Origin of the sequence: Streptomyces sp. NPDC059816, from assembly GCF_042732055.1 — a bacterium.
Lineage (GTDB): Bacteria > Actinomycetota > Actinomycetes > Streptomycetales > Streptomycetaceae > Streptomyces.
On sequence record NZ_JBHWIQ010000010.1, the window covers coordinates 183,275 to 267,071 of the forward strand.

General features: G+C 72.6%; 75 protein-coding genes, 1 tRNA gene and 1 pseudogene. 37 read left to right on the forward strand and 40 right to left on the reverse strand.

The features are described 5' to 3' along the window. Positions 1–114 precede the first annotated feature (114 nt). Complete coding sequence (locus ACFV88_RS15910) at positions 115–1,686, reverse strand: bifunctional phosphatase PAP2/diacylglycerol kinase family protein (protein ID WP_385491044.1); 1,572 nt, start codon at positions 1,684–1,686, stop codon at positions 115–117. Positions 1,687–1,792: 106 nt separating this feature from the next. On the opposite strand from ACFV88_RS15910, the gene ACFV88_RS15915 reads away from it, so the two are divergent. Together ACFV88_RS15915 and ACFV88_RS15920 are read left to right on the forward strand one after the other, a co-directional pair. Beyond that, positions 1,793–3,412: an ABC-F family ATP-binding cassette domain-containing protein gene (locus ACFV88_RS15915; RefSeq protein WP_385491047.1), complete on the forward strand. Its 1,620-nt coding sequence runs from the start codon at positions 1,793–1,795 to the stop codon at positions 3,410–3,412. 101 nt (positions 3,413–3,513) lie between these two features. Beyond that, positions 3,514–3,753, forward strand: a complete 240-nt coding sequence (locus ACFV88_RS15920; RefSeq protein ID WP_385491050.1) for a DUF6158 family protein — start codon at positions 3,514–3,516, stop codon at positions 3,751–3,753. A gap of 99 nt (positions 3,754–3,852) precedes the next feature. Here the strand turns inward: ACFV88_RS15920 and ACFV88_RS15925 are convergent, their stop codons facing one another. Beyond that, positions 3,853–5,175 (reverse strand): MFS transporter, encoded by a 1,323-nt coding sequence (locus ACFV88_RS15925; protein ID WP_385491053.1) that lies wholly within the window; start codon positions 5,173–5,175, stop codon positions 3,853–3,855. A gap of 284 nt (positions 5,176–5,459) precedes the next feature. On the opposite strand from ACFV88_RS15925, the gene ACFV88_RS15930 reads away from it, so the two are divergent. After that, positions 5,460–6,008: a tellurite resistance TerB family protein gene (locus tag ACFV88_RS15930; RefSeq protein ID WP_385491056.1), complete on the forward strand. Its 549-nt coding sequence runs from the start codon at positions 5,460–5,462 to the stop codon at positions 6,006–6,008. Between the two features lie 158 nt (positions 6,009–6,166). On the opposite strand, the gene ACFV88_RS15935 is transcribed toward ACFV88_RS15930, so the two are convergent. Beyond that, positions 6,167–7,300, reverse strand: coding sequence for an alpha/beta fold hydrolase (locus ACFV88_RS15935; protein ID WP_385491059.1), 1,134 nt, complete (start codon positions 7,298–7,300; stop codon positions 6,167–6,169). A gap of 84 nt (positions 7,301–7,384) precedes the next feature. Here ACFV88_RS15935 and ACFV88_RS15940 point away from each other — a divergent pair, with 84 nt between their 5' ends. Further along, on the forward strand, positions 7,385–8,362 hold the full coding sequence (locus tag ACFV88_RS15940; protein ID WP_385491062.1) for an ArsR/SmtB family transcription factor: 978 nt from the start codon (positions 7,385–7,387) through the stop codon (positions 8,360–8,362). 140 nt (positions 8,363–8,502) lie between these two features. Here ACFV88_RS15940 and ACFV88_RS15945 read toward each other — a convergent pair whose 3' ends face one another. Beyond that, on the reverse strand, positions 8,503–9,726 hold the full coding sequence (locus ACFV88_RS15945) for a serine hydrolase domain-containing protein (RefSeq protein ID WP_385491065.1): 1,224 nt from the start codon (positions 9,724–9,726) through the stop codon (positions 8,503–8,505). Positions 9,727–10,036: 310 nt separating this feature from the next. On the opposite strand from ACFV88_RS15945, the gene ACFV88_RS15950 reads away from it, so the two are divergent. Beyond that, complete coding sequence (locus tag ACFV88_RS15950) at positions 10,037–11,308, forward strand: aminotransferase class I/II-fold pyridoxal phosphate-dependent enzyme (protein WP_385491067.1); 1,272 nt, start codon at positions 10,037–10,039, stop codon at positions 11,306–11,308. Next, entirely contained in the window at positions 11,305–12,381 is a 1,077-nt protein-coding gene (locus ACFV88_RS15955; RefSeq protein WP_385491070.1) for an MBL fold metallo-hydrolase, read from the forward strand. Before ACFV88_RS15950 ends, ACFV88_RS15955 begins: the two co-directional genes overlap by 4 nt. A 17-nt stretch (positions 12,382–12,398) precedes the next feature. Here the strand turns inward: ACFV88_RS15955 and ACFV88_RS15960 are convergent, their stop codons facing one another. Continuing rightward, a complete protein-coding gene (locus ACFV88_RS15960; RefSeq protein WP_385491072.1) occupies positions 12,399–13,025 on the reverse strand; it encodes a DedA family protein in 627 nt (208 codons plus the stop codon). Next, positions 13,022–13,795, reverse strand: coding sequence for an MBL fold metallo-hydrolase (locus ACFV88_RS15965; RefSeq protein ID WP_385491075.1), 774 nt, complete (start codon positions 13,793–13,795; stop codon positions 13,022–13,024). The genes ACFV88_RS15960 and ACFV88_RS15965 overlap by 4 nt, the downstream gene beginning before the upstream one ends. A gap of 84 nt (positions 13,796–13,879) precedes the next feature. Here ACFV88_RS15965 and ACFV88_RS15970 point away from each other — a divergent pair, with 84 nt between their 5' ends. Then, positions 13,880–14,350, forward strand: a complete 471-nt coding sequence (locus ACFV88_RS15970) for a hypothetical protein (RefSeq protein ID WP_385491078.1) — start codon at positions 13,880–13,882, stop codon at positions 14,348–14,350. 31 nt (positions 14,351–14,381) lie between these two features. Here ACFV88_RS15970 and ACFV88_RS15975 read toward each other — a convergent pair whose 3' ends face one another. Continuing rightward, a complete protein-coding gene (locus tag ACFV88_RS15975; protein ID WP_385491080.1) occupies positions 14,382–15,020 on the reverse strand; it encodes a maleylpyruvate isomerase family mycothiol-dependent enzyme in 639 nt (212 codons plus the stop codon). A gap of 178 nt (positions 15,021–15,198) precedes the next feature. On the opposite strand from ACFV88_RS15975, the gene ACFV88_RS15980 reads away from it, so the two are divergent. Both ACFV88_RS15980 and ACFV88_RS15985 read left to right on the forward strand, forming a co-directional pair. Continuing rightward, positions 15,199–17,406 carry a phage holin family protein gene (locus ACFV88_RS15980; RefSeq protein WP_385491081.1) on the forward strand — a complete coding sequence of 736 codons (2,208 nt, stop codon included), beginning with the start codon at positions 15,199–15,201 and terminating at the stop codon, positions 17,404–17,406. An 865-nt stretch (positions 17,407–18,271) separates the two neighbouring features. Then, positions 18,272–18,538, forward strand: a complete 267-nt coding sequence (locus tag ACFV88_RS15985; RefSeq protein ID WP_385491083.1) for a GntR family transcriptional regulator — start codon at positions 18,272–18,274, stop codon at positions 18,536–18,538. 474 nt (positions 18,539–19,012) lie between these two features. Here the strand turns inward: ACFV88_RS15985 and ACFV88_RS15990 are convergent, their stop codons facing one another. From ACFV88_RS15990 to ACFV88_RS16005, 4 genes are all read right to left on the reverse strand, one after another. Beyond that, on the reverse strand, positions 19,013–20,155 hold the full coding sequence (locus tag ACFV88_RS15990) for a methyltransferase domain-containing protein (protein ID WP_385491085.1): 1,143 nt from the start codon (positions 20,153–20,155) through the stop codon (positions 19,013–19,015). A 12-nt stretch (positions 20,156–20,167) separates the two neighbouring features. After that, the gene (locus tag ACFV88_RS15995) at positions 20,168–21,028 is read right to left on the reverse strand and encodes a radical SAM protein (protein ID WP_385491087.1); all 861 of its coding nucleotides are present in this window, start codon (positions 21,026–21,028) and stop codon (positions 20,168–20,170) included. A 491-nt stretch (positions 21,029–21,519) separates the two neighbouring features. Further along, the gene (locus tag ACFV88_RS16000; protein WP_385491090.1) at positions 21,520–21,789 is read right to left on the reverse strand and encodes a hypothetical protein; all 270 of its coding nucleotides are present in this window, start codon (positions 21,787–21,789) and stop codon (positions 21,520–21,522) included. After that, complete coding sequence (locus ACFV88_RS16005; protein ID WP_385491093.1) at positions 21,786–22,043, reverse strand: hypothetical protein; 258 nt, start codon at positions 22,041–22,043, stop codon at positions 21,786–21,788. The genes ACFV88_RS16000 and ACFV88_RS16005 overlap by 4 nt, the downstream gene beginning before the upstream one ends. A gap of 104 nt (positions 22,044–22,147) precedes the next feature. On the opposite strand from ACFV88_RS16005, the gene ACFV88_RS16010 reads away from it, so the two are divergent. From ACFV88_RS16010 to ACFV88_RS16030, 5 genes are all read left to right on the forward strand, one after another. Then, positions 22,148–22,978, forward strand: a complete 831-nt coding sequence (locus ACFV88_RS16010; protein ID WP_385491232.1) for a Scr1 family TA system antitoxin-like transcriptional regulator — start codon at positions 22,148–22,150, stop codon at positions 22,976–22,978. After that, a complete protein-coding gene (locus tag ACFV88_RS16015; protein WP_385491096.1) occupies positions 22,975–23,166 on the forward strand; it encodes a DUF397 domain-containing protein in 192 nt (63 codons plus the stop codon). The genes ACFV88_RS16010 and ACFV88_RS16015 overlap by 4 nt, the downstream gene beginning before the upstream one ends. Before the next feature lie 1,105 nt (positions 23,167–24,271). Next, on the forward strand, positions 24,272–25,333 hold the full coding sequence (locus ACFV88_RS16020; protein ID WP_385491098.1) for an ATP-binding protein: 1,062 nt from the start codon (positions 24,272–24,274) through the stop codon (positions 25,331–25,333). Then, positions 25,330–27,144: a hypothetical protein gene (locus tag ACFV88_RS16025; protein ID WP_385491101.1), complete on the forward strand. Its 1,815-nt coding sequence runs from the start codon at positions 25,330–25,332 to the stop codon at positions 27,142–27,144. The genes ACFV88_RS16020 and ACFV88_RS16025 overlap by 4 nt, the downstream gene beginning before the upstream one ends. 97 nt (positions 27,145–27,241) lie before the next feature. Beyond that, positions 27,242–27,667 carry an OsmC family peroxiredoxin gene (locus ACFV88_RS16030; protein ID WP_385491104.1) on the forward strand — a complete coding sequence of 142 codons (426 nt, stop codon included), beginning with the start codon at positions 27,242–27,244 and terminating at the stop codon, positions 27,665–27,667. A gap of 60 nt (positions 27,668–27,727) precedes the next feature. On the opposite strand, the gene ACFV88_RS16035 is transcribed toward ACFV88_RS16030, so the two are convergent. The 3 genes from ACFV88_RS16035 to ACFV88_RS16045 form a co-directional block, all read right to left on the reverse strand. After that, positions 27,728–28,252, reverse strand: a complete 525-nt coding sequence (locus ACFV88_RS16035; RefSeq protein ID WP_385491107.1) for a hypothetical protein — start codon at positions 28,250–28,252, stop codon at positions 27,728–27,730. 173 nt (positions 28,253–28,425) lie between these two features. Then, on the reverse strand, positions 28,426–28,920 hold the full coding sequence (locus ACFV88_RS16040) for an ABA4-like family protein (protein ID WP_385491110.1): 495 nt from the start codon (positions 28,918–28,920) through the stop codon (positions 28,426–28,428). Beyond that, the gene (locus ACFV88_RS16045) at positions 28,917–29,921 is read right to left on the reverse strand and encodes a hypothetical protein (RefSeq protein ID WP_385491113.1); all 1,005 of its coding nucleotides are present in this window, start codon (positions 29,919–29,921) and stop codon (positions 28,917–28,919) included. Before ACFV88_RS16045 ends, ACFV88_RS16040 begins: the two co-directional genes overlap by 4 nt. 101 nt (positions 29,922–30,022) lie before the next feature. Here ACFV88_RS16045 and ACFV88_RS16050 point away from each other — a divergent pair, with 101 nt between their 5' ends. Next, positions 30,023–30,673, forward strand: coding sequence for a MerR family transcriptional regulator (locus ACFV88_RS16050; RefSeq protein ID WP_385491115.1), 651 nt, complete (start codon positions 30,023–30,025; stop codon positions 30,671–30,673). A 34-nt stretch (positions 30,674–30,707) separates the two neighbouring features. Here the strand turns inward: ACFV88_RS16050 and ACFV88_RS16055 are convergent, their stop codons facing one another. Beyond that, on the reverse strand, positions 30,708–31,658 hold the full coding sequence (locus ACFV88_RS16055; protein WP_385491117.1) for a helix-turn-helix domain-containing protein: 951 nt from the start codon (positions 31,656–31,658) through the stop codon (positions 30,708–30,710). Positions 31,659–31,887: 229 nt separating this feature from the next. Further along, positions 31,888–32,733: a helix-turn-helix domain-containing protein gene (locus ACFV88_RS16060; protein WP_385491119.1), complete on the reverse strand. Its 846-nt coding sequence runs from the start codon at positions 32,731–32,733 to the stop codon at positions 31,888–31,890. Positions 32,734–33,069: 336 nt separating this feature from the next. Here ACFV88_RS16060 and ACFV88_RS16065 point away from each other — a divergent pair, with 336 nt between their 5' ends. Further along, positions 33,070–33,972, forward strand: coding sequence for a class I SAM-dependent methyltransferase (locus tag ACFV88_RS16065; protein WP_385491121.1), 903 nt, complete (start codon positions 33,070–33,072; stop codon positions 33,970–33,972). A gap of 79 nt (positions 33,973–34,051) precedes the next feature. On the opposite strand, the gene ACFV88_RS16070 is transcribed toward ACFV88_RS16065, so the two are convergent. The 4 genes from ACFV88_RS16070 to fdhD all read right to left on the reverse strand — a co-directional run bounded on the left by ACFV88_RS16070 (position 34,052) and on the right by fdhD (position 39,389). After that, a complete protein-coding gene (locus tag ACFV88_RS16070; RefSeq protein ID WP_385491123.1) occupies positions 34,052–34,888 on the reverse strand; it encodes an aldo/keto reductase in 837 nt (278 codons plus the stop codon). A gap of 159 nt (positions 34,889–35,047) precedes the next feature. Continuing rightward, positions 35,048–36,880, reverse strand: coding sequence for an AMP-dependent synthetase/ligase (locus ACFV88_RS16075; RefSeq protein WP_385491125.1), 1,833 nt, complete (start codon positions 36,878–36,880; stop codon positions 35,048–35,050). A 320-nt stretch (positions 36,881–37,200) separates the two neighbouring features. Beyond that, on the reverse strand, positions 37,201–38,481 hold the full coding sequence (locus tag ACFV88_RS16080; RefSeq protein ID WP_385491127.1) for a hypothetical protein: 1,281 nt from the start codon (positions 38,479–38,481) through the stop codon (positions 37,201–37,203). Positions 38,482–38,546: 65 nt separating this feature from the next. Next, complete coding sequence (gene fdhD / locus ACFV88_RS16085; RefSeq protein ID WP_385491129.1) at positions 38,547–39,389, reverse strand: formate dehydrogenase accessory sulfurtransferase FdhD; 843 nt, start codon at positions 39,387–39,389, stop codon at positions 38,547–38,549. Positions 39,390–39,623: 234 nt separating this feature from the next. Between fdhD and ACFV88_RS16090 the strand changes: the two genes are divergently transcribed. Both ACFV88_RS16090 and ACFV88_RS16095 read left to right on the forward strand, forming a co-directional pair. Continuing rightward, on the forward strand, positions 39,624–40,571 hold the full coding sequence (locus ACFV88_RS16090) for a beta-ketoacyl-ACP synthase III (RefSeq protein WP_385491131.1): 948 nt from the start codon (positions 39,624–39,626) through the stop codon (positions 40,569–40,571). 200 nt (positions 40,572–40,771) lie between these two features. Continuing rightward, positions 40,772–40,859, forward strand: a tRNA-Leu gene (locus ACFV88_RS16095). A 660-nt stretch (positions 40,860–41,519) separates the two neighbouring features. On the opposite strand, the gene ACFV88_RS16100 is transcribed toward ACFV88_RS16095, so the two are convergent. The 7 genes from ACFV88_RS16100 to ACFV88_RS16130 form a co-directional block, all read right to left on the reverse strand. Continuing rightward, positions 41,520–42,374, reverse strand: a complete 855-nt coding sequence (locus tag ACFV88_RS16100; protein WP_385491134.1) for a hypothetical protein — start codon at positions 42,372–42,374, stop codon at positions 41,520–41,522. Next, on the reverse strand, positions 42,355–43,260 hold the full coding sequence (locus ACFV88_RS16105; protein WP_385491137.1) for an aldo/keto reductase: 906 nt from the start codon (positions 43,258–43,260) through the stop codon (positions 42,355–42,357). The genes ACFV88_RS16100 and ACFV88_RS16105 overlap by 20 nt, the downstream gene beginning before the upstream one ends. Further along, on the reverse strand, positions 43,257–44,444 hold the full coding sequence (locus ACFV88_RS16110; protein ID WP_385491140.1) for a cupin domain-containing protein: 1,188 nt from the start codon (positions 44,442–44,444) through the stop codon (positions 43,257–43,259). The genes ACFV88_RS16105 and ACFV88_RS16110 overlap by 4 nt, the downstream gene beginning before the upstream one ends. A gap of 14 nt (positions 44,445–44,458) precedes the next feature. After that, positions 44,459–44,596, reverse strand: a complete 138-nt coding sequence (locus ACFV88_RS16115; RefSeq protein WP_385491142.1) for a hypothetical protein — start codon at positions 44,594–44,596, stop codon at positions 44,459–44,461. A gap of 462 nt (positions 44,597–45,058) precedes the next feature. After that, a complete protein-coding gene (locus tag ACFV88_RS16120; protein ID WP_385491144.1) occupies positions 45,059–45,892 on the reverse strand; it encodes a helix-turn-helix domain-containing protein in 834 nt (277 codons plus the stop codon). Further along, the gene (locus ACFV88_RS16125) at positions 45,889–46,401 is read right to left on the reverse strand and encodes a DUF6879 family protein (protein WP_385491146.1); all 513 of its coding nucleotides are present in this window, start codon (positions 46,399–46,401) and stop codon (positions 45,889–45,891) included. The genes ACFV88_RS16120 and ACFV88_RS16125 overlap by 4 nt, the downstream gene beginning before the upstream one ends. Beyond that, positions 46,385–46,594 carry a hypothetical protein gene (locus ACFV88_RS16130; protein ID WP_385491149.1) on the reverse strand — a complete coding sequence of 70 codons (210 nt, stop codon included), beginning with the start codon at positions 46,592–46,594 and terminating at the stop codon, positions 46,385–46,387. The genes ACFV88_RS16125 and ACFV88_RS16130 overlap by 17 nt, the downstream gene beginning before the upstream one ends. 401 nt (positions 46,595–46,995) lie before the next feature. On the opposite strand from ACFV88_RS16130, the gene ACFV88_RS16135 reads away from it, so the two are divergent. Continuing rightward, positions 46,996–48,450 carry a serine hydrolase domain-containing protein gene (locus ACFV88_RS16135; RefSeq protein ID WP_385491151.1) on the forward strand — a complete coding sequence of 485 codons (1,455 nt, stop codon included), beginning with the start codon at positions 46,996–46,998 and terminating at the stop codon, positions 48,448–48,450. Here ACFV88_RS16135 and ACFV88_RS16140 read toward each other — a convergent pair. Continuing rightward, the gene (locus ACFV88_RS16140) at positions 48,366–49,235 is read right to left on the reverse strand and encodes a CDP-alcohol phosphatidyltransferase family protein (RefSeq protein ID WP_385491152.1); all 870 of its coding nucleotides are present in this window, start codon (positions 49,233–49,235) and stop codon (positions 48,366–48,368) included. The genes ACFV88_RS16135 and ACFV88_RS16140 overlap by 85 nt on opposite strands. 155 nt (positions 49,236–49,390) lie before the next feature. On the opposite strand from ACFV88_RS16140, the gene ACFV88_RS16145 reads away from it, so the two are divergent. From ACFV88_RS16145 to ACFV88_RS16165, 5 genes and pseudogenes are all read left to right on the forward strand, one after another. Further along, positions 49,391–50,404, forward strand: coding sequence for a zinc-binding alcohol dehydrogenase (locus ACFV88_RS16145; protein ID WP_385491154.1), 1,014 nt, complete (start codon positions 49,391–49,393; stop codon positions 50,402–50,404). A gap of 165 nt (positions 50,405–50,569) precedes the next feature. Further along, positions 50,570–50,968 carry a 6-pyruvoyl tetrahydropterin synthase family protein gene (locus tag ACFV88_RS16150; protein ID WP_385491157.1) on the forward strand — a complete coding sequence of 133 codons (399 nt, stop codon included), beginning with the start codon at positions 50,570–50,572 and terminating at the stop codon, positions 50,966–50,968. A 71-nt stretch (positions 50,969–51,039) separates the two neighbouring features. Next, positions 51,040–52,188: a glycosyltransferase family 4 protein gene (locus tag ACFV88_RS16155; RefSeq protein WP_385491159.1), complete on the forward strand. Its 1,149-nt coding sequence runs from the start codon at positions 51,040–51,042 to the stop codon at positions 52,186–52,188. Further along, complete coding sequence (locus ACFV88_RS16160) at positions 52,185–53,033, forward strand: SAM-dependent methyltransferase (protein ID WP_385491162.1); 849 nt, start codon at positions 52,185–52,187, stop codon at positions 53,031–53,033. Before ACFV88_RS16155 ends, ACFV88_RS16160 begins: the two co-directional genes overlap by 4 nt. Before the next feature lie 74 nt (positions 53,034–53,107). Further along, positions 53,108–53,857, forward strand: a pseudogene (locus ACFV88_RS16165) (lysylphosphatidylglycerol synthase transmembrane domain-containing protein); the annotation flags it as partial. Between the two features lie 132 nt (positions 53,858–53,989). On the opposite strand, the gene ACFV88_RS16170 reads toward ACFV88_RS16165, so the two are convergent. Next, a complete protein-coding gene (locus ACFV88_RS16170; RefSeq protein WP_385491165.1) occupies positions 53,990–54,826 on the reverse strand; it encodes a RibD family protein in 837 nt (278 codons plus the stop codon). Further along, complete coding sequence (locus tag ACFV88_RS16175) at positions 54,823–55,581, reverse strand: creatininase family protein (RefSeq protein WP_385491167.1); 759 nt, start codon at positions 55,579–55,581, stop codon at positions 54,823–54,825. The genes ACFV88_RS16170 and ACFV88_RS16175 overlap by 4 nt, the downstream gene beginning before the upstream one ends. Before the next feature lie 253 nt (positions 55,582–55,834). Between ACFV88_RS16175 and ribA the strand changes: the two genes are divergently transcribed. From ribA to ACFV88_RS16190, 3 genes are all read left to right on the forward strand, one after another. After that, entirely contained in the window at positions 55,835–56,431 is a 597-nt protein-coding gene (gene ribA / locus ACFV88_RS16180; RefSeq protein WP_385491235.1) for a GTP cyclohydrolase II, read from the forward strand. 334 nt (positions 56,432–56,765) lie between these two features. Continuing rightward, complete coding sequence (locus ACFV88_RS16185; RefSeq protein WP_385491170.1) at positions 56,766–60,863, forward strand: Pls/PosA family non-ribosomal peptide synthetase; 4,098 nt, start codon at positions 56,766–56,768, stop codon at positions 60,861–60,863. Positions 60,864–60,976: 113 nt separating this feature from the next. Continuing rightward, complete coding sequence (locus ACFV88_RS16190) at positions 60,977–62,233, forward strand: M1 family metallopeptidase (RefSeq protein ID WP_385491238.1); 1,257 nt, start codon at positions 60,977–60,979, stop codon at positions 62,231–62,233. Positions 62,234–62,266: 33 nt separating this feature from the next. Here ACFV88_RS16190 and ACFV88_RS16195 read toward each other — a convergent pair whose 3' ends face one another. Beyond that, entirely contained in the window at positions 62,267–62,998 is a 732-nt protein-coding gene (locus ACFV88_RS16195) for a polysaccharide deacetylase family protein (RefSeq protein WP_385491173.1), read from the reverse strand. Between the two features lie 235 nt (positions 62,999–63,233). Between ACFV88_RS16195 and ACFV88_RS16200 the strand changes: the two genes are divergently transcribed. Beyond that, on the forward strand, positions 63,234–64,670 hold the full coding sequence (locus ACFV88_RS16200) for an MFS transporter (protein WP_385491176.1): 1,437 nt from the start codon (positions 63,234–63,236) through the stop codon (positions 64,668–64,670). Between the two features lie 54 nt (positions 64,671–64,724). Here ACFV88_RS16200 and ACFV88_RS16205 read toward each other — a convergent pair whose 3' ends face one another. The 4 genes from ACFV88_RS16205 to ACFV88_RS16220 form a co-directional block, all read right to left on the reverse strand. Beyond that, positions 64,725–64,955: a hypothetical protein gene (locus ACFV88_RS16205; protein WP_385491179.1), complete on the reverse strand. Its 231-nt coding sequence runs from the start codon at positions 64,953–64,955 to the stop codon at positions 64,725–64,727. A 124-nt stretch (positions 64,956–65,079) separates the two neighbouring features. Next, the gene (locus ACFV88_RS16210; RefSeq protein ID WP_385491181.1) at positions 65,080–66,267 is read right to left on the reverse strand and encodes an MAB_1171c family putative transporter; all 1,188 of its coding nucleotides are present in this window, start codon (positions 66,265–66,267) and stop codon (positions 65,080–65,082) included. Positions 66,268–66,271: 4 nt separating this feature from the next. Further along, positions 66,272–66,808 (reverse strand): toxin-antitoxin system, toxin component, encoded by a 537-nt coding sequence (locus ACFV88_RS16215; protein ID WP_385491241.1) that lies wholly within the window; start codon positions 66,806–66,808, stop codon positions 66,272–66,274. A 23-nt stretch (positions 66,809–66,831) separates the two neighbouring features. Beyond that, entirely contained in the window at positions 66,832–67,638 is an 807-nt protein-coding gene (locus ACFV88_RS16220) for a helix-turn-helix domain-containing protein (protein WP_385491184.1), read from the reverse strand. A 454-nt stretch (positions 67,639–68,092) separates the two neighbouring features. On the opposite strand from ACFV88_RS16220, the gene ACFV88_RS16225 reads away from it, so the two are divergent. After that, entirely contained in the window at positions 68,093–68,770 is a 678-nt protein-coding gene (locus tag ACFV88_RS16225) for a hypothetical protein (protein WP_385491187.1), read from the forward strand. Between the two features lie 32 nt (positions 68,771–68,802). Here ACFV88_RS16225 and ACFV88_RS16230 read toward each other — a convergent pair whose 3' ends face one another. Continuing rightward, the gene (locus tag ACFV88_RS16230; protein ID WP_385491189.1) at positions 68,803–70,617 is read right to left on the reverse strand and encodes a sulfatase; all 1,815 of its coding nucleotides are present in this window, start codon (positions 70,615–70,617) and stop codon (positions 68,803–68,805) included. Positions 70,618–70,883: 266 nt separating this feature from the next. Between ACFV88_RS16230 and ACFV88_RS16235 the strand changes: the two genes are divergently transcribed. The 3 genes from ACFV88_RS16235 to ACFV88_RS16245 all read left to right on the forward strand — a co-directional run bounded on the left by ACFV88_RS16235 (position 70,884) and on the right by ACFV88_RS16245 (position 73,287). Next, entirely contained in the window at positions 70,884–70,961 is a 78-nt protein-coding gene (locus ACFV88_RS16235) for a putative leader peptide (RefSeq protein ID WP_385491244.1), read from the forward strand. Between the two features lie 298 nt (positions 70,962–71,259). Continuing rightward, on the forward strand, positions 71,260–71,811 hold the full coding sequence (gene ssuE, locus ACFV88_RS16240; RefSeq protein WP_385491191.1) for an NADPH-dependent FMN reductase: 552 nt from the start codon (positions 71,260–71,262) through the stop codon (positions 71,809–71,811). 126 nt (positions 71,812–71,937) lie between these two features. Then, positions 71,938–73,287 carry a 6-phospho-beta-glucosidase gene (locus ACFV88_RS16245; protein ID WP_385491194.1) on the forward strand — a complete coding sequence of 450 codons (1,350 nt, stop codon included), beginning with the start codon at positions 71,938–71,940 and terminating at the stop codon, positions 73,285–73,287. 13 nt (positions 73,288–73,300) lie between these two features. Here ACFV88_RS16245 and ACFV88_RS16250 read toward each other — a convergent pair whose 3' ends face one another. Continuing rightward, complete coding sequence (locus tag ACFV88_RS16250; protein ID WP_385491196.1) at positions 73,301–74,248, reverse strand: hypothetical protein; 948 nt, start codon at positions 74,246–74,248, stop codon at positions 73,301–73,303. 322 nt (positions 74,249–74,570) lie between these two features. Here ACFV88_RS16250 and ACFV88_RS16255 point away from each other — a divergent pair, with 322 nt between their 5' ends. After that, positions 74,571–75,218, forward strand: a complete 648-nt coding sequence (locus ACFV88_RS16255; RefSeq protein WP_385491199.1) for a TetR/AcrR family transcriptional regulator — start codon at positions 74,571–74,573, stop codon at positions 75,216–75,218. 130 nt (positions 75,219–75,348) lie between these two features. Here the strand turns inward: ACFV88_RS16255 and ACFV88_RS16260 are convergent, their stop codons facing one another. After that, a complete protein-coding gene (locus ACFV88_RS16260) occupies positions 75,349–76,368 on the reverse strand; it encodes a DUF2510 domain-containing protein (RefSeq protein WP_385491202.1) in 1,020 nt (339 codons plus the stop codon). A gap of 283 nt (positions 76,369–76,651) precedes the next feature. Between ACFV88_RS16260 and ACFV88_RS16265 the strand changes: the two genes are divergently transcribed. After that, on the forward strand, positions 76,652–79,354 hold the full coding sequence (locus tag ACFV88_RS16265) for an ATP-binding protein (RefSeq protein WP_385491205.1): 2,703 nt from the start codon (positions 76,652–76,654) through the stop codon (positions 79,352–79,354). A 34-nt stretch (positions 79,355–79,388) separates the two neighbouring features. Here the strand turns inward: ACFV88_RS16265 and ACFV88_RS16270 are convergent, their stop codons facing one another. Both ACFV88_RS16270 and ACFV88_RS16275 read right to left on the reverse strand, forming a co-directional pair. Continuing rightward, positions 79,389–80,354, reverse strand: coding sequence for a DUF3048 domain-containing protein (locus tag ACFV88_RS16270; protein ID WP_385491208.1), 966 nt, complete (start codon positions 80,352–80,354; stop codon positions 79,389–79,391). A 91-nt stretch (positions 80,355–80,445) separates the two neighbouring features. Beyond that, positions 80,446–81,510 carry an ATP-dependent DNA ligase gene (locus tag ACFV88_RS16275; protein WP_385491211.1) on the reverse strand — a complete coding sequence of 355 codons (1,065 nt, stop codon included), beginning with the start codon at positions 81,508–81,510 and terminating at the stop codon, positions 80,446–80,448. A gap of 286 nt (positions 81,511–81,796) precedes the next feature. On the opposite strand from ACFV88_RS16275, the gene ACFV88_RS16280 reads away from it, so the two are divergent. From ACFV88_RS16280 to ACFV88_RS16290, 3 genes are all read left to right on the forward strand, one after another. Further along, a complete protein-coding gene (locus ACFV88_RS16280) occupies positions 81,797–82,324 on the forward strand; it encodes a hypothetical protein (protein WP_385491214.1) in 528 nt (175 codons plus the stop codon). A gap of 88 nt (positions 82,325–82,412) precedes the next feature. Next, positions 82,413–83,258, forward strand: a complete 846-nt coding sequence (locus ACFV88_RS16285; protein WP_385491216.1) for a DUF4097 domain-containing protein — start codon at positions 82,413–82,415, stop codon at positions 83,256–83,258. Between the two features lie 68 nt (positions 83,259–83,326). Continuing rightward, the coding region (locus ACFV88_RS16290; RefSeq protein ID WP_385491219.1) for an ATP-binding cassette domain-containing protein at positions 83,327–83,797 on the forward strand (471 nt) is incomplete at its 3' end.

The following is an 83,797-nucleotide window of genomic DNA, read 5'->3' on the forward strand; positions in this document are numbered from 1 at the left end:
TGACCGGCGCACGGCGCCAGGGGCCCGCGGCGCAGCGCCGCGGACCGTCCCTCCACGGTACGCATTCGGTCGCATGGTGAGACAGTCTGTCTTGATATTTGGGATTGGAGTGGCTCACAAGGTCAGCGGGCGGTACACCGTCAGCGCCTCGTGGAGCTTGTCGACCCGCAACACCGGACCGCACGGGCCGATCTCCCCGTCGTACGCCAACTGCGTCCCCGGTGCGACGCCCTCGACCCGCAGGCGCAGGCGTCGCACCGCCGCGTGCAGGGGCGAGCGCGACAGCGGTCCGGCGAGCGCCGCCCCCAACAGCCGTACGCCCGGCCAACGGCCGCCGTGCACCGCCCGCACGTCCAACAGGCCGTCCGCCAGGTCCACCCGCCGCCCCGCGGTCAACCCCATCCGGCTGTACGTGCAGTTCCCCGCGAACAGCAGCCACAGGGCCCGCCGCCTGCCGTCCACCACCGCCCGCAGGGGCCGCCCCCTGCGTCGCACGTGGAAGGCCGCGACGACGTCCGCGAGCCGCCCGCCGATCCGCCCCGACCACCGCTCCCGCTCGTGCACCAGCTCCGGGTACACCCCCAGGCTGAACGTGTTGAGGAAGATCCCCGAGGTGCCTTCGGGACCCGACCGGAAGCGCCCCACGTCCACGGCGACCGCGTCCCCGCGCTCCACCGCACGGACCAGGTCCTGCGGGTCCTCGACCCCCAGGTCGTACGCGAAGTGGTTCAGGGTGCCGCCCGGCAGCACCGCCAGCGGCAGTCCGTGCCGGAGCGCGGTGGCCGCCGCGGCGTTCACCGTCCCGTCGCCCCCGCACACGCCGAGCGCCACCGCCCGGGTCGCCGCCCGGTCCAGGTCCCGGACCAGATCGCCGCCCGCCGACTCCACGACCTCCATCAACGGCAGGGCGTCCCGCAGGGCTCGCACTCGGTCCGGGGTGCCCGCCCCCGTGTTCACCACCATCACCAACCCCTTCCCGCCGGGCAGCGCGGGCGTGTCCACCAGGGGACGTCCGGGCGACGGCATCTGGTCGCGGGTCGGCACCAGACCCCGCACCGCGAAGGCCGCACCCACCCCGAGTGCCGCACCCGCCAGCACGTCGCCCGGATAGTGGACACCCGTGTAGACGCGCGAGAACGCCACCGAGAAGGCCAGCGGCGCCACGACCGCGCCCCAGCCCCGGGACTCCAGCGCCACCCCCGCCGCGAACGCCGCCGCCGACGCCGCGTGCCCCGAGGGGAACGAGGTCGTGATCGGCTGGCGCTTCAGCTGGCGGACCAGGGGCACCGCGTCGAGCAGCGGCCGGGGCCGCCGCACCGACCGCTTGCCGAGCGTGTTGATGGTCGCCGAGGCCACCGCCAGCGACGCCATGCCCCGCACCGCACCCCGCCGGGCCCGCGGGGACCGGGTCAGCGCCAGGCCCGCCGCGACCGCGCCCCACAGCACCCCGTGGTTGGCGCAGCGGCTCAGTGACGGCAGCACCCGGTCCCCGTACGGCCAGTGGTGATCGGCGACGGACTCGAACAGCCAGGTGTCCGCGGCGGCCAGCCGCTCGCGCAGCGAGGGCGGCACCTGCGGTCCGCCCGACCGGTCCGGCAGTCGCGACGGCAGCTCCCGCAGCCGTTCGTACACCGCCCGGCCGAAGCGGCGCGCCGGGTCGCCGAAGGTCGGTCCGAAGCCGTTCATGTGATCTGGGTGCATTCCGGTCGCTTACCCGCTCGGATCGCCGTGATCCCGCACCGGACGAAATCCATTTGGCCCTGACCCCCTCCAGCACGGAGAATGCGACCTCATGGGACACCTGGAAGCCGCGCACCTCGAGTACCACCTCCCCGACGGCAGGACTCTGCTCGGTGACGTCTCCTTCCGTGTCGGCGAGGGCAGGGTGATGGCGCTCGTCGGTCCCAACGGCGCCGGGAAGACCACCCTGCTGCGCCTGCTCTCCGGGGAGCTGAAACCCCACGGCGGCACCGTCACCGTCACCGGCGGGCTCGGCGTGATGCGACAGTTCGTCGGCTCCGTGCGCGACGAGTCGACCGTCCGCGACCTGCTGGTCTCCGTGGCCGAACCGCGCATCCGCGCGGCGGCCGAGGCCGTGGACCGCGCCGAACACGCGATCATGACGGTGGACGACGAGGCCGCCCAGATCCGGTACGCCCAGGCCCTCTCCGACTGGGCCGAGGTGCGCGGCTACGAAGCCGAGACGCTGTGGGACGTGTGCACCACGGCGGCCCTGGGCGTCCCCTACGAGAGCGCGCAGTGGCGCGAGGTGCGCACCCTCAGCGGCGGCGAACAGAAGCGCCTCGTCCTGGAGGCCCTGCTGCGCGGCACCGACGAGGTGCTGCTCCTCGACGAGCCCGACAACTACCTCGACGTCCCCGGCAAGCGCTGGCTGGAGGAGCAGCTCAGGGAGACCCGCAAGACGGTCCTGTTCGTCTCCCACGACCGGGAGCTCCTGGCCCGCTCGGCCGAACGGATCGTGAGCGTGGAACCCGGGCCTGCCGGGGCCGACGCCTGGGTGCACGGCGGCGGCTTCGACACCTTCCACGAGGCCCGCAAGGAACGGTTCGCCCGCTTCGAGGAGCTGCGACGGCGCTGGGACGAGAAGCACGCCCAGCTCAAGAAGCTGGTGCTCACCCTCCGCCAGGCCGCCGAGATCAGCCATGAGCTGGCCTCCCGGTACAAGGCCGCACAGACCAGGCTGCGCAAGTTCGAAGAGGCCGGGCCGCCGCCCGAGCCACCCCGCGATCAGGACATCCGGATGCGGCTGCGCGGCGGACGCACCGGGCTGCGTGCGATCACTTGCGAGCAGCTGGAGCTGACCGGCCTCATGAAGCCGTTCGACCTGGAGGTCTTCTACGGCGAACGGGTGGCCGTGCTCGGCTCCAACGGCTCCGGCAAGTCCCACTTCCTGCGGCTGCTCGCCGGGGGCGAGGTCGCCCACACGGGGCACTGGAAGCTGGGCGCCCGGGTCGTCGCCGGGCACTTCGCCCAGACCCACGCGCACCCGGAACTGGAGGGGCGCACCCTGCTCGACATCCTCTGGCGCGAGCACGCCAAGGACCGCGGGGCGGCCTCCTCGCTGCTGCGCCGCTACGAGCTCACCGCCCAGGCCGAGCAGAGCTTCGACCGCCTGTCGGGCGGACAGCAGGCCCGCTTCCAGATCCTGCTGCTGGAACTGGCCGGGGCCACCGCGCTGCTCCTCGACGAGCCCACGGACAACCTGGACCTGGAGTCGGCGGACGCCCTCCAGGAGGGTCTTGAGGCGTTCGAGGGCACCGTGCTCGCCGTCACCCACGACCGCTGGTTCGCGCGTGCGTTCGACCGGTTCCTCGTGTTCGGCAGCGACGGACGGGTACGGGAGACCCCGGAGCCGGTCTGGGACGAACGACGGGTCGTCCGCAGCCGCTGACCCGCCGTGACCGCCCGCTACCGGCGGGTCCGACAGGCGGTGCGGCGGTCCAGCGAGGACAGTGGGAGGAGGACGTCCCCGACTGGGAGTGGGGTGCCGCCATGACCGGAGTCGATCCCGCGCGTCTGGACGACCAGCAACTTATGCGGGAGCTGGAGACCATTCACCGGACCCGTCACGACACCCTGCTGCACGGCTCCAACGACGCGCTGCGCGTGCACAACGCGCGGATGGCCGAGCTGGAGGGGGAGTACCTGCGCCGACATCCGCGACGTCCCGTGGCCCCCGGTCGGACGCGGGAGGGCGCACGCGAGCGGAGCCCCGTCCCCGGAACCCCCTGAGGACGCCGGGCCCACGAGTGATGCTGGCCGGTACGCATGGGCCAGCGCCCGGGTGCACGGTGCCGGCGGGCTCCGCCCGGGGCGACGACCCGCTCCCGGTCAGTGACGGGCCACGGCCGACTCGTCGGCGACCTCAGGGGGTTCCGGCGGCCGGCGGGACCCGCTCGTCGGGCCGGGGGACGTCGGCAGGTCGCGGGCCCGCCGGATCGGGGAGAACACCAGGATCAGCGCGGCGAGCGGGACCGCTGCCGCCATGACCGCGATGGCGGTACGGAGGCCGAGCACGGTTCCGAGTGCCCCGCCCAGCAGGGCGCCGAGGGGGATCGTGCCGTAGCCGAGGAACGCCGTGCTCGCGGTGAGGCGACCGAGGAGATCCGGCGGACAGTACCGCTGTTGGAAGCTCGCCTTGATGACGTTGCCGGCCACCACCCCGGCGGAGACGCAGAATCCACCGGCCAGGAAGAACAGGACGCCGGCCCCGTCGACGGTGAACGGAATGAGCAGGGCCAGCGTGGGAAGTCCCAGTTCGAACAGCAACGTGGCGCGGGCCGTGCCGATCCGGCCGGCGACCCGGCGCGCGAAGAGCGCTCCGGCCACGCCCCCCGCGCTGGTGGCCGCGACGAGCGTGCCCACCAGGCCGGGGCCCAGGCCGACGGTGCGCACCAGGAAGACCACCTGGATCGACTGGTACCCCATCAGGGCCAGGTTCGATGCGGCCCCGAAGAGGGTGAAGGCGCGCAGCCAGGGGTCGCCCGCGATCAGCCCCAGTCCTTCGCGCACTTCGCCGAACAGCGTTGCGGGGCGGCGTTCGGCCCTGGTGACGCGTGGTTCGCGGTGCCGGATGCCGGCCAGGCAGAGCAGCGAGACGAGGAACGTCGCGGCGTTGGCGAGCAGCCCGTTCACGGCCCCCGCCAGTTGCGCGATCAAGCCACCCGAGCCGAGCCCGGCGATCTGTGCGGCGGAGGCGCTGCCGTGCAGTTTGGCGTTTCCCTCGGGCTGGTCCTCGGGTTCCAGGATGCTGGGAAGATAGGCGCTGTACGCGGTGTGGAAGAACACGGCGGCCGTACCCGTCGACAGGGCGACCGCCAACAGCAGCCCGATGCTCAACCAGCCCGTCCACGCGGCGATCGGGACCGAGGCGAAGAGCACGAGGGAGACCGCGGCGGCGGCCAACATGACCGGTCTGCGTCGCCACCGGTCCACCCAGACGCCCACCGGAAGGCCGATGAGCAGCCAGGGCGCCCACGCGGTGGCGCTCAGCAGACCGACCTCGAAGGTGGTGGCGTCCAGGGTGGAGACCGCGAGCAGCGGGATGGTCACCCCGGTGACGGCCGCACCGTACTTGCCGGCGGTCTCCCCGCACCACAGCAGTCGGAAGTCGCGGTGGTGAAACAGGAGGCCACCGCGCACACCTCGACTCATGCCGTCCAACGCTCCTTCCGGGGAGGATTCCGTGCCGTAGCCGTTCATGTGAAGTCGAGGCTGCCACAGGTGAAGTCCGCGTACCGGAGCGTGCCGTGGTGCTCGCTCGTGCCACCGACCGTCGAGCCGGCATCACCGCGCTCCGGACGACCCTCCGGACGGGGGGACCCTGAAGGTGCCTCACCGGGTGGGCCGGCCGTGGAACTTCGACGTGCCGATGCGCGTTCTCACCAGGGCGGGCGGAACGCACGCGGACGAGCAAACGGGTAACCGAGGTGGCACGGATGGCGATGTGGGACCGGATCAAGGACCAGGCCAAGGGATTGCAGCAGGCACAGGGAGCAAGGAGCTCCGGTGGCCACGCGCCGTCGGGATCGGGGTCCGGCGGCGGATCGAAGGCCCAGCTCGTGGGCCTGCTCAAGTCCCAGCTCACCTCCCTCAAGACGGAGCTCAAGAGCGGTTCCTACCGGGACGCCAGCATGGCCATCTGTGCCCTGGTCGCAGCGGCTGACGGATCGGTCGACCCGGCCGAGCGGCAGCACGTGGAGTCCCTGATCCTCCAGAACGACGTCTTGCAGAACTTCCCGCCCGAGCAGCTCCGGCAGCGGTTCAACAAGCACGTGGACCAGTTGATGTTCAACTTCCCGCAGGGCAAGACCGAGGCCCTCCAGGAGATCGCCAAGGCCGCGAAGAAGCCGGTGGAGGCCAAGGCGGTCGTACAGACCGGCTTCGTCGTCGCCGGAGCCGACGGGTACATCGCCCAGGCGGAGGCACAGGTCCTGCGGGAGGCGTGCACCGCGCTCGGGGTGTCCCCGCAGGAGTTCGGCCTCTGACCAGGCCTCTGACCAGGCCCTCTGCCGGGTCCCCCAGCAGGGGGACGCCCAGGGCTCCCGTGCACGCACGGTCCGCTCCCCGGCAGTGACGACACCGCTGGGGACGGGCCGGGGTGCCCGTCCCGGCAAGAGCGAGCCCTCAAGGCGAGGACGCCGCCTCACCCGCGCACGTGCCGGGCGAAGAACGACCGGACGAGCCCGCGCACCATGGGCACGGTGACGCGCGGATCCGCCCCGCCCACCATGGCGGCACGTCCGGCAGCGCTCATCAGGCCCGCCTCGTGGAGCTGGGGGACCAGGGCCGCGTAGTCGGTGAAGACCCAGTGCGCGGTGTCGTCCAACTGCCGTCGGGTGACGGGGCCCGCGTGGGCGAGGAGCGCTGCCCAGGACCGGTCCAACCGGGCGTTGCGGAAGCCGTCGGTGCCGGCCAGGAGCAGCGGCCGGTCCGTGCCCTCGCGGGCCACCGGCAACAGCTCGCCGTCCAGCTGGTCGAGGTACCCCTCAAGGTTGACCGCGGCGGCGATCCGCCGGTCCTCGTGGAGCGCCTGCACGGCCGCGGTGCCGCCCGCGGAATGTCCGTAGACCCCGACCCGCTCCGGGCCGAGGGCGTCGAGGACGAAGCGGAGGTCGGCGACCCGTGTGTCGATCACGGTGCGGAAGGTCGCCGCGTCGAGCTCCGGCCGCAGCACGGTCGTCCGGACCCGGTCGCGGCCCGGCCGCTCGTCGGGGAACTCCACCTCGCTCGCGTCCCCGGGGTGGTCGACCGTGATCACGGTCCAACCGTACGAGGCCAGGTCGATCGCCAGCGAGCTGCCCATCGATCGGGCGTCGCCGCCACCCGGGCTGTAGAGCAGTACGGGTCGCGGACCGGGCAGCGGCGGGGCCCCGGCCAGGGCGCGGGTCAGAGTGGAGGACCAGTCGACCCCGGCGGCCGGCAGATGCGGCCTGACCCGGTGGGCGAGCAGGGCGAACGCTTCTGCGGCGCCGGGAGTGAGCTGTGGAACGCGCGGGAAGCCCCGGCCGGCCGGGGTCGGCCGGAGAACGGTGACCATGAGTTCGCGCACGCCGATCCCGGGCGCCCACGGGTCGTTGCGCGAGCTGTCGACGAGGTGCAGGACCCGGGCACCGACCGCGTACGGCCCGGTGGGCCCGGGCAACCGGAGGCGAGCCGCCCCGCAACGCCCGGATGCCGCGGCCGGGCCGGGGGCGGTGGTCGCGAGGAACGGGGCGGTGGCGCCGAGGAGGGCGGTCTTGGCGAAGGCGCGGCGACCGGGCGCGGGAGGAAGGGGCATGAGCGGCATCCTGGGGGTGGGCACGGTGCCCGGGCGAAGCATGCGGCCGGTGCCGAAAGGCTTGCCCACAGGGGGGAGAGGTGCGTGACCCGGATCCACTTCACGGCGGACGACCTCACTCGGGTCCGCTTCGCCCCGCGCCCCTCGCCCGTACCCGAATTGCACGCCGCCCTGCTGATGTTGGGCTCCCGGGACGAGGAACTGCTCTTCGGGCGCTGGCGGAACAGACTGCGGCGGACCCTGCCGGGCGCGGCCGAACCGCTCGCGGACCTGGCGCCGAACGGGCGGGCCCCGCGTTTCCTCGACGTCCTCGGCGACACGTTGGACGAGGGGATCGCCTTGATCCGGTCGGCCCGCCCGGAGTCGGTCCGGTCCGGGATCGAGCAGGCGTACGGGCGCCGGGCGGCCCCGCCGTGGCTCCGTGCACTGCACGGCGGGGACACCGACGCCTGGCGGACCTGGGACCGGGCGCAGCGCGCGGCCCACGGGACGGTACTCGCGCCGGTGTGGCCCCTGGTCCAGGACCTGCACCGAGCGGAGTTCACCCGCTTCGCCCTCGCCGTCGCCGCACACGGCCTCGGTGTCGCACTGATCGACCTGGCGCCGGGGTCGCGGTGGCGGGACGGAGTCTGGGAGTGGCCGCCTTCGGACGTCCCGGGTGTGCGGGACGTCCGCCTCGACGGTCGCGGACTGGTCCTGCGCCCGACGTTCCACTGGCGTCGCGGCCCGCTCGTCCAAGGGCTGCCGGACCGTCCGACCGCGCTCGCCTACCCCGCGGGCCGGGGGCTGCCGCCCGCCCCGGGCGCAGTCGGCTCCCCGGCCGAACCCCTCGCGGGAGTCCTCGGACGCACCCGGCTGGCCCTGCTGCGGGCCCTGGCGGAACCGTCCACGAACACGGCGTTGGCGCGCCGCGTCGGCGTCAGCGACGCCACCGCCTCGGCGCACGCCTCGGCCCTACGGGCCGCTGGTCTTCTGACCACCACCCGCACGGGCCGTTCGGTGAGCCATGTGCGCACGCCCCTGGCGGAGTTGCTGCTGACGGGCGGCCCGCCCGCCGGTTGACCGGCGAGGGCCGCCCGGAGCCCGCCGCCGGGGCGGGCGGCCCCACCCGCACCGGTGCTCAGCTCGCCCCGCCGGGCGTGTTCACCCCGCCCTCCCCCGGACGGGGCCGCCCCGGTTCGAGGCCGGGGCGGGCGAACCCGTCACCGCACGGGCAGCGGGGTGACCCCCTGCGCCCCCTTCGCATGCTGCGCCCCGCCCGGTTCCGTTCCGCAGAACTCCGCGTTCAGGGGCGCGGCCAGGTCGTCGCCCCTCCAGTCGCTGTTCACGTTGAAGGCCAGCGAGTGCTTCCCGTCCTCCGTGGTGACGGCCAGCGACAAGGAGCCCAGCCAGCCGCCGCTGTGCCCCCAGACCGTGGTGCCGCACGCCGTCCTGGTCTTGATCAGGCCCAGGCCGTAGCCGGTGTCCGGGTCCGCGGCGTTGGGCACCAGGGTCTTCATCGCCGCGAGCTGCTCCGGAGGCAGCACCTTGCCGCCGAGCAGCGCACTGAAGAAGCGGGTCAGGTCGCTCGCGCTGGAGATCATGTCCCCGTCGGCCCAGGCCTGGGTGCCGTTCTGGAGGGTGACGTCGTAGACCTTCGGCGCGGCGAGGTCCGGCGACAGCTTGGAGTACGAGCGGCTGCTCGGCTTCGGCAGGCCCACGGTGTTGCCCGGCACGACCGTGCCGCTCAGCTTCAGCGGCTTGATGATCCGCTCCCGCACCTCGTGTTCGTAGGAGCGCCCGCCGGCCTTCTCCATGACCAGCGCGGCCAGTACGTAGTTGGTGTTCGAGTACGCGTGGTGGGCACCCGGCGCGGCAGTGGGCGGGTGCTGCATCGCCACTGCCACGGCGGCCTTGGGAGTACGGGCCTTGAACCGGTTGTGCAGGTAGTTCGGGGCGTACATGTAGTCCCGGGTGTAGTCCGGGTCGTTCAGGTAGTCGTACACCCCGCTGGTGTGGTTCAGCAGTTGACGGACCGTCATGTTTCGGCCGTCGTGGCCGTTGCCGCGCACCAGGCCGGGCAGCCACCGCTCCACCGTGTCGTCCAGGTCGAGCTTGCCCTCGGCCTCCTGCTGGAGCAGGACCGTCGCCACGAACGTCTTCGTGATGCTGGCGATCCGGAACCGGTCGTCCTTGCCGCGGGGCGCCCCCGTCCTGACGTTGCCGACGCCCGCGGCGTCCTTCCACACCCCGTGCCCGTCCCGTGCCTGCCCCGTGATCCCGTAGACCCCGTTGCGCACCACCAGCTCGAACGCGCGCTGGGTCGCCCCGTGGCCCGTTCCGCCGGTGCTGCCCTGGGCCTGTGCCGGGACGGTGAACACGGTCGCCAGGACGGTCGCCGCCGCGATCCCGACCATCCCCGTCCGCGTCCAACTCCTCGTAGCCATGCGTCTGCTCCTTCGTTCGTACGACCGGTCGACGATTGCTGCACAGGAGGACCGTCCGGCCCGGCTCCGGGTTGACTCCCGTCCGCCGGGCACCTGTTGGCGTCACCCGAGTGGCGCCGTCCGACCGGGCCGGCTCCGCTTCGCCGCCGAACCCCCGGGCGGCCGTCGCCGGACCCGGACGGCGAGGCGTACCCGGGGCGCACCGGGGTTCGTGACCGCTCCCGTCCGGTAGCGCACGCCCCCCATCGGCGGAACCCTGGGTACGAGACCGGGAGGCACCGGGCCCGGTGCCGGAATCGCGGAGGCGCACATGCGGCGGACGGACCAGGCGGACCACGGCCCGCCGACCGGCCACGGCCCGCTCCGCTACGCACCCACCCTGCCCGGTACGGGCCAGCCCGTACCGGAGGGAACGGCCCGTGCCCTCGCCGCCGCCGTGCACGGGCCCGCCGAACCGGTCGGCGGCGGCCCCGGGCTGCGCGACGCGGCGTGCGGGTACTGGGCACGGCGCGGGCTCGCGGTCCGGCCGCACCAGGTCGCCGCCGCTCCCGGCGGGGCCGTGCTGCTGCTCGCCCTGGCCGCCGCGCTGGGCGGTGACGTCCTGGTGCCGCGCCCCTGCGCCGCCTGGTGGATCCCCGAGGCCCGGCTGCTGGGGCGCACCGCGTACCCGGTGCCGACTCCGGCGGAGTGCGGCGGGGTCCCCGACCCGTACGCGCTGCTGGAGACGGTGCGGCGGGTGCGCGCCGAGGGCGGCGACCCCCGGCTGCTCGTGCTCGCCGTCGCGGACGACCCCACCGGTACGGTCGCCCCGCCCGAGGTGCTCCACGAGGCCGTCGAGGCCGCCGCCGGGGCGGGACTGCACATCGTCAGCGACGAGACCTGGCGGGACACCGTCCACCCCGGTCCGGACGGCCCGGGGCCCGTGCTGGCCCCTCCCGCCGGGATGCTGCCGGACGGGGTGACCGTGCTGATCGACCTGGCCGGCGCGTTGTTGCCCGGTGCGTGGCCCGCCGCGGTCGCCCGGTTCCCCGCCACCGACCGGGGCGCGGCCCTCCACGACCTGGTGCTGGACGTCCTCGCGGGCACCGGGGCGTTCCTCGCGACACCCGTCGCCGCCGCGGCGGCGCACGCGCTCACCGAGCCGGCCGAGGCCACGGCCCGGGGTTCCGCCGTCGCCCGGGTCCACGGCGTGCTCGCCGCCGCCGTGCACCGGGAGCTGCGGCGGGCGGGCGCCCTGGCGCTGCCGCCCCGCGCCGGACGGCAGCTGTACGCGGACCTCGGGCCGCTGCGCGCGGCGCTCACCGCCCGCGGCGTCGGCGACGCCCAGGAACTGGAGGACCACCTCACCGGGCTGCTCGGCACGCCCGTCCCCGGCGGGCACCGCTTCGGCGACGACCTGGGCGCGCTACGGGTCCGCCTCCCCACCGAGCCCTTCCTCGGCGCCACCGCCCCGGAGCGGGCCGCGACCCTCGCCGCCGCCGAACCGCTGGCCGAACCCCCGGTACGGGAGGCACTCACGAGCTTCGCGGCGGTCCTGGACGGCCTGCTCACCGACACCCGGCGAAGGGAGCCGCCCCGATGACCGCCCCCCAGACCCGGCCGACCCGGCCGACGGGGCGGCCCGATGCCGATGACCCCCCGCGGCCGGCAACCGGCTCCACCGCACCGACGACCGCGCCCCGTCCGGCCCCCGACACGGTCCCGTCCGCGCCGCGCCAACTGTGGCCCGCGTCCTTCGCCGACCGGCTCACCGCTCCGCTGCCCGGACTGCGGGGCCTGGCCCGGTTCGCCCGCGAGGGCGCCCTGCGACCCGGTCCCGAAGCGCTCCGGGACATCCCGGCACTGCCGTACGACCCCGGGCCGCTGCCCCGCACCGACGCCCGGACGGTCGCCGTCACCTGGGTCGGGCACGCCAGTTGGGTGGTGCGGATCGGCGGGCTGACCGTACTCACCGACCCCGTCTGGTCCCGCCGCATCCTCGGCACCCCCGCGCGGGTGACCCCCGTCGGGGTGGCCTGGGACGCGCTGCCGCCCGTCGACGCCGTCGTCATCAGCCACAACCACTACGACCACCTGGACGCCCCCACCCTGCGCCGGCTGCCCCGCGACACCCCCGTACTGGTCCCCGCGGGCCTCGGCCGCTGGTTCCACCGGCGGCGGTTCAGCCGGGTCACGGAACTCGACTGGTGGCAGGGCACCGCGCTGGGCGGGGTCCGCTTCGACTTCGTGCCCGCGCACCACTGGTCCAAGCGCACCCTCCTCGACACCTGTCGCAGCCTGTGGGGCGGCTGGATGCTCACCGACGCGCACGGGCGGCGGGTCTACTTCGCCGGGGACAGCGGATACGGTCACTGGTTCGGTCGGATCGGCCGCCGCTATCCGGGCATCGACCTGGCGCTGCTGCCGATCGGCGCCTACGCACCCCGCTGGTGGCTGCGGGACGTGCACTGCGACCCGGAGGAGGCCGTCCGGGCCGCGCGCGACCTCGGGGCCCGACGGATGGCCCCCATGCACTGGGCGACCTTCCTGCTCTCGGCCGAACCCGTCCTCGAACCCCTCACCCGGGTACGGGCCGCCTGGCGCGCGGCCGGACTCGACCGGGACGACCTGTGGGACCTCCCCGTCGGCGGCAGCCGGCTGCTGCCCGCGGGCTGACGCCCCCCTGCCGGTGGTCAGCCCGGAGTGGACCGGGGACCGCGCAGCCGCCGCCACAGGGCGGGCACCGCACTCAGCAGCAGGGTCAGCCCCACCGCCGTGGCGACTCCCTCCCAGGGCTCCGCGAACAGCGCCCCGCCGAGGATGCCGATCAGTTGGTACGTCACCGCCCAGGCCAGGGCGGCCGGTACGGCGCCCCGGGCGAACCGGCGCAGCGGCCACTCGGCCATCAGACAGGCGAGCATCACCGGGACGCGGCCCGCGGGGACCAGCCGGGACAGCACCAGGACCGTCACCCCGTGGTCCCGGAGCCCCTGTTGCGCCCGCTCCAGCCGGTCCGCGGGGGCGTGCGCGCGGATCGCCGCGAGCCAGCGCGAACCGCCCTTGGACCGTATGCCGCGCTGACCCAGCCAGTAGAGCGCGAGGTCCCCGGTGAGCGCCGCCAGGGCGGCCACCGCGAAGACCGCGAGCAGGGCGAACGGCACGGTCTGGTGGAAGGCGACGACCGCCGCCGAACTCACCAGGGCGCCCGTCGGCACCACCGGCACCAGCGCACCGATCAGCACCAGCAGGAACAGCGACGGATAACCGAGGGCCTGCTGGGTGGACTCGGGAGGCACCGCGGAAGCGGCCAGCCAGTTCACCGGTCGACCTCCGGCCGGACGCTCTCGCCGTGCCCGAGCAGGTGCACCGCCACCTCGGGCGCGCGGGCGGCGGTCAGCCGCACGAACTCGTCGCCGGGGGAGTAGAACTCGTGGGGGCGCACCCCGTCCATGCCGATCGGCCAGTAGGTGCCGAAGTGCACCGGCACCGCGCAACCCGGCGCCAACCGGGCCGCCGCCTCCGCCGCCCGGCCCGCGTCCAGGTGCCCGTGCCCGAGGAACGGTCCCCAGCCGCCGACCGGCAACAGGGCCACGTCCACCCGCCCCACCTCGGCGGCCATCCCCTCGAACAGGCCCGTGTCCCCCGCGAAGTAGGTGCGGGCCTCGCCGCTCACCACGAAACCCAGCGCCGGGATGTGCCGGGGACCCACCGGCAGGCGCCGCCCGTCGTGCGCGGCGGTGACCGCCCGCACCACCAGATCGCCGTGCGTGGCCTCCTCGCCCGGTCCCATCTCGGTGATCCGCAACCCGGTGAGCCGGCGCAGCGCCGGTACCGCCCGCCGGGCACCGCGCGGCACCACGACCCGGGTACCGGGCGGCAGCGCGGCGAGCGACGGCACGTGCAGGTGGTCGGCGTGCAGATGCGAGACGAGCACCAGATCGGCCGCCCGCGCACGCTCCGTGGGAAGGGCGCCGCGGCGCCGCCGCAGGTGCGCCAGGCGCCGGGCGAACAGCGGATCGGTGAGCACCCGGGTCCCCGAGTCCTCGACCGTGCAGGTGGCGTGCCCCCACCAGGTGATCTCCACCGGCACCGCTTTTCCTCCTCCGCGCGACTCCCCCCGAGCCTACGGGCAGCGATAGGGTCGACGCCCGAACGATGACGTGAGGGGCACCCCATGAATGGCGGCGTTGGCGGCCTTGGCGGCGACGGCGGCGACGGCTGCGAGGGGGCCGGCGAGGCACCGGGCACGGTCCGGGTCGCGGCGATCGCGAGCCTCACCCCGCTGGAGGAACTGGACGCCGAGCCGTTCCTGGTGGACTCCCGCAGCCAGTACGCGATGTGCGCCCGCTGGGCCGCCGCCCAGGGGTACGTCATCACCAGCGAACTCCTCGTGCACGCGCTCCGGCACGACCACTGCGCGCTGTGGGTGGACGTGGACGAGGGCCAGGTCGACCTGTTCGTGGCTCCGAGCCGTCGGGTCCTGGAGCGGGCGCTCAGTTCGGTGGACGCGTTCACCGAGGAGTGCGCCCGGCGCGGGGTGCGCGTGGAGACGGTCGGCAGCGAGGAACCCGCCTACAACGCCGAGATGAAGGCCCGGGTGCACCGCAGGCTGTCGATGCCGACCGCGGGCTACGACGGCCGCTGACCCTGGCCGGGGGCGCGTCCGTACGCGGGGCTCAGTCTGTGCCGAACCGTTCCCGCGCGGCGCCCCGCAACCGTGCTCCGGGAACCTTGCGCCCGAAGGCGACGAGCAGGAGTTCCTGGGCCGGGCCCACCAGCTCGGGACCCGTACCGAAGGACCAGTCGAGGTCGTCGGCGACGAGCCGCACCCCGGTGAGGTCCGCGCCGAAGAACCGCCCCGACTTGACCGTCACCCGTTCCAGCAGGGGACGCAGCCGCTGGTGCGGCACCTCGCGGTCCAGCCCCAGGGCCACCGTGATGTCCAGACCGTGCACCACGTCGTGGCCGAGCGCCGCCGCGATCCCGCCGACCGGGGGACGCCACGGATGGCGGGCGTGGTCGCGCAGGGCCGCCGCGAGCTGGGGGGTCCCGAGCGCCGCCGCGTCCGCGCGGGCCCGGCGGTCCGTCATCCGGTGCAGACCGCCCCGGGCGCGGACCAGCTCCCACAGCACCCGGGGCAGCGGATACCGGAAGCCCAGCGACATGTGCGCCGCGACCTCCCGCACCCGCCACCCCGCGCACAGGGAGGGGGCGTCCCACTGCTCGGGGTGCAGCGTGTCCAAGAGGTCGGCCAGCTCCCCGCGCTCGGCAGCGATGGCGTCCCTGACGAAGTCGTCGTCCGTGCGTTCACCCATGCCCCGAGCATGATCGCCACCATCCCATAAGTCCAAGAGCGAAAAGTGCTGCCAGCTAGCACCGATGCTTATGGGGTGGTGGGGTGTGGAGGGCTCGCGGACCGGCGTGCGCACCAGGAGCAGGGCGCACCCACCCCTTCTATCGCGCCCCCGTACGCCGGACGGCTCCCCATCACGGATGTGCAAGGCTGGAACGCAGAACCAAGAGCGCGTGAGGCGGGTGGAACGGCGAGTGGCCACGACACGATGGCGGAGGATCATCAGTGCCGCATGGCGCTCGATCACCGTGTGGGCGGTCAGCACGCTCACCATGCTCGTCCTCGCCGGCATCCTGCCGGACTTCCGCCTCCAGTCACCCGACGGCGACAGCGCCACCCGCATAGCGATCACCGCAGCACTCGGCGCCGGAGCGTTCGGCCTGCTGAGCGCCGTGGTCTGGCCCCTGCTGGTGCGCACCCTGCTGCTCGTCCCGGCCCTCGTCCTCGGTCTGCTGGTCTTCTTCCTGAACGGCTCCCTGCTGCTCCTCGCGATGCGCCTCAACCCGGCGGGCCGGGGCGAGGTCGCACCGGAGACCGCCGTGGTCGTCGCCGCGGTGATGTCCGCGGTCGCCTCGGCGACCGGCGCGGCCCTCGCGGTCCGCGACGACGACGCCTACCGCCGCCGGCTCTCCCGGTTGGCCGACCGGCGCCGCCGCCGCGACCCTGACCCCGGATGCCCACGCACCCCGGGCACGGTGTTCCTCCAACTCGACGGCGTCGGCCACGACGTCCTGCTCTCCGCGGTCGGCAAGGGACTGATGCCCACGATCGCCGCCTGGCTCGGCGCCCCCGACGGCCCGGACCGCTCCGCCGGCTCCGGCGGCTCCGATCGCTCCGATCGCGAGGCCCCGTCGCCCCCCACCCACCGCCTCAGCCCCTGGCGCACCGACTGGTCCAGTCAGACCGGGGCGAGCCAACTGGGCATCCTGCACGGCAGCAACCACGACGTCCCCGCCTTCCGCTGGTACGAGAAGGACACCGGCGAGGTGATGGTGTGCAACCGTCCCACCAGCGCCGCCGAACTCCAGCGCCGGGCCGTCCGACGCACCGGCGACGGCGGCCTGCTCACCGTCGACGGCGCCAGCCGCGGGAACCTGTTCAGCGGTGGCGCCGACCAACTCGCGCTGGTGCTGTCCGTCTCGGCGCGCCGGGGCCCGCAGAACCGTTCCCGCGCGGGCTACTTCGCGTACTTCAGCGATCCGGCGAACGCGGTGCGCACCGCCCTGTCCTTCGTCGCGGAGGTCGCCCGGGAGCTGGGCCAGTCCACGTACGCACGGCTGCGCCGGCACCGACCGCGGGTCTCCCGGGGCGGGCTGTACCCCCTGATCCGGGCGTTCGCGACGGTCGTGGAGCGCGATGTGGTGGTCGCCGCCGTGATCGGCGACATGCTCGCCGGCCGCGGCGCGGTCTACGCGGACCTGGTCGCCTACGACGAGGTCGCCCACCACTCCGGTCCCCGCGGTCACGACACGGAACGCGTGCTGATGCGCCTCGACCGCTCCCTCGCCCTGCTCGCGAAGGTCGCCGACCACGCCCCGCGCCCCTACCGGATCGTGGTCCTGTCCGACCACGGGCAGAGCCCCGGGGAAACGTTCCTCGGGCGTTATGGCCTCACGCTCGCCAACCTGGTGCGGGCGGGCTGCGGCCTGCCCGTGCCCCGGCGCGCGGGCCGCACCCACAGCGGGGCCGAGGCCAGGGCCGCCGTCCGCGCCGCCCTGCACCGCCCCGTCGAGGAGACCCGCGTCCCGGCCACCCCGGCGCGCGGCTCCGAACCCGTCGTCCTGGCCTCCGGGAACCTGGGACTGATCTCGTTCCCCGACGTGCCGCACCGGATGACCCGCCAGGAGATCGACCGCCGCCACCCCGCGCTGCTGTCCACGCTGGCCAACCACCCCGGGATCGGGTTCCTGCTGGTCGCCGACGAGGTGCACGGCGGGGTGGTGCTCGGCGCGCGCGGCGTCGAGGTCCCGCTGGCCGATCTGGACCACGATCTTGGCCCGCTCGCCGAGTTCGGGCCCGGCGCCGCGCGGGCGGTCCGCCGCACCCACTCCTTCCCGCACGTCGCGGACGTCATGGTGAACTCCTGGTACGACCCCGTGGACGGCGAGGTCCTCGCCTTCGAGGAGCAGATCGGTTCGCACGGCGGCCTCGGCGGTAGCCAGAACCTCCCGTTCCTGCTGTCGCCGCTCGACCTGCCGGATGCGCTCGCCGAGCACGGGGAGCTCGTCGGTGCGGAGCAGTTGCACGAGCTGTTCCGTTGTTGGCTCGGTGCTGCGGAAGGTCCCCAGGTGCCGGTTTCGCTCACGCACCCTGGGCGTACGCGGGCGGGTACGGTTCGCCGCGCGTAGGCGGTTCCTGCGCGGGTGCGCGGTGGTCACCCGCGCAGGAAGGATGCCAAACACCCTAGCGCCCCACACAAGAGAAGCGCCCCGTCCGGCTTGGCCGAACGGGGCTTGCTTGCTGTCCGCGGAAGCTACTGGGTGGCCCCGTGCCTCACGGCGCAGTCAGGGCACGCGTACTGAGTCGTGACGGGCCCGCTGTTTCGCCACAGCGCCCCTACGGCGACCGGCGCGGCGGTTTCCGTGGCGCAGTGGACGCACAGGGCACGGAACGGGACACGGGGCTCCCCTTGTACCGCGCGCCGGTACACATCGGGGGTCACATCCCCACCCCCGTCACCTGGTGCACGCCCGACGTAGCAACGTAGGCATACTCAATGCCCATCGCCGCAAGGCCGAGCGCGATGCGCCGTTGGCGTTGCTGCGCTACTTCGTCTGCTTCTCGTGAGGCTTCCTGCCGTGCCCGTTCCTCCGCCCGCTTGATGTGCTGAATCACAGGGGTTCGCACGGGCGGGATCTCAGGTAGGTGCGCAGCGTGCCCGGGGATGCGTTCAAACGGGTCCCGGAGGCCGACGAGGGACACTGTGATGCGGTCAGGCGTGGGGGCGGGGCGGGTCGGCTCCGGGACACGGTGGCGGCCCCGAGCGGGGAAGAGCAGCCGGAGCACCCATGCCAGGGCGCGGGCTATAAGGTTTCGCATACGTCGGTCAGCTCCCAAAAGCTGTCTTTGGCGGAGCCCCGGCGGACCGGTCGCAACGGTCTGTCGGGGCGTTTCTTTTGTGCTCCGTACGACGTTAGACCAACTCCTCTAAGTCCTCTACTCCTACACCCACCTAAGTCGCGTGGTCGGTGGCCCGATGTCTACGCTCGGGTCATGCCTGAGACTCCGAGCGATCCGCACCGCACTCGTGCCCCGTACATGCGGGTGCTGGACGCGTTGACCGCAGAGATAGAGGCGGGGACGTACGGGCCAGGTGATCGAATCCCCTCGGAATCCGAGTTGTCCGCAACACATGGGGTAGCCCCGATGACCGCACGGCGGGCGGTGAAGGAACTTCGGGAACGGGGTCTCGTCTACACCGAGTGGGGCAAGGGCTCTTTCGTGCTGGACGCTGGCAAGGGCGACCAGGGCGACGTGTAGCTAGCCACTCAGGTGGTCGACCATTTCCCACGTGTGCCCGAGGGGGTGCCCGGCGGGCAGCGTGCACGGCAACCGCTCGTCGCGGGCGAGGGTGCTGTCTGACGCTTCGCACGGCGGGGCGATTAGGTACGTGCAGGAGTCAGCCCACGTGGCCCACACCTGAGCAGCGGGGTCGTGTCCAACTTCGCTGACGTAGTCGACATGGGGGCCCTGGTGCCCCCGGGCAAGTTCACACACGAGCTGGTCATACAGCTCTGACGCCGAGGGTTCCCGCTGGTCCATGGCTATGTCAGCCCAGGGTGCTCGGGATACGGCGTTGCAGTGGTACATGATCAGGTCTCCGGGTGAAGAGGCGAGGGAGCCCCGCCCATGTGCCACGGGAGGAACACACGGGCGGGGCGTGGCACCCTCACCGTTCGCAAGGAACGGCATCCTGCACAAGGGTGCGGACCGGGGTTGGTCGTACCGGGTGCCTCACGCCCCCATGGTCGCCTCCCACCGGCCACGGGATAGATGAATGACACCGTCCGGTGTGATGCGTACCTGAGCGCCGTACAGGGGCAACCCGCCCTCGGCCAGCAACCGGGTTCGGATGCGTTCCACTGCGTCCCACAAACGCCGTGGTCCGCCCTGGTGCACAGTGGGCGAGTCGGTCCACTCGGCGGACGCACGGGCCCATGATCCGTCCGGATGGACGAGATAGGCGGTGCGCGTCCGTCCGCTGGTCTGGTACCCGGTTTCCACACCGGGCATGGTGACTTCCAGCATGGAACGCACTTCCCACGCTGCTGACACGTCCACCACGGGATACCGGCCCGTTCCGGTATCGTCCCCGTCCGCTTCCCGGGCGAGGGCGAACACCTTGACGAGTGCGGGCGGATAGTCGAGGCCGGACCGGGTGAGCATGAACCCGGCCATGTCCCGCTCAACCACGCCGATCACGTCCCCGTTGGCGTGCTTCCACCCGGTGATGATCAGAGACGTACGGCCGAGCGTGGTTGCGAGCCGTCCGCCTTCGCGGAGTGCGCCGAGCATCGGCCGGAGCCCCGGACCAGCGGGCATCCCGACAGTCGCAATGATCCGGTCATACGTCCCCGGAATCTCCGCCGTGGCATCCAACGAGAGGAAACGGGGCCGGAACCCCATCGGTGCCAGACGTTCGGCTGCCGCATCGGTCAGATAGGGGTCTACGTCCACGCTGGTCACATGGTCACTGCCGAGCCGGTGAGCGGCATACGCAGTCAACCCCCCCGCCCCGGTGCCGAGGTCCAGCAGATCGTGCCCTTTCCCGAGCCGTCCGTGGCGCAGCATCCGCACAACCAGACTGGGCAGTGTTGCCGAGGACGTAGGCAGCCCCTCGGCCTGGTCGCCGGGGTCGGCGTGGTCGGCATGACGCGCCCCGACTCGGGTGATCAGCGACCGGTCCGAGTAGGCCGCTTGCATCCACGCGTCGTGGCTGTCCGCTCCGATACGAAGAGACCAACCGCCGTGTTCGTTCCGCTCCCACCAACGCGGGACCAGCTCATGACGGGCGGTCCTTGCGACCGGTGCGACCCATCGTGAATCCGGATCGGTCACCTTGTCCGCGAGACGTTCGGCGTGTTGCTGCCAATCCATGCCGGACCTTTCTTAGTAGGCGGGACCGCACGCTTCCGTGTTGGCAGGGTCGCAGTCGCCGGAGTCATCCGGCGAGCAAGCGGCCCGGGGAGCAGGAATCCTCGCGCTGAGGGATGACCACTCTTCCCCGTTGAGCAACTCGGCGAGACTGGTTGCCCGGACGTTGCCACACGGGAAGTCCCGGGCGAGCACGCAGCCGGCGAGATCACCGTTCGGAAGTACGGCAGCCCGTCCACGGGTGCACCGGCCGCACATCTCGTCCAGCGTCGGCCTCGTTCCGGGCAGCATGGCGCGACCGACCGCACGCACCCGGTCCGTGTTGATCCGCTGCACTCCCATGGACTCCAGCTCGGCACGCGCTTCAGCGACGCGCTGCCCATCGAGTACGTCCACGATCCCGACGTACAGCGGGATCTCACGCCGCATCACTTCCTCGATGTTGGCGCGGGTCCGGTGGTAGCTACCGGGCTTGCCGGTGATCTTGTCGTGTTCGGCGGGGGTGTCGCTGTAGTAGCTGGTCGCCAGGGTCACCCCGCGCCGTTCGAACGTGTCCCACCAGGACGCAGCCACGTTGAACAGGTTGGAGTACACCTGGACGTCCAGTCCGAGGAACAGCGCGTGGTCGACGAACACCCGCCACTGCGGGTGAACGGTAGGTTCCCCTCCAATGAGTTGGATGCGCGGGATGCCCAGTGCAGCGGCGTCCGTGATCACTCGGCGCCAGTCAGCGGGGGTCATAGCGCCGTGCGAAGCCTGCGGGCTGGACTCCGACAGGCAGTGTGAGCAAGTGAGTTGGCACTTTCCGGTGATCTCCAGTTCGAGCATGGCGATACCGGGCAGCGCGCGGGCGGGCGGTTCGATGGCCAGCGTCATTGCGTCTCTCCGAGAGTCGGTGTCGGATCGGTTCGGTACGGCGGTGCTGGTGGTGCCCGCCCCTGCCGGGGTCCGCCGTGGGGGACACGGAATCGGAGGTCCCGGCAGGAACGGAGATCAGGGGCCCCGGCCGCCGGGGCGGGGTGGCGGTGGCGACCGGGGCCAGGGGCGGGCAATGCCTGCCCCTCTTCCCGCAGGCCCATGTGTTCGGCACCGGCCCGCGAGGGGTACCGCTCCGCATGTTCTCCCCGGTGCCGTGCGGCACCGCCACACGGAGCGGGGGTATGGGGGTGGCCCGCCCAACCCAACCCCAGCAAGGGCTAGGCGGGCCACCGGTTGCCGCCCCGCATGATGAACCCGCGTTACGAAAGTGGCCGGGTATTCAGGGGGCGGACGTTCTCAGGGCTGGTACAGGACCAGCAGTGCCAGCAGGGTTGACGTGCAGAGGAATCCCAAGAGAAAGAACAGAGCGGCCAAGTACGGACCGAGCCTCACGTGGTCACTCCTTTGATGGTGCGCGGGTCGACGTCCTCGGGCGGGTCCCACTGAACGGTGTCGAACAGGACCCGGTCGTAGCGTCGGTGGCCGGTCCGGCGCAGGTGCTCTTCAGCCCACGTGAGCACACCGTCCGGCGTCCGCTGCTCCGCGGGTGAGGTGGCGCCGCACTGCGGGGTCCCCGACACGCACTGGATGTGCGCGCCGACCCCCCAGAACTCCAACCGTCTCAACGTCCAAGTGACGTGCCGGAACAGCCTGCTCACCCCCACGCCGAACCCCCGTACCTGCTACGGGTGTTGACCTCGGTCAGCGCGGGCCGCAACTGGTCCGTCACGGTGGCCGGACGAACGTCCTCGTACAGCGCGTCCCACTCAACTCCACCCCGGGGCGGCCGAAGGGAGTAGCGCCCGGAGGTGTCCGTAGCCATGACCACGCCGAGGGCTCGTTTGCGGGTGTCGTACGCAAGTTCACCAACACCAAGTTGGGGCATCGGTTCCGCTACGTTCTCCCGGGACACGGCAACTCCTCTCCGTAGTGCGATGACTACCGGGGTGAGTCAGAGTGGACTACGTTCGTGGCGTTGTTCAACTGTTGCAGACTGGTTGTTTCATAGGAGTGATCATGGTTAACCGCCGGGAACTAGACCCTGACAGCGGCCCCGGGGCGGCGTTCGGGGCACGTCTACGCAGGTTGCGGGACGGGAAGGGTTGGACTCAGGCGGAACTAGGGAAGCTGCTTAAGTGCACCGGATCGCACGTTTCCGCGGTTGAAATTGGTCGTCGTTCGCCAACTCGCCGTTTCGCAACACGGGTTGACGGGGTCTTCGGGACCGGAGACATGTTCGAGCGCCTGAGTCTCGCTGTGCGACAGACGGCACTTCTGGAGGGGTTCCAGGACTACCTAGGGCACGAATCGAGAGCGGCAGAGTTCAGGCTGTACGAGGTGGGAGTTATCCCGGGGTTGCTTCAAACGCCGGAGTATGCAGCAGCACTTGGGGATAGCGCCGTGAGGCGAGGTGTCGCGTTGCGCGAACAAGCTGACGAACGGGTCGACCTTGTTGCTCAGCGCCAAGCGTCCTTGGCCCGTACCCCACCCCCAACGATCTTCGTGGTCCTTGACGAGAGTTGCCTTCTTAGGCCTGTCGGAGATGACACCTTGATGGACGCACAGTTCACGCGTCTACTGGAGTTCGCGGAGCGACCCAACACTGTGCTTCAGGTTGCTCCGTTCAGCATTGGGGACCGTCGTCCGATGACGCTGCCGGTAACGATCCTGACCATGCCGGATCGGACGCTCATGTCCTACGCGGAGTCTGCGAATAGGGGCGACCTTGAGCGGGACACTGCATCAGTGTTGCCCATCTTGACGGACTACCATCAACTTCAGGCCGAAGCACTGTCCCGACCTGCATCTTTGGCCATGATCCGGCAGTTACGAAAGGGCACCCCGTGACGACCAAGTGGTTCAAATCATCATTCAGCGAGAACGGTGGTCAGTGCGTCGAGTGGGCCCCCGTGCACGCGGTCGCAACAGGCATCGTTCGCGTCCGGGATAGCAAGAACCCGAACGGCCCGGTGCTGAACGTGTCCGTCCCCGCGTTCGCCAGACTGGTCACCCTCGCTCGGTCCGCGAACCTGTAGTAGCGCACGACCCCGAACCCCGCCGTTCTACTCTCCGGAACGGCGGGGCTCTTGCGCTTGGAGCCTTCAAGTAGTCGAACGCCCTCTCCCTCGACTAGTTGTAGGGCCGGATAGCTATCCGGCCTGAGCCACTGCGCGGTAGCTGCCGCTCCCCCGCAACCGTGGCCGGTGGTGCGGTCGCCTCGCGTGCCGTACCCCGGGACGGCGTGGGTACGGTGCCCGGCCCCGCGTGCGCCTGGCGCCCGGCGTCGTCACCGGGGCTGCCCACCCCCCTCTCCCCGCTGCCTGGTCTACAGGATTTGGGCTCCAGCCGCGGACGGCTGCCGGGGTGTCACGTATACCGCTCAGCGATGCCGGTCTGAGCCGCAATCCGCAGGCATGTCGGCCGTGGCACGTCCGGGCTGGAGGCGAGAGTCCATGGTGAGCCTCCGGGGGCGCGGGCGGGGTCGCGGTGGGTGAGGCTGGGTTTCGGCGTCGGAACGATCGGCGCGGGCATGCCAGACGGCCGGTCGGGACGAACGCGAACCTCTTCTGCTCCAGTGGGGGTGGCGTGTCCGCCGTGGCGTCCGTCGAGACCGGCCGCAGGCCGCAGCTCGGTGGGGCGCCTGACGGCGGGGCGCCGTAGGCGCCCCCTTGAGGAAGTGGAGAAGGTTTACGCAGATCGCCTCCCGTGGCGGGGCCCAGGCAGGGCGAACCCGTCGCTGAGCACCGTGGACGTTGCGAACCCGTTCAGCTCCTCACACACCGGGGCCCCCGGCGCTGGCTGCCCGGGTAGGCGATCAGGACGGACCGGCCGCCCCCATGGCCAACTGCGTGCTTCTTCGGCAGGGCTCCGCCTGCGGTCACGTGCTCTGCCGGCACCACCGCGAACCCTGCGGCCCGGCGGTGGCTAACGATCTTGGCGAGGTCCGGCGGCAATGTGCTGTTAAGCATCCGTCCCGAGCGCACCCCCAGGGAGAGCGCACGTCCGCCAGGACGTACCCCCAGGGGCGCGGGGAACTGCGCGAACGGCCACGACGCACCCGCAGGAAACATATTCAGCTGCGGCGGACCCAGCGGGCCCGCAAACTGGGCACCGTCCGCGCCCCGAGCCCAGGAGCCCCGCGTGCAGCCCGCCGTGACCGTCACCCCCGCCCGGATACCCGAACTGCTGCTCGGCCTCGCAACGGTGCGCCCCGTGTTCCTGTGGGGAGCGCCCGGCATCGGCAAGTCCTCGCTGGTACGGGAGTTCGCCCGGTCCCTGGGGCTGGAGTGCGTGAGCCTGCTCGGCACCCAACTCGCCCCCGAGGACTTGATCGGCGTCCCGCAGATCCGCAACGGACGGTCCGTGTTCTGCCCGCCCGAGGCCATCGCCCGCGACGAGCCGTACTGCCTCTTCCTGGACGAACTCAACGCCTCGACGCCCGACGTGCAGAAGGCGTTCTACTCGCTGATCCTCGACCGCCGGATCGGCAGCTACGAACTGCCCGAGGGATCCATCGTCATCGGCGCGGGAAACCGGGCCACCGACAACGCGCTGGCCCGCCCCATGGCGTCCGCCCTGCTGAACCGGCTCACCCACGTCCACCTCCAGGCGTCCGCGACGGACTGGCTGGCCTGGGCCGCGGCCCACGGCATCCACTCCTGGGTGCTCGACCACCTCACCGACCGCCCCGACCACCTGTGGTCCGCGCCGCCGAAGACCGAGGAGCCGTTCTCCACTCCCCGCTCCTGGCACATGCTCTCCGACGCCCTGCACTCCTTCGGGCCCGCCCTCGACGAGGACACCCTGAAGGTCATCGCCCACGGCACGCTCTCCCCGGCGCACGCCGTCGCGTTCTGCGGCTATGTGAAGATCGTCCGGCATGCGTACGGCATCGACGCCATCCTCAAGGGCGACGCCTCCTGGCCGCGCGGGCAGGCCGACCGCGACCTCCTCTACTACCTCGCCGAGGCGTTCCGGGGACGGCTCGTCAAGGAGCTGCCCGCGAGCAAGGAGCACGTGTCGGAGGCGGGCCGCCAGACCGCGTACCGGGCCAAGACGCTGCTGGTGCAGTTGGCGGAGATCTCCGTGGAGGTCGCCCAGGCCGTCATCGCCGACGACGCCGAGGGACAGCCCGTGCTGCCCGCCTGGTTCCTGATCGAGGCGGCCCGCGACATGCCGCGGCTGGTGGAGGCCCGACGGTGAGCCGCCGCGGCGCGGACCGCAAGGGCAAGGCCGCCGCGGACCCGGCCGCCGAGGCGTTCACCGCCGGGCTGCGCCTGGCCCTGGGCAATCCCGCGCTGGGCGCCCTGGAGCCGACCGTGTGCCGGAGCAAGGAGTGCCGCGACCACCCCGAGCACGGGCTGTGCCGCATCGACTCCTCGGGCACCCTCCACGTCCACCCGACCCGGCGCGCCGAACCCGCCGACTGGGCCTGGGCCGTCGCCCACTGCGTGATCCACCTCGGGTTCGGCCACGTACCGGCGGCGACCGGCAGCCGGGTCCAGCCCGACCGCTTCGACCTGGCGGCCCGCTGCGCGGTGGTCAACCGCTTCCAGGAGACGTTCCCCTGCGGGCGCGCCCCCGACGACCTCCCCGCGAGCTGGCCCGGCGGCGACGAAGAGCAACTCGCCGCCCGCTGGCGGCGCGACGGCCTGCCCGCGGCGTACGAGCACTGCGGCACCGGCGGTGGCGCTCCCGACCAGCTCCTGGTCCCCTGGCCCGACCACTCCTGGCAGCCGGGGCCCACCGACTGGCGGGAGGCGTTCGCCCGGGCCCTCACCCGTGGGGTGTCCGTCGCCATGGACGTGGCGGGCGGGCACCGGACCTCCTTCACCGACCCGGACCCCGTGGTCCGTCCCTGGCACCGGGCGCTCAACTGGTTCGTCTCCTCCTACCCGTTGCTCGGCGGGATCGCCGCCGGGATGACCGTCGTCGCGGACGCCGAACTCGCCCGCACCCATGACATCGCGATCGCCGCCGTCAACGCGACGGCGGGCGAGGTCTACGTGAACCCGCTGACGCACCTGACCGAGGAGCAGTGGCGGTTCGTCCTCGCCCACGAGATGCTGCACGCCGCCCTGCGGCACGGCGACCGCATCGGCGGGCGGGACCCGTACCTCTTCAACGTGGCCGCCGACTACGTCGTCAACGGCTGGCTGCGCGACATGGACGTCGGTGAGATGCCCGAGGGGCTGCTGTACGACGCCGACCTCGCGGGCCTGTCGGCCGAGGAGGTCTACGACCGGATCGCCGGGGACCTGCGGCGGCTGCGGCGGCTGTCGACGCTGCGAGGCAGGGGCCGCGGGGACGTGCTCGGCGAGCCGCTGGGCCGCGGTCCCGGTGACTACGTGGACCTCGACGGGTTCTACCGGCGCGCCCTGGTCCAGGGCTTCGACCTGCACGGGTACCAGGACCGGGGGCTGCTGCCCGCCGGGCTCGTCGAGGAGATCCGGGCGCTGAGCCACCCGCCGCTGCCCTGGGACGCCCGGCTCGCCCGCTGGTTCGACGTGTTCGTGTCCCGCCCGGAGCCGGTGCGCAGCTTCGCCCGCCCGTCCCGCCGACAGGCGTCCACCCCCGACATCCCGCGGGCGGGCCGCTGGTACCCGCCGGAGGAGGTCGCCCGCTGCACCTTCGGGGTCGTCCTCGACACCTCGGGGTCCATGAGCCGGGTCCTGCTGGGCAAGGCGCTGGGCGCCATCGCCTCGTACGCCGCGGCCCGCGACGTCCCCGCCGCGCGGGTGGTGTTCTGCGATGCGGCCCCGCACGACGCCGGGTACCTGCCCGTCGAGGAGATCGCCGGCCGGGTCCGGGTCACCGGGCGCGGCGGAACCGCCCTCCAACCGGCCGTCGACCTGCTCGGCCGGGCCCGGGACTTCCCCGCGAGCGCGCCCCTGCTGATCATCACGGACGCCCGGTGCGAGGTGCTGCGGGTCCGGCGCGAACACGCCTACCTGATTCCGCAGGGCGCGGGCCTCCCGTTCCGGCCGGGCGGACCGGTCTTCCGGGTCCGTTGAACGGTCGGGTGCGCGTCCGGCCCCCGGAATGTGATCGGATGGGGGTACGGGGGTCCCGGCGACGGGGCCTCAGATGACCGTCAGGAAGGGCACTAACGTGGCAACCACGCGCTCCGCGCACACCGTGTGGGAAGGCAATCTGCTCCAGGGGAACGGCGTCGTCACCTTCGACTCCTCCGGCATCGGCCAGCAGCCGGTGTCGTGGCCGTCCCGCTCCGAGCAGGCGAACGGCAAGACCAGCCCCGAGGAACTGATCGCCGCGGCGCACTCCAGCTGCTTCTCGATGGCGCTCTCGCACGGCCTGGCCGGTGCGGGCACCCCGCCCACCAAGCTGGTGACCTCGGCGGACGTGACCTTCCAGCCGGGCGAGGGCATCACCGGCATCCACCTCACGGTGGAGGGCGAGGTCGAGGGCGTCGACGAGGAGACCTTCGTCGCCGCGGCCGAGAACGCCAAGAAGAACTGCCCGGTGAGCCAGGCGCTCACCGGCACGACGATCACCCTCTCGGCCAAGCTGGCCTGACCGGACGGCGGTGCCGTGACCCGGCCGGGCCACGGCACCGCCCCCGGACCCCGCGGGGGGTCAGTGGACGGTGAACCCGGCGTACCCGTCCCGGGCCACCGCGTCGCACCGTTCCCGGTACACGTCGGCGCCGCCGGGGTACGCGAGGAACCCGCGCGGCTTTCCCGGCACGTTCGCGCCCGTGTACCGGGCCGCCTCGTAGCGGGCGTCGCGTTCCTCGGCCGTCACCTCCAGCGCCGAGCGGGTCGGCACGGCGAGCACGGAGCCGCTCTTGGAACACCGCGGGGCGACCCGGAACTCCGGGTACTCGGCCTTGCGCGCGGTGACTTCCGCGCCGGTCGGCGGCCGGTTCGGCGTGGGCAGCGCGTAGACCGGGGTGCGCGGGAACACCGTCAGCTCCGCGGCCCGCCGGGCGATCAGCGGGACGCACTGCACCGCGGAGGCCCCGGTGTCGATCACCGCGAGCTGGCGGCCGGCGAACTCCCCGACTCCCGACACCTCCGGCCCCTTGGGCGCGGTGGAGCAGCCCGAGGCCATGATCAGGAACCGGGAGGTGGGCGGCGCGGTGACGGCGGCGGTGGACATGGCTCTCCTGGACGACGGGGATCGCCGCGGAACCGCCATTCCGCACACGGGGTCGCCGTCGATGCTGCGCCCGGAGCGGCCCCGGGCGCCACCGACCGCACGGGATCGGCGTGAATACCCCCCCGGTGTTGACCGGATCACTGCGCTCGGGGTGCCCGGGGGCCGTTCGTCACCTATCCGGGCACGGTGGGGGAGGACTCGCGATGGCGTCCACCGACCGGCAGGCTCCCGTCCGTGGTGCCGTCGGAGGCGCCCCGCATCCGCACCGCGCGCAGCAGGAGGAAGACCGGCAGGGCGAACGGTGACAGGAGGATGGCGAAGACCAGCAACGGGCCGGTGACCCAGGGGCTGATCTTCAGGCGGCGGGCCTCCAGGAAGATCCACTGTCCGATCAACAGGTCCCAGGCGATGATCTGCGCCCAGACGGCTCCCGCACCGTCGGCGAGCGCGGTCAGCTCGTGCATCCCCTCCAGGGTCGGCGAAGTGACGAGGGCCCACAGCTCGGGCAGGACCGGCAGGACGAGCACCGTGTAGACGACGAGGATCGGCAGCGCCGTCAGCGGCGAGGACGCGACACGCACCGTCACGCTCCAGCGAGGAGCGAAGATCATCAGCAGCCAGACGGGGGTGGCGCACCAGAAGGCGAGGTCGAACAGAAGGTCCGTCATGCCGAAGTCTCCTCGTGGGTGCGCCCGTTCCGCTGCGGGGCGGTCGGGTCGGGTGGGGTGTCGGTCGCCCCGGGGCGGGTGCGGGGCGTGGAGCCGAGCGAGACGCCGACGGCGAGGGCGGCGCCCAGGACGACGGCGGCACCGACCGCGAGGGTGGCGGTGTCGGGTTCCAGGAGCGGTTGGCCGCGCAGCGCCTGCCAGGTGATCAGAACCAGGACCGCCGCGTACGTGCCCGAGGCGGCGAACACCAGCCGCAGCCGCACGGTTTCGTCCCGTAGCCGGGGCAGGTGAGGCGCGAGGGCCACCAGGGCGAGCAGCAGCAGTGGCAGCACCTGGAGGGCGTGCATCCCGACGAAGTGCGGGATGCGGAGGTCGCCGCCGGTGGTGGACCAACCGGTGAGGGGCATCGACGGTCCGCCGTCGGGCACGCCCACGCTGTGCGCTCCGACGACGTCGACCGGACCGTTCTCCGCAGCGGCCCGCTGTTCCGGGGTGGGTTGGGGCATCAGGAAGCCGAGGGCGGCACCGATCACGGCGAGCAGGGAACCGAAGCGCAGGGTCCAGGCGGCGGCGCGGTCCTCGATGCGGGAGCGGAAGAGCAGGACGGCGATGGTCACCGCGCCCGTCCACAGCACGACGATGGTGACGGCCATGATGTCGTAGAGGGCGGCGTCGAAGGGGGTCTCGCGGTTGAAGTGGCTGATCTTCCCGCGGAAGACCTGGCCGATGATGATCACCATCTCGACGGCGCCGGCCGCGGCGACGACGGTACCGGCCCACCAGGCGAGCCGGTGGGCGCGGGTGGCGAGGGAGAGCGTCCACGCCAGGGAGAGCGCGTACATCATCAGCGAGAGCGAGAACTTGAAGGGCTTGAACCAGATGGGGGAGCCCGTGAGGGTGCGGTCGTCGACGAGGAGGCCGACCGCGGAGCCGATGCCCGTCACGATCATCAATGCGGCGAAGAGGAGCAGGGGGCGGTGCCAGGAGCGCCAGGAAGACATGGAGGATCCCGTTCGATGGATAGTAGCGCTATCCGCTATCTGTCGGGGACACTCTCTAGGATGGGGGGTGTGAGACGCAAGGGCGGAAGGGCGGGCGGGTCGTGCGCATCGGCGAGCTGAGCAGGAGGACCGGGGTCCCGGTGCCGACGATCAAGTACTACGTGCGGGAAGGGCTGCTCCCCGGCGGCGAGTTGACCAGTCGCAACCAGGCCGACTACGGGGACGCCCATGAACACCGGCTACGGCTGATCCGGGCGCTGCTGGACGTCGGTGGGCTGCGCATCGCGGCCATCCGGGACGTCCTGGCGGCGGTCGACGACCCCGGCCGGTCGGTGCACAGCGTCCTGGGCGCCGCCTCCGACCTGCTGGTGCAACGACTGCCCACGGGTGACGGACAGGCCGACGACGACGGAGTGCTCACGGCGGCCCGCCGTCAGGTGGACGAACTGATCGCCCGCCGGGGCTGGTTGGTCTACGACGACTGCCCGGGCCTCGAAGCTCTCGCCGCCGCCCTGGCGGCGCTGCAACGCGTGGGGCTCGGCGATTTCACGGCCGTACTCGACGACTACGCCGGGGCCGCCGAACTGGTCGCCCGGGCGGACCTCGACTTCGTGGCGACCCGGGGCGTGCTCGACGAACTGGTGGAGAGCGTCATCGTCGGCACCGTCATGGGCGACGCGATGTTCGCGGCGCTGCGCAACCTGGCGCAGATCGACCGTTCCACCCGCCAGTACGGGGGCGGAACCACCTGAGCTGCGGGTCTGCCGCGCCCGGGGGCGGCCCCCGCTAGGCGGGGTGGTGCTGCGCGCCCGCCTCGCACCGGTCGGCGTCGAGGGCCTCCGCCTCCGCGCGGAACGCCTGCTCCTTCGCCTGCGCCCGGTAGCCGTCGCGGGCCTCCCGCAGGATCTCCCGGGTGCGGTCGGTGGAGGCGGCCTGGGCCGACATGTGGTCCAGGACCTCCAGGTGGTTGGCCACCTCGATCTGCGAGTCGAGGTACAGCGCCCCGGTCAGGAACTCGCAGTACACCATGTCCGGCAACTCCGCCTGGGCGAACCGGAACAGGGAGAAGGGCCCGTACGTTCCCGGGTGGGGTCCGTTGTGGAACTCGGCGATCTGGAGGGTGAGCCCGGGGGCGCGGGCGGCGGTGAGCAGCCGGTCCATCTGCTCGGCCATCACCTCGGGTCCCGCCACCGGACGGCGCAGCACCGTCTCGTCCATGATGATCCACAGATGCGGGGCGTCCGGCTTGGCCAGCAACTGCTGGCGGTCGATGCGCAGCTCGACGTGGCGCTCCACCTCTTCGGGGCGGGTGTGCCCGATGGTGCCCGCCGTCATGACCTCACGCGCGTAGTGGTCGGTCTGGAGGATGCCCGGCACGAAGTGCGGCTCGTACGACCTGATGAGCCGCGCCTCGGCCTCCAGGCTGACGTAGAGGCTGAACCACTCGGGCAGGACGTCGTGGTACCGCTGCCACCAGCCCGGCTGGTTGGCCTCCTCGACGAGGGACAGGAAGCCGTCGACCTCCTCCGCGGACGCCCCGTACATGCCCAGCAGCACGTGCACGTAGGGCACCTTCAACGCCACCTCGGCGGTCTCCATCCGCCGGACGGTGGCCGCGGTGACCCGCAGTTCGGCCGCCGCCTGCTCGCGGGTCAGCTCCTTGGCCTCCCGCAGTTCCTTGAGCCGCTTGCCGAGGACGACCTGTCCGACGGTCGGCGCGGCGCGCCTTTCACTCACGTCACGCCTCCCCACGTGCCGAACAAACGTGAGCAGTGTGTCATGTCGTGGCTACGCGGCGGGGCCAGTCCGTCGTTCACAGGGAAAGTGACGTTCCGGTGACGCGCCCGGCGTCGGGTGGGAACCGGGCGTTCGGGAAGAGAACAGACGGACTACGGCCCTGGGTGGTGGCGTAAGTCACACGAACCCGTCCGGTCGGCGGGGAACGCCCTCGAAAGGTGACGCCCCGTCAATCCTCCAGCGACCGGAGGTAGTCGGAGGTGGCCCGGTCTGCCGGGAGGAACGTCTCGATCGCCAGCTCCGCGACCGTCACGTCCATGGGGGTGTTGAAGGTCGAGATCGACGACACGAACGACAGCACCCGACCGTCGTGCTCCACCTGCATCGGCAGTGCGAAGTACGGATGGGTGGCCCCGTGCGCCGCCGGTACGCCCTCGTTGAGCACCGGATACGCGGCCACCTCCTCGTACAGGTTCCGCAGGGCCGGCGACCGGTCGAGCGCGATCTGACGCTCCATCTGCTCCAACAGGTGCCCGCGCCACTCGCGGAGGTTGCGGATGCGCGGGGCGACGCCCTCCGGGTGCAGGATCAGCCGCATCGCGTTCAACGGCGGGACCAACAGGCGCTCCGGAACCCCGGCGAGCAGCATCGTGATGCCCCGGTTCGCCGCGATCACGTCGTACGTGGCGTCGACCACCAGCGCCGGATACGGCTCGTAGCCGGTCAGCAGTCGCTCCAGTCCCTCGCGCAGACCGTCCAACGCCGGATCGTCCATCGACGTCTCCGGGAACCGCGGCGCGTAACCCGCCGCCAGCAGCAGCGCATTGCGCTCGCGCACCGGGACGTCCAGATGGTCCGCCAGGCGCAGGATCAGCTCCTCGCTCGGACGGGAACGCCCCGTCTCCACGAAGCTGATGTGACGCGCCGACGACCCCGCGCGCAGTGCCAGTTCCAGCTGGCTCACCCGCTGCCGCTCCCGCCAGTCGCGCAACAGTGGGCCCACGCCGCGCGCTGCCGGGGAGCCGGGGGAGTCGCTACGGAGGGACCGGGGCGCGGCGGGCAGTGCGGTAGTCATGCTCCGAAGGTAGACGACGGGCGCGCCCGGTGAGTGACCAGATGGGCCGCTGTGGCCGCACCTGTGACCCCTTCGGCAAGGAGGAGTCGCATCATTTGGTGGGGAAACGGGCGGTAGTGGCGCGATCACGCCAGAGTGTGCGGCGTGCGGCCGTCCCCGCCGAACCCGAGGGTGGGTGGGCGCCCCGAGCGCCGAGCCGGGCAGCCCCCGCAGGAAGCAGATTTGCCGGATCGGCAACGGGAGTGGCTCCGCAACGCTCCCCGCGCGCACCCTGACCGTACGGCGGGCGCCACTGTGGGCGCACCGCCGCCCGCGCACCCAACGGAAGGCGGACCCATGCCGCACGCACCGCACCGGCACGGCCCTGCGAACCAGCACGGCGGACACCACCACGCCCACACCATGGACTGGACGGAGCTCGCCCCGCACCTCGAACGGGAGGGCGAGACGGCCGCGCCCCAGTACCGCGAGATCGCCCGCTGGATCGCCGCCTCCCACCCCGCGCCGGACCGGATCCTCGACGTGGGCAGCGGCCCCGGAGTCGTCTCCTGCCTCCTCGCCGAGGAGTTCCCGGACGCCGTGGTCAGCGCCGTCGACCCCGAGGAGTTCCTGCTCGCCCGCGCCCGGGAGCGTGCAGAGCGCGCCGGACTCGCGGAGCGGGTCCGGACCCACCGGGCACAGCTCCCGGACGGCCTCGGCGACCTGGAACCCGCCGGACTGGTCTGGCTCGGCCGGTCGCTGCACCACGTGGGGGACCAGCGGGCCGCGCTCGCCGCGATCGCGCAGCGGGTCGCGCCGGGCGGAGTCGTCGCCCTGCTGGAGGGCGGGCTGCCCACGCGCGTACTGCCCCGGGACGTCGGATTCGGGCGCCCCGGTCTCTGGAGCCGCATCGACGCCGCCGAACAGGACCGCTTCTCCGCGATGCGGGCCGAACTGCCCGGCTCCATCCGGGAGACCGAGGACTGGGCCGCACTGCTGGCCGCCACCGGGCTGAAGCACAGCGCCAGCCGCACCTTCCTCCTCGACCGGCCCGCCCCGCTGTCCGACGGCGACCGGGAGTTCGTGATCGACACCGTCCGACGCCGTCGCGAGATGGTGACCGACGTCCTCGACGCGGACGACCTGGCCACCCTCGACCGGCTCCTCGACCCCGACGCCCCCGAGGGGCTGGCCCGACGGCCGGACGCCTTCCTGCTGTCGGCGCAGACCGTGCACACGGCCGTCGCCGCGCCCGCCTGACGCACGGAACCCGCCCCGGGGCACCTGAACCCGGGGCGGGAGTACGGGCCGCGGCGCGCCGCTGAGGGCGCCGGACGGCTCAGGTCACGTTGAAGTCGGCCGGGTCCGGACCCAACCGGCGGTCCTCGTTCAGCGCGCCGATCGCCGCGACGTCCTCCGTGTCCAGTTCGAAGTCGTACACGTCGATGTTCTCGACGATCCGGGACGGGGTCACCGACTTCGGGATCACCACGTTCCCCAGCTGGACGTGCCAGCGCAGCACCACCTGCGCGGGGGTGCGCCCGTGCTTCTGCGCGATCGCGACGATCGCCGGCACGTCGAGCAACCCCTTGCCCTGGCCCAGCGGCGACCACGCCTCCGTGGCGATGCCCTGCTCCGCGTGGAACTCCCGGGCGGCCCGCTGCTGGAGCCTCGGGTGCAATTCGATCTGGTTGACGGCCGGGATCACCGACGTGGCGTCGAGCAACTGCTCCAGGTGCTCCGGGAGGAAGTTCGACACGCCGATGGACGTGGCCCGCCCGTCCGCATGGATCTTCTCGAACGCCTTGTAGGTGTCGACCGCCTTGCCCAGGGCCGGGGCCGGCCAGTGGATCAGGTACAGGTCCACGTACTCCAGGCCCAGCCGTTCCAGGGAGGCGTCGAACGCGCGCAGCGTCGCGTCGTACCCCTGCTCGCTGGTCCAGAGCTTCGTGGTGACGAACAGGTCCTTGCGGGCGATGCCCGAGGAAGCGAGGGCCCGGCCCGTACCCTCCTCGTTCCCGTAGACCGCGGCGGTGTCCACACTGCGGTACCCGGCCTGAAGGGCCGTGGCCACCGCCCGCTCGGCCTCGTCGTCCGGCACCTGCCAGACACCGAACCCCAGCTGGGGCATCTCGACGCCGTTGTTCAGGATGATCGGGGGGACCTTGCTGCTCACGGATTCTCGATCCTTCGCGTCGTGGGTGTTCGCTGGCGCGTACGGGCTGTCCTTCCATCGTGAACGATCACGTCCGCCGGCGCATTCCGTTCGCCGGGCCGCATTCCCGTTCCCGGGGTGCCCACACCTCACTGTGTCCCCACGGTCACCACCCGCCACTCACACCCGGTACAGCGCCTCCACCTCACCGGCGTACGCCCGCTCGATCGCCGCCCGCTTCAGCCTGCCGGACGGCGTGAGCAGCCCGTGCTCCTCGGTGAACCGGTGGGCGAGTATGCGGAAGGTGCGGATGGCCTGGGCCGGCGACACCCGGGTGTTCGCGGTGACCACCGCGCGGCGCACCTCGGCCTCCAGATCGGGATCGCGGACCAACTCCGCCACCGGCGGCACCGCCCCGCCCCGCATCCGGAGCCAGTGGGCCACCGCCTCCGCGTCCAGGGTGACCAGCGCGGCCACGTACGGGCGGTCGTTGCCCACGACGATGCACTGCGCGACCAACGGATGGTCCCGCACCCGGTCCTCCAACGGGGACGGGGACACGCTCCCGCCGCCGGCGGTCACCAGGACCTCCTTCTTGCGGCCCGTGATCGTCAGATGGCCGTCCGCGTCGAGCGTCCCGAGGTCACCGGTGGCCAGCCAACCGTCCAGGAGCGCCGCCTCCGTGGCCTTGGCGTCGTCCAGGTACCCGTGGAAGACGTGCGGACCGTGCAGCCACACCTCGCCGTCCGCCGCGATGTGCACCCGGGTACCCGGCAACGGCGGTCCCACCGTCCCGCAGCGCACCCGCCCCGGACGGTTCCCCGTCGACGGGCCCGTCGTCTCCGTCAGCCCGTACCCCTCGTACACCGTGATCCCCGCGCCCGCGAAGAACAGCCCCAGCGAACGCTCCATCGCCGCACCGCCCGACATCGCGCACCGGGCCCGCCCGCCCAGCGCCCGACGCAGCTCGGCGTAGACCGCCCGGTCGTACCACCGGTGCCGGGCGCGCAGGGCCGCGGAAGGTCCGGGGCCGGTCCCGAACGCCCGGGCCTCCAGCGCCTCGGCGTAGGCCACCGCCGTCGCCACCGCCTTCTCGAACCGGGCGAGCCCGCCCTCCCGCTCGGCCCGCCGACGGGCCGCCCGGAAGATCCGCTCGAAGAGGTACTCCGCGGTGAGCAGGAACGTCGGCCGGAACGTCGCCAGCCCGGCGAGCAGACCCGGCCCGTCCAGCTCCGGCAGATGACCGAACCGCACCCTTCCGCGGACCGCCGCCACCTGCACCGTCCGAGCGAAGACGTGCGCCAGCGGCAGGAACAGCAGGGTCGACGGCGCGCCACCCCGCCGGGGCCGGAACGCCTCCCGCCACCCGTGGTAAATCGTGTCAGCCTCGAACATCAGATTGCCGTGCGTGATCGCGCAGCCGTGCGGGCGCCCCGTGGTGCCGGACGTGTACACCACCGTCGCGATCGACTCCGGACGCACCAGCCTGCGGTGCCGGTCGACCAGGTCGTCCGCCAGGTGCGCCCCCGCCTCGTACAGCTCGCCCAGCGCGCCCGCGTCGAGCTGCCACAGCCGACGCAGCCGCGGCAGCCGGTCGATGACGGTGGCCACGGTCATCGCATGGTCCTCGTGCTCGACCATCGCGGCCACCACCCCGGCCTCGTGCAGCATCCACAGGAGCTGCTCCGCCGACGACGTCGGGTGGACCGGGACGACCTCGGCCCCGACGGTCCACAGCGCGAAGTCGAACAGCGTCCACTCGTAGCGGGTCCGGGACATGATCGCGACCCGGTCCCCGGCGCGGACGCCCTCCGCCAACAGGCCCTTGGCGAGCGCCGTGACCTCATCACGGAACTCCGCGGCGGTGACGTCGCGCCAGGTGCCCGGCTCCTCCTGCCGGGCGAGCACCACGTGCCGGGGATCGGCGCGGGCGCACGCGAAGACGGAGTCGGCGAGACCGCCCACGAGCGGCGGCGACACCTCGGGCAACGGCGGGCTGGCGAACTCGCGCAACTGGGCTCCTTGTGGCGGCTCTCCCACGGCGCCGCGACCGTACCCCACCCGAACGCCCTGCGGGAGGGGGCGTCGTACCCCCCTTCCGGCGGGGGTCCCGGGCGGCGCCGACCGTCCGTGCGGGCGAGCCCGTTGCCCTCGCCCGCACCCACATCGTGGCCCTCCACCGGGCCCCGACGGCGCGATCTGCACCGGATCGCCACGGCTTCCGTCCGATCACCACGCCGTCACCACGACCACCACCGGTGCGGGTCCGTACCGGGCATGCGGCCGTACCGGGCGTGCGGTTCGTGCCCGCCGCCGTGCAGTCGTCCGCGGTGTCACTCCCCGGCCGACAGCCGCACCCGCAGGAACCGCGGCCGGTACAGCGCCACGTTCCGGTTGACCTCCGTGTGCGCCACGCCCGCCGCGGCGTCCAGCCAGTTCACGTCGTAGCTGACCAGCAGCCCGCCCCCGCCGCCCAGCGAGGGATGGGCCCGCGGGTTGTACGCGGCGAGCCCCCGGCCGCCGCCCGCGTCCTCGGGCAGCGGCGGGGTGAAGCCCCGCACGGGGCCGTGCCAGGGACCGGTCGGCGAGCACGCCCAGTACCCCGCCACCGAGGTCAGCCCCTCGGCACCGGACGCCATGGTGAGCAGGGTGTACGTGTCCCCGTCCCGGACCACGGTGAACGCACTGCCCACCCCCTGCGTCCGCCCGTCCCCCAACACCGGACGCGGCGCCGCCCGCGCACTCCAGCGACGACCGTCCCAGTACCGCCACGCGCCGGGCTCCGCGAGCCGCCCCGTCGGGACCCGGGCCGCGTACGCGTACGCGCGTCCCCCGAGCGCCGAGCGGCCGTCGTCCCCGCCGAACACGTACGTCCACTCCCCGTCCGTGACGGTCGCCGTTCCGAACAGCACCCGCTCGGCGGGGTCCGGAACCGACGTCTGGTCCAGCACCGTCACGACCTCCTCGACCCTGAGGTCCGGCAACGACAGCGTGGCGACCTCCGTCGCGGCGGGCACCCCGTAGATCCACGGCGACCGTCCCGGGTCCCGCGTCCACAACAGCACCCGCACCACCCGCTCCGTGGAGCCGACGGTCCGCGGCTCCACCTGCGCGGCCACCGGCCAACGCCAGCGACCCCGCAACGGGTCGGGGAACAGCGGTGCGGGCAACGTCCGCTCCAGCGTTCCCGACGCCGACATCAGCACCCCGCTGTTGCGGACCGCGGGCGCGCTCATCTCCCGCCACGCGTGCGGCTGGCCCACCGGGTTCGGCGGCGGCCGCACCTCCCCGAGGAACGTGTCCGAGAACAGCCACAACACCCGTCCGTCCGGCAGCCGCACCGCATGGGTGCCGTCCCCGCCCGTCCAGTCGTCCGCGCGCGAGGTGTCGTCGCCGTACCGGACGAACTCCCCGGTCACCGCGGGGTCCGGGCGCCAGGACGCCACGGTGCGCGGAGAACAGGACGCGCCGTCCCGCGCGCCGCGCCCGTCCCGCAGCGCCCACACCGAGCCGGCGACCAGCACCACGAGCGCCACCGCCGCGCCCGCGACGGCACGGACCGGACGACGGGGCCGAGCCGCACGCACCTGCGGCTGCCCGGGGGCGAAGGACACGGGGGCGACGCTAGTCGCCGCGGACCGCCCGGGTCCACGGTGCGACCGGCCCCCACCCCGGGCGGTCAGGGCGCCGGATCGTCCAACGCCACCCGACGGTCGTGCGCGTACACGTTCATCGACGACCCCCGCAGGAAGCCGATCAGGGTGAGCCCCGCCTCGTCCGCGAGGTCCACCGCCAGGGACGAGGGCGCGGAGACCGCCGCGAGCACCGGGATCCCCGCCATCACGGCCTTCTGCGCCAGCTCGAAGGAGGCGCGACCCGAAACGAGGAGCACGGCGCGGGACAGCGGCAGCCCGCCCGCCCGCAGCGCCCGGCCGATCACCTTGTCGACGGCGTTGTGGCGCCCCACGTCCTCACACACGTCCAGCAGTTCCCCGTCCTCGTCGAACAGGGCCGCCGCATGCAGCCCGCCGGTACGGTCGAACACCCGCTGCGCCGCCCGCAGCCGCTCCGGCAACTCCGCGATCAGCGCGGGGGACAGCCGCAGCGGCGGGTCGTCGGCGATGGCCCACCGCGCATGGGTGCGCACCGCGTCGAGGCTGGCCTTGCCGCACAGCCCGCACGACGAGGTCGTGTACACGTTCCGTTCCAGGGTGATGTCCGGAACCGGCACACCGGGGGCGAGCTGCACGTCCACCACGTTGTACGAGTTCCCGCCGTCCGCGGTGGCGCCCGCGCAGTAGGCGATCGTGCGCAGATCCGCCGGTGAGCCCAGCACCCCCTCGCTCACCAGGAACCCCGCTGCCAGCGCGAAGTCGTCGCCGGGCGTCCGCATGGTGATCGCCAACGGCTTGCCGTTCAGCCGGATCTCCAGTGGTTCCTCGGCGACCAGGGTGTCCGGCCGGCGGTCCACCCGTCCGTCCCGCACGCGGACGACCCGTCGGCGCTCGGTGACCCGTCCCATGTGTAACCGTCCTGGTTCTCTGCGTAGCGGCCGTGGCTCGGGAGCCGTGACCCGGGCCCGTTCCGCCCGTGCCGTCCCGTCATTCTTCCGCACGACGGGCGACCGCCGGCCTGGGGTCATGATCGGAGCCAACAAGACGTACGGCCGATTCCTGTCGCTTTACTCGTCCGCATATTGGCGGGTCGCTCCCCAGACTGGAACTTCCGTGATCTCACCGGAACCCGAGGGGGACTCTTGCAGGGCACGCGCATCGCGGCGCTGGGTCACTACCAGCCGGCCGGCGTCCTCACCAACGAGGACCTTGCGGGCATGGTGGAGACCAGCGACGACTGGATCACCTCCCGCGTCGGCATCCGCACCCGGCACATCGCCGGACCCGAGGAGCCCGTGGACGAGCTGGCCGCGCACGCCGGGGCCAAGGCCCTCGCCGCGGCCGGTCTGACCCCCGCGGACGTCGACCTGGTGGTGGTCGCCACCTCCACCGCGATCGACCGCTCCCCGAACACGGCCGCCCGGGTCGCCGCCCGCCTCGGCATGCCAGGCCCCGCGGTCCTCGACCTCAACGTGGTCTGTGCCGGCTTCACCCACGCACTCGCCACCGCCGACCACACGGTGCGGGCCGGGGCCGCCACCCGCGCCCTGGTCATCGGCGCCGACAAGATGACCCAGATCGCGGACTGGACGGACCGCACCACCTGCGTCCTCGTCGGCGACGGCGCCGGCGCGGCGGTCGTGGAGCGCTGCGCCCCCGGCCAGGAGCCCGGGATCGGTCCGGTGCTGTGGGGTTCGGTGCCGGAGATGGGCAATGCGGTGCGGATCGAAGGCACCCCCCCGGTCTTCGCCCAGGAGGGCCAGAGCGTCTACCGGTGGGCCACCACCCGGCTTCCGCCGCTGGCTCGGCAGGCGTGCGAACGCGCCGGCATCGCTCCCGCCGACCTCGCGGCGGTCGTCCTGCACCAGGCGAACCTGCGGATCATCGAGCCGCTCGCCGAGCGGATCGGAGCGGTGAACGCGGTGGTCGCCCGCGATGTCGTCGACTCGGGCAACACCTCGGCGGCCAGCATCCCGCTCGCTTTCTCCAAGCTCGTCGAGCGCGGGGAGATCACGTCGGGGGCGCCCGTCCTACTCTTCGGCTTCGGCGGGAACCTCTCGTACGCGGGACAGGTCGTCCACTGCCCCTGACCCCGTCGGACCAGGGGTGCGCAGGTGCGTTCCGGGGGGCCGGAACCGGTTGCCGGTGACGGGCGGTCACGTGATGTGACGGCCTGGGCGCTGACCGTCTCCCACCCCTCGGGCCTGCGGATACGTGGGTGAAACGCACTCCGAAACCTTGGTATTGTTGTCCATGTCGCCGCGGGGAACACCTCGCGAACACCACACCGGTCCGGGTGGCGGAATGGCAGACGCGCTAGCTTGAGGTGCTAGTGCCCTTTATCGGGCGTGGGGGTTCAAGTCCCCCCTCGGACACCAGCTAAGACCCCAGTTGATCTGGGGTTTTTTGCTTTTCCGGGCTGTGGCGTGACCAGCCACGTGACCAATGGCCCAGCGGACTTCCTGGTCAGAGCGGGGATGGCAGGCCGATACGGCTGGCGCTCGAAGCGGCCAGCTTCTTCGTCCCTTCGGCGCGACGCCTGCCGTACCGCGCCATGGTGTAGCCCGGCGAGGAAGTTCCCCGAAAGGTGCAGGCGGTTGGGTGCCGTGTGTCAGCGGGCCGACACCTTCTCGGGGTCCTGTGGTCCGCCTGCCTCGCCCCGGTAGAGCTTGAAGCCGTCGCGGGCGAACACGAGGTCATGGTCCACCCAGAGATCCCCGAGCCGCTCCCGCTCCGCGTCCCGGCGTTCCTTCTGCCACTTGAGGGGCCGGTGCCATCGTCTTCGCCGTCTAGCCGTCGCCGCCGAAGTCGAGCGGGAGGGCATCCGGGAGAAGGCGCTGGAAGGAGTTCGACACCGTCGCCCGCAAGGGCAACGTCGGCGGACGCCCGTCCGTGATGGACGACGACAAGCTAGCCGTAGCCCGCGCCCGGTACGGCAAGGGAGGGAGAGCCACCGCCATTGCCAAGGCGCTCGGAGTGCACAGGGGCACCCCCGCCACCTTGCCGACAACGCCTGAGGCAGGCGCACAGCCACACGGTCAGACGCTCACCTCGGAGTGCACCGGAACGGGCGGGCGCACTCCCGTGAGTGCCTCCGCTCGGGCAACCAGGAGGGGCGCGAGGTCGGGGTACCAGCTACGGGCCACGGCTTGCAGCATCTCCGCCAGCGCGGCGAGTTCCCCGATTCGACCAGCCGGAGTGTCGAGTATCGGCGCGAACTCCTTACGGATGCGGGCAGCTACGTCGGGCACGAGCAAGCTGTTCGCGTGGAGGAGCCCCGCGTCGTAGCCGAAGGGCACCAGGCCCCAGCGCTCCCAGTCCAGCAGGCACAGGGGGGCGGCCGTGAGGTTGCCCCAGTGCAGGTCACCGTGACCGGTCACCCGCTCCACTATGACGGGGGCCGGGACGCCGAGGAACTGGGGGAAGGCCCGTTCGACCCAGCCGTCCCGGATGGTGACCTTTGCCCCTTCCACTCCAGCGAGCAGGGCAAGGGCTCGGCGCAAATCAGCCCACCACTCGTCAGGCAACCCGGGGTCGTGGTCGATGTCAGCTCGATCCGGGGACACGATGGATTGCGTGACGTAGTCGAGGACTTCCGCTTCGAAAGCCCACTCTCCGTCAGTCCAGTCGTGCACCTCGTGCAGGCGCGGGTGCGGGACGGCGTCGGGCACCCGCAGGGAGGCCCCGAGAACGCCCTCCGTCTCCTTCCTGCCCGCGTTGCGCTTCGCCGTCCGGCTAACCCGTAGCCACCGGTCTCCCGCCCGCCGTCCGAGGGTGACGCCGAGAAACCCCCACGCCAGCGGACCCGTGCAGGTGAGGCCCAGCGCCTTGGCCGCTCGGTCGTGGGCGGCCTCCATCAGGGTCTGCACGTCCTTATTCAGCGGCGAGTTCATCGGTCACCCTCCTCAGTTCCTCGGCTGTCAGGGGCGCGGCCAGAGCCTTCGCCGCATCGTCCCAGTGTTCGCGCGTACTCGCGGAAGTCAGGACGACATCGAGGCCGGGGCACGATCCGGCAGCGAGCATGGCAGCGGCTGCGGCCGACAGGCCGGGGCGGATGAGGTTCACCAGTTCGGGTGTCATGGCATCAAGGAGTTCACCGCCGTGCAGGGGAGCGGAGCCGAACGTGATCAGCCCTGCGTCCTTCGCCTGCACGAGCGGCCCACCGCCGTTCAGGGACTGTGTGATCGGGCCGTCCATGACCAGGCTCACAGGCATCTGCAAGCCCGTGAAGTGATGCTCGGCGGAACCCGCCGCCTGCCGGGCGAGCGCGAGTAGCTCGGGAACACTGAACACTCCGGAGGTCAGGCCCGACCATGTGGCGACGCCGTACCCGCCGATCCTGCCCGAGTGGGCGAACTCCTCCAGCGCGGCGAAGGCATTCCGCACCCGCCCGTGCAGAGCGGCACGGTCGAGGCCGTTCCCGTGGTGCTCGGGGTTGTGCACGAACGCCAGTTCCACCCGACCGAGCGCGGCCAACGAACGCTTCGTCTGCCACCGAACGAAGCCCGGTTCAAGGCTGTGCCTACCGGCTGCCCCCTCCTCGGTGAGTACTCCCTCAGCCAGGGCAGTCCGGCCTTGCTCCGCCGTGAAGAACCCCGTCTTCGCGGCTACCCGCACGGTCGGGTACTCCTCCAGGAGTGGGCGCAGCTCCTCATGAGCCCGACCATGGGCGTAGTTGGGTGCCGTGTCCACCCAGGGGCTACCGGCAGCCAGGGCGGTGCGTGCCGCCTGGCTGACGGCACGCACGCGGTATGTGCCCAGGGAGAGTGCGGCGGTCACAGAGCCGTACCCACGACTGCGACGGCATGGCCGTCGATGAGGACGGAGACCAGTTCGGCCACCTTCTTGATCTCCAGTCCGGCGGAGTCGGCGAGTTCGCCGAGCGTGGTCGGCCGGTTGGTCAGCAGCGTGCCGAGCGCGGGCGCTGCGGAGTCGGCGAAGTCCCACGCGGTACCGGCCGCCGAGAGGGTGACCGTGCCCTCTGCGGGCTTCGGCGTCAGGTGGCCCCTCGGAGTGATGAGCTTGACCATGACCTCCCTCCGCGCGGGGAGCCCGTCCACGTAGGGCAGGGACGGAATCGCGTGGCCCAGGTCAGTCGTGTCGATCGACTCCGCCCACCGCTCCACGAGGCGGGGGTCCGTCATCATCTCGGCCACCTCACGGCGTACCGCATCGATGAAGTCCGACTGCTCCCCCAGCGAGCCGAAGCGCGGAATGTCCCTGCGCAGCGCGAGGGACGCCCGAAGCTGATCGACGACCCAGAGCATCAGGTCAGCGCCCGTGTGCGGAACCATGCCGAAGGTGAGGTGAAGGGATTCCGTCCCCTGGTCAGCAGTGACCGAGTGCCACCAGCCACGCGGCAGGTAGAGCACGTCACCCGGGGACAGAACGAGGTCCGCCATCGGTTCACCCTCCGGCTCCTCCGGCGACTCCACGTCCCGGAAGGTGGGCGCCTCACGGGTCGTTCCCCACAGGCGCCACCGCTTCGAGCCATGCAACTGAACGACGACGACATCATGGTCGTCCCAGTGCCGGCCGAAGCCCTCCCGCTCGGTCCATGAGGCGTACACGTTGGCCTGCACGGAAGTCCCCAGGAAGCGTTCCAGCCCCTCAGCAGCCGTCCCCACGGCGGGGTGGATCTTCTCGACCGCATCGAGGACAAGCGACGCCCCGTCCCTGAGCTGCGCGTGAAAGTCGGACGGCTGGATACGGGACCACGTGACCGCACGGCGGTTCGTGGTCGGGATGGCGTAGCGGTGAAGGGGGACCATCTCGCCGTCGACCGAAAGGCGCAGCCGGGGCGGCTCCAGCCGTTGCGTGGCGATGATTCGGTTCAGGTCGTCCCAGGAGAACAGGCCCGCCGTGTCGGCAACCCTGGGGAAGTGTGCGTAGGAGCGGTGGTACGTCTGGGCGAGGAACGTGTCCCCGCCCAGACGCCCCGCCCACGAGGCTGCATCAAGCAACGTGGGCGCTCCCGTCAGTCGTTGCCGTCGGAACGGCCACTGGTGACGTCAGACTCCTGCTCGGCGCGGGTGCGCGCGGCCACGATCTTCCGCTTCGCGACGAGCAGTCCACCCCCCTCGGGGGTCACCGAACCGGTGTTCTCTTCCACCATCGGACTACCTCTCTTCTCGGGAACTCCCACCGGAAATCCGGCAGGAAGCACAAGGGATAGCGGCGGGCACGGCGGTTACTGGAGAGCCAGGGTTCCGACGAGAACCAGGGCAAGGGCTCCGAGGATCATCGCCAGGTAGAGCAGACCTGCGTACCGGCCGAAGCAGCGCAGTACCCACCGCCCCAAGCCGGACATCAGGCCGACCCGGAGACAGGCGAGCCGCGCACCGAGGGCACCCGCACGGCGGGTACTTGGTCGGCGAACCCAAGATCACCGCGTTGCGCGGGCTCACCTTCACCGTGCGCACCGGGCCGTACGTCCTACCGCCGTCGTACGACACCCGCAGATTCATGCGCCCGCTGTCGCGGTTTCTCGTTTCGTCTCGCTCGGTCGCCGCCATGGGGGAAATCATTTCCCCGGAAAGCGGCGACTGTGTAGTTCTTTCCCGTCATGGACTAAAGATCATGAACGGCAAGCGGCGGACCAATTCGCCAACAAGGCTCGCACTTCGTCCCCGAACAACGCATAGCCCTCCAGCGTGGAGAACAGTTCCAGGTGCATTTCGATGTCTCTTGGATCTCTCAGGATTACGACACCGGTCGTGTTCTCCACAGTGGCCAGCGCGTTGTCATAGACGGTGAAGGTATCCATCGGAGCCATGGGCTTATGCCCCGCGATCGGGATGACGCCGAGCCTCACGTTCGTAAGGTGGGTCAGTGAGGCCAGCCGGTCAATCTGCATCGCCATCGCAGCCGGGGGCAGGAGCGGCCACCTCACAGCCTGCTCAGTCAAGATGAAGGTAAACCGCTTCTTCGTTTCATAAAGAACCTCTTGCCGCTCCAGCTTCCTCGCGATCGTCTTGGTGACATCGGTCGGGGAATGGGCAAGGCTGGCCCGGATGTACTCGGGGGTGGACAGCAGTCCTGTAATCATCGAGAGCAGGAAGAAGCGGAACTCCGTACACGAGGATTCAAGAGCCGCAAGTTCAGTCTGCTTCTTCTCCAGGCCCCTACGTCGCAGCGAGCGCAAGTCTTGCCATTCAGTGTTGGCCAGTCTAGCGAGGGCGATGACCTCTTCGATGACTTCGGGCGGAGCCACCACGGCCCGGAGGATTCTTTCCAAGTCCAGCAGGCTCGGCTGGGCTTTCCCGTTCTCGATCCGACTGATCTTCGATTGGGACATATTGCAACGCCGAGCGAGCCGGTCCCCAGTGAGGCCGGCTCGCTTGCGTAGTTCTTTCAGCAGGGCCGCCAGTTCTTGCTTCGGCTGCCCCAACTGTTCAGGGTCGAACGTCACCCGCTCACGTACTCCAGGAATGGAACCGACTCGGCAATGGCGATTCGCTTCCACTGCCGGTATGACGCGGGATCGCCCTCGCACAATTCCCTGCTGATCTGCGTCCCGTCTTCCCCGTAATTCATCAGGACCACCTTGGACTCATCGAACATCCAGAAGTCCTGATCCGGAAGGCCCGGGTTCTCTCGCCCGGTGAGGTCGAGGATGCGAATATCCTCGCCCGCTTTGACGTGATGCCGATAGTAATACTCGAACTCAAACCGAAGGTAATCTGAGAGCGGGCGGGTCACGACATGCACCCTGCCGACACGCTTTCCTTCCGAGGTCCATTGTCGAACCTCATCCATCCAGGCCGACGTGTAATCGTCCGGGGATTTCTCCCCGACGAGGAAGCGTTTCAACTTCTCCGCCTCTTGGGGCATGGTGTAGACGGGCAGCGTTTCCAGCCGCCACGCGTCGCGCTCCATGGAATCGAAGCAGTCATTCCACGCGTCACCATCCAAGTGCACGGAACGCCTCCCTGAGAACCGCCTCCGGGATTTCCACGAGCCCTTCCCCGGCGGGCGGGGTGAAGGCGTCGGACATGTCGCCCTGCACGAGGAACGATCCGGTCGCCTTGCGGTACACGTTCGGGCAGTCCTTCTCTCCGCACTCACCGTTGCCGTTGCCCGTGAGCCGGGTGAGTGCCGTACGTTCGGACATACCAAACCCCCTTGCTCTGGCCCCGTATGGGCCGCCTATCCGCCGACAGTAGAGGGGGTGGCGCTACGGGTCTATGCGTGAACGCGACTATGCGTGTCCTTGCATAAACAGGTCCCGGGCCACCCCAGCCCACCCTGGTACGTGGTCACGTACGCGTCCGTGCAGGCTGGGTGTAGCCCCGTGGCGTCGTCCGGGAAGCCTGACCAGGGACCCCCGCGGGACTCCTGAACGCCCGGGCCCTGCGTGATCTTCGAGGTCGCCGAGCGCGCGGCCGGAAGTCCCCTCGTTGGCCGCGGTCACCCATCAAGAGTGCGAACGCTGTGCGCACCTTGCGCACAGCGTTCCTTAGTGCGTATGGTGTGCGCATCGAGGAACACTGTACGCACCGAGTGGGGGCAGACATGTCGAACAACGTGAGCTGGGACGAGCAGGGCGACTGGGCCGCCGAGGGCACGTGGGGTACCCGGAACTCGGCGGGCCGGAAGCTGGACCTCGCCCACTGGCAGTCCCGGCTCGACGAGCTGCGCGCCAAGCACCACGTGCCGGCCGCGTCCCTGGCGGTCCTCGTGGACGGTGCCGTCCACGAGCTGGCCAGTGGCGTGCTCCACCGCGGAACGGGAGTGGAGGCGACGACCGACTCGGTCTTCCAGATGGGCTCGATCGCCAAGATCTACACCGCCACCCTGATCATGCAGCTCGTCGACGAGGGCCGACTGGACCTGGACGCACCGGTCGTGGACGTGCTGCCGGAGTTCTCGGTCGCCGATCCCGAGGTGACCAGGATGATCACCACGCGCCAGCTGCTCAGTCACACGAGCGGCCTCACCTGCGACTTCACCTACGACAGCGGGCGCGGCGACGACTGCCTCGCCCGGTACGTCGAGGCCGCGAAGGGCGTGGCGCTCGACTGCCCGCCCGGTGAAGCGCTCTCGTACAGCAGCGTCGGGTACAACGTGCTCGGCCGCATCGTCGAGGTGCTCACCGGCAAGGTCTGGGACGAGGCGCTCAAAGACCTGCTCCTCACCCCGCTCGGACTCGACCGCACCATGACGCTGCCCGAGGAGGCACTGCGGTTCCGCGCGGCGATGAGCCACCTGGGCGAGCCGGGCCGGGCCCCGGAGCCGGCGCCGTCCTGGGACCTGATGCCGCGCTCGGCCGGCCCCTACGGTCGCGTCATCGCCACCGCCGGGGACCTCGCGCGGCTCGCGCGGATGCACCTCGCGGGCGGAAGGGCCCAAGACGGTACCCGGGTGCTCTCCGAGGAGGCCGTTGCGCTGATGCAGCGCCGGGTCGTGGACTCCCCGGACAGGTGGTCGGTCAGTGCCGACGGCTGGGGTCTGGGCTGGACCCTCTACGACTGGGACGGCGTCCAGGGCTACGGCCACGACGGCGCCTCCATCGGACAGTACGGCTACCTGCGCGTCGTTCCGTCGGCGGGTGTCGCGGTCGTGCTGCTCACCAACGGCGGCGGGGCGCGCGAACTGTACGCGGCGCTCTACCGGGAACTCCTCGCCGAACTGGCCGGGGTGACGATGCCGGACGCCTTCGCCCCGCCGGCCACGCCCCCCGTGGTCGACTTCGCGCCGCTCGTCGGCACGTACCGGCGCGAGGGCGTGGTCATCACCGTGACCGAGCGGGACGGTGCGGGGCACCTGGTGTACGAGTTCGTCGACGGCATGAAGGACTTCTCCGAACCCTTGGAGATCGACCTGGTGCCGGTGACGGAGACGGTCTTCGCCGGCACCGGGGTGGGCGCGGCGTTCAGCGAGGGCTACATGCCCGTCACCTTCTCCACGCTGCTGGACGGCACCGGGTGCGTGTACATCGGGATGCGCTGCGGCCCCAAGGTCGCGTAGACCGGCCGCGCCGGCCCGCGTCGGGGCGGCGCCCCGGCTCCGGTCAGGGGGCCGGCGCCGGTCCGGTCCCCGAAGCGGTACAGCCACCGCACGTCCCGGCCGAACGACCAGGTCAGTGCGGCCAGCGCCGTCAGGACCAGACCCGCGCGCACGAGAGGGGGCAGGAACGGCGCAGTGGCCAGCAACAGGGCGATCCCCTGGAACGCTGCCACCGCCTTGCGGCCCGTGCGAGGCGGCAGGGGAGCGCCCAGCCAGCACAGTCCGCGGGCGGCGACCACGAACGCGTAGCGCATCGCGCCGATCAGCAGCACCCAGGGACCGAACCGCACCGCGGCGTCCACGCTGAGCACCAGGATCAGGGCCGCGTCCACCTCCATGTCGAACCGGGCGCCCAACGGCGTCGCAGTATCCGTACGTCGGGCCACCCGGCCGTCCACCGCGTCGAGGACCAGGGCCACCGCCGTCAGCGCGATCAGCGGGAGCACCGGGCGCGAGCCCCCGAACGCCTCGGCCACCAGGGCGGTCACCCCGCCGACCAGGAGCGTCCGCGCCAGGGTGACCCGGTTCGCCGGGCCGAGCCGGTGCGCGCCGGTCCGGTCCAGCGCACGGGTCAACACGACCCAGGTGCCGGCCCCGAAGACGAGCCCCGCCAGCCACCCCGCCGCACCCAACCCGACCGTCGCGGCGAGCAGGGCCAACAGCAGCACCTGGGCAGCGGCACCGATCGCCGCCTCGTGTCGAGGCGTGGGGAACCCCCGTTGCCCGCAAGCCTGGTTCAGGTCCATGGCGCACCTTCCTCCCCGGTGACAGGGCTGAGCCCCGCCGCGTACCGTGTCGCGGTCTCTGCCTCAGTACGCGGGGCACCGGGGGAACGTTCACCCCCACGGCGGTGCTCCTGCACCCGCCCGGCCCCACGCCGCGACCGACGACAGGAGCGCCCGTGACACCGCGCACCCCGCCCCGTACCGCTCGCGCCTACTGGCTGACCGCCCCCGGGCAGGGCGAGATCCGCAGCGTGCCCCTGCCCGAACCGGGGGAGGGGGACGTCGTCGTCCGGACCCTGTACTCGGGGGTGAGCCGGGGGACCGAGACGTTGGTGTTCCGCGGTGGGGTCCCGGCCAGCCAGCACACCGCGATGCGGGCCCCGTTCCAGGACGGGGACTTCCCGGCGCCGGTCAAGTACGGGTACCTCAACGTGGGACGGGTGGAGGCGGGACCGGCCGGACTCCTCGGCCGCACGGTGTTCTGTCTGTACCCGCACCAGACCCGGTACGTCGTGCCCGCCCGTGCCGTCACGCCCGTGCCCGACTCCGTGCCCGCCGCCCGGGCCGTGCTCGCCGGGACCGTCGAGACCGCGGTCAACGCCCTGTGGGACGCGGCCCCCCTCGTCGGGGACCGGATCGCCGTCGTCGGCGGCGGAATGGTGGGGGCCTCGGTCGCCGCGCTGCTGGCCCGCTTCCCCGGCGTACGCATCCAACTGGTGGACGCCGACCCGGGCCGGGCCGTCCTCGCCGAGGCGCTCGGCGTCGGCTTCGCCCTGCCCGGGGACGCCCTCGACGACTGCGACCTGGTCGTTCACGCCAGTGCCACCGAGGAGGGGCTCGCCCGCTGCCTGGAACTCCTCGGCTCCGAGGGCACCGTGCTCGAACTCAGCTGGTACGGGGACCGGAAGGTGTCCCTGCCGCTCGGCGAGGCGTTCCACTCGGGTCGACTGGTGGTGCGCGGCAGCCAGGTCGGGGCCGTGGCCCCCGCACGCCGCTCCCGACGCACCTTCGGGGACCGGCTCGCCCTCGCCCTCGACCTCCTGGCCGATCCCGCCCTCGACGCGCTCGTTTCGGGCGAGTCGACCTTCGACGACCTGCCGCGGGACATGGCACGGATCGCGTCCGGGGAGCTGCCCGGCCTGTGCCACCGCGTCGTGTACCGGGACGAAGGGGAAGGGGACGAAGGGTGAGGGGTCGATGGGTGAGGGGCGGACGGGTGACGGGCTGAAGGGTGACGGGCTGAAGGGTGAGGGGTCGATGGGGGAGATGTCACGCTGCCTGAACAATTCGCGCGAGGAATCCGTAGAAGGGGGCGAGCCCCGGCACCGGACCGGTACCCCGTACCTGGAGGGTCCTTGTTCAGCATCACCGTTCGCGACCACCTGATGGTCGCCCACAGCTTCCGCGGCGAGGTCTTCGGGCCCGCGCAGCGACTGCACGGCGCCACGTTCCTCGTGGACGCGACCTTCCGCCGTACCGCCCTGGACGCCGACGGCATCGTGGTCGACATCGGACTGGCGACCCGCGAACTAGGCGCAGTCGTAGCGGAGTTGACATACAGAAACCTGGACGAGGAGCCGGCGTTCGCCGGCGTCAACACCTCGACCGAGTTCCTGGCCCGGGTGATCGCGGACCGGCTGGCCGAACGAGTGGGGTCCGGTGCCCTGGGAGAGGGCGCCCGGGAACTGCGCGGCATCTGCGTCACCCTCCACGAGTCCCACGTCGCCTGGGCCAGCTACGAGCGTGAACTGTGACCCCGGCCCCCGCGCCGACCCCGGCCCACAGCTCCGCCCCGCACCCGCACGGCGCGCACGGCCCTCCCCCCGTGGTGCCGATCGAGGTCCGCGGCCCCGCGACGCCCGCCGCGCTCAGGCCGACCGAAGCCCGTCCGGTGCACTTCGTGATGCCCGGCGGGGTGGACGACCCGGACACGCCCAGCGGCGGCAACACCTACGACCGACGGGTCAGCCTGGACCTGTCGGGCTTCGGCTGGGACGTCCGGGCCCTCGCCGTCCCCGGCACATGGCCCCGTCCCGACGCCCTGTCCGTCGCCCAACTGGCCCATCTGCTCGCCGGGTTGCCCGACGAGAGCGTCGTACTCCTCGACGGACTGGTGGCCTGTGCGGTGCCCGAGGTGGTCGTCCCCGAGGCCGAGCGGCTGCGGCTCGCCGTGCTGGTGCACCTGCCGCTCGCCGACGAGACCGGACTCGACCCCACGACCGCGACCGAACTCGACGCCCTGGAGCGCACCACCCTGCGCGCCGTCGCCGCGGTCATCGCGACCAGCGACTGGGCAGCGCAACGACTGGTCAACCACCACGGCTTGGCCCGCCGCCGGGTGCACGTCGCCGCTCCCGGCACGGACATCGCCCCGCTGGCCACCGGAACCGACGGCATCTCACGGTTGGTGTGCGTCGCCTCGGTCACCCCGCGCAAGGGCCAACACCGGCTGGTCCGGGCCCTCGCCAGCGTCGCCGACCTGCCGTGGACCTGCGTCTGCGTCGGCAGTCTCGACCGCGACCCCGCCTACGTCACCAAACTGCGCGCCCTGATCGCCCACCACGGGCTCACCGACCGGATCGGGCTCGCCGGTCCGCAGACGGGGGCGGCACTCCACGCCAGCTACGCGAGCGCCGACCTGATGGTGCTCGCCTCCCGCACCGAGACCTACGGCATGGCCGTCACCGAGGCCCTGGCGCGGGGCGTCCCCGTGCTCGTCAACGACGTCGGTGGACTGCCCGAAGCGGTCGGCCGCGCCCCCGACGGCGCGCTGCCCGGAGTGTTACTGCCGCCCCAGGACCCCGCCGCGCTGAGCACCGCGATCCGCCGCTGGTTCGACGAACACGACGAACGCCAACGACTCAAGGCGGCGGCCCGGCAGCGGCGGACCTCGCTCGACGGATGGGCGACCACCGCCCGCAGTCTCTCCGGGGTCCTCGAACAACTCCGCCGCGACAGTTGGAGCGCCCCGTGACGAGGACCGCCCCCGATCCGGCGGCGTTCACCCCGCAATGGCTCGCCCTGCGTGAACCCGCCGACGCCGAGGCCCGGTCGGCCGCCCTGCTCGGTCCGCTCCGTGCCCGGCTCGGGCACCGGGTCCCCGCCGGCACGCCCCTGGTCGTCCATGACCTGGGCTGCGGCACCGGGGCCATGCCCCGCTGGCTGGTGCCCCGGCTGCCCGGGCCCCAGCACTGGATCCTGCACGACCACGATCCCGACCTCGCGCGACGGGCCGCCGAGGGCATGCCCCCGTCCGCCGCCGACGGCTCCCCGGTGACCGCGGTGGTCCGGGGCACGGACGTGGGCCGGCTGTCGGCGGCCGTGCTCGCCGACGCCTCGCTGGTCACGGCGTCCGCGCTGCTGGACATCCTGACCGCCGAAGCCGTCGACGCACTGGCCGCCGCCTGCGCGGGGGCCGGCTGCCCGGCCCTGCTGACGCTCTCCGTGCTCGGCCGGGTGGACCTGACCCCCGCGCACCCCGCCGATGCGGAGGCCACGGAGGCCTTCAACGCGCATCAGCGCCGCCGTGGGCTGCTCGGTCCGGACGCCGTCCCCACCGCCACCGATGCCTTCGCCCGCCGGGGCATGACGGTCCGGGTCCACGCCAGCCCCTGGCGGCTCGCGGCCGGCTCGCCGCTGCTCGGTGAGTGGCTGCGCGGTTGGGTCGGCGCGGCCCGGGAGCAACGCCCCGACCTGGCACCCCGACTGGACGACTACCTCGCCCGTCGGCTGGCCGCCGACGCGGCCGGCGAGCTGCGTGCGACCGTCCACCACGCGGACGTCCTGGCCTTCCCCAGGAACCGGGACACCACGTCGTGACGCCCGCCCCGAGCACGACCGGGTCGCGTCGCCGCGCGCTGCGCAGACACGCGTCCTCGCTCGCGGGCGCCGCCGTGCTCGCCGCCCTCCTCCGGTACCTGGACACCGCGGCCCTCGTCACCGCGCTGGACCGCATCGACCCCGCCGCCGTGCTCGCCGCCCTCGGCATCGGGGCGATGACCACCGTGCTCGGCGCCGGCCGCTGGTGTCTCGTCGCCCGCGCGCTCGGCCTGGGGCTGGGCCTCGGTCGGGCCGTCGCCGACTACTACCGCTCGCTGTTCCTGAACGTGGTCCTGCCGGGCGGTGTGCTCGGCGACCTCGACCGTGCGCTGCGCCACGGCCGGGACAGCGGCCACCCGAGCCGTGCCGTGCGCGCGGTCGTCCTGGAGCGGGCGGCAGGACAACTGGCCCTGTGCGCGGTCGGCGTCGGCGTGCTGCTCGGTCTCCCGTCGCCGGTGTCGGACCGGGCCCGCGCCCTCGTCACCGGTCCCCCCGCGCTGGCCGCCCTCGGGGCCGGCCTCCTCGTCGTCGGTGCGGTGGTGGTCGCAGGTCCGCGGGCCCGACGGCTGCGGTCGGCGTGCGCGGGCGCGTGGCGCGTCCTGTGCGCGCCCGGGGTACTCGGTGCCTCGTTCGCGGCACTGGCCGGACACCTCTGCCTGTTCTGGCTCGCGGCGCGCGTCACGGGAGTCAGCGCGCCCTTCACCGTCCTGCTCCCGCTGATGGTCCTCGCCCTGCTGGCGATGTCGCTCCCGTTGGGCGTCGGAGGGTGGGGGCCTCGCGAGGGCGTCACGGTGTGGGCGTTCGCCGCTGCCGGACTCGGCGCGGAGCACGGTCTCGCCGTGTCCGTGGTGTACGGGGTACTGAGTGCCGTCGCCGCGCTGCCGGGCGCCGTGGTGCTGCTCTCCCGCCGACGCACGGGACGCGTTCACCACCCCCGTACGCGCCCCCGCACCCTACTAGCCCGCCGCACCGGTGAGGTCGAACTCGAAGAGCGTGTCCGCACCGAGGAACGCCCGTCGCAGCGGCGGGCGCCGCGCCTCACGCATCACGTCCGGACCGTCGAACCGCAGCCCGGGGACCCCGTCCCCGAGCAGGACCGGGGCCACCGTCACGTACAGCCGCTCCAGGGCGCCCGCGTGCAGGAAGCGGGACACCGTGACCCCGCCCCCCTCGACGAGCACCCGGCCCAGTCCGCGCCGGTTCAGCACCTCGACCAACCGCTGCGGGGCGAACGCCTCCCGGTCGGGCAGCCGCACCACGGTCACCCCCTCGCCGACGGGGTGCGCGGGCCTCCCGTCCGGACCGACCAGCCACAGGGTGGGCGCCGATCCGTCGGTGAAGACGTGTCGGTCGGCGGGGACCCTGCCGTGCGGGTCGAGCACGACGCGCACGGGATGGGCCCCCTCGCAGGCCCGGACGGTGAGCCGCGGGTCGTCGGACACCGCGGTGCCCGCTCCGACCAGCACCGCATCGGCCAGCGCGCGCAGTCGGTGCAGATGGCGGCGGTCCTCCTCGCCGGTGACGTAGTCGGCGTCGCCGGTCCGGGTGGCGATGAACCCGTCGACGCTCTGCCCGAGCTGGGCGAAGGCGAGGCGCGGGCCGGCGAGACAGAGCGGGAGGTAGCGCTCCACGAGATCCGTGGCCGCTGCCGTCGCGGGGCCGTCCCAGCACCAGGTGCCGTCGGAGCGTTCGACGAGCCCGACGCTCCGGGCGTGCGCCGGGGTGCGGGCGGTGAGCAGGCGCCGCCAGGCCGAGGAGGCGCTGAGCGCGCCGGCGGAGGAGGTCCCGGTCACGGTGCGTCGCCCCCGATGCCCTGCGACAGCAGCGCGTGGTGGGCGCCGAACGAATCCGTCAGCGACTCCAACAGCGCCTTCCCCTTGGCCGCCGTGGCACGGGACGGCCGGCCGATGACACCGGACTCCGTGTAGGCACCCATGCCGAGGGTCAGGAGGTGCGCACGATCGCCCGCGCCGTGGTCACCGGACGCGTAGCCCGGGCGCAGGAGTTCCGGATGCGTGTGCAGCAGGATCGACGTTTCGATCTCGCCCGCGTGCATGTCGTCGTGGGCGGAGGTGACGATCCCGGCGGCGGCACCGGCGGACCGCCAGTCCGCGGGGCCGGGGAACAGGGACATGCGCGTTCCCCGGGCGGCGGATTCCTGAACGGTGTTGCGCAGGACGTAGTTGCCGCCGTGACCGTTGACGAGTGCGAGCGCGTGCACCCCGGAGTTCCGGAGCGAACGGGCGACGTCCTCGACGACGTGGTGGAGGGTGACCGCGGAAATGCTCACCGTGCCCGGCCAGTCGGCGTGTTCGTGGGAACACGAGACGGTGAGCGGAGGAAGGAGGAGGACCGCATGGGAACCGGCGATCCGATGAGCCAGTTCGTTGGCTATCAGCGTATCCGTGGTCATCGGGAGGAAGGGGCCGTGCTGTTCAAAGCTACCGATGGGAAGAACCGCGACGACGGCGCCGCGTTCACGTATCTCCTCGGTGGTGTCCGTCGGTAGGAAAACGACGGCGTCGTGACCGGATGTCGGTTGAGTCATTTCGCTCCTGTGGAATTCCGCTGGACGGCAGGAGCAGCGTACGTGCCCCGGGCCAACTCCGGTCGACGGGGACGGAAATGAGTGGTTGATGAGGTTCTTGACGACGTTTTCCCGCCCTCGGAGGCGGGTGTCGGCGGCCGGGTTCGACGGGGTGACAGCAGCCGTCCCGAAGGCCGCCGACGGCGCCCGGGAGGGTGGCGGCGCCTCGGTCGGCACGCGAACCACCGTTCCCCCGGACGGTGTCGAACGGGTCGTGGACGTGCGCCTTTCCACCGAGTACGGCGAGTTCACCGCCGTCGGCTACCGTCCCGGCGACTCCGGCGCGGAACAGATGGTCCTCGTCCACGGCGAGCCGGGCGGGGATCACGTGTTGACCCGGCTGCACTCGGAGTGCCTGACCGGGGACGCGTTCGGTTCGCGGCACTGCGAATGCGGCGAGCAGCTCGGTGCCGCACTGGAGGCCATAGCGGCGGAGGGGGCCGGGATCCTGGTGTACCTCCGCGGCCACGAAGGGCGCGGGATCGGGCTGGTCGCCAAGCTCCAGGCGATGCGGCTCCAGGCGGAAGGGCTGGACACGGTCGAGGCGAACCTCGCCCTGGGACTCCCCGTCGACGCCCGTGACTACGCGGTGGCGGCCCGGATGCTGGGCGACCTCGGAGTGCGTTCGGTGCGACTCCTGTCCAACAATCCGCGCAAGGGGGAGTCGCTGCTCCGGCACGGTATCGAGGTCAGCGAGCGCGTACCGCTGCTCATACCGCCGCACGCCGAGAACCTGGCCTACCTCCGGGCCAAACGGGAACGCCTCGACCACGTCCTGCCGCACCTCGACCGAATGGCCGGACCTTCCTGACGGCCGGCTTTCGGAGCAGGAACTCCCGCACGTCGATGCGAGTCGTTCCGGCGATGACGTTCCGGCATTCGGGTGCCCGTTCCGGGTGACTGCTCCCGGGGTTCCGTGCGGTACTCCTCTCCGCCTCTCCTCGCATTCTCCAAGGGGCTCCCCGGATCGTGGGTGCAGGCCGTGCGGCATTCCGCCCGCTCCCGAATCCCTTTCGCAGAGAGGAATTCCCCCGACCCCATTAGGCTGTGCCTGGTCGTCCAGTGATGGACCGCAACGAACCGGGCGGGTCGCAGGGTGTGCCGACCGCCCGGGCACCGCTTTGGGGGCGAGACGCGAGGACCCGATGGCAGCCACGACACCGGCCACGACCCCGGGGAACCACGGCCTCGTCGTCGGGCGGGAGCACCCCCCGTCCGCCGCACCGGAAGCGGGCGTCCCGGCCGTCCTCACCGCCGGCCCCGCGGCCCCGGCCCGCACCCTGATCGACGTGCTCGACGTGTCCGTGCGCCGCCACCCCGGGGAACCCGCGCTGGACGACGGCACCACCCGACTCACCTACCGGGCCCTGGCCGTGGAGGTCGAGCGGCTCCGTCGCCGCCTCACCGAAGCGGGGGCGGGGCCCGGCACCCGGATCGGGGTCCGTGTCCCGTCCGGCACCAACGACCTGTACGTGGCGATCCTCGCCGTCCTGGCCAGCGGAGCCGCGTACGTACCCGTGGACGCCGAGGACCCCGACGAACGGGCCGAGCTGGTGTTCGCCGAAGCCGGCGTACGGGCGGTGATCGGCGCCGGCCACCTCCTCACGCACCGCGTCCCGCTGCCCGGACGCGACCCCACCGGACGCACCGCACCTACCGCACCCGCCGGACGCACCGCACCTACCGGACCTGCTGAACGCACCCCACCCACCAGACCCACTGAACCCACCGACCCCGCCGCACTCGCCGGCCACCAGGGGAGCGGGCCGGGAGCGCCCCCGCCCCGACCCGCGCCCGCGCCCGCACCCGCGCCCGCACCCGCGCCCGCACCCGCGCACGACGCGTGGATCATCTTCACCTCCGGCTCCACCGGCACCCCCAAGGGCGTGGCCGTCACCCACCGCTCCGCCGCCGCGTTCGTCGACGCGGAGGCCGCCCTGTTCCTCGCCGACGACCCCATCGGCCCCGGGGACCGGGTCATGGCCGGACTGTCCGTCGCCTTCGACGCCTCCTGCGAGGAGATGTGGCTCGCCTGGCGCCACGGCGCCTGCCTGGTCCCCGTACCCCGCTCCCGGGTCCGCGACGGCGTCGACCTGGGACCCTGGCTGGCCGCCCAGGAGATCACCGTCGTCTCGACCGTGCCCACCCTCGCCGCCCTGTGGGAACCGGAGACCCTCACCCACGTCCGGCTCCTCATCTTCGGCGGGGAGGCGTGCCCGCCGGAGCTGGCGCAGCGACTGGTGACCGAGGGTCGTGAGGTGTGGAACACCTACGGGCCCACCGAAACCACCGTCGTCGCCTGCGCCGCCCTGCTCACCGGCGCGGAACCCGTCCGGATCGGCCTGCCCCTCAACGGCTGGGAACTCGCGGTCGTCGACGGCACCGGGCGGCCCGTACCGATGGGCGCCACCGGAGAACTCGTCATCGGCGGCGCCGGACTCGCCCACTACCTCGACCCCGTCAAGGATGCCGAGAAGTACGCGCCGCTCGACTCCCTCGGCTGGCCGCGCGCCTACCGCAGCGGCGACCTCGTTCGGGCCGAACCCGAAGGGCTGGTGTTCCTCGGCCGGGGCGACGACCAGGTCAAACTCGGGGGCAGGCGCGTCGAGTTGGGGGAGATCGACGCGGCCCTGTCCGCGCTGCCCGGCGTCACCACCGCCGCGGCGGCCGTCCGCACCGCACCCGGCGGCAGCCAACTCCTCGTCGGCTACCTCGTCGTCGGGGACGACTGGGACCGGACCGCGGCCCTCAACCGACTGCGTACCGAACTGCCCGCCGCCCTGGTGCCGTTGCTCGCCCCGGTCCCCGGACTGCCCACCCGCACCTCCGGCAAGGTCGACCGCGACGCCCTGCCCTGGCCGCTGCCCGGACTCCCCTCCGACACGCCCGCAGGGACGTCGTCCCCCACCGAAGCCTGGCTCGCCGAGCAGTGGAGCCGGGCCCTCGGCGTGCCCGTCACCAGCCGCGACGACGACTTCTTCGCCCTCGGCGGCACCAGCCTCGCCGCCGCCCGACTCATCACCCGACTGCGGAGCCGCTACCCGACGGCCGCCGTCCTGGACGTCTACCAGCAGCCCGTGCTGCGCACCCTCGCCCGACGCCTGGAACGGTCCGCCCGCGACACCGCCGCGGCCCGCACCGTCGCCCCCGTGCCCCGGCGCGCCCAGTCCCTCCAAACCCTGCTGTTGCTCCCCCTGTTCACCGTCACCGGACTGCGGTGGAGCGTGGCGCTGTTCGCCCTCGGCAACGTGCTGCACTCCCTGGGGCCCTACCCGTGGGCCCCCACCGCCCCCTGGTGGCTGGTCCTCGCAGCCGCCGCCGTCCTGTTCACCCCGCCCGGCCGGCTCGCCCTCGCCGCCGGCGGCGCACGACTGCTGCTGCACGGGGTGCGCCCCGGCACCCACCCGCGCGCGGGCTCCGTCCACCTGCGACTGTGGACCGCGGAACGCCTCGCCGAGCACACCGGCGCCACCGCCCTCACCGGCGCCTGGCTCCAGCGGTACGCCCGCGCGCTGGGCGCCCGCATCGCCACCGACGTCGACCTGCACTCCCTGCCGCCCGTCACCGGACTGCTACGGCTCGGCCGGGGCTGCGCCGTGGAGTCCGAGGTGGACCTGTGCGGCCACTGGCTGGACGGCGACCGGCTGCACATCGGCACCGTCCGGGTCGGCGCCGGAGCCGTGATCGGCACCCGCAGCCTGCTGTTCCCCGGCGCCCGGATCGGCAAGCGCGCCGAGATCGGCCCCGGCTCCGCCGTCACCGGCCGCGTGCCCGCCGGACAGCGCTGGGCCGGGGCCCCCGCCGTCAAACTCGGCAAGGCGAAGCGCGACTGGCCCCACACCCGCCCGCCCCGCTCCCCGCACTGGCGCGCCATGTACGGGGTCACCGGCTCGGCGCTGCTCCTGCTCCCCCTGCTCCCCACCCTGCCCGCGCTCCTCGTCGCGGGCGCGTTCATCGACCCGGCGGCCACCTTGCCGGACGCCCTGGACGACGCCCTGCTCGCGGTCGTCCCGGCGGCGCTGGCCTTCGGCCTCGGATACGCGTTGCTCCTGCTCGTCGCCGTCCGGCTGCTCAGCCTCGGACTGCGCACCGGCGTCCACCCCGCCCACAGCCGCACCGGATGGCAGGCGTGGACGGTCACCCAGCTCATGGACCTGGCCCGGGACACCCTCTTCCCCCTGTACGCCGGGTTGATCACCCCCGTCTGGCTGCGGCTGCTGGGCATGCGGATCGGTCGGGGCGCCGAGGTGTCGACCGTCCTCGCCCTGCCCAGCCTCACCACCGTCGGAGAAGGCGCCTTCCTCGCCGACGACACGCTCACCGCCCCGTTCGAGCTCGGCGGTGGCTGGGTGCGCATCGGCCGCGCCCGGATCGGCCGCCGGGCCTTCCTCGGCAACTCCGGCATGACGGCACCCGGCCGCCGCGTCCCGGACGGCGGGCTCGTCGGCGTGCTGTCCGCCACCCCGAAGAAGGCCAAGAAGGGCAGTTCGTACCTGGGGCTCCCCCCGGTCCGGCTGCCGCGCGCGACCGAGGACGGCGACCACAGCCGTACCTACGATCCCCCCGCCCGGCTGCTGTGGGCGCGCGCCCTGGTCGAGCTGTGCCGACTGGTGCCCGTGTTCCAGTCGGTCGCCCTGGCGGTACTGACCCTCGCCGCGCTGAGCGCCCTGACCGCCGCCCTCGGTCCCCTGGCCGCCGTCGCACTGTCCGGAGCGGTCGTGCTCGCCGCGGGCCTCGCCGCCTGCCTGGTGACGGTGCTCGCCAAGTGGCTGCTCGTCGGACGGCACCGGGCCGGTGAACACCCGCTGTGGAGCGGCTTCGTCTGGCGCAACGAACTCGCCGACACCTTCGTGGAGGTCCTGGCGGTGCCCTGGCTCGTCGGTTCGGTGCCAGGAACGCCCCTGCTGACGTGGTGGCTGCGGGCCCTCGGCGCCCGGATCGGGCGGGGCGTGTGGTGCGAGAGCTACTGGCTGCCGGAGACCGACCTGGTGACCCTCGGCCCCGCCAGCACCGTCAACCGGGGCTGTGTCCTGCAGACGCACCTCTTCCACGACCGCATCCTGCGGACCGACACGGTGGAGCTGCGGGCGGGCGCCACCCTCGGGCCGAACGGGATCGTGCTGCCCGGCAGCACCATCGGCGCCCGCACCAGCGTGGGGCCCGCCTCCCTCGTCATGGCCGGCGAGTCGGTGCCCGCCGACTCCCGCTGGCTGGGCAACCCGATCGAAGCGTGGCGGCTCTGAACGGCCCGCCGCCGCACCACCGGCCCCGCGCGGGGAGCGCGCCGGCCGCGGGCGGCCACCGGCTCCCGGACCCGGACCCGTACTTCCCGGGGCACGGCGACGCCCGATTCCGGGTGCACCGCTACGAGATCGCCCTCGACTACCGACCGGACCCCAACCGACTCTCCGGCACCGCCCGGATCACCGCCACGGCCGGACCCGCGCCCCTCGCGGAATTCCAACTCAACCTGAACGACTTCCGGATCGGCCGCGTCCGCGTCGACGGACGACAACCCCGCTGGACGCACCGCGGCGGCCGGCTGCGACTGCACCCGGTCAAGGCCCCGCGGGCCGGAGCCGCGTTCACCGTCGAGGTCCAGTGGTCCGGCAACCCGAAGCCGGTGCGCAGCCCGTGGGGCGGCCTGGGCTGGGAGGAACTGACCGACGGCGCCCTCGTCGCGAGCCAGCCCATCGGCGCACCGTCCTGGTTCCCCTGCAACGACCGGCCCGCCGACAAGGCGTCCTACCTGGTCTCCGTGACCACCCCGTCCGCGTACTCCGTGGTGATGGGGGGACGGCTGCTCACCCGGGTCGCCAGGTCCAGCACCACGACCTGGGTGTACGAGCAGTCCGCACCGACCTCCAGCTACCTCGTCGGCCTCGCCATCGGCCGGTTCCGGACCGTCCTCCTGGGCGATCCGACCCTCGGCGTCCCCCAGAGCGCGCACCTACCGGCGCACCTCTTCCCGAAGTTCACCCGGGACTTCGCCGGGCAACCCCGGATGATGGACCTGTTCGAGGAACTCTTCGGCCCGTACCCCTTCGACGAGTACACCGTGGTGATCGCCGACGAGGAACTGGACGTGCCCGTCGAGGCACAGGGCCTGTCGCTGTTCGGCACCAACCACGTGGACGGCGCCGGGGGTTCGGAGCGGCTCATCGCCCACGAACTGGCCCACCAGTGGTTCGGCAACAGCGTGAGCATCGCCGACTGGCGACACATCTGGCTCAACGAAGGACTCGCGAAGTACGCCGAGTGGCTGTGGTCGGAGCGCTCCGGCGGCCGAACCACCACCGAACTGGCCGGGACCGCCCACCGGATGCTCGCCTCGCACCCGCAGGACCTGCTGCTCGCCGACCCGGGCCGCGCGCACATGTTCGACGACCGGCTCTACGAGCGGGGCGGCCTCACCGTGCACGCGCTGCACCGCGCACTCGGGGACGGGGCGTTCTTCCGGATGCTCCGGGGGTGGGCCGCCCGGCACCGCGGCGGCGCGGTCAGCACCGCCGCGTTCGCCGCCCACGCGGCCCAGTACGCGGACCGGCCGCTGGACGACCTGTTCGGGGCCTGGGTGCACGGCACCGAGCTGCCCCCGCCGCCCACCGGCTGACCCCGCCGACGCGCTGCCGGGCGTCGGCCGACGTCAGCAGGTCTGCTTGCCGAAGGTGTAACCCCGGGCCTTGAGCGTCTTGAGGATCTTCGGGAGTGCCGCCACGGTCTGACTGCGGTCACCGCCCGCGTCGTGCAGCAGCACCACGGACCCGTTGCGGACGTTGTTCAGGACCCGCGACTCGATCGCGGCCCGCCCCGGCCGGGCCCAGTTCTGGGTGTCCACCGACCACAGCCGTATCCCCTTGCGCAGCGCCGCCGCCCGGTCGCGGACCGTCTGGTTCACCGCCCCGTACGGCGGGCGCAGGCAGGTCGGCGTCGTGTTCGTCTGGGCGCGTATCGCGGCGTCCGTCCGGTTCACCTCGGACTTGAACGTCGTCGCGCTGACGGTCCTCAGATCGACGTGCGACCAGGTGTGGTTCTGGATGCTGTGGCCCTCCCGGTGGGCCCGCTTGGTGGTGGCGGGCCGCGCCGTGACGTTGGCCCCGTTCTGGTAGAACGTCGCCTTGGCGCCGTACTGCTTCAACAGGTCCAGCACCTTGGGCGTGTGGACGCCCGGGCCGTCGTCGAAGGTCAGGTACACCACCTTGGCGGGCGCCGCCGGCGCGGCGACGGCGGGCGCGGCGACGAGGACGGACCCGGTCAGCGCCCCGGTCACCACCACGCTGATCACGGCCGTGCGCCCCCGCCCGGTGCCCCCGGCCTTCCCTCCCGCTTCCTGGACCCGCCGCCCGACCCGTCCGTTCCGTCCACTGCCTACGGTCATGCCTGTGCTCATGAGAATCCCTCTCCGTACCGGGAGTTGTGCGAATCGATCACGTCGAGCAGGTGCATCACCGGGAGTTGCCCACGGCACCGATCAAGTGACGGCTCGACGACGACAGTTCAGACACATGCGGGGAGGCGGTCGGTTGCATTCCGTTTCGCTCCGGTGCGCCCGTCCGCCGGGCGCACGGAAAAGGAGTGGCACGGGTCACCCCGTTCGCTTACCTTGTCCGCTCGTGACCCATGACGCCCAGCGCTCGTCGACGAACCCGACCCCGCCCGAGCAGTCCGCCCCCTCGGACCCCGAGCGCCCCTTCGAGGCCCCCGAGAAGCTGTTCTCCAAGACGTACCGGGCGGCCACCACCACCTTCGCTGCGGTGATGTTCCTGACCGGTCTCGCCGCGCTCGCCGTGATCCCCACCCTGCCGACCGCCGCCGAAGCCCTGGACGGAGTGAGCCTCTTCCCGCTGGTGGCGGGCTGTTTCGTGGCCGCGAGCCTGTTCGGCGGGGTCCTGGGCGGCCACTGGGCGGACCGCTCCGGCGCCCACCGCCCGCTGGCCGCCGGAATGGCGCTGGCCGTCGTCACCCTGGTCGTCTCGGGCGCCAGCACCTCGATCTGGCACCTGGCCGCCGGACGGTTCCTCGACGGCGTGTCCGCCGGAATGGTCGCGGTGGCCGTCAACACCGCGATCGGCCAGTCCTATCCCCCGGCCCTGCGCCCGCGTGCCCTGGCGCTGATGAGCACCTGCTGGATCGTTCCCTCGCTGATCGGGCCGCCGCTGGCCGGGGTGGTGGCCGAGGTCTGGTCCTGGCGCACGGTGTTCCTCGGGCTCGCCGTGCTCACCCTGATCCCGGCGCTCGCGGTGGTGGCCGTACTGCGCGGCGTGTCCTGGTCGGCCACCCCCACGGCGGAGGCGGCCGAGGCGCCCCGGCCCCCGCTGCTGCTCGCGGCGACGGTGAGCGTCGGCGCCGCGCTGGCCCAGTACGGGGTGTCCGGCTGGGACGCGTGGCACCTGCTGTTCGCGGGCGGTGGTCTCGTCCTGCTCATCGCCTTCACCCCGCGGCTGCTGCCGTCGGGAACCTTCCGGGCCGCGCGCCGACTGCCCGTGACGGTGCTGCTGCGCGGCCTGGGGTCCGGGGTGTTCTTCACCCTGGAAGCATTGGTACCGCTGATGCTCGTCACCGACCGGGACGCACCGCCCCTGGTGATCGGTCTGGCCTTCACCGGTGCCGCGATCGCCTGGGCCGCCGCCTCCTGGGTCCAGGGCCACCTGCTGACCGGCTGGTCCCGGCACCGACTGGTCCTGGTGGGCGCGGTGGTGCTGGCCCTCGCGGTCGTGGTGGCCGCCGTGGGGACCTCCCCTTCGCTCCCGCCGTACTTCGCCGCCTCGGCCATGGTCGTGGCGGCCCTGGGGATGGGGCTGATCGCCCCCTCGCTCACGGTGCTGTCCCTGGCGCACAGCCCGGCCGATCGGCAGGGCTACGCCAGCGGTGCGATGCAGACCTCGCAGAACCTCGGCCAGATCTCGGTCCTGGGCATCGGTTCGGCCGCCCTGAACGTCTGCCTCGCCGTCGGTACGGACCGCTCCACGGGCTACGCCACCGCATTCGTCCTGCTACTGATCCCCTGCCTCCTCACCGTCCTGCTGTCCGCGCGGACCCGCCACCCTTGAGCCGCCCGTGGGAGGGCCGTTTCCCGCGCTCCCGGCAGGTCTCCGGTGCGGACATCACCCGCGCCGGGAGCAGGCCCCGTGCAACAACGTGAAGAACTCCCGCTCGTTGCCGACCAGACCCGCGGCGGCCAGTGTCCGCTCGGCCTCGGCGAGGACCCCCTCCGGGACGACGACCGGCCGGTCCGGGCCGGGCGGCATGTCGAGGACCGCCCGTACGGTGTGCAGCAGGCGGAGGTACGCCTGGACCGCGGAGCGCTCGCTGTCGGTCATCACGGCGGTGGGCATCGGTCGTCTCCCTGAGCGTCGGGGATCGTGCGATCGGCTGGACACGGCACTGCGCGTACCAGCTTGCCCCCTGCCACTGACAACCCGTCCGCCCCACGCCCGCAACGGCCCCCGACCGGCGGGGTCAGCCCGCTGACGGACAGTCGGCCGTGCGGGCCGCCGCGACCACCGGGGAGTGGCGCAGCGCCAGGGACATCCGCACCAGGTCCCGCGGACCCTCACCGGACAATGCGGCGGGCGGCGCCGCGGCGTCACGGTCCAGCGCGGTGCCCTCGGGGTCGGCGGCGCGCGCCCGGACCGCCGCGGTCACCATCACCGCGTCGGCGACGGCGTGTGCCTGGTCGGGTCCGCTGCCGTCCCGTACGGCGGCGGCGTAGGCGCCGGCGCGGACCCGGCCGTCGAAGTACGGGTACAGACAGAGCATTCCGTCGTGAATGTCGGACTCACGCTGGATGACGAGGAGTTCGGCCGACGGCCACCAGACCAGGCGGGGCGTGTGACCACCGTGCGGGCCGAGTCCGCGCAGCTCGTGCCAGAGCGGGCCGAGCCGCCGGTAGGTCGACCAGATCTCCAGCCGGTCCGTCAGGCGTTGGAAGGCGAGCGGCAGGCAGAAGCCGACCGCGGTGAACCCGGCCGCGACCGAAGCGAGCAGGGGAGCGGTGTCGGTGCTCAACCCGTCGAGGTCGGTCCGTCCCGCCCAGCAGGCGAACACCGCGGTGAACTTGGCGGTGGCGTAGGACAGGTTGAACAGGTACCCGGTGGCGATGCAGATCAGACCGGCGCGCAGCAGTCCGCGCACCTGGAGCGACCAGCGCAGGCACAGCCAGGCCATCGCGACGCCCGCGACCGTCAGCCCCGTCAGGTAGAGCACGATCATCTCGCGGATGTACGGGGTGTTCGCGTAGTACGTGTCGAGGTCCCGCAGCCGCTCCACGGGAGCGTCTCCGAGGGCGAACAGGGCGATGAGGGCCAGGCTCACCGCGGCGTACCCGCTGATCCACAGCCGTGAGGTGCGTCGGGTGGCCTCGGCGGGACCGCCCCGCCAGTTGACCATGAGCACCAGGCATGAGGCGCTGAACGCGGAGAGCAGGACGTAGACGAGCGGCGCGGAGATGTTGGGTACTGAGGTGAGCCGGTTGACCCGGACGATCGTCGGCGGGGCGGAGAAGAAGAACACCGAGGTGCCGAGGGCGAGCAGAGCGGTGACGGACCGCAGCAGGGGATCGCGCCAGTTGCGCACCAGGGCCGGGACCTTGAGCGCGAGCGCGAATCCGGTGGCCGCCGCGGGTAGGTAGTAGTCCGGCCCGTTCACGGCCTTAGCCTTGGGGCCTTCGGTAGCCGAGGGACGCCTCGATCCGGGCGGCGATCCCGTCGCTGGGTACCTGACCCCGCCCGGGGGTGCCCAACAGCCAGGGGCGGCACTTGCTGGCCAGGAGCAGGCCGAAGCTCTCGGCTTCCTCCTCCTCGGCGGCGTGCGAGCGGCTGCGCGCGGCCACTTTGAGGACGGTATCCTTGAGGTCCACTCCGCCGGCGAGCAGCCGGGCGGCGACCCCGGTGCCGTCCCCGTCGACCTGCCGCCTGCTGTGGCCGGCCGTCATGTGCCACAACTCGTGTCCGAGGATCACCAGTTGGTGGTCCGGGGCGGTGCGCTCCTCGATGACGATGAGGTCCTGGTCGGCCATGTCCAGCCACAGTCCGCTCGCGGTTCCGGGAGGGAAGGTCGCCATCCGGTGGTTGACCGGCCGTCCGCGCCGGACGCTCATGGCCGCGCACAGGGCGGTGAGGATGTCGCCGGGTCCGCCGGGGACCTCGGGCGGTAGTTCGGCGATGAGTTCGCCGCACAGCCTGCGCATGTCCTTGCTGACCCGGGCACGCATCAGGGCTCCGTGGGGCCGTGGGGCGGCTTGACGCTTTCCAGCAGCATGTCCAGCCACTCCGTGACCTTGTCGCGGTGCTTGTCGGTGGGGAGTTGGGCGGCCCGCCAGGCGATGCCGCGTACGCCGTGGTCCTGGAGGAGGCGTTCCAACGCGTCGTCCATGCCATCGGGGTCCTGCGGGTCGTCGAGCCCGTCGTGCGGGCGGCCCGGCGGGCGGAGGTGGTCGCCCGGCTCCGGTCCGTCCGGTCTGCTCGATCCGCTCGATCCGTCCGGCCGGTGGGGCCCGCGGGCCGGTCGGCGTTTGCGGGCGGGTCTTTCATGGACGGCGGCCCGTTGGAGGAGGTCCTGTTCGGTGAGTTGCAGCGCGGAGGCGAGGGCGTCGGCGTCCTCGGCGGAGAGGAAGCCGGCGTGCACGCCGAAGAAGCGCTGGATGGCGGCGCAGTGTTCCATCGTGGGCCTCCGGTCGCCGTTGATCAGCGCTCCGGCCTGCTGACGGGACATCTTGGCGCCGTCCGCGATCTCCTGCTGGGTGTAGCGGCGTCCGTTCGGCTTCAGTCGGGTCCGGCGCAGCAGGTCGAAGCGCTGGAGGAACCGCGCCTGGAGGTCGGGTTCGCCGCCGGGGCGTCCGGACAGCAGGTCCTTGACGACCGCTTCGGGCACTCCCGAGGCCACCGAGAGTCGGGTGACGTCGAACACCTCGGCGTGGGGTACGCCGAGCCGGTCGGCGAGACCGCGGACCCGGGCGAGGACGCCGGGCAGTGAACCCGAGGGAGTGACGCCACCCGGTACCGAGAAGCCATCCGTCACCGAAGGTCTCCTAGAACCGACAGGTCGAACAGGACCGACATCCATCACGAGCACACCCCCCTCAGCCGCTCCGGCAGAGCCGAACGGCGCGTACGGGCGGTCCGACACGGGAACCGCCGCGGTCCCGCCGGGGGCTCTCCGGTGGTGCCGGGCGCACGGCGCATGGGGGCCCGGTGTGCGGGCCCTGGACGTCGCTGTCCGGCATCGTGCCATGGACAGCACCAGAGGCTAGCCCGCCGACCCGTCGGGCGGCCAGAGCACGCCACATCTGTGGCGCGAATCAGCCGTCAACCGACTGTAAATGCCACGATAGTTGACATGTGTGCGGACGGAGTAGCACGATCATCACGCGGTGTTGAGGGACCTTGGTCCTGCCTTGGTCCTCCTTCGGTCCCTGATGCCGTGTCGCACGACCAGCGCTCGCCGTCAGAGCCGTAAGAGGGGTGACCACCCGATGGCATTCAAGGCAAACGGGCGCCGACTACCGGTCCGGGGGAGTACGGGGCCCGAGCCGGAGAGCCGGGCCTATCTCCAGGACTACGCCGCACTGTTGGATGCTGTTTCGTTCCCCTCCCTCGTTCTCGACCACCGCTGGAACGTCGTCCACGCGAACGACGCCTTCGATGCGCTGTTCGGTGCCGTGACGCCGCATCCGACCGCCATGCCCGGGGACAACTTCCTCCGTTTCGTCCTGTTCCATCCGGATGCCGGATCGGTGCTGGCGGACCGGGAGACGAGCTGGTGCCTCCCCATGCTGGCGCACTTCACGGAGGCGATCGAACGGCACCCGGACGACGAGGAGTTGTGGGCGGTCCGGCGGGCCATCGCCGACGACCCGATCATGGACGCCGCGTTCCGGGACGGACTGCCCCGCTGGATCAGGGCCGTCGGCCTGGACGCCGTCGCCAACGACGGGGCGCTGCGCCCGCTGACGCATCCCGACCCGCGCTGGGGGCAGACCTACTGCCGGGTCGTGGGGGAGACGCCGCGCACGCTCCAGGCCCTGGGACTCTCCCGGCTGACGCTGGTCCTGCGCGAACCGCGTCGGGCCCCCGAACCACGCCCGGTGCGACGGGGCACCCCCCGCCGCCCCGTCGCACGGCACCTGCGAGCCGTCCCCGCGGACGGCTGAGCCCGACCCGGGGAGGGCGGCGTCGCGACCGGTCAGGGGGCCGCGGCGCCCGCCCTCCCCTTCTCCCTCCCCCCTGCGGAGGACGGGCCCCCGCCCTCGCGGTGGGGGCCGAAGGCGTCCAGGAAGCGGTTCCGGAACGCGTCCATCCGCCAGACCGGTGCGGTGGGCGCGGGGACGAGCCCCTCCGTCCACCGCCAGCCGGCGATGCGGTCGAGCACCGCCGGGTCCCGCGCGACCACCGACACCGGTACGTCACGGGAGGCGTCGCGGCCCACCACCGCGGGCACCGGCTGGTGGTCCCCGAGGAAGACCAGGACCGTGTCCTCGTCGCCGTACCGCTCCAGGTACGACAGGAGACTGGTCAACGAGTACTCCACGGAACGCCGGTACTCCCTGCGCAGGCGTTCCGGGTCCTTCCAGACCTCACGCGGGTCCTCGCCCCGTTCGTGGACCCCCGCGTAGACCGAGCCGTCGCCGAGCCCGTCCCAGGGCAGGATGCGGGGGATCGGCGCCCACGGGTTGTGGCTGGAGACCAGGACGATCTCCGCCATCAGCGGACCCCGCCCCGCCCGGCCGTGCTCCAGCCGCTCGAACGCGGCCAGGCTGAACTGATCGGGTACCGGCGCCCAACTGAACTTCGGCCCCCGGTAGCCGAGTTCACGCGAGTCGTAGACGTGGTCGAGACCGTAGAAGCGGCCCTCGGGCCAGGCGCGCGTCACCCCGGGCATGATGCCGACCGTGCGCCAGGCGCCCGTCCTGCGGAACGCCCCGGTCAGGGTCAGGTGCTCGCTGCTGGTGACGCTGCGGTACCGCTGCTGGTTGTTCACCCACCGGCCGGACAGGAACGTCGAGTGCGCCAGCCAACTGCCGGCGCCGGTCGTCGGCGAGGTGAGGAACCCGCTGCGGGCCCCGTAGCCGGCCCTGCGCAGCCGTTCGCCGCCCTCCCGCAGGACCCGCCCCACCTGCGGGGCCATCGCCGGGTCCGTCAACGCGCCGCGCCCGTAGCTCTCGATGAACACGAACAGCACGTCCTTGCCGCGCAACCCGGTGAGCAACCGCTCCGGCGGGACGTCCCCGTACGGGTCCACGGCGGCCTCCTGCGCGAACCGTTCCTCGTCGGCCAGGGTCGCGTTCACCTGGGCGACCCGGCCCCGTAACGCCTCCGAGGTCGTCCGCGCGGCCAGCGGAGCCCCGGCGAGTTGGGCGCCGAGCGCCGCGCACACGGTCCACACCGTGCCCGCGACCAGCGTCGCGGGGGCCGCCGCCCCCCGGTGCCGGGCCAGCAGGGCGCTGGCCCGCAGTGCCGAGAACACCATCAGGACCGGTACGAGGAGCACCAGGGCCGCCCCCGCGGCGCCGATCAGGACCGTGCTCGTGCGACCCACCGAGTCCTTCAGGAACGCCAGCCCGTAGTCGAAGAGGATCCAGTCCAGGACCGGGTCGAAGTCCCGTCCCAACGACTGCCTGAAGCCCAGGTCCAGCGCACCGAGCAGGACCGTCCCCGCGAGCAGCAGCCCGATGAGCACGGCCCCGGCACGTCGTGCCCGGTCCGGCAGGACCAGGAACAGCGCCGCCCCGAACACCGCCTCGACCGGTAGCCGGACGAACGACCGCCAGTCCAGCGCGTCGAGCCGGGGCGGCAACAGCAGTGCGGCCAGGACCAGGACGACCGCCGTCCCCGTCATCACGGCGGACGCGATCCGCCGGGCCCGGTCGGACCGGTCGGCCGGGGACGCGGACGTGTCACCGATCGTGGCGTCCGGCGTCCCGGCCGCGCGGTCGGCCCGGGGGACCGGCGCCGGGCGGTCGCGGTTCCGCCGCCGGAGCGGGTGCAGGGGGTGACTCAACCCGAACGTCCTTCCATGGGGGCCCGGTGCGGGTACGGGGGTGGGCACGGGTGCCGGGGACCGGCGGACGGCCCGGTCGCACCGCCCTCCAGTACGGGCGCCCACGGCCTCCGGTTCATCCTTCGGCTCGGACGGGTTCCGGACCCGTCCGCTCCGGCCGGGGCGGCGCGGTCGCCCGCTCCCGCCGTGGCGCGCGTCACCTGCGGGACTTCCCCCGCAGTGACCGGCCTTGACCGTCTTGACCCACGCCTGATTTGATCGAGTGCATGCGGCAACGACAGGAACTCACGAGGCGACGCCACGTCGACCTCGCCCGCGTCGCCAGCTCCTTCTGTCGCCCCTGACCGCCGGCCCCGACGCCGCTCGCGGTCCCCGCGACCCCGGGTGAGCACGCTCTCCACGGCAGGACTCCGCGCCCCCTGTGGGGCCAGCCAGCACCGCGCCTCCCGGTCCGTGCGCGAGCACACCGGCCACCGCCTCCCCGCCCGCTCGTCCCGGGAACTCCCACCGCTGCGCGCTCCCGGGCCGTTCGTGCCCGCACCTCGTCCACCGCCCCGCGCCGCTCCCGTGGTTGCGTTCCCGCGGGGCGGGACGTGCGGGCCCACCCGCTCGCTCGTGCCCTCTCGACTCGAAGGAACTCCCATGGCCACCGTTCTGTCCGTCTCCGGCAGTCCCTCCGCCACTTCCCGTACCGCCCGGCTGCTGCGGCACCTGGACGCCCGACTGCGGGACCAGGGGCACGAGGTCATAGCCCTGGACGTGCGCACCCTGCCCGCCGAGCCGCTGCTCGGAGCGGACTTCGCGCACCCCGCGATCGTCCACGCCGGTTCGCTCTTCGCGCAGGCCGACGGCGTCGTCATCGGGACGCCGGTCTACAAGGCCGCGTACTCGGGGCTGTTGAAGTCGCTGCTGGACCTGCTGCCGCAGTACGCCCTGGAGGGCAAGACCGTTCTGCCGCTGGCCACGGGCGGGACCAACGCCCATGTGCTCGCCATCGACTACGCGTTGCGGCCGGTGCTCAACTCGATGGGCGCCGACCACATCGTCCAGGGGTGGTTCACCCTCGACCGGCACATCACCGTGGAGGCCGACGACAGCCTCACCCTCGCGCCCGAGGCGGCGGAGGCGGTGACCCAGGTGCTCGACCGCTTCTCCGCGGCCCTCGGCGCCCCGACGCTCGCGGCCACCGGCTGAGCCCCCGCCCCGGGTGCGGGCCCCGGCACGCACCCGGACCGCGCACCCGACCGCGGGCCGCGGCGGCCCCCGGCGAACGCGCCCCGCAAGCATAGGATGCGGTCGGAGCACGAGGGCGGTGGCGCGATGAGACTGGTCGTTCTGGGTGGTGGGGGGTTCCGGGTCCCCCTGGTGTACGGAGCCCTGCTCGGGGACCGGGGCGAGGGCCGGGTCGACGAGGTCGTGCTGTACGACACCGACCCGCTGCGGCTGCGGACCATCGCCCGGGTGCTGGCGGACCAGGCGGCGACCGCCGCGGCGACCGACGCCCCGCGCGTCCGGGTCACCACGGACCTCGACACCGCCCTGCACGGCGCCGACTTCGTGTTCTCCGCGATCCGCGTCGGCGGACTGGAGGGGCGCGCCACCGACGAGCGGATCGCCCTGGCCGAAGGGGTCCTCGGGCAGGAGACCGTGGGCGCGGGCGGCATCGCCTACGGGCTGCGGACCCTGCCGGTCGTCGACCGCATCGCCCGGCGGGTGGCCGAGGTGGCGCCGGACGCGTGGTTCATCAACTTCACCAACCCGGCGGGGCTGGTGACCGAAGCGATGTCCCGGCACCTCGGCGACCGGGTGATCGGGATCTGCGACTCACCGGTCGGGCTGGGGCGCCGGGTCGCCCGGGCGCTGGGCGCCGATCCGGCGACCGTCGAGGTCGACTACGTGGGCCTGAACCACCTGGGGTGGCTCCGCGGGCTCCGGGTGGACGGCAAGGACGAGTTGCCGCGCCTGTTCACGTCCGCAGCGCTCCTGGAGAGCTTCGAGGAGGGTCGGCTCTTCGGTGCGGACTGGCTACGGTCACTCGGCTGCGTCCCCAACGAGTACCTGCACTACTACTACTTCAACCGGGAGGCCGTGCGCGCCTACCAGCAGGCCGACCTCACCCGCGGGGCCTTCCTGCACGAGCAGCAGGCCCGCTTCTACGCCCGCGCGGCCGATCCGACCGTCCCGGCGCTCGCCGCCTGGGACGAGGTCCGGGCCGAACGGGAGGCCACGTACATGGCGGAGAGCCGGGAGGCGGCCGGGGCGGGGGAACGCGACGAGGCGTCCCTCACCGAGTCCGGCGGCTACGAGAAGGTGGCCCTCGCCCTGATGCGCGCCATCGCCCGCGACGAGCGGGCCACCCTCATCCTGAACGTCCGCAACCGCTCGACCCTCGCCGGACTGGACTCCGATGCGGTCATCGAGGTGCCCTGCCGGGTGGACTCCCGGGGCGCCCACCCCCTGCCCGTGGACCCGTTGCCCGCCCATGCCCTGGCTCTGGTCACCGGGGTGAAGGCGGTGGAGCGCGAGGCGATGGCCGCGGCGGACGCCGGCTCGCGCGCCGGTGCGGTCAAGGCGTTCGCCCTGCACCCCTTGGTCGACTCGGTGTCCGTCGCGCGCCGACTGGTCGACGGATACGCCCGAGCGCACCCGGGCCTCGCCTACCTCCGCTAGCCGCGACGGCCCGTCAGGGGGCGGGCGTCAGCGGCGGGGAACCGTCCGCGGCGCTGCTCAGCCCGTCCCGCGGGCCTGGGCGGGGCACCGTCGCGCCGGACACGACGACCCGGGAGGCGCCCGGCCCCGTGTCCCGCAGCTCGGCGGAGGCGCGGCTGAGCACCAGGACCCCGCGAGCCGCGACCACCGCGCCGGCCAGGGCCAGCCCCAGCCCCGGTGCACCGCCCCGGAACCCCTCACCGAGCAGGGCGATCCCGATCGCCGACGCGGCCACCGGGTTGGCGAGGGTGAGCAGCGCGAGGGGCGCACCCAGCCCGTGGCGGTAAGCGGTCTGGGCGAGCAGCAAACCGGCCGCGGCGAAGCCGGCGACCAGCAGGGCCACCACGGCCACCCGGGTGCTCAGCAGTCCGGCCGCCGTCGCGGTGGCGGCGACGGCCACCGTCTGGGTGAGCGCCGACGCGACCCCGGAGGCGATGCCGGACGCAGTCGCGTGCCGCAGCCCCGGCCGGGCACCGGGCCGAGCCAGCAGCCCCAGCAGCAGGACGGAGACCCCGGCGACGCCGAGCGCCTCGCCCAGCGACAGGGCGTCCCGGGGCGCCGGCCCCGACGCGGCGAACGTCAGGGCGCCGAGCCCGGCCAGGGTGAGGGCGATCCCCCGCCACTCCGGTCGGCCCACCCGTCGTCCGGCGAGCCGGGCGCCCAGGGGCACCGCCGCGACCAGGGTGAGGGCGCCGAGCGGCTGCACCAGGGTGAGCGGCCCGAACCGCAGGGCGGCGACGTGCAGCAGTGCGCCGCCCGCGTTGAGCGCCACGGCCCCCCACCACACCCGGGCGCCCATCAGTCCGCGGAGGTGGCGTGCGTCCCGGCTCCGGGCGGCGAGCCGCTCCTGGGTGACGGCGGCCGAGGCGTACGCGACGGCCGAGAGCAGGGAGAGGGCGACGGCGACGGCGGTGGCGTTCATCGCCCCACCCCCGGGCGGTGCAGGGGGCGCCGGCGGAGCGTCCGGTGCGGCTCCGGCGGGGATGCCCCGGTACGGGAGTCCATTCCCTGCCCCTTCGTGTGAGACCTGCTCGGGGGTGCGGCGGCGCACAGGTCGTGCAGACCATGCAGCCCGGGCACGGGCCGGCCGCGCGACACCCCATCGATACGTGAGTGTACCGATACGGGCCCGTATCGGTACACTCACGTATCGATGGGGTCGTCGGATCGTTACCACCACGGCAGCGGGACCGGCCCCGGGAGCGGCGCGACGCGCTCCACGCGCGGAGGGAGACGGAGCCACGATGACCACGGGCACCACAGGGGAACCAGCGCCGCGGGCAGCGGCTCCGGCCCGCCGCTCGAAGATCAGCCCCGAGCGGGAGCGGGAGTTCTTCGCCGTCGCGCTCGACCAGCTCCGGGAGTGCGGGTACGAGTCGCTGACCATGGAGGGCGTCGCCGCTCGTGCCCGGTGCGGCAAGTCCACGCTCTACCGCCAGTGGGGCACCAAACCCCGCTTCGTGGCCGCCGCCCTGCGCTCCGAACGCTGCCCCCGCTTCGCCGGCATCGACACGGGCAGCCTGGCCGGGGACCTCCGCGCCGCGGCTCGGGCGGCCGGCGCCGAGTCCTGCGACGACACCCGGCTGCTGCACGCCCTCGGCCACACCACGCTCCAGGACCAGGAGCTCCAGCAGGCACTGGGCGAGGCGCTGGTCGAACCGGAACTGGTGGCCCTCGACGCCATGCTCGCCCGGGCGGTGGACCGGGGCGAGATCCGTGCGGAGCACCCGGCCGCGGAGTACGTCGCGGCCCTGCTCTTCGGCGTCACCCGGGTCCGCCCCCAGTTGGAGGGCCGCTTCGCCGATCCGGAGTACCTGATCCGGCTGGTCGACGCCGTGATCCTGCCCGCCTTCGGCCTCGACGGAGCGGTCACGGCCGACCGCTCCCCGTGAGCGACGGGCCGCCGGGGACGGATGACCTACGGCGGCCCGTCAGCGCCGCACCGTGGGGACGGGGGCGGCGCGCACCCCGGGCCGGACGGGTCCCCTCCACACGGGACCCGTCCGGCTCCCGGTCCGACGATCAGGCCGGCCGACCGTTGCCCGACCCCTTGGGAGCCTTCTTGATGCCCTTGGTGATGTCGTCCATCACGGACAGCGCGGGCGCCTTGTCGTTCACGTCGAAACCGAACCGCACCACGACGAACTGACCCTTGTCCCGGGGCGAGGGGAAGGCCAGCGTCTGCACGTAGCCGTCGTCGCCCTTCTCGGTGATCACTTTCCAGCGGACCAGGTACCCCTTGCCGCCCGCGATGGTGGCCGACCGGGCGGCCACCTCGGTGTGCGAGGTGATCCCGCCGTACGAACTCTTCCCGTACGCCTCCTCGGCCGCCTCCTTGATGTCCGCCTTCGCGATCGCCTCGGCCGAGGACTGGTTCCGCTTGAACGCCTTCGCCGGACCGGAGTTCGCACCGGCCCGCGCGCACATGTTCTTGGCGTCGCCCGGGCACTTGTAGGGCCCGGTGGTCACCTGCGCCCCGATGGGCGAGGACTGGCCGGTCCACCCCTTGGGGACCGGCAGGCTGATGCCGCTCGCCAGGTCGGTGGCGTACCCCTTTTCCAAGGGCGGCGCCCCCTGCTCCGGCACCCCCGGTCCGCTCGGGCCGCCGCCGTCCCGGCCGCCCGGCCCACCGGACCCGTCCGGCGTGCTGGGCACGGCGTCCTCGGGCCCCCCGCCGGGGGGCTGCGCACCCTCCGGGGACTGCGTGCCCTCCGGGGCGGCGGACGAGGCGGTGGGGGCCGGCGCTGTGCGGTCGTCGCCCCCGTCGTCGTCCAGCGTCAGCGCGTACACTCCCCCCGCGAGGCCGCCGAGCACGGCGAGCGCGACCGCGATGCCTATCGCCGTGCGTATCGCCTTGCGCCGCTTCGAGGTCGGGGGCGCCACGGGCCAGGACGGCGCCGTCGGGGGACCCCACGCACCCGCTGCGCCGAGCACCCGGGTCTGTTCCGTCCACGCGGTGCCGTCCCACCATCGTTCGGTCGGCGGCCCGTCACTTGTCTGCCCGGGGTCGGGGTACCAGCCGGGCGGCGTCATCTGGGTCATGACGTAACAGTAGGAGCCGCTCCTGAGATCCGGATGAGAGGGGGCAGATCGGTAGCAGGGCTGTGACCAGCGGCGCAGCGTTCCGGCCAACCCCGAGCACCGTGGCCCCACGCACCTCGGTGAACGACTCGTGACCCCCCGTGCGCAGAACGCCCGTTCGCCCTGCTCGGGGTGGTGCCGTCACTCGACGTGGGGCAACCTGCCCGTCCGTCGGCGCGTTCGGGTCCCGGCCGGCTAATCTCGTTGGTTTGTACGCCGGTTGGGTGATCTGGGAGGATGCGGGATGACGCAGGGACGGCCGGACGCGGCCGGCGCGAGAAAGCTGTGGGAACGTGACCGCGAACTCGACGCCGCCCGGGAAGCCATCGCCGACCTGTGTCGGGACCGGCCCGCGACCGTGCCCGGCAGCCCCGCACCACCCGGCCGCCTGCTCGTCTTCACGGGTGAGCCCGGCATCGGCAAGACCGCACTGCTCGACGCGATCCGTCGGACCGCGCAGGACGCCGGGTGCGTCGTCTGGTCGGCACGCAGCGGCGAGACGCTCACCTCCGTACCCTTCCACGTCGTCCGGCAGTTGATCCAGCCCGCCCTGATCACCCTCACCCCCGACGAGGCGCGGGGACACCTCGACGAGTGGTACGGCATCGCCGGTCCCGCCCTCGGCATCGCCGAACCGAGCGAAGCGCTGGTCGACCCGCAGGCCGTCTTCGACGGACTCGTGCACGTCGTCGGCAACCTCGCGAAGGAGCACTTCCCGCTGGTCCTGCTGATCGACGACGCCCAGTGGGCCGACCCCGAGACCCTGCGCTGGTTGGCCGGCCTCGCCGAACACCTCGACGAGGCGCGGGTCCTGGCCGTCGTCGCCCACCGCACCCTCGACCCCGCTCACCAGGCCGAGCCGTACCTGCGCCGGATCGGCGAAGCCGCCCAACTCGGCAGCGTCCTGCACCGTTTCACTCCCGATGCGGCGGCCCAGCTCACCCGGGCCACCCTCGGCGCCCACGCCGACGACCCGTTCTGCCGTCAGGTGTGGGCCGTCACCGGCGGCAACCCGTACGACACCGTCGAACTGCTGGCCAAGGTCGAGGACCGCGCCATGCAGCCGACCGAGTCCTCGGCCGACGCCCTGCGCGGCCTCAACAAGGCGGCGCGGGACGGCGGCCTCATCTCCCGACTGGACGCACTCGGCTCCGAGACCGCCCACTTCGCCCGGGCCGCCGCCGTCCTCGGCACCGACATCCCGCTGCCCGTCGTCGCCCGACTCGCCCGGGTCTCCGAGGACGTGGCCCGCGGACGGGTCGCGGAACTCCGGGCGGCCCGCATCCTCGCCGCGCCCGAAGCGGTCGCCGCCACCGGGTCCGACGGGCTGGAGTTCGTGCACCCGCTGATCGCCAGCGCCGTCTACCAATCGATCACACCGGCCACCCGCACCACGATGCACGGATTGGCCGCGGAGGTGGTCCTGGACACCGGCGGGTCACCGACCGCCGTGGCCCGCCACCTCCTGGAGGTCCACCCGGACGACGACCCCGAGCTCGTGGAGCAGCTGCGGGCCGCGGCGCGGGAGAGCCTCGCCGTCGGGGCGCCCGAGGCCGCCGTCCGCTGTCTGGAACGTGCCCTGAGGGAGCCGCCGCCGCCCGAGTTCCAGGGACACGTGCTCTACGAACTCGGCTGCGCCACGCTGTTGACCGCGCCCGCCAGGACCGTCGCCCATCTGCGCGAAGCCCTCGCCGTGCCCGGCTTCTCGGGTGACGACCGGGTCGACGCGGTCTGTCGGCTCGCCCAGGCCCTCGTCCACAACGACGAGTTGAAGGAAGCCGTCCGCGTGATCGACCAGGAAGCCGGCCATCTGGAGCCCGGACCCCAGCGACTGCGCCTCCAGGCGTTGCGGTACATGTGGGAGGGCATCCACGCCGAGAAGGTGAACTCGTCCACCCGTTCCGACAGCCTCGCCGCGCTCGTCGCACCCCTCACCGGCTGCGACAACACGGAACGCGCCCTCCTGATCATCCGGGCCTTCGACGCCATGACCCGCGGTGAGAGCGCCGAGGCCGTCGTCGAACTGTGCGACCGGTCCCTGGTCAACGGTGTCCTACCGGCCGGTCTCGGCTGGACCGACACCGAGTGGGGTTTCGAACTCCTGATGATGCTGGGTAGTTCGTACCTGTTCACCGACCGGCTCGACCGTGCGGAGAGCCTCTTCAGCGAAGCACTGCGCGTCTACCAGTCCCGGGGTTGGAGCGGTGGCCACCTGGCGCTCGCCCACGCCTTCGTCGGTTTCGTCCTGCGTCGCCGCGGGAGGCTGGCCGACGCCGAGGGACTGTTGCGCGAGGGCCTGCGGTTGGCCGACCGGGTGGGCTCCGGGCTGCCGATGCACTGGGACGCGGCCTGCATGCTGATCGACACCCTGGTCGCCCGCGGCCACCTCGACCAGGCCATGGAGGTCGTGGAGCGGTACGGCATCACCCCGCCGTACCCGTCCACGATCATCATGCCGGACGCCCATTCGGTCCGCGGCCGGCTGCTGATCGAGGCGGGACGGGTGACGGAGGGCGTCCGGGCGCTGGAGGCGGCCGAGGAGTCCGCCGCCGTCGGCGGGCGGCACAACACGGTGATGGCGCCCTGGGCCGCGGACCTGGCCCGCGCCCTGGTGCGCAAGGACCCGGCACGGGCGGCCGAACTGGCCGCCGTGGCCCGGGTCCAGGCCGAACGCCTCGGCACCGACACGGCCATGGGGGAGGCGCTGCGGTGCGCCGCCGCCCTGGAGACCGGGCAGCGGTCCGTGACGCTCTACGCCCAGGCGGTGGCCTATCTGGAGGCGTCCCCCTGCGCCTACGAACACGCCGTCGCCCGGATCGACTACGGCATCGCGGCCCGCTCCGCCGCCGAAGTGAACCGGGGCCTCACGCTCGCCCGTTCCTGTGGCGCCGAAGGTCTGGTGACCCGTGGGGAAGCGGCGCTCGCCGCCTGGCGCAAACGCGACTGACGGCACCGCTCCACCGTCTCACGGCCCCACCGTCTCAGCGGGCCACCAGCACCACCCAGACAGGCCCGGCCGCGAAGTCGAGCGGCTTGCCGTCGCGGGTGGTGAAGGTGGTTCCGTCCGAGGCCGACGGTCGCTTCCACTCGCCCTCATGGACGCGCCCGTCCCGCAGCACCTCGGCGGGACCGGAGCCCACGGTGACCGTGAACGGCGAGTTGTTGCCCATGAAGTCCTGGAACTGCGAATCGCGGATCTCGACCCGTTGGACGACGACGGTCGCCGCCGTCACCGGGGTGCCGTTCGGTTCCGTGCTCCGGCGGCCGTCCATCGAGACGAGCCACCGGCCCTCGTCGGCCGACCAGGTGAAGGTGAACCGGGCCGACGGGAAACTGACGGTCCGCTCGCCGACCGGCTCGCCGCCGTCCGGTGCCGGGCCCGTGCGGAACCCGGTCTGTGCCAGGGCCGCCGCCCCGGCGGGCCCGTCCACCACCTTCGCGGGGTGCAGCAACAGGTTGTGCGGCGCGGACCGGCCGGGCTCCCGGGTGTACGCCCCGGCCGGTGCCCCGTCGGGCGGTACCGGACGCAGCGGCGCCGCGTCGATCAGCGGGAGCAGCTTGGACTGCGCACCGGAGAAGGCGAGTACGGGGTCCTTGAACTGCGCCAGCAGCTCCAGGTCGGACTCGCGGGCGCTGCGCACCGGGCCCACGGTGTCGGGCAACCGGGTCGCGTACAGGGCCAGCAGCCGGCTCAACCCCGCCTCGACCTGTTCCGCGTACACGACGTCGGCCGCGGCGAGGCCGGTCTGCGGACGGGCCGCGGCCACGTTGTCGACCTTCACGGCCAGCACCGGCCCCACTGCGGGGGCCGTCTCCGACTCCTGCGGCGACGGGCCCCCGCCGGAGCAGGACGTGCCGAGCACACCCAGCACCAGCGCGGCGACGGTGACGCTGACCGCGCGCCGGGGCCGCCCGGCTGTGCGGGTCCGACTGATCGGTTCCTTCATCTGGCACCCCCGGTGACGGCCGTGATCTCCACCGTACGACCAACCGGGCCGTCCGTCCGCGCGAACGCCCGCGACCCTGTCCGGGGCGCGCTCAGTGGCCGAGGATCTGCCCGAGGTCATAGCGCACCGGCTCCTCCAACTGGTCGAACGTGCAGCTTGCCGGCGTCCGGTCCGGGCGCCACCGCCGAAAGCGTGCGGTGTGCCGGAACCGCGCCCCGTTCTCCATGTGGTCGTACGCCACTTCACAGACCCGCTCGGGCCGTAGCGGAACCCACGACAGGTCCTTCTTCCCCGACCAGCGACTCGGCGCCCCCGGCAGTCGCGCCGAGGCGTGCGCGGACTCCTGTGCCCAGGCCGCCCACGGGTGGTCCGCGGCCGACTCCATCCGCAGCGGCTCCAGTTCGGTCACCAGTTCGGCCCGGCGCTTCATGGGGAACGCCGCGCACACCCCCACGTGCTGGAGGGTGCCCCGTGCGTCGTGGAGGCCGAGCAGCAGTGATCCGACGATCGGCCCCGACTTGTGGAAGCGGTAGCCCGCCACCACCACGTCGGCGGTCCGCTCGTGCTTGACCTTGAACATCACCCGCTCGTTCGGCCGGTACCGCAGGTCGAGCGGCTTGGCGACGATGCCGTCCAGGCCCGCGCCCTCGTAGCTCCGGAACCAGACGCGCGCCACCTCGGGGTCGGTCGTCGCGGGTGCCAGGTGCACCGGTGCGAGGGCCCCGGCCAGTGCCCGGGAGAGCAGGGCGCGCCGATCCGTCAGCGGGGTCTCCAACAGACCGTCGTCGCCGAGGGCGAGCAGGTCGAAGGCGACGAAGGAGGCCGGGGTGCGCTCCGCGAGCAGCCGGACCCGGGAGTCGGCCGGGTGGATGCGCTCGGTCAGCGCGTCGAAGTCGAGCCGTCCCTCCCGGGCGATCACGATCTCTCCGTCCACCACGCACCGGGCCGGTAGCCGGGCGGACAGTGCCCCGACCAGTTCGGGGAAGTAGCGGGTCAGGGGTCTGCCGGTGCGGCTGCCGATCTCCAACTCCGGGCCGTCGCGGAAGACAATGGCCCGGAAGCCGTCCCACTTGGCCTCGTACTGCATGCCGGGCGGGATGTCCTTCACGGACTTGGCGAGCATCGGCTTCACGGGTGGCATCACCGGCAGATCCATAGGGTGATTGTCTGGTATGTGCGGATTTTCGGCCCGATCTGGGGTGAGTGTGTGTCCGGTGCGGGCGCCGCGCGGGAGTGCTCCCGCGGGTGCAGGGGGTCGATGAGTGGCATGTGGCGCCACCCGGCGCCATCTGGTGCCACTCTGTGGCGCCTTGGCGTCAGGTTGCCATTCGCTGACGTGAGCTGCATGAATGCGACGATCGGGGGGTCTGGGATGCCAGTTCGTGCCGTCGGTTGCGCCGTCGGGCTTGCCGGTGGCGCCAAAGTGGTGCCACTATTGCGTCATGGACCTCACGCCGTACGTCGAAACACTCCGCAGGGAACTCGCGGTGGCCGCCGAGGCCGGAGGCGGAGAAGCCCGCGAGCTCGCCGAGCGGCTGACCGCCCCGCTGGAGTCGGCCACCCGCTTGACCCTGCTCAACGTGCTGTCCGCGGCCATGGACGAGATCACCCGTGAACTCGCCCCCGGCTCGGTCGACGTACGGCTGCGGGGTCTCGACCCCGACTTCGTGGTGGTGCTGCCGCAGCGCGAGGACCGGACCGAAACGCTCGACGCGACGGCGTCCGCACCCGCCCCGGCTCCGGCTCCGGTCCCCACCGATCCGGACGAGGGTGGCACCGCCCGCGTCAATCTGCGCCTGCCCGCCCATCTCAAGACCCGCGCCGAGGAGGCCGCGAGCCGCGAGGGCCTGTCGGTCAACGCCTGGCTCGTGCGCGTCGTGTCGGCCGCCGTCGACACGGGTGCCGCCGGCCCCCGTACCCCCGGAAAGACCAGGACCGTCGGTCAGAGCTTCACCGGCTGGGTGCGCTAGCCGGCCCTTCGCAACGACTCCACCCACACCCCGTTCACCAGCGGGGACGCCGAGAACATCCCACAGGACCCCAGAGGACGGGACAGCCATGCCTTCTTTCGACACGCCCGAGCCGGTCGCGGTCAAGGCCCATGTGTACTCCGGTTCCATCCAGTTCACCGCTGGCGACCGGCTCGACACGGTCGTCGAGGTGCAGCCCCGGGACCGGGGGAAGGACCAGGACGTGCGCTCGGCCGACCAGGCCGAGGTCACCCACGTGGGTGGCGTCCTGACCATCCGGACGCCCAAGCCGCGCAACCCCCTCGCCCGTCCCGGCACCGTCGACGTGACGGTCGAACTGCCCGCGGGCTCACACGTCGACGTCAGCGGCGCCTGGACCCAGGTGCTCGGCGAGGGGCGGCTCGGTGAAGTGCAGGTGAGGACCTCCTCCGGGGACGTCCGCCTCGACACGACCGGGCCGCTCCGGCTGACCGCCTCCCACGGCTCGATCACCGTGGACCGGATCGAGGGAACGGCCGAGATCAGCACCAGCTCCGGCAGTCTGCGCGTCGGCAGCGTCGACGGCTCGGCCGTCCTGAAGAACTCGCACGGCTCCACGACCATCGGCGTCGCGACCGGCGGCCTGCGGGTGCGCGGGGTCAACGGCGACATCGACATCGAACGGGCCGAGAGCTCCGTCACCGCCACCACCGCCCACGGCACCCTGCGCATCGCTGAAATCGCAGACGGAACCGTCCAGTTGGAGACCTCCTACGGTTCCATCGAGGTCGGCATCCGGGAGGGCACCGCCGCCTGGCTCGACGTCAGCTCCAGCTCCGGACAGGTGCGCAACGGGCTCACCGCCTCCGATGCCCCGAAGGAGGTCGAGGGCACCGTCAAGGTCCGCGCCCGGACCCGCCACGGCAACATCGACATCCGCCGCGCCCGCGTCTGAGCGGGGTCCGCCTTCCACTTCGCTCCAGTCCCCTCCAGTCCGTTCCTGCCCCTGATCGGGAGAGCCCCATGGCTTCATCTGTCATGCCCATGCCCAATGACTCCGATGGTCGGACACCGCCCGCCGCCGTCTCCGCCGTCGGCCTGCGCAAGTCCTTCGGTGACAAGGTCGTCCTCGACGGGATCGACCTGCACATCCCCGCGGGCACCGTCTTCTCCCTGCTCGGCCCGAACGGTGCGGGCAAGACCACCGTCGTGAAGATCCTCTCCACCCTCGTCTCCGCCGGCCCGGGCACGGGCGCCGTGCGGGTCGGCGGCCACGACCCGGTCAGCGCACCGCAGGGGGTGCGGTCGGTGATCGGTGTGACGGGGCAGTTCTCGGCGGTCGACGGTCTGATCACGGGTGAGGAGAACATGCTCCTCATGGCGGACCTGCATCGTCTGCCGCGTGCTCAGGGACGGCGTACCGCGGCCGAGTTGTTGGAGCGGTTCGATCTGGTGGAAGCGGCGCGCAAGCCCGCCGCGACCTACTCGGGCGGG

Coding starts and splice junctions, on each gene's coding strand:
- ACFV88_RS16035 (WP_385491107.1), bottom strand. CDS start 28,252: ATGTCCACCGCCGCCGTCACCGCGCCGCCCACCTCCCGGTTCCTGATC.
- ACFV88_RS16175 (WP_385491167.1), bottom strand. CDS start 55,581: ATGACTCAACCGACATCCGGTCACGACGCCGTCGTTTTCCTACCGACG.
- ACFV88_RS16140 (WP_385491152.1), bottom strand. CDS start 49,235: ATGGACCTGAACCAGGCTTGCGGGCAACGGGGGTTCCCCACGCCTCGA.
- ACFV88_RS16195 (WP_385491173.1), bottom strand. CDS start 62,998: ATGACCGTAGGCAGTGGACGGAACGGACGGGTCGGGCGGCGGGTCCAG.
- ACFV88_RS15975 (WP_385491080.1), bottom strand. CDS start 15,020: ATGGGTGAACGCACGGACGACGACTTCGTCAGGGACGCCATCGCTGCC.
- ACFV88_RS15950 (WP_385491067.1), top strand. CDS start 10,037: ATGCGGCGGACGGACCAGGCGGACCACGGCCCGCCGACCGGCCACGGC.
- ACFV88_RS15920 (WP_385491050.1), top strand. CDS start 3,514: ATGACCGGAGTCGATCCCGCGCGTCTGGACGACCAGCAACTTATGCGG.
- ACFV88_RS15915 (WP_385491047.1), top strand. CDS start 1,793: ATGGGACACCTGGAAGCCGCGCACCTCGAGTACCACCTCCCCGACGGC.
- ACFV88_RS16270 (WP_385491208.1), bottom strand. CDS start 80,354: ATGAAGGAACCGATCAGTCGGACCCGCACAGCCGGGCGGCCCCGGCGC.
- ssuE (WP_385491191.1), top strand. CDS start 71,260: ATGGCCACCGTTCTGTCCGTCTCCGGCAGTCCCTCCGCCACTTCCCGT.
- ACFV88_RS16130 (WP_385491149.1), bottom strand. CDS start 46,594: ATGTCCGAACGTACGGCACTCACCCGGCTCACGGGCAACGGCAACGGT.
- ACFV88_RS16045 (WP_385491113.1), bottom strand. CDS start 29,921: ATGTCTTCCTGGCGCTCCTGGCACCGCCCCCTGCTCCTCTTCGCCGCA.
- ACFV88_RS16245 (WP_385491194.1), top strand. CDS start 71,938: ATGAGACTGGTCGTTCTGGGTGGTGGGGGGTTCCGGGTCCCCCTGGTG.
- ACFV88_RS15955 (WP_385491070.1), top strand. CDS start 11,305: ATGACCGCCCCCCAGACCCGGCCGACCCGGCCGACGGGGCGGCCCGAT.
- ACFV88_RS16060 (WP_385491119.1), bottom strand. CDS start 32,733: ATGACTACCGCACTGCCCGCCGCGCCCCGGTCCCTCCGTAGCGACTCC.
- ACFV88_RS16285 (WP_385491216.1), top strand. CDS start 82,413: ATGCCTTCTTTCGACACGCCCGAGCCGGTCGCGGTCAAGGCCCATGTG.
- ACFV88_RS15945 (WP_385491065.1), bottom strand. CDS start 9,726: ATGGCTACGAGGAGTTGGACGCGGACGGGGATGGTCGGGATCGCGGCG.
- ACFV88_RS16115 (WP_385491142.1), bottom strand. CDS start 44,596: ATGGTGGAAGAGAACACCGGTTCGGTGACCCCCGAGGGGGGTGGACTG.
- ACFV88_RS15930 (WP_385491056.1), top strand. CDS start 5,460: ATGGCGATGTGGGACCGGATCAAGGACCAGGCCAAGGGATTGCAGCAG.
- ACFV88_RS15980 (WP_385491081.1), top strand. CDS start 15,199: ATGTGCAAGGCTGGAACGCAGAACCAAGAGCGCGTGAGGCGGGTGGAA.
- ACFV88_RS16280 (WP_385491214.1), top strand. CDS start 81,797: ATGGACCTCACGCCGTACGTCGAAACACTCCGCAGGGAACTCGCGGTG.
- ACFV88_RS16100 (WP_385491134.1), bottom strand. CDS start 42,374: ATGAACTCGCCGCTGAATAAGGACGTGCAGACCCTGATGGAGGCCGCC.
- ACFV88_RS16010 (WP_385491232.1), top strand. CDS start 22,148: ATGGTTAACCGCCGGGAACTAGACCCTGACAGCGGCCCCGGGGCGGCG.
- ACFV88_RS16265 (WP_385491205.1), top strand. CDS start 76,652: ATGACGCAGGGACGGCCGGACGCGGCCGGCGCGAGAAAGCTGTGGGAA.
- ACFV88_RS16215 (WP_385491241.1), bottom strand. CDS start 66,808: ATGCGCAGGCTGTGCGGCGAACTCATCGCCGAACTACCGCCCGAGGTC.
- ACFV88_RS16260 (WP_385491202.1), bottom strand. CDS start 76,368: ATGACCCAGATGACGCCGCCCGGCTGGTACCCCGACCCCGGGCAGACA.
- ACFV88_RS16065 (WP_385491121.1), top strand. CDS start 33,070: ATGCCGCACGCACCGCACCGGCACGGCCCTGCGAACCAGCACGGCGGA.
- ACFV88_RS15925 (WP_385491053.1), bottom strand. CDS start 5,175: ATGAGTCGAGGTGTGCGCGGTGGCCTCCTGTTTCACCACCGCGACTTC.
- ACFV88_RS16185 (WP_385491170.1), top strand. CDS start 56,766: ATGGCAGCCACGACACCGGCCACGACCCCGGGGAACCACGGCCTCGTC.
- ACFV88_RS15935 (WP_385491059.1), bottom strand. CDS start 7,300: ATGCCCCTTCCTCCCGCGCCCGGTCGCCGCGCCTTCGCCAAGACCGCC.
- ACFV88_RS16255 (WP_385491199.1), top strand. CDS start 74,571: ATGACCACGGGCACCACAGGGGAACCAGCGCCGCGGGCAGCGGCTCCG.
- ACFV88_RS15910 (WP_385491044.1), bottom strand. CDS start 1,686: ATGAACGGCTTCGGACCGACCTTCGGCGACCCGGCGCGCCGCTTCGGC.
- ACFV88_RS16275 (WP_385491211.1), bottom strand. CDS start 81,510: ATGGATCTGCCGGTGATGCCACCCGTGAAGCCGATGCTCGCCAAGTCC.
- ACFV88_RS16135 (WP_385491151.1), top strand. CDS start 46,996: ATGTCGAACAACGTGAGCTGGGACGAGCAGGGCGACTGGGCCGCCGAG.
- ACFV88_RS16235 (WP_385491244.1), top strand. CDS start 70,884: ATGCGGCAACGACAGGAACTCACGAGGCGACGCCACGTCGACCTCGCC.
- ACFV88_RS15995 (WP_385491087.1), bottom strand. CDS start 21,028: ATGACGCTGGCCATCGAACCGCCCGCCCGCGCGCTGCCCGGTATCGCC.
- fdhD (WP_385491129.1), bottom strand. CDS start 39,389: ATGGGACGGGTCACCGAGCGCCGACGGGTCGTCCGCGTGCGGGACGGA.
- ACFV88_RS16225 (WP_385491187.1), top strand. CDS start 68,093: ATGGCATTCAAGGCAAACGGGCGCCGACTACCGGTCCGGGGGAGTACG.
- ACFV88_RS15990 (WP_385491085.1), bottom strand. CDS start 20,155: ATGGATTGGCAGCAACACGCCGAACGTCTCGCGGACAAGGTGACCGAT.
- ACFV88_RS16040 (WP_385491110.1), bottom strand. CDS start 28,920: ATGACGGACCTTCTGTTCGACCTCGCCTTCTGGTGCGCCACCCCCGTC.
- ACFV88_RS15970 (WP_385491078.1), top strand. CDS start 13,880: ATGAATGGCGGCGTTGGCGGCCTTGGCGGCGACGGCGGCGACGGCTGC.
- ACFV88_RS16205 (WP_385491179.1), bottom strand. CDS start 64,955: ATGCCCACCGCCGTGATGACCGACAGCGAGCGCTCCGCGGTCCAGGCG.
- ACFV88_RS16250 (WP_385491196.1), bottom strand. CDS start 74,248: ATGAACGCCACCGCCGTCGCCGTCGCCCTCTCCCTGCTCTCGGCCGTC.
- ACFV88_RS15985 (WP_385491083.1), top strand. CDS start 18,272: ATGCCTGAGACTCCGAGCGATCCGCACCGCACTCGTGCCCCGTACATG.